The sequence below is a fragment of the Streptomyces sp. f51 genome (genome assembly GCF_037940415.1).
Taxonomy (GTDB): Bacteria; Actinomycetota; Actinomycetes; order Streptomycetales; family Streptomycetaceae; genus Streptomyces.
The window spans coordinates 3749712-3863809 of record NZ_CP149798.1 but is presented as its reverse complement, the minus strand read 5'-3'; the positions used below and the strand labels follow the sequence as shown (position 1 = coordinate 3863809).

The window sequence follows — 114098 nt, the reverse complement described above, 5'->3', positions numbered from 1 at the left end:
GCTGGTGAACGCCGTCCACGACGATGTCGCCGCTGGACCTGATGGGCAGCGCGGCGCTGCTGTCGGCGACGGCGACGCCCGCGGCCGACCCCATCAGGACGACGGAACCGAGGGCGACCGCGAGCGCCGTCCCGGCCGAAATGCTGCGCACACGCACAGTGATGCAACCCCCACTAGGAAGAAAAGACTGCCCACAAGACCACTGGAGCCCCTCCAGGGTTGTACGGCACCACCGCGCTGATCAGCGGACGTCGACGAAGTCGCCGCCGGACGTGGCGGCCGCGGTGGTGGACGTGGCGGTGAAGGCGTACCGCCAGTAGCCGTCCGTCGCCGCCTTCACCGTGGTCTTCAGACCTCCCGTGCTGCTGGTGGAGATCGTCTTCACCGTCGTGTACGTGGACGCCCCCTTCTTGCGGAACTGGAGCATCACCTTCTGTCCGGCGTATCCGTGGTATCCGCCGAGCGTCTCCCAGTCGGCGCGCGCGAGCTTGCCCGTGATGGTGAGCGTCTTGCCCTTGGTCACCGGCTCGGGAGACGCGTTGGCCGTCACCGTCGCGTCGCGCAGCACGGACGGAGACGTGGCGGCGTGCAGATCCACGTGCCCCGTGCCGTCCGCGGACTCGGCCCAGACGGCCAGCTTCCAGGGACCGGCGAGGGAGTTGCGGCCGAGGGTCCAGCGCGGCTGGATGTAGGCGAACTGCGTCTCGCAGGTGGACGTGGTCGCGTTCGTCCTGGTGCAGGTCGCCGTCCAGGTGCCGTAGACGACGGCGTCGGGGCTGGTGTACGAACCCCGGTAGAGGTACATGTCGCCGTTCGCGATGCCCGACGGGTCGGTCGCGGTGAACCTCGCCTTGAAGTCCTGGAGCGGCTGGTCGGTCAGCTCCACCGGCTTTCCGCCGTTCACCACGACGTTCGAGATGCGGGTCGCGCCCACCGTCTCGTCGCGCGGCGCGGCCGGGCCCCCGAACGCCCGCACGATGGTGCGGCGGAGGCTGCCGCCCCGGTCGTCGTCGGCGGTGACGCGCAGGGTGACGAAGGAGGCGGTGGCGGGTACGTCCAGGGTGGCGGAGCCGTCGGCCGCGACGGGCAGGTCGGTCCAGCCGGTGCCGTCGTCCGTGGAGTACGCGAGACCCGTGACCTTGGTGTTCGCCTCGGCCGCGGCCGTGTTGCGGGTGCTCGCGCTCGCGTCGATCCGGACCGTCCCGGCGGCCGCACGGCCCAGGCCGTCGAGCCCCGAGACCTTCAGCCGGGCATCGATCAGCGGGAGTTCCCTGCCCTCCGCGTAGCCCGAGCGGAACGTCCACTCGTTGTGCACGTCCGTGGACAGGGCGGAGTACGGGACGTGGCGGTGCACGGTCTGGTCGAGGGCGTACGTCTTCTCGAACGACGGCAGGCTCGACGACATCAGGCCGTGGGAGCTGTCGAGTCCCGAGGCCTGGGCGTAGGTGACGCCGTCCGACGTCAGCTTGTAGGCATAGGTCGCACGGAAGTCGGAGCCCGTGTCGCCCGCCGCGTCGCCGAAGGTGTTTCCCTCGTACAGCGAGATCTTCCCGTAGTACCGCTGCGAGCCGATCCACGGGCCGCGCACCGGCTGGAGCGGGGCCGCGCCCAGGACTTCGCCCGCGCTGGTCCCGGCGGGCAGGGTGCGATCCGGAAGGTTCAGGTGCAGCTCGCCGGTGCCGTAGTCCAGAAGACGGCCGTAGGTGACACCGGGGGTGGCGTACTCGGTGAGCGAACCGGCGGCCGGCACCGAGCCGCCGATGAACACGCCCGTCCACTCACCGAAGGCGGGGGTGCTCTGGAGGTACGCGGTGGTGCGGGTACCCGGAGCGCTGATCTTCGTGACGGTCTTCGCCAGGGTGGAGGTGCGGACCGTGCTGACGGGCGAGGCGGGCACGGTGGTGGTGTAGCTGTGCGTGAGGTCGTAGCGGTAGGGACTCGGGACGCTCGCGGAGGAGCCCTTCTTGGCGAGCACCTCGTGCAGGCGCAGCGAGACACCGGGCATCGAGAACGGGGTGACGTACACCTTGTCGGGCCCGCCGCCGGCGAAGCCCGCCAGGTCGCCGCCCGGGACGCTGATCCACACGGCCGAGGAGTCCCGCGTGGCGGTGGTGTCGTCGGCGCGGATCGCGGTCTCCTTCGCCGCGCTCTGGTCGAAGGAGACGGTGGTGGCGGCCGAACCGACGGTGAAGGCGCGGGTGAGCAGGTAGCTCGGCTCCATCCAGTCGTTGTGCAGCGCCACCGAGAAGTAGTCGCCCGGCGGCAGCTTCACGCTCGCCGTGCCGCCCGCGCTGTTGCTGTCCACCGCGTACGACGCCCAGGTCCTGCGGTCCCAGACGTAGAAGAGCTTGGACCTGACGTCGGCGTGCGTGATGCTCAGTTTCACCGTGTACGTCGAGTCGGCGGCGCTCGCCGTCATGAGACCGCTGCGTACGGTGCCCGTCGCCGCCAGCGGCAGCTTCGCGGCCGTACGGTCCGTCCCGGACTTCCCCGCCGGCTGCACGGACAGCGTGCCGTTCGTCGCGGCGACCGCGTAACGGGCCGGGTGGCCTCCGGAGCCCCGCGGTTCCGCCGTGACCCGGACGTCCCGTCCGCCGACGAGTTCGACGCGGCCGCCGTTCCCCAGCGCGGCACTCGGCGCCCGGTGGTGTGCCGAGTCCGGCGCCGCGGAGACCAGGCCCACCGTGGCGGGGCCGCCGTCCGTGGCACTCGCCATGGGTGCGAGCAGCACCGAGGCCGTCACCAGCGCCCCGCTCACTCCCGCCGCGGCGGGTCTTCGGAACCGCCCACCCCAGAATCCGGACATCGAGCCGCCTCCTGTTCCCTCCCCTGGAGAACCACCTCGCGGCGCGGTTTTCCAGGGCTGTTTCGATCTCTGTAGTCCCGCCCTGACCGGGCGAGGCCGCCGGACGGTGAAGGTCTCGGAGCCGGGACGTGTGTGTGACAACGAAGTGGCCCAAAGGGTTGTGCGGGGCAGGGGGGATTTCGGGGCGTCCGTGGTCCGTCCGAGGCGTCGCCCGCGGGACGGCCGGTGCCGTGGTGGGCCGCGGACGGCAGCGGGGACAGCCGGCGAGAGGGCGGCTCGGCCCCCGGTCCGGCGGAGGGCCGGGCCGGGGGTTCACAGGTCGGCGGGTGCCTCGGATCGGTACAGCGGTCCCCTGGCGCCCAGGACGCCCGGGACGCGCTGCCAGACGGCCGTGCCGTTCTCCCGCTCCCACCGCGCCGTCGCCCGGGACCGCGCCCATTGCGTCACGGCGACGGGAATCAGCATGAAGGGCGGCATCAACTGGTGGGACGCGAGACCGATGAGCACCATCCAGCAGACCACCACCGCGACGAATCCGGCCGTGCGCCGGAGCGAGAGCCGTCCCGCCTCGTCCCGGCCCGCGCCCGGTTCGCCCACGGTGTCGATCCACACGGCCTGTTCGTACCTGCGGCGGAACCCGGCCGGCAGGAGGAAGGCGAAGGGCAGCCACACCACCGACATCACGGTGACCACGACCGCGCCCACCAGCAGGGACTCCAGCCGGCGGGGCGTCGCGATCAAAGCCAGCAACAGCCCCTCGGACACCACCGCGCCCGCGGCCGTCGTCAGCGCGACCGTCCGCCCGAAGCGCGCCACCCGTATCAGCCCGGCCCCGGCGTCCGCAGTCATCGTCCCAGCTCTCTGCCCGAACACCCGCCCGGGCAGGGAAGATCCTGCGCCGTGCGGTACCCGGGGTCAATCGGCGGAGCGTCAGAACATCATCAAGATCGACCGGCCCGGCACCGCCGGCTCCGTGACCCGTCTGAGCGAGCGTGCGGGCACCCTACGAAGGGTTCCCGGGACGCACGATCAGATAGGTCCAGCCGGTCCAGGCGCTGGTGGTCCGGGCATGGGTGGCCGGGGGCGTGTAGTGGCCCCGGATGCGGTAGCGGTCGTTGCCGGTGAAGAGCTTCAGGGCTCGCACATAGTCGTACCAGTCGTCCTCGTACCAGGGCACGCAGCTCTGTGAGGTCGTCGGATGCCAGGCTCCCGAGTAGTAGTGCTCCACGTACACCGTCAGGCAGCCGCCGGGCTGGCGGGGCGTGACCCGGACGTCGTAGCCCAGGTTGATCTCGGACTTGTAGAAGACCTGGTAGGTGGTGGATCCGACGCGGGTGGTCGTGAGCGGGTACTGCGTCCGCGTGCGGGTCGTCGGGGCGACGGTCACCCCGGTCGTGACCGTGCGCGGCGCGTACCGGCCGTCGCCCGTGAAGGCCGCGCTGAAGACGGTGTTGCCGGAGATCTTGAAGGACGCGACGAGGTTCCCGTGCGCGTCGACCCTGCCGGTCTTCAGCTGTGTCCTGCTCCCGCCCGCGAGCTGGTCGTACAGCGTCACGGAACGGGAGGTGTAGGTGGTCCCCAGATGCGCGGTGACCTTGACGGTCGCGCCGGAGTGGTACGACTTCGCGTCGGTGGCGACGGTGAGGGCCGGCGTGGCCCTCGACACCTGGACCGTCGCCGACGCCTTCGCCGGCAGGTAGGAGGTGCCGCCGTCGTAGGTGAAGGCGTAGGTGTTGGCGGCGCCGGTCGCCGGGGTGTCGTGGAAGGTGAACCCTCCGTCGGCGGCGACCTGCACGGTGCCCGCCGAGGAGCCGGACGGGTGCGCCAGATCGGTCTTGACGACGTGGACGGCGCCCGTCGTCACATGGTCGTGCGGCCAGGTGAGCTTCCCCGAGATGGTCATGGGCGCGGCCCGGCCGGCGGTGGAGGGCGCGGTCACCTCCATGGTGGGCGCGTACTTCGCGACGGGGATGTCGAAGGTCCGGCTCACCGGGCGGTAGCGGCCGCTTCCGGAGTAGTCGACGCGGAAGCTCAGCGGGCCGCTGAGGGGCGCGGTTCCGGTGACGTGGTAGGCACCGAAGAAGTCGGCCACGGAGGCACGGGTGGTCGTCCAGTCCGTGATGGGCACGCCGTCCGGATCGGCGTCGTCGTAGCGGGTGATCCGTACGGTGCCCGGCATCATCGTCTGCCCGGCGTCGAGGGACAGCGGCGAGTCGAAGCCCGCCCGGAACGCGTAGGCCTCGCCGGGGGCGAGCGGGGTGGCGGTGACGCCGTAGAGGTGGACCCAGGCAGTCTCCGGGTCGCGGCCGATGTGCAGTGTGGGCGTTCCCCCCGAGGCGTCCACACCCACGGAGTAGAGCCGGCTCCCGTCCGGTGCCCAGGCGAGCCCGTGGGCGGCCATCCTCACCGGAGAGTCGTACGCGTACTCCTCGTAGAAGCCCTCGCCCGTTTCCGGGAACGCCTCGAACGCGTCGCCGCCACAGCCGCAGCCGGCCAGGGTGCCGTCCGGGGCCACGGCGACGGCCTTGGCGGCGACCGGCATGGCGAACCGGCCGTCCGCGGTCAGGTCCGAGGTGCGGTACCGGTCGCCGGTCGGGTGGGCCCAGGACGAGACCGCCAGGTGCTGTCCGTCCGCCGTGAGCGCGAAGTCGCTCAGGTCGGGGACGGGCAGGGCCTTCTCGGCCTGGCGGGTCAGGGTGCCGTCCCCGGCCCGGTAGGTGACGAAGGCGGAGGTGGTTCCCGTCTGCGCGGCGGCGGCCAGCGCGCCGGAGGGCGTGGGCGTGGTCGCCAGCATCGGCGGAGCGGGCCAACTGCCCGGATCCTGGCGCAGGGTGACCGTGCCGTCGGCGGACAGGGATCCGATGCCGCCGGCGCCCGCCGAGCCGTAACCGAACCAGAGGGTGCCCCCGGCGACGGCCAGCGAGTCCGGGTGGGTGTCGGCGCCGGTGCCGTAGCGGGCCGACTCGGTCAGGCTCTCCGTGCTGATCGCCGCGATCGCGTCCTGGCCCGGGAGAGCCGCGTACAGCGCGGATCCGTCGCCGGAGAGGGCGAGGCCGGTGGCGCCGGGCTCGCCGCCGATCGTCGTCGGGTTCGCGCCGTCGAGGTCGGTGACGACGATGCCGTCGGTGCCCGCCCCGCCGCTGATGAACAGGTGCCCGTGCCGGGCGTCGACCACCAGGTGAGAGAAGTGCGCGATCGGCAGCGGTGTGCCGGACCCCGCGTGCGCGTCCACCGCGCCGGGACCGACCACGGCCGTCAGTCCCACCAGGACCGCCGCGGCCGGAGAAGAGAGTCGTGCGCGTTTCATGAAAGCCCCCACCTTCACGATCAAGGAGCGCAACCTAGCACGAGACTGACAGGTCCCTTACAAGGGAGGCACGGTCACCGCCCTCCGCCGGTCGCGATCAGCAGGAACAGTCCGGTCGGGGCGGTGGGGACGACGGCTGTCAGCCCGTACGGGGCGTCCTCGGGGCCGATGGCCGGGAGGAGGGCCGCCGTGACCGCGGCGGTGAGCAGTCCGGCGCCGACCTGGGCGGCGAAGGCCGCGCGGCCCCCGTGACGGCCCTGCCCGCAGGGCCCAACAGCCCCTCCGGGCGCGGTGGTCGACGGTCGACGCGCTTCGGTCCGGGCCCGCGCCGACCGCTCGCCGCCGGGCGCCGAGCCCGCCCGCTCTGCCGACGGGACGGACAACTGCCCAGCTCCCCACCGAAGATGGGGCGCACGGGTACGAAGGGGGCGCGTGCCAGGACTCGCGCCTCTCCCCGGTTCCGTCCGGACCGAACCTGGGGCCGTTCGGCCCTATCGGCCGCGGGCGGCGAACTGATCTTCTGGCTCGGCGGCCGGGTGCCCGCCCTCACAACTCCCGTTCCCCCCGTACGGGATGGGGCCGGAGCACTCGGTACGCGCCAAGAACGGCTCCGGCCGGTACGGACCGCACCGGCCCGGTGAAGGCTGCCGAAGACCAGCCGGTCCGCAGGGAGGCCCAGTTGCGGCGCAGCTTCATCACGATCCTCATGGCGCTGGCGATCGGCGCCACGATCGCTTCACTCGCGTACCCGGTTTTCTACTCCTACCCCCACCGCTTCGACGCGGTGAAGGCCGCCATCGCCGACCCCGGCCCCGTGGTGAACACGCCCTGGGGACCGCTGAGCACGGCCGACCGCGACCTCGTGGCGCAGGTGGAGGTCGACGGGCTGTGGGAGATCTCCGCGGGCCGGCAGGCGGTCGACCGGGCTCCCACACCGGCCGTCAAGGAGGCGGGCGCCGAGCTGGTGGCCGGCCACACCGATCTCGACAAGCGCGTACGCGCCGTGGCGGCCAAGCTCGCCATCACGCTGCCGACCCGGCCGACGGTGGAGCAGCAGGGCTGGCTCGCCCAGCTGACGGCGGCCCAAGGAGACGCCTACCGCCGGGAGTTCGCGAATCTGCTGCGCGAGGAGCACGGCAGGATCTTCCAGCAGCTCGCGCAGGTGCGCAGCAGCACCCGCAACACGCTGGTACGCGACCTGGCCACGGTCACCAACCGGACCGAGCTCGAACACCTCTCGGCGCTGGAGAAGACCGGATACGTCGACTTCGACGGCGTCGCCGAGGACACGACGGCCTCTCCGGCCGCGGTCCCTGCACCGTCGGCGTCCTGAGCGCCGGCCGGTCACCCGTGGACCCCGGGAGGGTCGGTCGCCGGCGGCCCCGCCGCGCCCCACCGTCGGGGCGGCGCGGCGCGGCGGGCGAGCGGGTCCGCGGACCGAGCCGAGCCGGGCCGGGCTGAGCCGAACTGAGCCGAGCCGGGCCGAGCCGGGCCGAACTGAGCTGAGCCCAGCCGAGCCAGGCCGGGCCGAACTGAGCTGAGCCCAGCCGAGCCAGGCCGAGCCGAACTGAGCTGAGCCCAGCCGAGCCAGGCCCGGTCGAGCCGAGCCCGGCCGAGCTGAGCCGGGCCGGGCCGGGCCGTTTCAGTGGGCGATCGAGCAGTTCCCCCAGGCGGTGGCCAGGGCGTGGGGTATCGCCGGGATGTCACCGCAGCCGTGCGGACCCGCGGGGAAGCCGTCGCTCGCGACGTAGACCCAGCCACCGCCCGAGTCGCGGAAGTACTTGGTGGCGCCGCCCTCGTCCTGGAGGCCCACGAGTTCCGCCTGGGTGGCGCCCGCGGAGGGCTGGAACGGGGCGGCGGCGTAGCGGACGGTGCCGCACCGGCCGTAGAAGAACCGGTGCGGCACCGGTTCCATGTGGACGAAGTGGGTGACGTCCTGCCGGTATTCCCGGGTCACCTCGGCCTTGACCCGGGCGCCCGCGACCAGGCCCCGGCAGCCCGCGACGGGCGTGGCCGAGCGGCCGGCCGGGGCGGAGGCCCGGCCGGATGAGCCGGTCGCCGGGGCGCGCGAGGGTGTGGACGTGCCGGCGGGGCTCGCGGCCGGTGACGCGGCCGGGGCGGGAGTCCGCTCGGCCGCCCGGGCCGGGGAACTCACCGAGGACGGGCCGGTGTCCGCGGCGGAACCCGCGCCCGCCGCGTCCTGACATCCCGTCAGCACCATGATTCCGCCCACCAGCGCCAGCACCGACGTACGTCCGGGACCGGACATGACCCCTCCTCGTTCTCGACGACTTTGCCGGACAGGACAGCCCGGGACCGCGCGGTAGTTGCAGGTTGAAGGACGCGGGACGGTCTCGATTCCGCATACGGGACCACCGTCGCGGCGATCGCTGCGCGACGCAGAAAATCTGATTCCCGGGCATCGCGAAATCTGTGTTTGTCACGGTAGACATCGGGCGTCGCCGTGATTAGGGTTTCCTGTACAGACCTTGCCGGTCCGGTGGAGTTCGCTCCCGGTCCGGCGAGAGATCGGCTCCGAGGCAAGGACGGAGGAAGCAGACGCCATCAGGATCGCCCGGCCCCGGAGCAGCACGGCCGGGTACGCACGAACCCGGATGGGACGGTGGTTCCCGGTCACGGCATTCACGATCCCCGCTCACCCGCCCGCAGTCGGGCCCGGTAGCGGAAACAGACGGTCGGCTCCGCAGTAGAGCCGGCAGATGGTGTTCAATTTCCTTCGGGGCCCTGGTGCCGTACGGCAGCGGGGCCCCTCGACGCGTGCCACGACGAGGTGAAATGACAGCGGACACTCCACTCAGTGGTCGTCTCGACGACGACGACTATCCCGCGTACACGATGGGCAGGGCCGCCGAGATGCTCGGCACCACACCCGGCTTCCTCCGGGCCATCGGGGAAGCCCGCCTGATCACTCCGCTCCGGTCGGAGGGCGGCCACCGCCGTTACTCCCGCTACCAGCTGAGGATCGCCGCCCGGGCGCGGGAGCTCGTCGACAGGGGGACCCCGATCGAGGCCGCTTGCCGCATCGTCATCCTGGAGGACCAGCTCGAGGAAGCTCAGCGCATCAACGCGGAGTACCGGCGCGCCGCGCAGGGTACGCCCGAGGCATCCAACGCCGGCTGAACGCTCCACCCCCGCGGACCGCTTCCGGAAGGTCCGCCCCCGAACCCGCCGCCATCCCATCGCCCCAACGCGCCCCGCCGGTACGACGTACAGGAAAGTGGCCAACGATGATGTACGACCAGACACGCGCCCAACAGCCTCCGGACGGGCGGCCCGGCTCCGCCGGACGTCGTACGCCGGGCCCGGAGCCACTGCTCGGGGCGGACGAACGGGCCGATGTCACCCAGCGGCTCCTCCACGCGCTCAACACGTTCTCGACCAGCCCGCTGGAGGCCCTGGAGGAGGCCGAGACCGCGTTCGACGAGGCCGCGGCCCAGCTCATGAGCGCCCTCACGGAACGCCGGCGCGCCCTCCACGAGGGCTGGCACGGCCAGGACCCCGAGACCCAGGGCGAGGAACTGCGCCACGCGCTGCGGCAGTACCGCGAGATGACCCAGCGGCTGCTGCGTATGTAGCCCCCGGCCGCCCCGGCCCGGACCGTGTCCTCGGGCCGGGTCTTACGGTGCGGTGACGTGGAGGGCGTGGTGACGCCGCCGGACGGGGCGGCGGTCCTACCGTGCGTCTCATGCGTGTACTGGTCACCGGCGGAGCCGGGTTCATCGGAAGTCGGGTCGTCGCGGCGCTGCGCGCGCGGGGGCACGAGGCGGTCGTGTTCGACCTGCGGCACGGAGACGACGTGCGGGACGCACGGGCCGTCGCGGCCGCGCTGGACGGCGTGGACGCCGTGTGCCATCAGGCCGCGATGGTGGGCCTCGGCACGGGGTTCGGCGACGCGGTGGAATACGTGTCGCGCAACGACCTCGGTACGGCCGTGCTGCTCGCCGGAATGGCGGACGCGGACGTGGGGCGGCTCGTGCTCGCCGGGTCGATGGTCGTGTACGGGGAGGGGCGGTACGCGTGCGAGCGGCACGGGGTCGTGCGACCCGGTCCGCGCGCCGTCGCCGATCTGGAGGCCGGGCGCTTCGAACCGCGGTGCCCGAGCTGCGGTGAGGAGCTGACGCCCGGCGTGGTGGGCGAGGACGCGCCCGTCGACCCGCGCAATGTGTACGCGACGACCAAGCTGGCCCAGGAACACCTCGCGTCGGCGTGGGCCCGTTCGACCGGCTTCACCGCCGTGTCGCTGCGCTATCACAACGTCTACGGCCCCGGGATGCCCCGCGACACCCCGTACGCCGGCGTCGCCTCCTTCTTCCGGTCCGCGCTCGCCCGCGGCGAGGCCCCGCGCGTCTTCGAGGACGGCGGACAACGGCGGGACTTCATCCATGTGTCGGACGTGGCGGCCGCCAACGTGGCCGCGCTGGAGGCGAGTTCGCCGGACGGATCGCTCACGGTCTACAACACCGGCAGCGGCGAGGTCCGTACGGTCGGAGAGATGGCGTGGGCGCTGTCGCGGGCGTACGGCGGGCCCGATCCGGTCGTGACCGGGGAGTACCGGCTGGGCGACGTACGGCACATCACCGCCGACTCGGCCCGGCTGCGGGCCGGGCTCGGATGGCGGGCGGAGACCGGATTCGCCGAGGGGATGCGGGAGTTCGCGGCGGCGGCACTGGACGGGGAGCGGAGCGTCCGGCGGCCCGCCGCGCCACCGGCCACGTCCTCCGCCGACGAACCCACCCCGGACGAGGCGCTTCCGGCCGTCCCGGCCCAGGAGACGGTGACACCCCCGGCCCGGGAAACCCCGGCCGTCCCGGCCCAGGAGCCGGTGTCCCCAGCCCCGGAGACCTCGGCCTCCCCGACCCGGTAAGCCTCGGCCGTCCCGACCCAGGAGACGGTGGCCTCCCCGACCCGGTAAGCCTCGGCCGTCCCGGCCCAGGAAACTCCAGCGGCCCCGGTCCGGGTGACCCGGGCTGCCCTCGCGGTCCCGGCGGTGCCGGACCCGGAGAGGTCAAGCCCGGAGGCGTCGGCCCCGGAGGCGTCAGGACCGGAGAGGTCGGGCCCGGAGAGGCCGGATCCGGAGGGCTCGGGACCGGAGGGCTCGGGACCGGAGGCGTCAGGACCGGAGGGGTCGCGCTCGGTCTCCCGGCCCAGGAGACTCCGCGGCCCCGGTGCAGGCTCCCCGGACCGCCCTCGCGGTCCCGGCCGTCCCGGATCCGGAGGGGTCGGACCCGGCGGTCCCAGACCCGGACGAGTGAGGCCCGGAAAGGGTCAGACCTGGAGGGCGGAGGGATCGGGGCCCGTCACGCGCTTGCTGTCGGGAGGGTGACCTCGAAGCGGCAGCCGCCGGGGACGTTGTGGACGGCAGCGACGCCCCGGTGGGCCTCCACGATGCCGCGGACGATGGCGAGGCCGAGGCCCGCACCGGCGGGTGGCGTACGGGCGTGGGTGCCGCGCCAGCCGGTGTCGAAGACCCTCGGCAGGTCCTCCTCGGGGATGCCCCCGCAGCCGTCGGTGACGGACAGGACCACCCCGGCGGCGGAGCGTTCGGCGGCGACCGCGACCGTGCCGTCGGCGGGCGTACGGCGGATCGCGTTGACCAGGAGGTTGCCGAGCACCCTGCTCATCTCCTTGCCGTCCACCTCGACCGGCACCTGCTCGATACGGCTCCCGACCAGCCGCACCCCGTGCTCGCGGGCCAGCGGGTCCGCGCCCGCGAGGGCGTCACCGACGAGGTCGTACACGGAGACGCGGGAGGGGGAGAGGGCAAGGGCGCCCGCGTGGATCCTGGAGAGTTCGAAGAGGTCGCCGACCATGCCGTTGAGGCGTTCGACCTCCGTGCGCATCTGGCGCAGATAGCGGGGCGGATCCGCCGCCACCCCGTCCTCCAGCGCCTCGGACATCGCGCGCAGCCCGGCCAGCGGGGTCCGCAGGTCGTGCGAGATCCAGGCGACGAGTTCACGGCGCGAGGCCTCCAGGGCCCGTTCGCGTTCGCGCGACTCGGCCAGCCTGCGGCTGGTGGCCGCCAGCTCCCGGCTGAGCGCGGACAGTTCGGCGGTCGCCGGTCCGTCGGGGGCGGCGAAGTCACCGCCGTCGCCGAAGGAACGGGCGGCCAGGGTCAGCGCCCTGCTGCCGGCGACGACCCAGCGCCCCAGGAGCACCGCCGTGGCCAGGGAGACGACGGCCGCCATGGCGACCACCGTCGTGACCACGCTCAGGTCGTGCGGGGACAGGAACATCGCCCACGCCACCGCCAGCGTTCCCGCGAGCATCGCGCCCACGGCCACGGCCGCGACGACGGCGACGGACGCGGTGAGCGAGCGGCTGCGCAGGAACCGGAGCGCGGCCGCCCCGAGCAGGCCGGCCGCGGCGGCGCCCAGGAAGGCGAACAGGGCCATGACGAGTATGTCGTTCACGATCGGGCCTCTCCCTCGGGCGCGGGACGGTTCTCTCCGGCGGCGGACGGGCCCGCGGCCCCGGTGCCGTCGAAGCGGTAGCCCACGCCCCACACCGTCTGGATCAGCCGGGGCCGTGCGGGGTCGTCCTCCACCTTGCCGCGCAGCCGGCGCACGTGGACGGTGACCGTCGAGAGGTCGCCGAAGTCCCAGCCCCACACCTCGCGCATCAGGTCCTCGCGGGCGAACGCCCGCCCGGGGTGGCGGAGGAAGAAGGCGAGGAGGTCGAACTCGCGCAGGGTGAGGGCGAGTTCGGTGCCGTCCTTGGTGGCGCGACGGGCCGAGGGGTCGACCGCGAGACCCGCGGCGCGCAGCGGGCGGGCGGCGGGCGCCGGCCGGGTCCTGCGCAGCACGGACTCGACCCGCAGGACCAGTTCCCTCGGGCTGAACGGCTTGGTGACGTAGTCGTCGGCCCCGACCTCCAGGCCGAGGATCCGGTCGTCCTCGTCGCCGCGCGCGGTGAGCATGATGACCGGGACGGGGCCCTGGGCGCGGAGCCGGCGGCACACCTCGAGGCCGTCCATGCCCGGCAGCATCAGATCAAGGACCACCAGGTCGGGCCGGTGCGCGGCGGCGCGCGCGAGTGCGGCGGGGCCGTCCGCGGCCCGGTCCACGAGGTATCCGGCGCGGTGGAGGTAGCCGGAGACGACCTCGGCCACGGTCGGGTCGTCGTCCACGACGAGCACACGGGTGGCAGCGTCGCCGGGGAGCCCGGCCGCCTCTCCGAGAGGGCCTGGCACGGGCCCGGGACTCCCGTCCACCCCCGGCCCGGACCCCCGGCCCCCGTCGGCGCTCGGGACAGACCTCCGGCCCCCGTCCGCGCTCGGGGCTGACCTCCGGCTCCCGTCCGCCCCCGGCGCGGGACCCCAGCCCCCGGCCACACCCGGCCCGGACCCCCGGCCCCCGTCCGTGCTCGGGGCCGGTCCGACACCTGGGGATTCGTGCGCTCGCTGCATGCCTCCAGCGTCCCACCCGGCCGGGTCCGGCTCGGCTCCCCCGAGGGGACGTCCGAGTTTCGTAAGGACACGAAGTCCGTTATTTCCCTTTCGCGTTCGTAAGGTGAAGCCCGTGACGACCTTTCCCGTACCGGACCCGGACGTCGACCTGGTCCTTCCCTGTCTGAACGAGGCCGGCGCCCTGCCCTGGGTGCTCTCCCGGATCCCGTCCGGCTGGCGTGCCCTGGTGGTGGACAACGGTTCCACGGACGGTTCCGCGGAACTCGCCCGCGCGCTCGGTGCCACCGTCGTCCGCGAGGAGCGCCGCGGGTTCGGCGCGGCCTGCCACGCCGGACTGACCGCCGCCACCGCGGACATCGTCTGCTTCTGCGACTGCGACGGTTCCCTGGACCCGGCCCTGCTCGTGCCGTTCGTCGCCGAGGTCCGGGCCGGCGAGGCCGACCTCGTCCTCGGGCGGCGCCGGCCGACCGAACGTGGTGCCTGGCCCCCGCACGCCCGTGCGGGCAACATCGCGCTGGCCCGGATGCTGCGGCGCCGCACCGGCCTGCGCCTGCACGACCTCGGTCCGCTGCGCGCGGCCCGCCGGGAGGCGCTGCTCGGCCTCGGGCTCACCGACCGGCGCAGCGGCTACCCGCTCCAGATGGTCGTCCGTGCCGCCGACGCCGGCTGGCGCGTCACCGAGCACGACGTGCCGTATCTGGCCCGTACCGGCGTCTCCAAGGTCACCGGCACCTGGCGCGGCACCTGGCAGGCGGTCCGGGACATGCGCCGCGTGCTGGCCGAACCGCCCGTGTCCGACCGGGCGTCGGCGTCGACCGGCGTCCAGGTGCCGTCCCCGGCCGCTGCCGGGGATCCGGCCCTCGCACCGTCCCGAGGAGGAACCGCCCGGTGAGCGTGACTCTGCTCGTCATCGCCAAGGAACCACGCCCCGGACGGGTGAAGACCCGGCTCACACCGCCGTTCACTCCCCAGGAGGCGGCGACGCTCGCGGAGGCCGCCCTCGTGGACACCCTGCGCGCGGTGGCAGCCGCGCCCGCGCGGCGCCGGGTCCTCGTGCTCGACGGGGCGCCCGGCCCCTGGCTTCCGGAGGGCTTCGACGTCGTACGGCAGTGCGCGGGCGGCCTGGACGAGCGGCTGGCCGCGGCGTTCGCGGGCTGCGACGGGCCCGCGCTGCTCATCGGCATGGACACCCCCCAGGTGACGCCGGCCCTGCTCACCGTGGACTTCGCGGACTGCGACGCGTACTTCGGGCCCGCCGAGGACGGCGGCTTCTGGGCGCTGGGGCTCGCCGCCCCCGACCCGGAACTGCTGCGCGGGGTGCCGATGTCGACGCACACGACGGGTGCGGCGCAACGGGCCCGGCTCGTCGACGCCGGCCTGCGGGTACGGGATCTGCCCCGGCTGCGGGACGTGGACACCGCCGCGGACGCGGGAGCGGTCGCGGCGGAGGCGCCCGGGAGCGTCTTCGCGGCGGAACTGGGCCGGCTCGCGCAGGCCGCAGCCGCGAGCCTCGTCCGGGCCCACGGGCGTACGGAGGACCGGGAGCCCGCTCCGGCCGCGGACCGGGTGTCCCCTGCTGTCCCCGGCCAGGACTCCGGTCCCGTCCGGGAGCCGGCTTCGGCCCTGAGCGCCGGGAAGGTACCGGGCCAGGACGCGGAACGTACGGCCGGGCGGGACTCGGGGTTCGTCGCCGGTCTCCATGCCGTCCGGGCCTCGCGGACCGGCACCGGTCCTGATCCCGGCGCGGACGCCGGGCGGCAGGGCGGGCAGCGATGAGCGGCGCTCGGGGGACGGCCTCGCGGGACACGGCCGCGCACGAAACGACCGCACACGAGACGGCCGCGCGGGATACGGCCAGATCCGGCGGCGGCACCCGTACGGAGACCCCGCCCGGGCGGGCCGCCTGGGCCGCCGACCCCTACGCCGACGCGCTGGGCGCCGGCCGGGGGCCGCTGTTCCTGCGGCGGACGGACGGCTGGCTGCTCCCTCTGGAGGTGGAGCGCTGGTGCGCCCGCGCCGACGCCGTCGACCTGGAGGTGCTCGCCTGCTGCGAGGGCGCGGTGCTCGACGTGGGATGCGGGCCGGGACGGCTGGTCGCGGAACTCGCCGCACGGGGAAGGCCCGCCCTCGGCATCGACGTCAGCGAGGCCGCCGTGGCCCGCACGGTACGGCTCGGCGGCCAGGCGCTGCGCCGGTCGGTCTTCGAGTCCCTGCCGGGCGAGGGCCGCTGGGGCACGGCCCTCCTCGTCGACGGCAACATCGGCATCGGCGGTGACCCGGCGGCACTTCTGCGCCGTACGGCGGAACTGCTCGCCCCCGGGGGCCTGTTGATCGCGGAGACGGTGGCGGGCGCGGACGTCGACGAACGCGTGGACGTCCGTATCGTCAGCGCCGCCCACGGCGACGGGACCGACGACATCGTCCTGGCCGGTGCGGCCGGGCACCCGACCGGCGGCGAGGGCGGGAGTCAGGGCACCGCCGGTGCCCTGGCCGCCTTTCCGTGGGCCCGCGTCGGCACCCCGGCCCTGCTCCGGCACGCGGCACGCGCCGGATGGCGCACCGACGCTCAGTGGTCGGCGGGCGGACGTTCCTTCGTGGCCCTGCGCAACGGGCCGCGACGGGAGGCCCGGCGGGACCGCAGGACGAGCAGCAGCGCGGACCCGGCGAACAGCGCCGCCGTGATCAGCAGCCAGCGGGCCAGGAAGCCGTCGGCCGGCAGAGCGGTCGCCGACCGGTAGTGGTCGGCGACCTTCCCGCTGATCAGCGGGAACCACACCAGCAGCAGCAGACCGGAGAAGGCCGCCGGGACCCGGACGTACATCGTCAGGTCCCGGCGGCCTCCCGCGTCCAGGGCCTCCGAGACGGCGCGGTCGGCACCGGCGTACAACGGCACCAGCACCAGGTCGTGCAGCACCGCCGCGCCCACGAACCAGAGGGCCACCCGGGACCACTCCGCCGTGAGCAGCCGCACCCCCGCGTAGGCGGCCAGCGCGAACGAGCAGGCCAGCAGCAGGAGCTGGAAAGGGCTGCCGATCAGATTCCGCCGGCTCGCCGGTGCTCCGGCTCCCCTCGGACCAAGGCGTCGCATCACAGGTCTCCGAACGTCATCTTGGCCACCCATTTGGTGTTGAGCACGCCGGGCGCGGCCGGGACGATGATCCGCGCCGGGTAGCCGTGATCGGGCGAGAGGTCCTCGCCGTTGACGGACAGCGCCAGCAGCGAACGGGCGTCGCGCACCTGGTTGTCGCGCAGGGCGGCCACCCGGAACGCCCCGTGCCGCTGCAACGACTCCACGAGGACGTCGGGGGCCGCGTCCGCCTCGTAGCCGACGAGCCGCGCCAGGTCCCGCAGCCGTACGCCTCTCCACCACTGGTCGGACGTCGACCAGCCCTCCACGCAGGCGATGGGCAACGCGGAGCTGTGCAGGGGGAGCCGGCCGAGGTCGGCGCGGCTCAGCCGGACCGTCCGGCCCTTCCCCGTGACGGTCAGGCGCCAGACCTCGTCGCTGGTCTCCACGGCGGTGATCCTGCGTGCCGCGGCCGTCTTGTTGATCTGGAATCCGTTGGGTCCCGAGCCGGGTTCGGCGCCGTGCGGCGCCAGCAGCGCCGTTTCGCGCAGCGGCCCGTCGAAGCCGTGGCCCGCCGTGGTGGCGGCGAGCAGCAGGGAACCGCCTCCGACGAAGCCGAGGGCCCCGCGCCGCGAGACGGTGGGCGGCAGCGGGTCCGGGGACACCAACTCGTCCTCGGGCCGCGCCGGTTCGCCCGCTCCGGGCGCCGAGCCCGGAGACTCGGGCGAAGGTCCTCCCGGCTCGGGCCGCGCGCCGGGGGCGCGGAGGCCGCGCAGGTTGCGCAGGGCCGTCGGCGTCCGCAGCACCGCGTGCGTCACGAACGCGGCGATGAACACCCAGGCTCCGTAGAAGTGCAGGGTGTAGAAGGAGCCGGGGAAGACGTAGTCGAGCTGGATGTTCAGCACGCCGGTGGTGAACTCGAAGAGCGCGCCCCCGACCAGAAGCAGCAGCGAGAGCCGTTCCAGGGCGTGCGCGAGGGAGCGGGCCGGCGGCAGGGTGAACAGCTTGGGCACGACCGACCAGAGCTTCGCCAGCAGGACGGGGATCAGCGCGATGCCGAGCGTGACGTGGACGCCCTGGGTGAGGCGGTACAGCCAGACGGGACCGGTCGGCCAGGCGAAGAGGTAGAACCCGAGGATCCCCTTGTCGGGCGTCTTGTCGTTCACCGGGGAGAGGTCCGGGTTGTAGGCCGCGTACGACAGGAGCCCCGTCACGAACAGCACCGTGATGCCGCCGAGCAGCACCACGCCCAGCACGGAGGTGAACCAGGGGCCGCGCAGGGGGCTGCGCCAGAACGCGGGGGACGAGGGAGACCGTGACATGGTCCCGACCGTAGGCCCGCGGCACCCCCCGAACGGGTTCTCAAACCATGACGAAACTCTGACGTCCACCTCGGTGGCCCCCTTGAGGGGAACCGCCCGGCCTAGCGTGCGAGGGTGAACCGCGAACTCCCCCGTGAGCTGGTCCCCGACCGCCCCGAAGCCCCCTCGGATCCCCCGCCGGATCCCCCCGCGTCCTCGCGCCCGGCTCCCCCACGCGCACGTCGCCGGAGCCTGGCACCGGCGCTGTCCCGGGCCCGTTCCGAGGCCCGCTCCCCGGGCCTGACGCGCTCGTTGCTGGGCGAGAGCCCGCGGGCCGTCCGGCTGGATCTGGCCGCCGTGCTGGCCGGCGCGCTGCTCGTGCTGACGGCGGCGGTCGTCGGCTACGTCATCGAGCACCGCGACGGCACGCTGTTCGTCAGCGCCGCTCCGCTGTACGGGCACTGGGGGCCCCACACGGGACCCGGCACCCCGGCCGCGATCGCCGTCGCGGTCGCGGTGGTGGCGTACGGGCCCCGCCTCGCCGCCCGCCTGCCCTGGCGCGGGCTGCTGTCCGCGGTGTGGGGCACGACGACGGTGTGGACGTTCTCGCTCGCGCTGATCGACGGCTGGGAGCGGGGTGTGGCCCGGCGTCTCACCACGCGGTACGAGTATCTCCAGGTCATCACGCCGGTCAACCGCTTCCACGACATCCCGGCCGCCCTGCGGGACTTCACCCACCACATCCTGCTGCACTCCCCCGGCCACTGGCCCGCGCACATCGCCGGGCATCCGCCGGGCGCCACCCTCACCTTCGTCCTCCTCGACCGGATCGGCCTGGGCGGCGGGGCCTGGGCGGGCGTCTGGTGCGTCACCGTCGGCGCGACGGCCGGGGTGGCGGTGCTCGTCGCCGTGCGCGCCCTGGCCGGGGAGGTGCTCGCGCGGCGCGCCGCGCCCTTCCTCTCCCTCGCCCCGGCGGCCGTGTGGATGGGCACCTCGGCGGACGGCTACTTCGCGGCCGTCGCGGCCTGGGCCCTGGCCCTGCTCGCCCTCGCGGTGACGGGCCCAAGGCCGCGGACGGCCGGCCTCGCCTCCGGGCTCCTCCTCGGCCTCACCGCGTATCTCTCCTACGGTCTGACGCTCGTCTGCGTGATCGCCTGCGCCGTCCTGCTGCTGGGCCGCCGCTCCAGGACCCGTCCGCTTCCGTACGCCCTGGCCGGACTCGCCGTCGTACCCACGGTGTTCACCCTGCTCGGCTTCGACTGGTTCGAGGCGTACCGCCTGTTGGTCGTCCGCTACTACCAAGGGGCGGGCGGCGTGAGGCCGTACGGCTACTGGGTCTGGGCGAATCTCGCCTGCACGGTACTGATCACGGGACCGGCCACCGTGGCGGGACTGCGCAGGGCGGGGCCCGCGGTCGTCCGGACCACTGCGGCGGCGATCACGGCGCTCCCTCCGAAGCTGCCGGTCCCCTCCCGCGAGGAATCCGCGGCGGGCGCCCCCGAGGACTCCACCGGCCCGCGGCTCGCCGTTCTCGTCGGCGCGGCGCTGCTGGCCCTGCTCGTCGCCGATCTCTCCGGCATGAGCAAGGCGGAGACCGAACGCATCTGGCTGCCGTTCGCGATGTGGCTGCTCCCGGCCGGGGCGTTCCTCCCCCGCCCCCGGACCTGGCTCGTCGCCCAGGCGGCCACGGCCCTCCTCCTCAACCATCTGCTGCTGACCGGCTGGTGACCCCGGGCCCGGAACGCCGCGACTTCGTCCGTGGCGGCGCCCGTGTCCGCTGTCATCGGCCACCTCCCCTCGGCACCCGACCGCCCGCCCGCCGGATGAGCGGCCCGTCCCCAGCCTGTGGAACCACCGCCCGACAGGGCCTGCGAGGCGGTCCGAACGAGTGAGGGACCCGTGGCCGTTGGGCGCTGGAACCCGCGGGGGTGCCGGTCACTCGGACGGGTCACCCCGCGCGCGGTGGCCCCGGTCCCCGCCGAGGCTGGGGCCCATCGCTGTCGACACGGAGACTGGGAGGCGTCCGATGAGCTCCATGGACATGCCCGCGGACGCGCCACGGCAGAAGGCGCAGGCAGCGAGGGCCACGATCCCGGCGGCGCCACGGCTCACCTGGCTGACGCTGGCCCTCATGACGACCGCCTCGGTCGCGAGTCTGCGGGCCGCCCCCACCATGGCGGTGTACGGGCTCGCCTGTGTGTTCCTCTACCTCGTCCCGGCGATCGTGTTCCTGCTGCCGACCGCCCTGGTCTCGGCGGAACTGGCCTCGGGCTGGAACGGCGGTGTCTACCGCTGGGTGAGCGAGGGACTGTCCAAGCCGCTCGGATTCCTCGCCGTGTGGTGCCAGTTCGCGATGACGATCTTCTACTACCCGAGCCTGCTGGCCTTCGTGGCGAGCACCATCGCGTACATCATCGACCCGGCCCTTGCCTCCAGCGGTCTCTACACCGCCATCGTCATCGTGGTCCTGTACTGGACCGGCGTCTGGGTCTCCTCGCGCGGCACCAAGGCCCTGGCCGGGCTGTCCAGTTGGGGCCTGGTCATCGGCACCCTGGTGCCCGGCACGATCCTCGTCGTGCTCGGCATGGTCTTCCTGGCCCAGGGCAACCCGTCGGCCGCGCCCATGACGGCGAGCCATCTGCTGCCGGAGTGGACGGGCCTGGCCAGCCTCGTCCTGATCGTCAACAACTTCCTCTCGTACTCCGGCATGGAGATGAACGCCGTCCATGTGTCCTCGCTGAAGGACCCGGCGAAGGAATACCCGAAGTCGATGTTCCTGGCGATGGGCCTGGTGCTGCTGATCTTCATCCTGCCCGCGCTGGCCATCAGCTGGGTGGTGCCCGCCGACCAGACCAGCCTCACCGCCGGTGTCATGCAGGCGTTCGACGCGTTCTTCTCGTACTTCGACATCGGCTGGATGACACCGATCGCGGCGGTGATGCTGATCTCGGCGTCGCTGGCCGGCATGCTGACCTGGCTCGCCGGGCCCTCCAAGGGCCTGCTGGAGATCTCCCGCAGCGAGGGCTATCTGCCGCCGTACCTCCAGCAGCTGAACCGCTTCGGCATCCAGCAGAACATCCTGGTGACCCAGGGCGTCGTGACCACGGTGATCGCGCTGGGCTACGCCTTCATCCCGAACGTCTCCAACGTGTACTGGATCTTCTCGACGATCACCACGCAGGTGTACCTCATCGTCTATCTGCTGATGTTCGTCGCGGCGATCCGGCTGCGGAAGAACCAGCCCGACCACCCGCGCGGCTACCGCGTCCCGGCGCTGACCCTGGTGTGCGTCGTCGGGTTCCTGGCCTCGGCCGCCGCCATGGCCATCGGTTTCGTGCCGCCCTCCCAGTTCGGCAGCAACAGCGTGGTGGTGTACGTCGTCATCATCGGCTGCGGACTCGGCGTCCTCGGTCTGCTGATCCCCTGGGCGTTCCTCAAGTTCCGCAAGCCGAGCTGGCAGTCGGAGGCGGCTCGCGAGGAGGAGGCGGGGGCATGAGTCCCACCCGGTTCGCATCCGAGCACAAGTGGATCTACTACGGCGCGATCGTCATCCTGCTCGGCCTCGTCGTGGCCGGACTCGTGCGCTACAAGGCCATCACGACGAACAACAAGGCCACGAGCAAGGCCAACGAGCTCGCCGACGCCGCGGTCAAGGCCGGACTCCCGCGCCCCGACACCGAGTTGATCGCCAGCGTGCTGGGTACCGACGGCGGCCTGGTCTGCGACGATCCCGCCAGTGCCCTCAAGTCGGCGCTGTGGAAGATCAACGTGTCCAACGGCGCCGCGTTCGTCGGCCAGCGGCCCGTCATCGGCGACGGCAGGGCGCTCCGCGCGGAGGCCACGATCATCGAGATCTACTGCCCGGAGAAGCTGGACAAGATCAACGACAAGCTCGACGACCTGAAGACCGACGACACGGTGAGGCGGTGACCATGTCCGAACTCGCCGGGAGGATCGCCGGCTTGATGGGCCGGGCCAGGACGGACCTGGCCGAACTGGTCGCCATCCCCTCCGTCGCCGACCCGCGCCAGTACCCGCCCGAGGAGTGCAGGCGGGCCGCGCAGTGGGTGGCGGACGCCTTCACCGAGGCGGGACTCCACGACGTCCATCTCGCCGAGACACCCGACGGGAGCCACGCGGTCATCGGCCACCGCCCGCCGCCGCCCGGCGCCCCCACCGTGCTGCTGTACTGCCACTACGACGTCCAGCCACCGCTCGACGACGACGCCTGGACCACACCGCCCTTCGCCCTCACCGAACGCGACGGCCGCTGGTACGGGCGCGGCACCGCGGACTGCAAGGGCAACATCGTGATGCACCTGACCGCCCTGCGCGCGCTCGGCGACGACCTCCCGGTCGGCCTGAAGTTCGTCGCCGAGGGCTCGGAGGAACAGGGCACGGGCGGCCTGGAGAGCTACGTCGCCCAGCACCCGGAGCAGTTCCTCGCGGACGCCCTGCTGGTGTGCGACACCGGCAACGCCGAGGTCGGCACCGGCACCGCCACCGTCACCCTGCGCGGCCTCGTCAACGTCGTCGTCACCGTCGACACCCTGGCCGGAGAGATCCACTCGGGCATGTTCGGCGGCCCGGCCCCGGACGCGCTCGCCGCGCTGATCCAGCTGCTCTCCACCCTGCGCGACCCGGCCACGGGCGCCACCCGCGTCGAGGGGCTCGACTGCGAGGGCACCTGGGAGGGCGTCGGCTACGACGAGGAGCAGTTCCGCGCCGACGCCGGAGTCCTGGACGGCGTCCGGCTCACCGGAACCGGCACGGTCGCCGACCGGCTGTGGGCCCGCCCCGCCGTCACGATCCTCGGCGTCGACTGCCCCCCGGTGGTCGGCTCCGCCGCCGCGGTGCCGCCCACCGCGCGGGCCCGGGTGAGCCTGCGGATCCCGCCCGGCACGGCCCCGGCCACCGCCCGCGCTGCCCTCACCCGGCATCTCACCGGGGCCGCGCCCTGGGGAGTGCGGGTGCGCGTCGAGGACGAGAGCGCCGGCGCCCCGTTCAAGGCGGCCACCGACGGCCCCGCCTACGCGGCGCTCGGCCGCGCCATGAACGAGGTCTACGGCAGACCCATGGCGTTCCTCGGTCAGGGGGGCTCCATCCCGCTGTGCAACGTCCTCGCCGAGACCTACCCCCGCGCCGAGATCGTCCTCATGGGCGTGGAGGAGCCCAAGTGCCTCATCCACGCGCCCAACGAGAGCGTCGACCCGACCGAGATCGAGCACATGGCCCATGTCGAGGCCCTGTTCCTCCGCTCCTACGCGGACGCCAGGGAACGCGGCCGCTGAACGACCGGCCTGCTCACCACCGCTCGCGCCGCGCCCGGGGTCCGGCTTGCAGGGGTGTGAAGCACCTGCCTATCGTCGCGCCCATGCAGTCCTACACCATCGGCCAGGCCGCCCGGCTCCTCGGCGTGAGCCCCGACACCGCCCGTCGCTGGGCGGACGCCGGACGGGTGGCCACGCACCGGGACGACAGCGGCCGGCGCCTCATCGAGGGCCGCGACCTCGCCGCGTTCTCGGTCGAACTGGCCGGAGCCGGGGGCGAGGAGGGCGTCAGCCCGTACACCTCCGTCCGCAACTCCTTCCCCGGCATCGTCACCGCCGTCAAGCTCGGTGACGTCGCGGCCCAGGTGGAGATCCAGGCCGGCCCCCACCGGCTGGTCTCGCTGCTGACCCGGGAGGCCGTCGAGGAACTGGGCCTGGAGGTCGGCGTGGAGGCCACCGCCAAGGTGAAGTCGACCAACGTGCACATCGACCGCGCCTGACCTGCCGCCGGGCGCGGGCGCGCTGAGGGAGCGCCGACGCTCAGCCGGTGGGCCCGCCCGGCCAGGACGGGTAACAGCCGTCCACCCTGATGGTGTCGATCCCGCTGATATGCCGGGCTCCGCACCGGTCCTGCGGCAGAACCAGCTGCGGTCCCGCCCGGTCCAGCGGGGTGCCGTCGATGCCGACCGCCAGCAGCACCGGTGCGTCCGCGAAGTCGGGGTCGATCTCGGCCCACGTGAGCAGCGCGTGATGGCCGTCCGCGCCGGCCACCGCGATGAGGAAGCGCAGCCGGTCCTTGCGCCGGGACGGGTCGAAGCGGGGGCCCGCGTCCCGCAGGACGTCGTGCAGCAGAGGGCCCTCGAATCCGTGGTGCCGCACCCCGCTGGTGGCGCACTCGAAGGCGACCCGCACCCGGTGCTGGGGCCAGGCGAGCAGATCGGGCACGGTCAGCAGGGCGGGCCGGGCGAGGTCACCGGTCAGCGCGAGTTCCGCGAGCGGGGGAGCCGGTGGTGTCGGCTCCGTCAGGGACTGGCTCACTGGACAGCACCTCCCGGTGGACCGTACCCCGCGGGCGGTCCCGGGCAAACGCACATGCGTACATCCGAAGCCACTGGGCACAGCTCATGCGATACGACAGGAGACTTCCAGCTCGCATATGCGGAAGTATGATCAGGCCATTGCAGAACGTGAGCTTCAGGACTGAGGATCACGACGGAGGCTCCAGCGAGCCTCAGAGTCTTCGAGGGAGTAGATCCGTGACGACCCGATCCGCGCGCCGGACCCGCCGTACCACCCGGACCCTTCAGGCGGCCGGCGTCGGTGCCGCCGCGCTGCTGGCGCTGAGCGCCTGCTCCTCCTCGGACGGCTCGTCCGGCTCCTCGGACGCGAAGAAGTCGTCCGCGTCCTCGTCCTCGAAGCTGTCGGGCACGGTGACCGTGTTCGCGGCCGCCTCACTGAAGGAGAGCTTCACGGCCCTTGGCCAGCAGTTCGAGAAGGCCCACCCGGGCACCAAGGTCACCTTCAGCTTCGGCGGCAGCGACAGCCTCGCCGCGAGCATCACGGGCGGCGCCCCGGCGGACGTCTTCGCCGCGGCCAGCCCCAAGACGATGGCCATCGTGACCGACAAGGGCGACGCGGCGACCACTCCCGCCACCTTCGTGCGCAACCAGCTGGAGATCGCCACCCTGCCCGGCAACCCGCACAAGGTCGCCTCCCTGAAGGACCTCACCAAGTCCGGGCTCAAGGTCGTCCTGTGCGACAAGACCGTGCCGTGCGGCGCCGCCGCGCAGAAGGCGCTGGACGCGAGCAAGCTGAAGCTCACCCCCGTCTCCTACGAGCAGGACGTCAAGAGCGCCCTGACCAAGGTGGAGCTGAAGGAGGCCGACGCGGCGGTCGTGTACAAGACCGATGTGAAGGCCGGGGGTGACAAGGTGGAGGGCGTGGAGTTCCCCGAGTCCGCCGACGCCATCAACGACTACCCGATCGCCCTGCTCAAGGACGCGCCCAACACGGCCGCGGCCAAGGCGTTCATCGCGCTGGTGCAGTCCCCTGAGGGCCAGAAGGTGCTGACGGAGGCCGGCTTCCTGAAGCCCACCTCCTGACCCTCGCCGTACGGGACCCGACCGCGCCCCGGCCCTCGCGGCATCCGGTCGGCCCGCACCCCGACCCCCGCGGTCCGGGTCCGTCCGCGTCCCGGCCGCCCCGAACCCGTCTCCCGAAGCCGTGAGTGATCCCGTGACCTCGCTCGACAAGTCCGGTGCCCCGGCCGACACCCTCGTGGGTGGGCCGCGGCCCGGGCGCGGCCGGACGCGGGCAGGGGGCCGGGTGCGGGGCCGCACACCCCTTCCCCTGCTGCTCCCGGCCCTCGTCGGGCTCGCGTTCCTGCTGCTCCCGCTGGTCGCGCTGCTCGTACGGGCGCCCTGGCACAGCCTGCCGGAACAGCTGGCCAAGCCCGAGGTCTGGCAGGCGCTCCAGCTGTCCCTGCTCTCGGCGACCTCGGCCACCGCCGTGAGCCTGGTGCTCGGGGTGCCGCTCGCCTGGCTGCTGGCGCGTACGGAGTTCCCGGGGCGCGGACTCGTACGGGCCCTGGTCACCCTGCCCCTCGTCCTGCCCCCGGTGGTCGGCGGTGTCGCGCTGCTGCTGGCCCTCGGCCGCAACGGTGTCGTGGGCAGGCTGCTCGACGCGTGGTTCGGGATCACGCTTCCCTTCACCACGGCCGGAGTGGTCGTGGCCGAGGCCTTCGTCGCGATGCCCTTCCTGGTGATCAGCGTGGAAGGCACCCTGCGGGCGGCCGACCCGCGCTACGAGGAGGCCGCCATGACCCTCGGCGCCTCCCGTTTCACCGCGTTCCGCCGGGTCACCCTGCCGCTCATCGCCCCCGGCATCGCCGCCGGTTCCGTGCTGGCCTGGGCCCGCGCCCTCGGCGAGTTCGGCGCGACGATCACCTTCGCGGGCAACTTCCCCGGCCGCACCCAGACCATGCCGCTGGCCGTCTACCTGGCCCTCCAGAGCGACCCCGACGCCGCGATCGCCCTGAGTCTCGTCCTGCTGCTGGTCTCGGTCGCGGTCCTCGCCGGACTGCGGGACCGCTGGATGACGGCGGCCTCATGACCGCGACGAACCCGCCGGAGAGCGCCGAGCCGGGCGGCACGGGCCTCGACGCCCGGCTCGTCGTCCGGCGCGGCTCGTTCCTGCTCGACATCGAACTGAGCGCCGCCCCCGGCGAGGTCGTGGCCCTGCTCGGCCCGAACGGCGCTGGCAAGACGACGGCGCTGCGCGCGCTGGCCGGGCTCACCCCGCTGTCCGAGGGCGGCCGACTGCGGCTGGACGGCGCCCCGTTGGACCGCACGCCGCCCGAGTCCCGGCCCGTCGGCGTCGTCTTCCAGGACTATCTGCTCTTCCCGCATCTGTCCGCGCTCGACAACGTGGCCTTCGGGCCGCGCTGTCAGGGTGCGTCCAAGGCGGAGGCCCGGGCGCAGGCGGCCGCGTGGCTGGAGCGCATGGGCCTCGCCGAGTTCGCCGGGACCAGGCCGCGCCGGCTCTCCGGCGGGCAGGCGCAGCGGGTCGCCGTCGCCCGCGCCCTCGCCACCCGTCCCCGGCTGCTGCTGCTGGACGAACCGCTCGCCGCGCTCGACGCCCGTACCCGCCTGGACGTGCGGGCCCAACTGCGGCATCATCTGGCCGACTTCGAGGCCGTCGCGGTCCTCGTGACGCACGATCCGCTGGACGCGATGGTGCTCGCCGACCGGCTCGTGGTGGTCGAGGACGGCCGGGTCGTCCAGGAGGGCGGCCCCTCGGACATCGCCCGCAGGCCGCGCACCGACTACATCGCCCAGCTCGTCGGGCTCAACCTCTACCGCGGCGAGGCCGGGGGACACACCGTACGGCTGGAGGCGGGTCCGGGGATCACCACGACCGAGCGGCTCGACGGGCCCGTGTTCGTGGCGTTCCCGCCGAGCGCCGTGACGCTGCACCGCGACCGGCCCACCGGCTCCAGCGCCCGCAACCTGTGGCAGTGCCGCGTCGCGGGTCTGGAGACGCACGGCGACCAGATCCGCGTGGACCTCACCGGCGAACTCCCGCTCGCGGCCGACCTGACGACGGTCGCGGCGGCGGAACTCGGCCTGCATCCGGGGTCCCCGGTCTGGGCCACCGTCAAGGCGGCCCAGACCCACGCCTATCCCGCGTAGGCCCTCGCCTACGTCCTCGCCGGGACCGCCGTCGCGCGGACCATCACGCAGTCGAACTCCACCACACGGCCGGTGGCCTCCTCCCGCGACACCGGGTACATGCCGGTGATCTCGAAGCCGCGCTCCTCGTACACGGCGATGGCCTCGCCCATCCGGGGACTGCCCTCGTACAGCCGCAGCGTCGCGACCTCCGACTGCATGCCGACGAACTCCGCGGCGCGCTCCCCCGCACCCGCGAACACCTCCAGGTCGTAGCCCTGGGTGTCCATCTTCAGATAGGGGCGGGGGTCGTCGAGCCCGGCGAGGACCGTGTCCAGCATCCCGTCGAGACGGCGGACCTCGATCTCCTCCGTACGGGTCTTGGCGAAGCGTTTGTAGCGGCCCTTGCCGTAATCGCTGGGCGGCAGAAGGGAGTTCATGGTGTTCCAGCCCACATGGATGGACTGGGTGGTGTCCTCCCGCCCGAGACCGATCTGATGCACCTGCCAGTCGGGGTCCCCCTCCGCCGCCTGCCGTAGCTTCGCGAAGGCCTCGGCGGTCGGCTCGAACGAGACGATCCGGCCGGTGTAGCCGAGGCGGCGCAACTGGCGTCCGTACTGGCCGGAGTTGGCGCCCACGTCGAGGACGCAGTTCACCTCGTACCGGTCGAGCAGGGCGGTGACGTGCTGCCCGCAGAGGTAGGACGCGGCCGACAGCTGGAACGAGCGCTCGTCGGCCGCCGTCTCCTTCTCGTCGAGCAGGAGGCGGGCGCCGGTGCCGCCGAGCGGCACCTGCTTCCAGGCGGCCGTCCGTCCGCGCAGCACCAGGTCGGCGCCCTTGCCGAGGGCGACCCGTCTGCGCACACCGCGCCGGTAGACCACCGCGGCTCCCGATCCGAGGTCCAGCACCTGCACGCCCACGCGGGGCAGCAGACCTAGCAGCTTTCTGTGAAGGGTCGCCATGGACCCCACCCTGTCAGAGACGCGGGCGTGTCCACCGGGAGTTGGTTGAACCTCCTTCCGGCCGCGTGATAGAGGCAAGGGATGACCTCTCCTGAGACCGGGATCCCCGCGCTGGCCGCCGCCCTGGACATGCGTCCCCACCCGGAGGGCGGCTGGTTCACCGAGACCTGGACGGCGCCGCAGGCGTTCCTGCCCGACGGCTACCCGGGACCCCGCGCCGCCGCCTCGGCGATCTACTTCCTGCTCACGCCCGGCGACACCTCCGCCTGGCACACCGTCCGCTCGGACGAACTCTGGCTGTGGCACCGCGGTGGGCCCCTCGACGTCCTGCTCGGCGGCGACGGGTCCACTCCCCAGTCCACCCCGCAGGTGATCCGCCTCGGCCCCCGGATCGAGGCCGGGGAGCGCCCCCAGGTCCTCGTCCCCGGCGGGGTCTGGCAGTCCGCGCGTCCGGCCGGCGACGAGGAGGTTCTGGTCAGCTGTGTGGTGGCGCCCGGGTTCGACTACGCCGACTTCCGCCTGCTGGACTCGGGGCGCTGAACGGGCCGCCGGGCCGCCCTGACGTGTCCGTGGCAGCTTTGTGACGCGCGTCCCTGGTTGCGGATCGCCCGGGTGGGGCATCACCCGAGGGCAGGACCGGCCGCGCACCGTTTCGCGCGGGGTCCCGGCCGACGGGGACGGAGCCGTCGGCGGGGATCCGTCGTCCTGGGAGGGGGAAGAGAGGTGTCAGTCATGCGTGCGCACCGGCGCACCGTCAGGCCGACCGCCCGCGTGGAGTACACACTGCCGCGTACGGCCGTCTCGGCGGGCAGGGCCCGCAAACTGACCACGGCGTTCCTGACCCGGCCGCGACCACGGCTCGCGTCACCGACCGCGGACCAGGTGGACGACGCCACACTGATCGCCTCCGAGCTCGTCGCCAACGCCGTGCGGTACGGCCGCAGCGGTTGCCGGCTGCGGCTTCAGCTGGGGCACGGACGCGTGACCGTCGAGGTCCACGACGACAGTCCCGGAAGGCCGCGGATCGGCGTGCTGGACGCGGAATCGGAAAGCGGCCGGGGCCTGGCCATGGTCCAGCAGCTGGCCCACAGTCTGGAGATCGTCAGTACGGGCTTCGGCGGCAAGACCGTGCGCGCGGTCCTGGCGGTGCGGTGACCGGGCGGTGCGGGCGTGCGGTAACCGGGCGGTCCATGCGGTGCGGTAACACGGCCCGCGTGGCCCGGGTTTAGCGTCGCCGAAAAAGGGAACAGGCACCGAAAATTCATCGCAATTTCAATGACCGTAAATACAGATGGCCGGCGCTCGCACCGCGAGGTGCGAACGCCGGCCATCCGGTGTCCCGGACTAGGCGGGGACGATGTTCTCCGCCTGCGGGCCCTTCTGGCCCTGCGTGACGTCGAAGGTCACCTTCTGGCCTTCCTGAAGCTCACGGAAGCCAGAGGTGGCGATGTTCGAGTAGTGGGCGAAGACGTCGGCGCCGCCGCCGTCCTGCTCGATGAAGCCGAAGCCCTTTTCCGCGTTGAACCACTTCACGGTGCCAGTAGCCATGTCAAATCTCCTTCGGGGCTAAGCTCGCAGATCCACACCTCGTGAACCCGCGCTGCCGCAATGAAGCCCCAACCGGAATGCACCGGAAAATCTTTGGGAACCACAACTGCAACTGAAATCGACAGTAGCACGCCAGGCGTCCCGAAGCGGGCGCACTATCTCACCCCGCCACGGGGAATATCAAAACCTCGCGGGCCCGTGCAGCAAATTCTGTATCGGCCGGTGCAGATATCCGCGGGGCGCCGGGAAGCCGCCCCCACCGGGGTCCTGCGGCCGGTTCAGGCGTCCTGCGGTGTCGAACCGCGCAGCTCCGCGTTGATCCGCAGGGCCTCGTCGAGGGAGTCCTCCAGCGTGACGATTCTGCAAGCGGCCTCGACGGGCGTGCCCTGGTCGACGAGGTCCCGGGCGCGGGCCGCGAGCCTGAGCTGGTTGCGCGAGTAGCGGCGGTGGCCGCCGTCGGAGCGCAGCGGCGTGATCAGCGCGGCCTCCCCGACGGCCCGCAGAAACGCGGGGGTGGCGCCGATCAGCTCGGCCGCACGACCCATCGTGTAGGCGGGGTAGTCGTCGTCCTCGAACCGGTCGGTGGGGCTCATGGTGCTTCCCTGGAGCGCATGCATCACCTTCCACTCTGGCAGATCCCGGCCGGTGCCGGACGGGATCACCCGGCGGACGACCGGTGGCGTCCGCGCGCCGCACTCACCCGGACGGACCGGTGCGCTGGTGGGGGGCCGTGGCCGGTGGTGGCGTGGAGGGACACAGCCCGACCTCGGGACCGTCCTCGGGAGGCCCTCGCATGATCCGTCCGTCCTGTCTCCTCGCATCCGCCCTGACCGCGGGGATGCTGCTGTCGACGGCCGCCTGCTCGAACGGCGGAGGCGACAGCGGCTCCGGCCGTACGGACTCCTCCGCGTCCCCCGCCTCCACGGTCCCGGCCTCGCCCGTGGCCGAGGAACCCGGCGCCGCCTCGCCCTCCCCCTCCTCTTCCCCCCGCGTGCTCACCAAGGCCGAGGCGCAGACCGCGCTGATCACCAACTCCGACCTGGGGTCGCAGTGGGCCGAGTCGAAGGGTGTGGCGGCGTGGCACGACACGCTGCTCAAGAGCAAGGTCGACGCGTCGGCCTTCATCACCGACAAGGGGAACGCCCAGCAGTGCCAGAAGCTGCTGGACGGCCTGTACGCGGAGAACCTGCTGGGCAAACCGCTGGGCGCCAGTGCCGTCACCGGCTTCGACAACAGCGCCGACAACGCCCAGATGCGCTACGAGGTCGCCTCGTACGGGAAGAGCTCCCTCGACACCCAGATGAAGTGGCTGGCGACGCTGCCGGACATCTGCGACCAGTTCACCGCCGTCGACAACAAGGGTGACCGGCAGACGGTCCAGGTCGTCTCGACGCACCTGCCCGATGTGGGGGACGCCCGCCAGGGCCTCCAGGTGACGATGAGCGGCAAGCTGGAGGGCGACCCGGACACGCTGACGCTCGACTTCGCGGCGGTGCAGGTCGGCGACAGCGCCCTGTCCCTCACCAACGGCGGGCTCTCCGGCACCGAGCACCAGTCGACCGAGCAGGCGGTCCAGGCGGGCGCCAACCGGCTCAAGGACGTCCTGGCGGGGAAGTCGCCGGCCCCGACACAGGGCTGAGGAGCGGCGCGCCCGGCCCGGGCGTCGCACCCCCGGACACACCACGGCCCGGACAGCCGGTGGGCGGCTGCCTCGGGCCGGAGGTGTCAGTGGGTGCGGGTCAGAGCCGGTCCATTCGGGAGTAGGGGCTCAGCACGCGGACCTGGCGGGCGCCGAAGTCGACGAGCATCGCGATGCCCTCTTCGACGCCGACGATCGTGCCCAGGCCGTACTGGTCGTGGGAGACGCGGTCTCCGAGGCTGAACTCCTTGGCCACGGGGACTACGGGTGCAGCGAAGGGGCTGGTGGGCAGGTGGCGCCGGGGCGCGGAGGATTTACTCATCGTGATTCCAGTATGGGCCCTATTCCGGCGGGCGGTAGGGCTTGATGGTCTCGATCCCGCTCCGACTCGGCCACCCTGAGGACTACGGATCACGGCGGCCGCGCACCCTCTCGTCCGGTCCCCGCCCGCCCGGCCGCGCGTTCCCCGAGGTCAGCAGTCGGGGTGTCGGTTCCGCGATCTTTCCGGTGCGCGGGGGCGTCCGCCGGGCGAGCCTGTCGGGGACCGGACAAGCCTCCCCGACGCGTCCCGCGGGCCCGGCCGGGGCCGCCGGCCCGCCGGGACAGGGGCGCCACAAGGGGGCGTACGCCCGCGCGCCCCCCTGTCGCGCCCCGCGCTCAGCCCAGGTGGAGCCGGGAATGGACCCGGCCGCCGGTGCTCCGGAACCGCGGCTCGGGGCCGCCGGGCGGGGACGTCCGTCAGTGGAGGGCGCTCGTGGCCCGCCACTGGTCCCAGTCGAGGTTCCAGTCGCCGTAGCCGTTGCCGACGGCGACCGTGTCCCGGGAGCCGACGACCTTGACGACGTCGCCGGGGATCACCTCGTCGAAGAACCGCTTCGCGGGACCGCCGGTGGCGAGTCCGACACAGCCGTGCGTGACGTTCTGCCGGCCGCCGTAGATGTTCGCCTTCGGGTTCTGGTGGAGATAGGTGCCCGAGGCGGTGAGGTGGACGGCGTAGTAGTAGTAATCCGCGTACGCGTCACCGAAGCCGACCGAGCGGGAGTCCATGAACACCTTGGACGCCTTGTCGGAGACGACCATCGTGCCGTTCCAGGTGTCCATCCCCGGCGCGCCGGCGGTGATCGGGACGCGGCGAGACGATCCGGCCGTTTCGAGCGTCATGAAGTGTGTACGGACATCCACTGTGGCGACGAGGGAGCGGCCCACCGTGAAATGCCTAGTGATTCCGGCTCCGGCCCGGACGGTTACCGCCGTTCCGGGCTTCCAGTACGTACGGGGCCGGAAGTCGACGCGCTGCCCGTCGGCGAGGTTACGGTCCTTGACCCACCCCCAGGAGCCCTCGACCTTCGCGGACACCTTCAACTGCCTTTCCACGTGCGCCCGTTCGGCCACGGGCACCGGCCGGTCGAAAGTCACCGAGACCGGCATGCCGACGCCCACGGTCTGCCCGTCGGCGATGTTGACGTGCGCGCCCGGCAGCGGCTCCGGCGGTGTGGTGGAGGGCTTCGGCCGCGCCGCGGCGGTGCCGGTCGCGGCCGTCCCGCCCCCCGGTCCCCTTCCGCCGCCCCCGCCGTCGGCCACCGCCTGCGCCGAGCACCCGGCGAGCAGCGCGCACAAGGCCGCCGCGCTCCAGGCGCGGACCGCCCGGCCCCGGCCGCCTCTCCGTCCCATGGTCATCCTGATCCCCCTGTGGTGTGTCCCGATGTGCGACGTACGGGGCCTGTACGCGCGGCGGGGGCCGTCCGGTTGCACCCGCCCGGGGAATCCGCGGAGAGTCGGGCGGAGGGCATGACCGAGGAGGAGTTCGACGCGTTCTACGCGAGCGCGTTCCCCCGTCTGACCGGCCAGCTCTACGCGTTCACGGGGGATCACGGCGAGGCGCAGGACGTCGTGCAGGAGGCGTTCGTCCGCGCCTGGGACCGGCGCCGGGAGTTCCTCGCCGACGGTGCTCCCGAGGCGTGGATACGGACCGTGGCGACCCGGCTCGCGGTGAGCCGCTGGCGCCGGGCCCGCCGCTGGCTGGAGTTGGTGCGGCGCACCGCGCCGGCCGACCACGCCCCGGGCCCGGGGCCCGAGCGCACCGCGCTCGTGGCCGCGCTGCGCACCTTGCCCGAGGCGCAGCGGATGGCGATCGTTCTGCACCATCTGTGCGACTTGAGTGTCGAGCAGGTAGCCTCCGAAACCGGTGCCCCCGTCGGCACGGTCAAGGCCCGGCTCTCACGGGGCCGGGCGGCGCTGGCGCTGGTGCTCTCGGAGGATCCGGTGGACCTGACCGGCCCCGCGCGCGCCGCGGGCCCCGTGCCCACCGCGGACTCCGTGGGCGCACCGGGCTCCGTGCGCACGCCGGGCAAGGGGGAGTGGGAGGACAACCGTGTCCGATGAACTCACCTCCGCGCTGCGCGAGTTGGCGGACGAGGCGGAGCGGCCTCCGGCGCTGACCGGTGCGGAGATCCGCGGCCGGGCGACGGGCCGCCGGCGGCGCCGCCGTACGGCGTGGACCGCGGCCGGCGCCTGCGTCGCGGGGGCGCTGGCCCTCGCCGCCCTGACGAGCCCGGGCGGCACCGCACGGCACCAGTCTCCGCCGGCCGCGAGCCCCACCGTCAGTGCCAGCCCGCCGGTGGCACCGCCGGACGCCACGATCGATCTGGGCAAGCGGGTGATCTCCGTGGCCGGACACCGCCTGACGCTCCACTCCGACAGCCTGCCCGGATCCATGCCGACGGTCCGGACGACGGTCAGCGCGAAGGAGACGGTCAGGAAGATCTCCTCCAGGACGGTCGGCTTCGGCGGCGGCTACACCTTCAAGGCGTCCTGGGTGGTCGAACTGACCGCGCCCGACGGCACGACGGACTACGTCGGATCCCTGAGCTCCGGCGGCCAGAGCTTCTCCAACCCGGCCGACGGCTGGATCGGCCTGGACCTGGCCGACGCCAAGCAGCTGTACGAGCGGCTCGCCCTGGGCTCGACGGTGGAGATCAGGCCCTCGGTCAACGCCTCGCCCCCCGCCGCCCCTCCCGCGTCGTCGAACGGCGGCACGGCGAGGGCGGGCTCGGGAACGTCCGGCTCGCCCTAGGGCCTGGCGCCTCAGAGGGGCGGCTGGGCCGGGGCCGGGCCGAGGGTCGTCGTGCCGGGGGCGGTGCGGTGGCCGAGGCCCGTGCGGTAGGCGTCCAGGGCCGCTTCCACCCGGCCGGTGCGCCGCAGCAGGTCGCCCAGCAGCCGGCACAGGTCCGCCAGGTCGCCCGCCGCGCCCGCCCGCTCCAGCAGGCTCATCGCCCGGACGTAGTGCTCCTCGGCCGCCTCGGTGTCCCGGGTGTCCTCCGCGATGATCCCGAGCAGCCGGTGCGCGGCGGCCGCGTGGATGGCGCCCCGCTCGGAGTTCAGGTCCCCGAGCACCTGCCGCAGCAGTCCGTCCGCCTCCTCGGACTTGCCCCGGCGGTGCAGCACATCGGCCAGTTCCACCGCGACCTGGCTGGTGTACAGCGCGGCCCGCTTCGCGGAGAGCATGGCCTGCGCCTCGCGCAACTCGTCCTCCGCACGCTCCAGTTCGCCGTTCTGGGCGTACAGATACCCGCGCATCCAGTGGCAGTTGGCGAGCTCGGTGCGGATCTGGAGCTGGCGGTAGAGCTCGGCGGCCTTGGCGAGGGAGACGTCGGCCTCGGCGATGCGGCCCTCGGCGATCATCGTCCGGGCCACCGACCGGTGCATCCGCGCCACCAGGGCCGGATCCTGGACCTGCGGGGCGAGCGCGAGCGCGAACTCGGCCGCCTGGGCGGCCCGTGCGTGCGCGCCCATGTCCATGTAGGGCGCTATGACACCCGTGTAGAGCAGGAGCAGCGCCTCCGGATCGTGCAGCCCCGTCCGGTTGAGCTCGTCGATGGTGGACTCGAACAGGTAGCAGGAGTAACGGAGTTCACCGGCGAGATAGTGGGAGACCGCCCGGCCGCGCACGGCGGGCACCCGCTGCGGCAGCGGCGCGTCCCCGAGCCGCTGCTCCGACTCCTCGAAGCGCCGCTGCGCCGTCTCCAGGTCCCCGGTGTCCAGGGCGCACTCGCCGAGCCCGAGCAGCGCCGCCGCCTGCTCGGCGACCAGCCCGTGGGCCTCCGCCTCCGCGAGCAGCGCGGCGTAGGTCCCCGCGGCCACCTCGGCCTCTCCGGTGGAGAGCGTGCGCTGCGCGTCCGTCAGCCGCAGCCGCAGGTCGACGGCGAGATGGGCGGGCCGTCCCGTCGCCAACTCCTCGTACGCGACTCCGAGACGGCCGGCGATGTGCCGCAGCGCGGACTCGGAGGCCCTCACGCGGCCCGCCTCCAGGGTGGAGATGTACGCGGGTGTGTACACCGGTTCCGCGAGCTGTCGCTGCGTCAGGCCTCGTTCTGTGCGCAGCTGTTGCACCCTGCGCCCGATGATCTCAGGGTCGTCCCGCTCCGCCATGGGTCAAGCATGCCATCAAGCCGAGTTGGGCCGGTCCGGCTTCCGGTGACAGTCCGGCCTCGGGCCCTCTTGCGATGTGAGCCCGGGAGCCTCTACGTTAAGCGCCGGATTAAGCCTGCTTAATACGCCGCTGTTGTTGCGAGGTCACCGTGCTCCGACGTATTTCCGCGCGCTACTCCAGGGGGTTGCTCGCCGCCCTCGTCGCGGTCGCCGCCCTGGTCACCGCGGCGAACATCGGCCCGGCCAGAGCCGCCGATCGGGCCCCCGCCTCCCCGCCCTCCGCGTACACGACCGCACCCTAGGGACACCGGGGACCTCCGCGGGCAGGTGACGGGCTCCTCCGCCGCCGTACGGCCACGGCGAACCCCTCGTCCGCGGGAATCACGGCGCCTACAGTGAACCCGTGACCTCTGCCGCCGCACGCACCGCGCTGGACCTCACCGCCGACCTCCCGGTCCCCGCCCTGGAGGACCTCTACCGGGACCTGCACCGGCACCCCGAACTGTCGCTGCGCGAACACCGTACGGCCGCGGCCCTCGCGGAGCGGCTGCGCAAGGCCGGGTACGACACGACCGAGGGCGTGGGCGGCACGGGCGTCGTCGGCGTCCTGCGCAACGGGGACGGGCCCACCGTCCTGCTGCGCGCCGACATGGACGCGCTGCCCGTCACCGAGGAGACCGGACTGCCGTACGCCTCGGCGACCGAGGGGGTCATGCACGCCTGCGGCCACGATCTGCACGTCACCTGGCTCACCGGCGCCGCGGAGGCGCTCGCCGCCGGACGGGACACCTGGTCCGGCACGCTGGTGCTGGTCGGGCAGCCCGCCGAGGAGACCGGCGAGGGCGCGGCCCGCATGGTCGCCGACGGCCTGCACGAACGCTTCCCGCGGGCCGACGTCCTGCTCGCCCAGCACGTGGCGCCGGGCCCCGCCGGGCTGTACGCGCACTCCCCCGGCCTGATCATGTCCGCCTCGACCGACATCGACATCGTCGTGCACGGCCGGGGCGGGCACGGTTCGCGGCCCGAGGCGACCGTCGACCCGGTGGTGACCGCCGCGTACATCGTCACGCGGCTCCAGACGGTCGTCAGCCGGGAGGTCGCAGCGCGTGAGTCCGCCGTGCTGACCGTGGGGCGGATCGAGGCCGGCACCCGGCACAACATCATCCCGTCCGAGGCCCGGATCGCCCTGAACCTGCGGACGCAGTCGCCTGACGTACGGGAGCGGATGATCGCCGCCGTGCGGCGCGTCGCGGCCGGTGAGTGCGCGGCTGCCGGGTGCCAGGCCGAACCCACGGTCACCGTCGGCAACGACTTCCCCGTGACCGTCAACGACGCCGAGACCGACCGCCGGATCGCCGCCGTGCACGGCGAGGTCTTCGGCGCCGGGACGGTCCTGGACCCCGGCCCGGCCATGGGCAGCGAGGACTTCCCCCGGCTCGCGGCCGGGCGGATCCCCTACTCCTACTGGTTCGTGACCAGCACCCCGGCCGACGTCTGGAACGCGGCCCCGGGCGGCGACGACCTCATGACCAGGCTCGCCGCCGTCCCCAGCAACCACAGCCCGCACTTCGCCCCGGACCTGTCCACGGTCGCGCCGGGCGTACGGACCCTGGTGTCGGGCGCCCTGGCATCACTGGCGGCCGGGGGCTGACCCTCCCCCGGATCAGGGCTGGGTCTGCAACTGCCGCAGCTGGCGCCGGACATGGTCCAGCGCGCCCTCCCGGCTGCCGGGCACGCGCTGTCTCAACCGGGCCAGTTCCGCGCCGAGTTCACGGGCCCGCGCCGGGTCCCCGACCCGGCCCCACTGGTGGTGCGCCCGGTCCACGGCCGACTCCACCGCGGGCGCGCCCGGCGCCTGGCCCGCGTCGAGCCGGGTCGCCGCGAGCGCCAGCCAGCCCCGGCAGCTGCGCTCGGCGTCCCCGGCCATCATCGCCAGGTCGGCCCGTACCTCCATCCAGTGCAGCACCGGCTCGGACCCGTGCCCGTACGTCCGCAGCGCCTCCCGCTCCCACCGCGCCGCCAGCGCGAGGGCGTCCTCGTGCCGTCCGTCGCGGACGGCCGCGGTGATCTCCTCGTGCGGATCGGCGGCCGGTGGACCGGCGGGCCGGTCCGTCCCGCCGGGGACCGTCACCGACGGCACGGGCGGCACGGCGGGCGGGGCCGGCGGACGCGGCGGGGGCACCGGCGTGTGCGGCGGAGCCGTGACGGTCGTGAACTCCGGTGCCGGGGGCCAGGGTTGCCCGGCCCACGACCGCCCGGGCGCGAGCACGAGATCCGCCGCTCCCGGCCTGCCGCCCTCCTCCCCCGCCACCCTCGCCAGGGCCTGCTGGTGCAGCTGGTCGAGGGGAGGCCGGTGACCGCTGCGGAGCAGGGTGGCGACCGCCCGCATGTACGTCGGCCGCCCCGTCGCACGGCGGGACTGCGGCGGGGCGACCCGGCCGTACAGCTCCGTCGAGGGGCCCGCCGCCAACGGGCGCCCGGCGAGGAACTCCCAGGTGTCCGCGTCCGCGTGCAGGTCGAGGAACATCGTCGTCGAACCCGGTGGCCGCAGCCGGAGTTCGTCGGCGAACCAGCGCCAGGGGAAGGCGGTGTAACGGACCGTCGCCGGGGTGGTGCGGGCCAGCGCGAGGTGCGGAAGCCGCTGGCGGCGGTCGAGTTGGAGCTGTCCCGTGACGAACACGGTGAGTGGTCCGGGGGCCGCCGCCGCCGCGCGCAGCCGGGTCAGAACGGCCTGCGGTTCCAGCGGGTCGGCCAGTTCGACGACGTTCGCCGTGCCGGTGCCCGACAGCACCGGCGGGGCGACGGCCGCGAGCACGGGGAGCACGGAGGCCGCGTCCACCAGACACCCCCTGCCCACCGGTGAGGCCGCGAGGAGCAGCACGGTTCCGGGCACAGGTTGCCTCCCCCATCGATCGGACACCTCAGCACCGTAACGGCTGCGCATGCAAAGAGGGGACGCGAAGAGGTGAACGCCCGTCCGGGCCCCGGAGCTCGGGGTCCGCGTCCGGCGCCCCCGGCTACGTCCGCCGCGGGCCGCGCGCCCGGCGCCGTACGGCGAAGATCGTGGTGTCGTCGGCGAGTTTGCCGCCGCAGTGCTCCAGTGTGCCGTCGCGCACGAAGCGCACGAGCCGGTACGGGTCGGCGGTGCGCGGGTCCCGCGCCAGCGCCCTCGTGACCGCGTCGCGGAGCGGGAAGAACTCGCCGGCCGCGTCACGGGCCTCGGTCACCCCGTCCGTGACCAGGAGCAGCGTCTCGCCGGGAGCCAGCGCGACCCGGAGGACGAGTGGCGGGGCGGACACCAACTCGTTCATGCCGAGCGGGAGTCCGTGTCCCGGGTCCAGGCTCCGCACACCGCCGGAGGCGACGACGAGCGGAGGTTCGTGGCCGAAGTTGACTACCTCGACCGTCGTCGGCGTGTCCTCGGGGAACGCGACCAGGACGCCGGTCGCGAACCGGTCGACGTCGTCGCGGCCGAGCGTTCCCCGGTAGCGGTTGTGCCGCAGCATCCTGACCTCCAGCCGGGCGGCGACCGTGGCGAGCGCCGGCTCGTGGTACCCCGCCTCACGGAAGGTGCCGAGCAGCGCGGCCGCCGCCTCCACCGCCGCGAGCCCCTTGCCCTGGACGTCACCGAGCAGCAGCCGGGAGCCGTGCAGGCCGGGCTGGATGTCGTAGAAGTCGCCGCCGACGCGGGCCTCGCTGTCGGCGGCGAGATAGACGGCCGCGTGGTCGAGACCGCCCCAGCCCGGTGGCATCGGGCGCAGCACGGTCCGCCGGGTCGTCTCGGCGATGTCCCGCATGTGCAGCATGCGCCGCTCGGCGCGCAGCCGGACGGAACAGGCGAGGGCGGCGAGGGCGCTGCCGACGATGACGAGGACGAAGTCGGGCAGGCCGTTCTGGTACTGGTGCGGCCACTTCGTGTCCACGGAGCCGTAGGTGATCAGCGCGAGCGCGGCGAAGGCCACCGTGCCCAGCACTCCGCAGATCGCCGCGGCGATGACCGGGACGAGCACGAGCCAGGAGATGATCCGGAACCGGCCGGAGGTGTTGACGTCGAGCAGCACGATGCCGACGAGCAGCAGCAGCGGGGGCAGCCAGGCGACGCTGTGGCCGCGCACCTTCAGCGGCTTCGACCGCTGGAAGGCCTCCGGCAGCCCGGCGCGCGGCCGAAGGGCCCGCTGAAGCCGCTCGCGCATGGACCTCAGGTCGGCCACCTCGCCGTACCGCCCTCCGTTTCCCGCTCTCAGTAGGCGACGGACATCCGGCCGTGCGGGTGGACGGGCATCTCCAGCTGGTCGACGAAGGCCATCGCGTAGTCCTCGGCGCTGATCCGGCTCTGGCCGCCCGCGTCGGTGAGCATGCGGTCGCCGCCGATCCGGAACTCGCCGGTGCGTTCGCCCGGGCCGATCTCGGCCGCGGGGGAGATGTAGGTCCAGTCGAGGTCGTCGACGTCGCTGCGCAGATAGGCCAGGGCGTCACGATGGGCGAGCGCCTCGGGCAGATAGGCCGCCGGGAAGTCCGGCTGGTCGCACGCGGCCTCGCCGGGCGCGACCTCCAGGGTGCCCGCGCCGCCGACGATCACGAGCCGGTTCACCCCGGCCTGGCGCACGCCCTCCACCAGGGCGTGGTTGATGGCGAGGAAGGGTTCGCTGGGGTCCGAGCCGTCGCGGGGCGGGACGCAGGCCGACCCCACCGCGTCCGCGCCGGCCACCAGCTCGGCGACCTTCGCCGGGTCGGAGGCGTCCGCCGCCGTCGCGGCGACCCCGGGGACCGGGGACTGCCCCGAGCGGCTGACCGCGACGACCTGGTGTCCGCGCGCCGACGCCTCCGTGGCGATACGGCTGCCGACCATGCCGGTGGCACCGAAGAGTACGAGCTTCATGCACCTCAGCGAAGCACGCGACCATGATCACCGCATCCCGGCGGACCGGGGGGAGGCACGTCGTGAGGAGTCGCACGGCGGGTGCTCCACGGGTGCTCCGCGGGGGCTCCGTCCCGACTTGCCAGGGGCTGCGGCGAGGTGTGACCTGGAAGGCGGGGGCGAGCAGAAAGGAGTCCTTCCATGGCTCAAGCCGCACCCGTGTCAGGGACACCACGAACATCAGGATCGACCGACGTCTTCGGGGAACAGACCCACACGCTCGCGAAGTGGGGCGTCCCCGTCGCCGGCGGACTCGTCTACGGCTACTGGGCAGCCGCCATCAACCGGGACGCGGGCGCCATCACGGGCTGGAACGTGCTGTTCGGCTTCGTGTGCGCCATCGCCTTCGCCGGGGCCTACATGGCCGCCCGGACGATCGCCCCGCTGATGCGGCGCGAGATGCACGCGCTGGTCTGGGCCGTGTTCGCGGGCTGCGCGTTCGGTTTCCTGTACAGCCAGACCGACGCGACCATTCTGCGGTCCGTGTTCATGTCGCTGCCGGTGGCGGTCGGCGTGTACGCGGTGGCCTTCTACCGCTACTACACGCACGAGGACGGGGCGGGAAAGGCGAGCTGAATCCGTACCGCGCCGTTCCGCCGCGACCGGCGGAACGGCGCACACCGCATGAGGCCCCGGCGGACTGCCGGGGCCTCATGCGTTCCCTCATTCACCCACTCACCTGCCACCTGGGACCCAGTCCCAGGAGTTCGAGGAGGAGCCGGACACGGTCCAGCTCCACGCGCTGGTGACGGTGAAGGTCCAGGAACCGGAGGCCGTCATGCTCCAGCCGGGGTCGTTGCGCGGGCTGCGCCCGTTGTCCCAGTGCGCGTTGTGCCAGGTCCCGTCCTTCTGGTCGGGACACGGGTCCGAGCAACTCGGCACCGAGCGGCCGCCGGTGTCGACGAAGGCGGAACTGGCCCAGGCGTGGGCGCCGACGAGCCAGTACCAGACGGTGGTGCCGAGCACGCTCTGCCCGTTCACCGCGCACTGGACGCGGTCCTGGCTGCCCGGTGAGAGCGCGCCGACGACGGGCGAGTCCGTGCTGGGCTGGAGCCGCAGGTTCATCTCCCCGCGGGAGATGACGGTGCCCCAGACGGGGCTGCCGGAGCCGTCGCCGGTGGGCGCCGACCCGGTCGCGGCCAGGGCGGGTCCGGCGGCCAGGGCGGTCAGTACACCGCCACTGAGCAGGGCCCCGGCGAACGTCCGCAGGGCTGGGGTGGTGCGCATATCGGCCTCCTTCTCCCCAGATCAAGGAAACACCCGAACGAGTGAGGCCTCCACCCGAACGGCCAGAACCCTTGGGGCCGCTGGGATGCGCGGGGCAACCGCGGCGGCTTCCCCGTACGGCTTGTCCTGTGCGCCCATTTGCAGTCGGCCGGGTCGCGCACGGGGCCGGGGAGCCCTTGCCTGAAGACGTGTCCCCTCGTGTCCGGAGCCCCCTGTCGGCCGTGCTGATCGCGCTGGCCTGCCTCCTCGCGCCGCTCGGCGCGCTGTCGGCGTGGGCGACGTACGGCCTCGGCGACTCCGAACGGTACGAGGCCACGATGGCGCCGCTCGCCGCCGACGACGACGTCCGCGACGCCATCGCGGCCGGTGTCACCGACGACATCCTGCGCGAGGTCCACGTCCGGCCCCGGCTCCAGGGGCCCGTGAACCACTTCGTGCGGGACGCCGTGCGCTCGTTCACCGAGACCGAGGCGTACCGCACGGCGTGGGAGGCCGCCAATCTGGCCGCGCACGACGCCGTGATGCGGGCACTGCGCGAGGACCGCGAGGGCGCGGTGACCGTCGACCTCGCGCCCCTCACCGAGCGGGTCAAACGCCGGCTCGCCGACGACCACATGCCGCTGGCCGACCGGATCCCGGTCGAGCACGCCGAGATCACCGTGCTCGAGGCGGAGGACCTGGCCCGGCTCCGGAAGGGGTTCCACGTGCTCGAAGTCGCCGGATTCTGGCTCCCGTCGGCGTCGGTCGTCTTCGCGGCGACCGGCATCGTCATCGCCGTACGCCGCCGCCGGGCGGTCCTCGCGACCGGCCTCGGCACCGCTCTGGGCGCCGCGCTGCTCGGTGTCGCGATCACCGTCGGCCGCAGGCTCACCCTCGCCGATCTGCCGCCCGACGTGTCCCGCACGGCCGCGGGCGCGGTGTACGACGCCCTCACCGAGACCCTGCGGTTCGTCAGCTGGCTGCTGCTGGCACTGGGTCTGACGGTGGCTCTGACCTCGGTGCTCGCCGGCGCGTACGCCCGCAGGCGACGACCGGCCGAGACCCCCCGCCCGGCCGCCGCGGAACCGTCGACCCGCGTGGGCGCCTGACGCCGCACCGGGTACGGGGACCCGACCGGGGCGGGGGGACCGAGGCGGGAGCGGCCTTCGGTGGTTGGGCCGGGGCGGAGGGCGTTCGCGGGAAAACGCCATACTTGGGGCATGTCCCGCGAGTTCCCCATCGGCCTCACCCCTCCCGACTGGCTGGTCAGGAACCTCCGACCGGAGCGGGTCCCCGTCAACCGGGCCGCCGCCGCCCGCGCCGCCGTGGCCCTGGCGCTCCCCCTCGCCGTCGGACTCGCCTGCGGACAGCCCGCGTACGGCGCCCTCGCCTCCATGGGCGCGCTGTCCGGGGTCATCGGCGACACCGCGGACGCGTACCGCATGCGGATCTTCAACATCGCCGTCCCGCAGCTCTTCGGCGCGATCGGCGTCACGATCGGCGCCGCGGTCCACGGACACGGCTGGACCGCCGTCGCGACGGTGACCCTGGTCGCCCTGGTGTCCGGGATGATCTCGTCGATCGGCGCCGTCGCCTCCGTCACCGGACTGCTGCTGCTCCTCAACTGCGTGATCGGCGCCGGACTTCCGCTCCCCGGCGCCTGGTGGCTGGCCCCGCTGCTGATGTCCGGCGGCGGACTCCTCGTCCTCGCGCTGACCCTGCTCGCCTGGCCGCTGCGCTCGGGGGTTCCGGAGCGCTCCGCCGTCGCGGGCACCTACCGCACGGTCGCGGACCTCCTCGCCGCCGGCGGCACCGACGCGTACGAACGTCTCCGCCTCGCCGTCACCCGGTCCCTCAACGAGTCGTACGACCTCGTCCTCGCCCGGCGCGCCTTCCACCACGGCCGCAGCCCCGACCTCGTCCGGCTGCTCGCCCAGCTGAACGCCCTCACCCCCGTCGTCGAGGCCGCGCCCGCCGCCCACCAGCGGGGCGCGCCCCTGCCCGCCGCGATCCCCGCCGCCGTGCACCTGCTCGCCGACACCGTCGAGACCGGCGGCACGGACCCCCTCGAACTGCGGCTGCCCGTACCGGCCGACGAGACCGCGCGCGCCGTCGACCACGCCCTGCGGCACGCCGCCCGTGTCGTGGCCGACCGGTCCCCCGACCCGCGCGCCCTCGACGACCGGCTCGGCCGGCCCGCCGCGCTGCGCGTCCGCGCAGCCCGCGCCACCCGCAACGTCCTGCTGTCGGGTGCCTCCTGGCGCTACGGCACCCGGCTCGCCCTGTGCATCGGCCTCGGCCAGGTGCTCGTCTCGACCGTCGAAGTGCCGCGCTCGTACTGGGTCGCCCTCACCATCACCTTCGTCATGAAGCCCGACTACGGTTCCGTCTTCTCCCGGGCCCTGCTGCGCGCGCTCGGCACGGTCGCGGGTCTCGTGATCGCGGCGGCCGTGTTCACGGTGGTGCCGCGCGGCTGGTGGGACGTGCCCGCGCTGATGGTGCTCGGCGCGCTCATCCCGGCCCTGACCCCGCGCGGCTACGGCTACCAGACCGCCGCCATCACCCCGGTGATCCTGCTGCTGTCCGACAACCTCAACCACCAGGGGACCGGGCTCATCGTCCCCCGGCTCGTCGACTCCCTGATCGGCTGCGCCATCGCCCTGGTGGCCGGATACCTGCTGTGGCCGGAGAGCTGGCACGCCCGGGTCGGCGACCGGCTGGCCCAGGCGGTCGCCGACACCGCCGGCTATGTCGAGCTGGCCTTCGGGGACGCCGCCGATCCCGCGGCCCGCGCCCGCAGCAGACGCCGGCTGTACCGCGACCTCTCCTCCATCCGTACGGAGTTCCAGCGCGCGCTGACCGAGCCGCCGCCGAACGGGCGCCGCGCCGCGGCCTGGATGCCGCTCGTCGTCGCCGTCGAACGGATCGTGGACGCGACGACCGCCGCCCGGGTCAGGGTCAGGCAGGGCGCGCACGAACCGTCCGCGGCCGAGATCTCCACCATCGCGCGCCAGTTGCGGGAGCTGTCCGAGGGGCTGCGCGGGACGGATGTGCTGATCGCCGTCCGCACGGAGCTCACCGGGCCCGAGGACAGCGTGCTCGAACCGGTGCGGCAGGAGGTCGCCGCGGCGAGGGCGATCGCGTCACCGCATTGACAGGGAGGGTTTCGCCACCGACTATTCGGCCATCGTCCCGACTCCACGCGCGGAACGGACGGAACTCGGAATTCCGACAAATCACCATGGTAGGAAAGTGAACCCGTGGGCGCTGTAGGGGGGTTGACGCGACGGTTGTCCGGAGCGCCGCCCCTGCCGAAGATCACCATCTGTGGCCGCTAACCTTACGTGTCCGTCCTGGCCAGGGATTGACGGGATCAACTCACGCGAAGGGTTGCGCACATGGGCATTCTCACTCTCCTGCGGAATGCGTTCGGCCGCTCACGCAAGGGTCGTGACGCTGACGCGGAGACCTCGCGAGAGGCCACGTCGACCGCGACGGTCCCGGCTCCCGCCGAGGAGCCGACGCTTTCCCCCGAGGCCGGGCCGGCCTCCGACGCCGAGCCGAGGATTCCGGCTCCCGCGTCCGAACCCTCCGTGGTCGACGAACTGGTGTCGGCGGCCTTCGACAACGTGACGGTCCCCAAGCAGACGCCTCCGGCGGACCCCACCAGCGAAACCCCGGCCCCGTCCCCCGAGCCCGAGCCCGCCACGGCGGAGCCGGTCGCCGAGCCCGCCACGGAGACCGAAGCCGAGCCCGAGCCCGCCGCCGAGGCCGCGCCCGCCGCCGAGGCGGAACCGGAGCCGACCGCTGAGGCCGAGCCCGAGCCGGCCGCGGAGCCCGTCACCGAGGCCGAGCCGGTTGCCGAGGTCGAGGCTGAGCCCGTCGCCGAGCCCGAGGCCGTCACCGAAGCCGAGGCCGAGCCGGTTGCCGAAGTCGAGGCCGAGCCCGTAGCCGAGCCCGAGGCCGTCACCGAGGCCGAGCCGGTTGCCGAAGTCGAGGCTGAACCCGTAGCCGAGCCGGAGTCCGTCGCCGAGGCGGAAACCGAGCCCGACCCCGTCGCCGAGCCGCAGGCTGCCGCCGACATCGAGGCAGAGGCCGCCCCGGTCGCCGAGGCCGAGCCCGTCGCTGAGGCCGAGCCGGTCGCCGAGGCCGATGTGGTGACCGTGGTGGCGGCCGAGGCCGCTCCGGTGGACGTACCCGCTGTCGCCGACGGTGGCGAGGCCCCACTGGCGACCCCCGCCTCCGACGGCGAAAGCAGCACGGGTGGTGCGGGTGGGAACGACCCCGCCGAAGGCGAAGCCGAGGCGGAGCCGGTCGCCGAGGCCGAGCCCGTAGTCGAGCCCGAGCCGGAGGCCGTCACCGAGCCCGAGGCGGAGGCCGTCACCGAGCCCGAGCCGGAGGCCGTCACCGAGCCCGAGCCGGAGGCCGTCACCGAGCCCGAGGCGGCAGCCGGCAGCACGGGTGAGGCGGCGGGCGACCCCGCCGTCGCGGTGGCCCGGGTCAAGTCCGAGGCCCCGGCCCTGGTGACGGCGTACCAGGAAGCGGGTTCCGCGCTGGAGAAGCGGAACCTCACCGGCACCCGCGCCCAGGTCTACCTGGTCCTCGACCGCTCGTCCTCCATGCGCGCCTACTACAAGGACGGCTCCGCCCAGGCCCTGGGCGAGCAGGCCCTCGCCCTCGCCGCCCACCTGGACCCGGAGGCGACCGTCCACGTCGTCTTCTTCTCCACCGAGCTGGACGGCACCGGCGCCCTCACCCTCCCCGAGCACGAGAACAAGATCGACGACCTGCACGCCGGCCTCGGCCGCATGGGCCGTACGAGCTACCACGTGGCCGTCGAGGAAGTCGTCACCCACCACCAGAACTCGGGCGCGACCGGCCCCGCCCTGGTCATCTTCCAGACGGACGGCGCCCCGGACGCCAAGACCCCGGCCACCCAGTCCCTCACGGACGCGGCGAAGAACCACCCGGGCGTCTTCTTCTCCTTCGTCGCCTTCGGCGAGCACGACAACAAGGCCTTCGACTACCTGCGCAGGCTGAAGACCGGGAACACGGCCTTCTTCCACGCGGGCCCGGCCCCGCGCGAACTGACGGACGTCGAGGTCTACGACGGCGTGCTGGAGAACTGGCGCCCGTAACCCCCCGTAGGCAGCACCCGGGCCGCCCCCTTCCCACGCCTTAAAACGGGAAGCGGGCGGCCCACCCATGTCGGCTACGATTTCAAGGTTCACCGGCGACGAGCCGCCCACCGGAAACCGGACGCGATCGTCGCCCCACGCAGCGACCTGGGAGCAGCCCGCGATGGCTCGACACCTCATCACCAGCGCCCTTCCGTACATCAACGGGATCAAGCACCTGGGCAACATGGTGGGGTCCATGCTCCCGGCGGACGTGTACTCCCGGTACCTCCGCCAGCGCGGTCACGACGTCCTGTACATCTGCGCGACGGACGAGCACGGCACCCCCGCCGAGCTGGCCGCCAAGGAGCGCGGTCTGCCGGTCGACGAGTTCTGCGCGCAGGCGCACGACGCGCAGAAGGCCGTGTACGACGGCTTCGAGCTGGCCTTCGACTACTTCGGCCGCAGCTCCAGCCCGGAGAACCGCGACATCACCCAGCACTTCGCGCGCCGCCTGAACGAGAACGGCTTCATCGAGGAGCGCGCGATCCGTCAGGTGTACTCGCCGGCCGACGGCCGCTTCCTCCCGGACCGCTATGTCGAGGGCACCTGCCCGCACTGCGGATACGACAAGGCCCGCGGCGACCAGTGCGAGAACTGCACGCGCGTCCTCGACCCCACGGACCTGATCGACCCGCGTTCGGCGATCTCCGGCTCGACGGACCTGGAGGTCCGCGAGACGAAGCACCTGTTCCTGCTCCAGTCCAAGCTCCAGCACGAGGTCGAGGAGTGGGTGGCCCGGCACGAGTCCGAGTGGCCGCAGCTCGCCTCCTCCATCGCCCGCAAGTGGCTGACCGAGGGCCTGCACGACCGCGCGATCACCCGTGACCTGGACTGGGGCGTCCCGGTCCCGGCCGACACCTGGCCGGAGCTGGCGGCCGAGGGCAAGGTCTTCTACGTCTGGTTCGACGCCCCGATCGAGTACATCGGCGCGACGAAGGAGTGGGCCGACCAGTCCGGCCAGGACGCCGAGAACCGCGACTGGAAGTCCTGGTGGTACGACGCGGACTCCGGTGAGAACCCCGTCCGCTACACGCAGTTCATGGCCAAGGACAACGTCCCCTTCCACACCGTGATGTTCCCGGCCACCGAGCTGGGCGTGCGCGAGCCGTGGAAGAAGGTCGACTACGTCAAGGCCTTCAACTGGCTGACGTACTACGGCGGGAAGTTCTCCACGTCGCAGAAGCGCGGTGTCTTCACCGACCAGGCGCTGGCCATCCTGCCCGCCGACTACTGGCGCTACTTCCTCATCGCCAACGCTCCCGAGTCGGACGACTCCTCGTTCACCTGGGAGCACTTCACCACCACGGTGAACAAGGACCTGGCCGACACCCTCGGCAACTTCGTCAACCGCGTCCTGTCCTTCTCCAAGAAGCGCTTCGGCGAGGAGGTCCCGGCGGGTGCGGAGGCCGGCGAGGCCGAGGCGAAGCTGGGCGTCGAGATCGCGGGCCTGCTCGCGGAGTACGAGTCCCAGATGGAGGCCCTCCAGTTCCGCAAGGCCGCGGCCGCGCTGCGCGCCCTGTGGTCCGCGGGCAACTCCTACCTGGAGGAGAAGGCCCCCTGGCTGGAGATCAAGACCAGCCCGGAGGGCGCCGCGCTGACGCTCCGCACGGCGATGAACCTGATCCACCTCTACTCGGTGGTGTCGGAGCCCTTCATCCCGGCGTCCGCCCGCGCGATGCGCTCGGCCTTCGCCCTCGCGGACGACACGGCGGCCTGGGTGACCGCGGACGAGGCCCGCGCCCTGGCCTTCCTCCCCGCCGGAACCCCCTTCACGGTTCCCCCGGTCCTCTTCGCCAAGATCACGGACGAGGACCTGGAGTCGTACAAGGAGCGCTTCGGCGGCGAGCAGGGCTGACCCGACCCCCGTGCGTACCGGCCCACCCACCCGTCAAGGGAAGGAAAAGGGCTGGTAAAGTCCGCTCACTTGGCGGGGGCGAGCGCCCTCGTGGGGAGGGACAACGCACGTGGGCAGACACGCCCCGAGACGGCGCGGCCTTGCCGCGGCCGTCTCCTCCGTCGCGGTCGCCTTGGCGGCCGCCACCCTTGCCGTTCTGCCGCAGAACGGCGCCTCGGCGGACCCGGCCGCACCGGCCGGGTCCACCTCCGGGATCACCCTGACCGACCCCGTCGGCACGCAGCCTCGCGCCGACCGCCCGCTGGTGGCCGGCGCGAGCGGCTTCCTGCACCGGCAGAGCGGGATCACCGGACTGCTGTGGACGGACTACGCCGACGGCACCAGCACGGTCCTCAGGACCGCCGACGGCGTGTACGCGCCCACGGGTGTCTGCGCGAGCCTCGGCTCGTCGACCTGCCCGACCGCCTGGTACGGCAGCGACGGCGACCTGGTCGCGCTGCCGTCGGCCGGCTCCGTCGCCCTGTGGGACCCGGCGACCCGGACGTCCTCGTCGTTCACCTCCACGGAGGCGTACCGGGGGCTCGCCGGACGGACGGTCCTCACCGAGTACTCGGTGCACGACCGCGTCGACGGCGCCTGGCGCTCCCGCGCCATCACGCCCGACTGGATGCGAATCACCTCGGGTGCCGTCACGGCCGCCGACGCGCACGGCGTGCTGTTCAAGGTCGACAGCGACCTGTACTACCTCGACCTGGCGACGGCCACCGCCACCGAGGTCTTCTCCGGCATGAGCGCCCGGCCGTACACCGTCCTCGGTGACGACCGGATCGGCTGGTACGACCCGGCGAGCGGCGACCTGCACGTCAAGCCCCGCACCGACCCCGGCGCCGACGAGCAGGTGATCGACCTGCCCGCGCCCGGTGCCCAGCTCGACGGCGCCCCCGTGCTCTCCGGCGACCGGCTGCTGCTCCCGCTGCACACCGGCACCGGCACCAGCGCGCTGCGGGCGGACTCCCTCCTGGACGGCTCCTCGCGCACCCTGGCGGCCAAGGCGGGGGCGTACGCCGTCCGCGCGTCCGGCGGCACGGCCCTCGTCACCGGCGGCACCGACGCGAGCGACTGGTGGGTACGGCGGTTCGCCGTGGCCGCGGACGGCACGCCCGGCCTGGAGCAGCTGGCCCAGATCCCGGCGACGGAGAACGCCAAGACCGGTCTCGCGCTCAGCCGGGGCGCCCTGCGCGTGGCCGAGGACGACCCGAGCAGCACCATGGACACCACCTCGCGGCGCACACTCGCCGTGGTCGGCGGGCAGCTCACCGCCTCCGCGCCGGAGGCCGGGGACAGGGTGCTCACCCGCTGCCCGTACCCGGGCACGGCCTGCTCGATGCTCTGGGGCAACCTCGGCGACGACGCGCGGGACGCCTTCCTCGGCACCACCGGCACCGGCCTGAGCGGCAAGGACCGGCTGACCGCCATCAAGGACGGCTGGTCGGACTGGACCCTGGAGTTCGGCACCACGGGCGGCCACATCGTCGACGTCTCGGACAACTACGCGGTCTACGACTCCGGGGGCACCTCCCCGGAGCAGTACATCGGCGAGTTCGGCCAGGGCCAGATGCTGAAGCGGTCCGTGCGCGCGGCCGCCCTCAACGGCCCCACCCTGTGGAGCGCCTCCACCACGGGCAAGCTCACCTCGTACAGCCTGACCGAGAACAAGACCCTCGCGACGGTGACGGTCCCGGGCATGTCCTGCGTGCCGGACGAGCTCCAGGCGGCGGGCCGCTGGGTGTACTGGACGTGCGGCGACGGCTCGGCCGGCGTGTACGACACCAAGGCGGCCACCTCGCGTGCGGTGAGCGGCGGCGACGTGCTGCTCGGCGACGGCTTCACCGTCCGCCACGACCGCGCCGCCGGCACCCTGGTGCTGACCGACGCGGCGACCGGCACCGGCCGCGTGCTCGCCACCGACGTCGCCGACACCGGCCTCGCCATGGACCGCCGCTTCAAGTGGACCGTGGACGAGTACACGGGCCTGGTGGCCTGGACCGACCTGTACGAACGGACGCACATCGCCAGGACCGGTGTCACGCCGTCGGCCGTGACGGTCTTCGGGAGCGAGACTCCGTCCTACGTCGACGGGGGCATGCCCTTCCAGGGTCTCTGGCTGCTCTCCCGCCCCGTCAGCTCCTGGTCGGTGACCTTCACTTCCGTCCAGAGCGGCCCGCGGGGCAAGGCGACCCGCACGGTCACCGGGGGTGCTTCCACCGTCTCGGTGGCGACGGACTGGTACGGCACGACGGCCGACAACGCCCGCTTCCCCAACGGGTTGTTCACCTGGGTTCTCAAGGCCACCGGCACCGGCACCTCCGCGGCGGTCACCGTGGCCACCGGCGACGGCTTCCTTTCCGGCGGCGCGCCCGTACGGCACGACTTCTCCAGCCCGGACGGACCCGACGGCCGCGGCGACCTCCTCACCCTGAACTCGTCCGGCGCCCTGACCTTCCAGTCGGGCACCGGCACCGGGAAGTTCGGCGAGAAGGTCAGCGGCTCCGGCTGGGCCACCAGCGTCAAGGCCGTGCCGTTCGGCGACCTGAGCGGCGACCGCTGCAACGACGTCCTCGTCCGGCTGAGCAGCGGGGCCCTGCGCCTCTACAAGCCGCGCTGCGGCGCCGCGGTGACCCCGAAGACGTCGTACACCACGCTCGCGAGCAGCGGCTGGACGCAGTACGACGTCCTGACCTCGCCCGGCGACGTGAGCGGCGACGGCCGGCCCGACCTGATCGCGCGCGTCGCGTCCACCGGGACCGTCTACCTCTTCAAGGGGACGAGCACGGGCACGCTGTCGGCCCGCGTGAAGCTCTACGACGCCTGGAAGGGCTACAAGAAGATCGTCGGGGCCGGTGACCTCGACGGCGACGGCATCGGCGACCTGCTCGCCCAGGACACGTCCAACACCCTCTACCGCTACCACGGCAAGGGCGACGGAACCTTCGCCGCCCGGGTGAAGGTGTTCGGCGACTGGGGCGGCTCCTACAACGCCGTCGTCGGCGTCGGTGACATCACCGACGACGGCCGGGCCGACCTGGTGTCCCGGGACACGAGCGGCAACCTGTACCGCAACAACGGGGACGGCCGCGGTTCGTTCGGTTCCCGCACGAAAATCGCCACCGGCTGGAGCGGATACCGGTCGCTCTCCTGAGGCTTCCGGCCGGGAAAGGGGGCACTGGACGGACCCGTCCGGTGCCCCCTTCCCGTCGCCGGGAACCAGGTGAGAGGGCGGTTAAGACCCGGCAAAGAGCCGGGAAAGCGACTCTCTGTCCGATGCCGCCGATCCGTAATGGACCCCGGCTCCACTAAACCCCCGGTCACCCGTATGGTTTCCGCCATGGTGGCAGTCCCCGAGGTCATTCCGATCGCCTACGAACCGAAGCACCGCACCGAGACCATCGGCCGGTACGCGGACGGTCAGTTCCTGGCGTCGATCACGTACGCCTTCCCCGAAGGGTTCCGTCCCGACGACGGCTGGGAAGAGCACAAACGTCTGTACACGGTTCTTCACACCTTCGACTCCGAGGGCCGCTACCGCGACTCGGAGGTCTGGTGCGCCGGTACCTGGGCCGACCAGCAGCGGACCCCGGCAGGCGAGTTCTCGGTGCTCTCCCGCGCCCGCGTCCACCTGGCGAAGCTGCTCCGCAGCCTGCCCCGCCGCTCGTACACGGACATAGCGATCCGGCCGTTCCGGATCACCGTCGACGGTGTGCTGTTCGGCCTGCTGACCGGCGTGGACGAGGGCGAGGCCTGGGCCGAGCTGTACCCCGACCGCCTCGGTTTCTCCGAGCCGTGGGACGGCACGTACGACACCTGACCGTTGCCGGGCCGCGCGGTCAGGACGACGTGGCCGACGGGCTCGGACCGGTGTCGGTGCTGTCGTGGGTCTCGTCCGGGGCGACGCCCATCGTCAGCCGAGCGTGGACACCCCGCGCGATGTGCCTCCTGTCGTACGCGAGGTACAGAAGGCCGCCCTCGTGCCCGTTGCCCGGGTAGATCGTGTCCTCGTCCAGCGTCGTGCGGGGGGTCGTGCTCGTGGAGTACGGGGCGACCTCCGCCGAGGCCAGGACGGACTCCTCCGAGAAGAAGAGCTGGCCCGTGTGACAGGCGTGGCCGCCCTCGTAGCCGGCGTCGGTCCAGGTGCCGTCCACATGGACCTTCACATGGATGTGGACGCAACGGCCCCGGTACCAGCCGGGGAAGCGCGTCCTGAAGGTGACCCGGCCGTGCCGGTCGGTCCTCCAGGTGCCGCGCAGATACCGCTTGTCGTCGGTGGGCTCGGCGTGCCCGCCACCGCCTCCCGGGGGCGGACCGGAGGGGGGCTCACCCGTCGGGGTGCCGGACGGGACGTCCGTGGGTCCGCCCGAAGGACCGCCGCCGCCACCGCCGTTGCTCATCGCCTCGTAGCCGGAGTACACGCCCAGCGCCGAGCAGTGCCAGATGTCCACCGCCGCGTCCCTGACCGGTCTGCACGTCTCGGCGTCGATCACCTTGAGCGCGAGGGTCAGCGGGATGCCCGGCCGGTCCTCGGTGATGTCCTGGCGGATCTTGTCCGCGTCGATGTAGTAGGGGCCCTCGGTGGTCTCGGAGGTCAGCGTGTAACAGCTCTCCGCCCCGGACGCGGCCGTCGTGGTCCCGGTCGTGGCCTCGTCCGCGAACGCGTTCACGGCGGCCGCGCCGCCCACGCCGACGGCCGCCACGGCCACGCCGCCCGCGACGACGACCTTGCGCCTGGTCATGTTCCCCTGGTGCACGGGGTGTTGGGTCTCAGTCATGCGCGGGACGGTAGGGAGCCCGCCTGTCAGCAGCATGGGTGCGGGCTGTGGTTTCGCACGCCGCACGAGAATGGCCCGGAACCATCGCTGGTTCCGGGCCACTTCCGTCCGCGTCACCCGTCGGTGCCGCGGGTCCTGCCTACTTCGGCTGCGGCTTGCGGACCGAGAGGTGCAGCTCGCGCAGCCGGGTCTCGTCCAGCTCGGTGGGCGCGCCCATCATCAGGTCCTGCGCGTTGCCGTTGAGCGGGAACGCGATCGTCTCGCGGATGTTCGGCTCGTCCGCGAGCAGCATGACGATGCGGTCGACACCCGGGGCGATCCCGCCGTGCGGCGGGGCGCCGAAGCGGAAGGCGCGCAGCATGCCGGCGAACTGCTCCTCGACCGTCTCGCGGTCGTAGCCCGCGATCTCGAAGGCCTTCAGCATGATCTCGGGCTCGTGGTTGCGGATCGCGCCGGAGGACAGCTCGACGCCGTTGCAGACGATGTCGTACTGCCAGCCGAGGATGTCCAGCGGGTCCTGGGTCTCCAGGGCCTCAAGACCGCCCTGCGGCATCGAGAACGGGTTGTGCGAGAAGTCGATCTTCCCGGTGTCCTCGTCCTTCTCGTACATCGGGAAGTCGACGATCCAGCAGAAGCGGAAGACGTTCTCCTCGAAGTTGCCCGAGCGCTTCGCGGCCTCGACCCGCACCGCGCCCATGATCTTCGAGACCTCGTCGAACTCGCCCGCGCCGAAGAACACCGCGTGGCCGGCGGCCAGGGAGAGGCGCTTGGTCAGCTCGGCGACGTTGTCCTCGGTGAGGAACTTGGCGATCGGGCCGGTCAGCGAACCGTCCTCGCCCACACGCACCCAGGCCAGGCCCTTCGCGCCGTGCTCGACCGCGTAGTCGCCGAGGCCGTCGAAGAACTTGCGCGTCTGGCCGGACACGTCCGGCACCGGCAGCGCGCGCACGTGCTTGCCGGCGAAGGCCTTGAACTCGGAGCCCTCGAAGATGTCGGTGATGTCGACGAGCTCCAGCTGGGCCCGCAGGTCCGGCTTGTCGGAGCCGTACTTCAGCATCGACTCGCGGAACGGGATGCGCGGGAAGGGGGAGGTGACGTGACGGTCACCGCCGAACTCCTCGAACAGCTCCGTCATGAGCTTCTCGATCGGCTGGAACACGTCCTCCTGCTCGACGAAGGACATCTCCACGTCGAGCTGGTAGAACTCGCCCGGCGAACGGTCCGCGCGGGCGTCCTCGTCGCGGAAGCAGGGCGCGATCTGGAAGTAGCGGTCGAAGCCGGAGATCATCAGCAGCTGCTTGAACTGCTGCGGAGCCTGCGGCAGCGCGTAGAACTTGCCGGGGTTCAGCCGGGAGGGGACCACGAAGTCGCGCGCGCCCTCGGGGGAGGTGGCGCTGAGGATCGGGGTGGCCATCTCGTTGAAGCCCAGCGCCGTCATCTTGTGGCGGATCGCGGAGATCACGGCCGTACGCAGCAGGATGTTGCGGTGCATGCGCTCGCGGCGCAGGTCGAGGAAGCGGTACTCCAGACGGCGCTCCTCGTTCACACCGTCCTCGGCGTTGATCGTGAAGGGCAGCGGCTGAGCGGCGCCGAGCAGCTCGACCTCGCTCACCTCGACCTCGACCTCACCGGTGGGCAGGTCCGGGTTCACGTTCTCCGTGCCACGCGAGACGACCTTGCCGTCGACGCGGACGGTCGACTCCTTCGTGACCTTGTCCAGGGTCTCGTAGGCGGGGGTGCCGGGGCGGGCGACGAGCTGCGTGATGCCGTAGTGGTCGCGCAGATCGATGAAGAGGATGCCGCCCAGGTCTCGGCGATTGTGCAGCCAGCCGCTCAGCCGGACGTCGCTGCCGACGTCAGAGGCGCGGAGCTCGCCGCAGGTGTGGGACCTGTACCGATGCATCGAGGTTCATCCAGTCTTCGCGGATTGGGGGCCTGTTTCACGTGAAACACCCCCAGGGTACCGGGCAGCCCAGGTCACCTCCCCCTCATTGTGCGCTCCGCGCGGTGACGGGCATCGGTGGCAGCCACCGATCACCTGTTCCTAGAGTGGGCGCATGCGCACTGGTGAGCCCCTGCCCGCCGTGGGGGACGTCCTGTCCACTCTCGCCACCGGCGTGTGGCACTGGGACAACGCCTCGGGAGAGGTCACCTTCGACGCGGAGGCCGCCCGCCTGATCGGTATGCCCGCGGAGCTGACGACCCTCACCGAGGCGGGCGCGCGCTCCCGCGTCCACCCCGTCGACTGGAACGAGATGGACGGGGTGGTGCACCTCGCGGTCGCCGAGGGGACGCTCGCCGAGGCCCGTATGCGGATCATGGACGAGCACGGCCGGGTGCTGCGCACGGTCCGCAGCCGCTCCAAGCCGCTCGTCGACCCCGAGACCGGGGAGTACGAGCTGATCGGCACCCTTCAGGAGGTCAGCGAGCAGCCGCCGGACGCAGCGGCACGCACCCCCGTCACCGGGGACTGGCGCCGCTCGCGGGAGGCGTTCCTGCTGGACGCGGGACGGGCGCTGGCCGAGGCGCGGTCCACGGCGGAGGTGCTGCGGGTGGCGGCGGGACTGTCGATGCCCGGCTTCTCGCCGGACGGGCTGGCCGTCTTCGGCGCGGAGGGCGACCGGCTGACGATCATCGGCCACCACGGGCACCAGCCGGGCGACGAGGACCCCTTCTCCCAGATGTCGCTGGCCACGGACTATCCGGCCGCGGAGGTCGTCCGCACGGGCCGGGCGGTCTATCTCTCCTCCCCCGACGACTACAAGGACCGCTATCCGGCGTCCTGGCCGCTCGCCCGGCACTTCGGACGGCAGTCGTGGGCCTTCCTGCCGCTCACGGTCGCGGGAAGCACCATGGGCACCTGGATGGCGGCGTTCACCTATCCGGTCAGCTTCACGCCCGACGAGCGCTCGGTCCTCACGACCGTGGCCCGCATGCTCGCCCAGGCCCTCTCCCGCGCCGGGGCCGCCGAGACCGCCCGGGAGCTGACCGACGGCCTCCAGCGCTCGATGATGCCGACGCTCGGCCCCCGGATGCCGGGCATGAGCGTCGCCGCGCGCTATGTCCCGACCGGCGGCGGACTCCAGGTCGGCGGCGACTGGTACGACGTGATCCCGCTGCCGGCCGGCCGCTACGCCCTGGTCATCGGCGATGTGCAGGGCCACGACGTCCGCGCGGCGGGTCTGATGGGCCAGCTCCGGATAGCCCTGCGCGCCTACGCCGCCGAGGGCCACCGCCCCGACGCGGTGCTGTCACGGGCGGCGCGTTTCCTCTACGGCGTCACCGACTCGGTGACGTACGGGTCAAGCGGCGGCGCGGACGCGGGCGAGGAGCCTGCGGACCCGGCCGACGTGCGCTTCGCGACCTGTCTGTACGTCGAGGTCGAACCGGCGACCGGAACACTGGACATCGCCCGCGCGGGGCATCCCGACCCCGCGATACGGATGATGGACGGGACGGTGCTGATGCGGCCCACGGCGGGCGGACTGCCGCTCGGCATCGACCCGGACGCCGACTACCCCACGACCCGGCTCGTCCTGGAGCCGGGCGAGACCATGCTGATCTGCACCGACGGGCTCATCGAGACCGGCGGGCACGACCTCGACACCGGCTGGCGCCGTATCCGCCGGATCCTCGAAGCCCACGAAGGCGACATGGAGACGCTCGCCGACGCCCTCGTCCAGGCCGTGCACGGGCCCTCCTCGCATCACACCACCGGTCCGCTGGCCGACCGGCGCGAGGACGACATCGCCGTGCTGCTGCTGTCCCGGCTGCCCCTGGAGGACGCCGGGGACGACACGGCCCCTCTCGTACGGCCCCCGGTCCGCCGCACGATGCTGACCGTGGCACAGGCCGAGCCCGAGCGGATCGCGGACGCCCGTCAGCAGCTGCGGGAGCTCCTGCACGACTGGGCCTCGGCCGACCAGCTCGACTCGGCGGTCCTGCTCGTCTCCGAGATGGTCACCAACGTCCTCGTGCACACCGACGCGAACGCGCTGCTCGTCGCCGAGGTGGCGGGCGATCCCGGCAAGCGGCGGATGAGGGTCGAGGTGACCGACGCCAGCGACGACCTGCCGCACCGGCGCCACCCGGGGGAGCTGGCGTCGTCCGGACGCGGGCTCCTGCTCGTCGAGATGCTCGCGGACGCCTGGGGGGTCGATCCGCGCGGCCAGGGCAAGAGCATCTGGTTCGAGTTCTCCGAGGCACCCGGGACCGGTCACGGCGAGGCCGGTGACGACTCCGCGCTGCTCGACGCGTGGGAGGAGTACACCGGGGCGACGGACCCGGACTTCGGCGGACCGGGGGACACGGGCGCCACCGGGGGTCCGGGGATCCGCTGACGGCTACGAGTCGGCGGACGGACCGGGTGCCCCCGGCACCCCGGGGAATCCCGGCGTACCGGGGCCTTCCGTGCCCGGCCCCTCGGGTCCCTCGGGGGCGTAGCGCACCCGCAGTTCGTGCACCACGCCGAACGCCGCCGCCGTCAGGGGGACGGCGAGCAGCATGCCGAGGACGCCCGCCACGGACGCGCCCGCCGTGATCGCGAGCAGCACCACCGCCGGGTGCATCTGCACCTGCCGGCTCTGGATCATCGGCTGGAGGCCGTATCCCTCCAGCATCTGGATGGCGAGCACGACCCCGAGCGTCCACAGGGCGATGACGAAACCCCGGTCCGCGAGGGCGACCAGGACGGCCACCGTGCCGGAGATGAACGCTCCGAGATACGGGATGTACGCGCCCACGAAGACCAGCGCGCCGAGCCCGACCGCGCCCGGGACACGCAGGACCAGGAGCCCGACGGTGATGCAGAGGGCGTCGATGAGCGCGATGATCGTCGTCCCGCGCATGAAGCCCTCGACGGCTCCGTAGGCACGCCTGGCCATGGCCTCGACGACGTCGGCGGTCCCCCGGGGCGCGAGCGAGCGCAGTGATCCGGCCACCCGGTGGGAGTCGCGCAGGAAGAAGAACACGAGCAGCAGGGCCAGGAAGCCCATGGCGAGGGTCTCGGCCACGACACTGACGCCGCTGACGACGTTGGACGCGGCCGTGCCGCCGAACTTGGCCAGCAGGTCCTTGGAGTTGGCGGCGATGTCGTCGAGGGAGGTGCCCGCCGCGCCGAAGTGCTCGGCGACGGACCGGGCGGCCTGTCGCAGCGAGGACACGATCTGGGCGCCGGTGTGGATGAGCGCGGCGACGACGACGTAGACCGCACCGCCGACCACGACGGCCACCGCGACGCAGGTCAGGGCGGCGGCCAGCGAGCGGTTGAGCCGCGCCCTGACCATCCGGCGGTACAGCGGTCCGAGCAGGGCGGTGCCGAGCAGGGCGAGCAGCACCGGCACCACCGCCGTGCGGAACTCCGCGCACAGTTGGATCCCCACCCATCCCACCCCGGCGGCCAGGAGGATCACGACGCACCAGGCCGCCAGCCGCCGGGCACCCTCGGGGAGTAGCTGCACCCCGCAAGCTGACCATGCGTCAGCCGGACCGGCGCCCGGGGAAGCCCGAACGGGGGAAGCCCCGTCCGCTCGGCGGACGGGGCTTCCCTTCGGCGCGACGGCTGGACCGCCCGGGGCACGACGGCGGGCTCGCCTCCGGAGCGCGGCCGCGGGGCCTAGGAACGCGGCCCGCCCTCCGACATCCCGTGCACCGCCGGGATCGTCCCCAGGCGGCCCTTCTGGAAGTCCTCGAAGGCCTGCTGGAGCTCGTCGCGGGTGTTCATCACGAACGGGCCGTAGTGGGCCATGGGCTCGCGGATCGGCTGTCCACCGAGCAGCACGACCTCCAGGTCGGGCGTGTTGGAGTCCTGCTGCTCGTCCGCCCGGACGGTCAGCGAGGAACCGGTGCCGAAGACGGCGGTCTGGCCGGTGTGGACCGGCCGGCGGTCCGCGCCCACGCTGCCGCGTCCGGCGAGCACGTAGGCCAGGCCGTTGAAGTCCTCGCGCCACGGCAGGGTGATCTCGGCGCCCGGCCGGATCGTCGCGTGGACCATGGTGATCGGGGTGTGCGTGATGCCCGGGCCCTGGTGGCCGTCGAGCTCACCGGCGATGACGCGCAGGAGCGCGCCGCCGTCCGGGGTGCTGAGCAGCTGCACGGTGCCGCCCCGGATGTCCTGGTACCTGGGGGCCATCATCTTGTCCTTGGCCGGCAGGTTCACCCACAGCTGGAGCCCGTGGAAGAGGCCGCCCGACACCACCAGGTGCTCCGGCGGCGCCTCGATGTGGAGCAGGCCGGAGCCGGCCGTCATCCACTGGGTGTCGCCGTCGGTGATCGTGCCGCCGCCACCGTTGGAGTCCTGGTGGTCGAAGATGCCGTCGATGATGTAGGTCACGGTCTCGAAGCCGCGGTGCGGGTGCCAGGGGGTGCCCTTGGGCTCGCCCGGCGCGTACTCCACCTCACCCATCTGGTCCATCATGATGAACGGGTCGAGATGCCGGTAGTTGATCCCGGCGAACGCGCGGCGGACCGGGAAACCCTCGCCCTCGAAGCCGCTGGGCGCGGTCGTCACGGTCAGCACGGGACGCTCCACCGCGTCTGCGGGCGCGGCCACACGGGGCAGGGCCAGCGGGTTCTCGACAGTCACTGCGGGCATGTCGGTACCTCCTTGTGCTTCGAGTTTAGTTGAGAGTTGAACTTTCTGCCACTCGTAACGACGGACGCCCGGAGGGCATTCCCTCCGGGCGTCACGGGTTCGAGAGGCATCCGGCCGGGCGGACACCGGGGCGCCGGCGGCGCCCATGGCGGACCACCGGCCGCTCACGCACGGTCAGCCGTACATCCGGCGCATGGCGAAGTCGACCATCTGCTCCACGGCCTTCGCGTCGAAGACCATCCGGTGCTTGCCCTCCATGTCGATGACGAAGCCGTAGCCCGTGGGCAGCAGGTCGATCACCTCGGCCCCGGTGATCACGAAGTACTTGGACTCCTTGCCCGCGTACCGGCGCAGTTCCTTGAGCGAGGTGAACATGGGGATGACGGGCTGCTGGGTGTTGTGCAGCGCCAGGAACCCGGGGTTGTCACCGCGCGGACAGTAGACCTTGGAGGTGGCGAAGACCTGCTGGAAGTCCTCGGCCGCCATGGCACCCGTGGTGAAGGCGCGGACCGCGTCCGGCAGGGACGGCGGCGACGGCTCGGGATACAGGGGCTGCTGCTGGCCGTACCCGCCGGGCATCTGCCCGTCCGGCATCTGGCCGGGCATCTGCTGCTGCGGCGGGACGTACCCCTGCTGGGCGCCTGCGTTCTGCTCGTAGCCGTACATGCGTCAAAGAGTAGTGGGCCACATATGGCCGACTCGGGGTTGCTTCTTATTACTGGCGGGTAGCATTATCGAAGCTACTTGTTGGTACGTGAACCAGATGCGAGGAGTCAGTGCCTCGCCGATCCCTTACGGAGCCGTCGCCATGGGGCACTACAAGTCGAATCTCCGCGACATCGAGTTCAACCTCTTCGAGGTGCTCGGACGCGACAAGCTGTACGGCACCGGCCCGTTCGCGGAAATGGACACGGACACCGCCAAGAGCATCCTCGAGGAGCTGACCCGCCTCTCGGAGAACGAGCTGGCCGAGTCCTTCGCGGACGCCGACCGCAACCCCCCGGTCTTCGACCCGGAGACCAACACCGCGCCGGTCCCGGCTTCCTTCAAGAAGTCGTACAAGGCGTTCATGGACTCCGAGTACTGGCGTCTCGGCGTGCCCGAGGAGATCGGCGGCTCCACCGCGCCCCGCTCCCTGATCTGGGCGTACGCGGAGCTGATCCTCGGCGCGAACCCGGCCGTGTGGATGTACTCCTCGGGCCCCGCGTTCGCGGGCATCCTCTTCGAGGAGGGCAACGACGTCCAGAAGCACATCGCCACGATGGCCGTCGAGAAGCGCTGGGGCTCCACCATGGTCCTCACCGAGCCGGACGCCGGCTCGGACGTGGGCGCCGGCCGCACCAAGGCCGTCCAGCAGGACGACGGCTCCTGGCACATCGAGGGCGTGAAGCGCTTCATCACCTCCGGTGAGCACGACATGGAGGAGAACATCCTCCACTACGTCCTCGCCCGCCCCGAGGGCCACGGCCCCGGCACCAAGGGCCTGTCCCTCTTCCTCGTCCCGAAGTACGAGTTCGACTTCGAGACCGGCGAGCTGGGCGAGCGCAACGGCGTCTACGCGACGAACGTCGAGCACAAGATGGGCCTGAAGGCCTCCAACACCTGCGAGATGACCTTCGGCGACCGCCACCCCGCCAAGGGCTGGCTGATCGGCGACAAGCACGACGGCATCCGCCAGATGTTCCGCATCATCGAGTTCGCCCGCATGATGGTCGGCACGAAGGCCATCTCCACGCTGTCGACCGGCTACCTGAACGCGCTGGAGTACGCCAAGGAGCGCGTCCAGGGCACGGACCTGGCCGACTTCATGGACAAGGCCGCGCCCAAGGTCACCATCACGCACCACCCGGACGTGCGCCGCTCGCTCATGACGCAGAAGGCGTACGCCGAGGGCATGCGCGCCCTGGTCCTGCACACCGCCGCGATCCAGGACGAGATCCAGGTCCTGGAGGCCGCGGGCGAGGACACCGCCGCCGCCGAGGCCCTGAACGACCTCCTCCTGCCGATCGTGAAGGGCTACGGCTCCGAGAAGGGCTACGAGCTGCTCGCGCAGTCGCTCCAGATCTTCGGCGGTTCGGGCTTCCTCCAGGAGTACCCGATCGAGCAGTACATCCGCGACGCCAAGATCGACACGCTGTACGAGGGCACCACCGCGATCCAGGGCCAGGACTTCTTCTTCCGGAAGATCGTCCGCAACCAGGGCGCCGCGCTGAACTCCCTCGCCGAGGACATCAAGAAGTTCCTGGCGCTCGGCACCGGCGGCGAGGAGCTGTCCGCCGCCCGCGAGCAGCTCGCCAAGGCCGCCGTCGAGCTGGAGGCCATCGTCGGCCTGATGCTGACCGACCTCGCCGCCACCGAGCAGGACGTCAAGAACATCTACAAGGTGGGCCTCAACACCACCCGCCTGCTGATGGCCTCCGGTGACGTGGTCGTCGGCTACCTGTTGCTGCGCGGTGCCGCCGTCGCCGCGGAGAAGCTGGAGACCGCCTCCTCCCGGGACAAGGCGTTCTACACCGGCAAGATCGCGGCCGCGAGGTTCTTCGCCGCCAACGTGCTCCCCGGCGTCACCGGTGCCCGCAAGCTCGCCGAGGGCGTCGACCTGGACCTGATGGAGCTGGACGAGGCCGCCTTCTAAGGCCCCGTCCCGGTCCGCCGGTCCCCGTCCGGGCCCGGCGGACACCGGTCCGGCACCTGTTCGTCCGCTCAGGTGTCCCAAGGTGTCCACCCTTCACATCCCCCTTACGAGGGCCCGTTCCCAACCCCGGGAGCGGGCCCTCGTGCGTCGTTAAGGTGAACCCATGAGTGCACCCACCCGCTTCGACCGCGGCCACACCGACGACCTCATGTCCTTCCTCGCGGCGAGCCCGACGCCGTACCACGCCGTGGCGACCGCCGCCGAGCGGCTGGAGAAGGCCGGATTCCGTCAGGTCGCCGAGACCGACGCGTGGGAAGGGACCAGCGGCGGGAAGTACGTGCTGCGCGGAGGGGCGATCATCGCCTGGTACGTGCCGAAGGGCGCCGAGGCCCACACACCGTTCCGGATCATCGGCGCGCACACCGACTCCCCGAACCTGCGGGTCAAGCCGCTCCCCGACACCGGGGCGCACGGCTGGCGGCAGGTCGCCGTGGAGATCTACGGCGGACCGCTGCTGAACTCCTGGCTCGACCGGGACCTGGGCCTGGCCGGACGTCTGTCGCTGCGGGACGGCTCGACCCGGCTGGTCAACGTCGACCGCCCCCTGCTGCGCGTGCCGCAGCTGGCCATCCACCTGGACCGGTCCGTCACCAGCGACGGCCTCAAGCTGGACAAGCAGCGCCACCTCCAGCCCGTCTGGGGACTCGGCGACACCCGCGAGGGCGATCTGATCTCCTTCCTGGAGGAGGAGTCGGGACTGCCCGCGGGCGAGGTCACCGGCTGGGACCTGATGACCCACTCCGTCGAGCGGCCCGCCTACCTCGGCCGCGACAACGAACTGCTCGCCGGGCCGCGCATGGACAACCTGCTGTCCGTGCACGCGGCCACGGCAGCGCTGGCGGCGGTCGCCGCCGCCGACTCCGGGCTGTCGTACATCCCCGTCCTCGCCGCCTTCGACCACGAGGAGAACGGCTCCCAGAGCGACACCGGCGCCGACGGACCGCTGCTCGGCAGTGTGCTGGAACGTTCTGTCTTCGCCCGCGGCGGCTCCTACGAGGACCGGGCCCGCGCCTTCGCCGGCACCGTCTGTCTCTCCTGCGACACCGGCCACGCCGTGCACCCCAACTACGCCGAGCGGCACGACCCGACGCACCACCCGCGCGCCAACGGCGGCCCCATCCTCAAGGTGAACGTCAACAACCGCTACGCCACCGACGGTTCGGGCCGGTCCGTGTTCGCCGCCGCCTGCGAGAAGGCCGGCGTGCCCTTCCAGTCCTTCGTCTCCAACAACGCCATGCCCTGCGGCACCACCATCGGCCCCATCACCGCGGCACGGCACGGCATCAGAACGGTCGACATCGGCGTGGCCATCCTGTCCATGCACAGCGCCCGCGAACTCTGCGGCGCCGACGACCCGCACCTCCTGACGAACGCTCTGGTGGCATTTTTGGAGGGATAGCCTCCCGAACCCTCCTGTCACCGCCCCTCCATCTCCCCACGGGACGAGAACGGCTGTCGTCCGGCCCCTTCACAGGTGGTCCGACCGTCGTACGATGCGAGCCGATCTTGAGTCTCGTGGGGGGACCACACATGAACAAGCACGTCAAAAGACAGTCTCTGGTGCTCGGCTGCGCGTCGGTCGCAGCGGGGCTCGTCCTCGGGCCCGTCCCGGCGGCGCACGCCGCGGTGGCGCCCGTGCTCACCTACGCGACGGACGACGGCCTCCCCTCGGACAAAATCGTCACGGTGTACGCGCAGTCCGACAGCGCCATCACCTCGATCACGGCGCACCTGTACGCGGAGAACGCCGCGCCCGGGGCCGCAGAGGTCACACGTGTCACCGACTTCACCCGGACTTCGGGCAGCGACCAGCAGGGCGTCTGGAAGTCCGGCACGCCTCTGCGCCTCGCGGACCTGGGCACGTACCGCCTCGTGGTCGACCTCACGGACGCGGACGGGGACATGTCGACGACGCAGAGCCGCTACGGCTTCGCCTACAGCCTCACCGCGAATCTGACCGACTTCGAGGTCACGCCCGACCGCCCCGAGTACGCCCACCGGCAGGTGTCCGTCTCCGGCACGTACACCCTCTCCGACCCTCGTACAGGTGAGACGACACCCGCCGACGGGCAGGTCGACGTGCACACCGGCAACTGGGACGAGACCAAGACCGTTCCCACGGACGCCGAGGGACGCTTCGCCACGACGTACACGCACACGGACGGCTTCGGCAGCGTCAGCAGCTGGTTGCGGCTGTCGTCTCCGGAACCGATGTACCAGAACGGGCGGAACGTCTCGGTCTCGCCGGTTCGGTCAGACACCCGCGTCACCCTCGACCGCACCGACCTGAGCATCAAGGAGGGTGAGCCGGTGAAGATCTCCGGCCTCGCCGAGGTGTTCGTCGACGGGGCCTGGCGGCCGCTCGCCGGTACGACGATGAGCGAGGAGTGGGCGAGCGACATGGGCGGGGCCACGAGCCGGCCGGTCACCGGTGCCGACGGCCGCTTCACCGGCGAGCTGAAGATGTCCCGGTCGGGGACGGTGAACGTCTCGGTCCCCGACGGCACGTACCTCAACAGGAGTCCGGAACGGCCGGTCAAGGTCGCCGTCGCCAACAAGACGTCGATCAGCGGCTTCACCGTCAGCCTGAACAAGTACGCCGAACTCACCGCCGCCGGCTACCTGCACACCGGAAAGAGCATCCCCGCCGACGAGTACAACCACGTGCGGTTGCAGTACTCGGCCGATGGAAAGACCGGCTGGAAGACGATGAAGACGGTCACTCCCGGCCACGGCGATCCGGAGACCGGCAGCCACTTCAAGGGCACGTTCGACGCACCGGCCAGGGGCTACTACCGCGCCTACTTCGCCGGAAGCTCCAGTTTGCAGCCCGCGTACGGCAAGGTGCTCCACGCCGAACGCACGCAGACCCGCATCACCGGGGGGAACGCGTCGCCCGAGCCCGTCGCCAAGGGCCGGACCCTCACGGTCTCCGGCACGTTGCAGCAGTACACCTCAGCGGCGTGGCGGGCGTACTCCGGCCAGAAGGTGAAAATCCTCTTCCGTCCCAAGGGCTCCGGCACCTGGTACGACGAGGGCGACACGACGACCCGCTCCAACGGCTCCTTCGGCAAGGCGTTCACGGCCCGTCAGGACGGCACCTGGGTCGCCGTGCTGCTCTACCCGAACAGCACGCACCTGGTGAGCTCCGGACGCGAGGACTACGTCGACGTGAAGTGACGCGCGCCGTCGTCGGGAACGGCGGCGCACGCGACGCGAGGAACCGCCTCCGCATGGCTCGCGAGGTCCCGGGTACCCGGAACGGGTCCGGAACGACTCGGAGTTGCCATCACAAGGAGACGACACCCATGGGCCTGGGCGGATGCATCATTCTCATCGCCGCGGGGGCGATCCTCACGTTCGCGACCGACTGGCACATGCAGGGAGTCGACCTCCACCTGGTCGGCGTGATCCTCATGATCGTCGGACTGATCGGCGTCACCACGTTCAGCAGCATCGCCAGGCGCCGTCGCGTGGTCGTACCGCCCGCGGCGACGGTCGTCGAGGACGACCGGCACCGCCGCGACGGCTACTCCGACGGCTACGGCGTCTGAGCCCGCTCAGCCGTCCATGCCCGCGAGGACCAGGGGCAGCCGGTCCGCACCGCTCTCGGTGAGGCGGACCGGCACCCCCCAGTCCTGCTGGTGCACATGACAGGCCGGGTAAGCGTTGTCGGGGTCGTCGTCGCAGGACGCCGCCATCGCCGACACGTGCAGCACGCCTTCCGGGACCGCCGGGTTCAGCTCGACGGCCCGTGAGAGATCCGTGCCGGCGCCCTCGCCCGCGAGCAGCAGCTCGGGCGGTGTGGCGGAGACGAGGAGCCGGGTGGACGGGCCGTAGCGGGTGTCCAGCTTCTGCCCGGCCGGCGCCTGGAAGATCACGTCCAGCCGGACGGCTCCCGGGGTGACGTCGGTGGCGGCGCGCTGCGTGCGGTGGGCGACCGACTCGACCCGTACGGCCTCCTCGGGCAGACGCAGCCGGGTCAGCCGGTGCCGGGCCGACTCCACCACCACGATGTCGTCCCCCACCAGCACGGCGTCGCTCGGCTCGCGCAGATCCGTGGCCAGCGTGGTCACCTCACCCGTCGCGGGGTCGTAGCGGCGCAGCGCGTGGTTGTACGTGTCGCAGACCGCGACCGAACCGTCGGGCAGCGCGGTGACTCCCAACGGGTGCTGGAGCAGGGCCTGTCCGGCGGCCCCGTCGCGGTGCCCGAAGTCGAAGAGACCGGTGCCGACCGCCGTGCGCACCGTCCCGTCCGGGTCGACCCAGCGCAGTGCCGAGGTCTCGGAGTCCGCCAGCCACAGCCGGTCCGCGGTCGCGGCGAGTCCCGACGGCTGCGCGAACCAGGCCTCGGGTCCCGGTCCGTCGACCAGCCCCTCGTTCGTGGTGCCCGCGGTGACCGCGACGGTCTCCGTCACCGGGTCGTACGCCCACAGCTGGTGCACCCCCGCCATGGCGATCCAGATCCTTCCGCCGAACAGGGCCACGTCCCACGGCGAGGACAGATCGATCTCCCGCGCCGGACCCGACGTCGGTGAACCCTGCCACCACTGGCGGCCGGTGCCGGCGAGGGTGGAGACCGCGCCGGTCGCGAGATCGATCCGGCGCAGCGCGTGGTTCACGGTGTCCGCGACGACGACCGTGCCCTCGTCCAGCAGGGCGAGGCCCTGCGGCTCGCTGAACCCGGCCTTCTCGGCGGCGCCGTCCACGAAGCCCCTGACACCTGATCCCAGGCGCCGGACGACCGTCTCGCCGTCCTCCTCCAGCTCCACGAGCTGATGCCGGGTCGTGTCGCTGACCAGCAGATTTCCGTTCGGCAGGGCGAGCGCCTTGCCCGGGAAGCGGAGCACGGTCGGCTCGGGTTCGGGCGCCACGTACGGCCCGTCGCCGCGGCGCAGGGTGCCCTTCGCCGTGTGCTCGGCCTCCAGCTCCTCCACCAGTCGCTCGATGGCGTGGGCGTGCCCCTCGCCGGCGTGCTGGGCGACGACGTACCCCTCGGGGTCGATCACCACGAGCGTCGGCCAGGCCCGTACGGCGTACTGCTTCCAGGTCGTGAGCTCCGGGTCGTCGAGGACCGGGTGCTCGACCCCATAGCGCTCCACGGCGTCGACGACCGCCTGGTGCTCCGCCTCGTGCACGAACTTCGGCGAGTGCACCCCGACGATGACGACGGTGTCCCGGTGCTTCTCCTCCAGCTCCCGCAACTCGTCCAGGACGTGCAGGCAGTTGATGCAGCAGAAGGTCCAGAAGTCCAGGATCAGGACGCGGCCCCGGAAGTCGGCGAGCTTCAGGTCCTTGCCTCCCGTGTTGAGCCAGCCGCCCTTTCCGACGAGCTCGGGAGCACGGACACGGGCACGGCGCGGGGCGGGGGAGGCAGCGTTCATACGATCAAGGGTGCCACCACGCGGGGACGCACACCCCTCCTGGATCACTCCCCGGCCGGCGGCCGGTCCAGGGCGTGGCCCGTGGTCGCGTCCACGTGGGCGGGGATCTCGTCGTGGCGGTCGCCGACGGTGAGGGTGCCGGTGGGTTCGAGGAGGAGGATCGCCGCGCCGGTGGGGGCGGACGGCCTGTGCTCGGTTCCGCGCGGGACGGTGAAGACGGAACCCCTCGGCAGGACGACGCTCCGCTCGCCGGCCGGTTCGCGGAGGGCGATGGTCAACTCGCCCTCCAGGACCAGGAAGAACTCGTCCGTGTGGTCGTGCGCGTGCCAGACGTGCTCGCCCTCGACCTTCGCGACGCGCACGTCGTAGTCGTTCACGGCGGTCACGATGCGGGGGCTCCACAACTCGTCGAAGGAGGCGAGGGCGGCGGAGAGGGAGACGGGTTCGCCGCGGTGGGCGGATGCGCTGGTCATGCGTTCATCGTCCGCGTCTGTCCGCATCCCCGCGAGTGCTAGAAATCGCGTATGCCGCAAGGATCCTCGCAGCGTCCCGTGTCCCCCGAGCCTTTCGGCGTGCGCCCGCAGGCACCGCCTCCGCCGCACCGGCCGCACCGCGTCGCCGTCATCGTCGACGAGGGGACGAACCCGTTCGAAGTCGGCGTCGCCACCGAGCTGTTCGGGCTTCCCCGGCCCGAACTGGGGCTCGCGGAGCCCCTGTACGAGCTGACCCTGTGCACACCCACGCCCGGTGTTCGGATGAACCACGGCTTCTTCACGCTCGGCGGAGTGCCCGGTCTCGACGCGGTGGACGACGTCGACACGCTCGTCGTCCCCGGGCGCCCCGACAACGTCGTACCGCGCCGGCCGGCCGTTCTGGACGCCGTCCGGCGCGCCCACGCGCGCGGGTCACGGGTGGTGAGCTTCTGCACGGGGTCGTTCGCGCTCGCCGAGGCGGGGCTGCTCGACGGGCGGCGGGCCACCACCCACTGGCGCTGGACGAACGCCTTCCGGGAGCTGCACCCGAAGGTGCTGCTGGATCCCGACGTGCTCTTCGTGGACGAGGGGGACGTGCTGACGGCGGCGGGCAGCGCGGCGGCGCTCGATCTCGGGCTGTATCTCGTACGGCGCGACCACGGCGCGGAGATCGCCGACGCGGTGTCGCGGCGACTGGTGTTCGCGGCGCACCGCGACGGAGGCCAGCGCCAGTTCGTACGGCAGCCGCTCCCCGACGTGCCCGATGTTTCGCTGGCACCCCTGCTGGCCTGGGCGCAGGAGCGGCTCGGCGGGCCGCTGACGGTCGGGGACCTCGCCGCGTACGCCGCCGTCAGCCCGGCGACCCTGCACCGCCGCTTCCGCGCCCAGCTCGGCACGACGCCCCTGGCGTGGCTGACCGCGCGGCGCGTCGCCCTCGCCTGCCGGCTCATCGAGCGCGGCGAGGTCCGGCTCGACGTGGTGGCCGAGCGCAGCGGACTGGGGACCGCCGCGAACCTGCGCGTACGGGTGCGCCGGGCGACCGGACTCAGCCCGTCGGCCTACCGGCGGCGTTTCGGACCGCCCGCCGGGGAACCGGTGACGGCATGAGATACCTCGTGCGCGACCGGCTGCTCGGTTTCGGTGACGACTACTGGATCGAGGACGACCACGGCAACAAGGTCTTCCTCGTCGACGGCAAGGCCATGCGGCTGCGGGACACCTTCCAGCTGAAGGACACCCGCGGCCGCGTCCTGATCGACATCCACCAGAAGATGCTCGCGCTGCGCGACACCATGATCATCGAGCGGGACGGCGATCCGCTCGCGACCATCAAGCGCAAGCGGCTGTCCCTGCTCCGCAATCACTATCGCGTGTCGCTGGTCGACGGCACCGAACTCGACGTCAGCGGCAAGATCCTCGACCGCGAGTTCGCCGTCGACTACGACAACGAACTCCTGGCCCAGATCTCCCGGCGCTGGCTCCACCTGCGCGACACCTACGGCGTCGACGTCGTACGGGAGGACGCCGATCCGGCGCTGCTGATCGCGGTCGCGGTGTGCGTGATCCACCTCGCGGAGAAGGAACGGGGGGACGACTGAACGCGCGGGGTCAGCGGGGCGGGATCGCCAGGCCGAGGAGGCGGTCCTTCAGGGCCGGGAACTGTTCCCGGGTCTCCGCGACCTTCGCCGGGTCGAAGTCCACGGTCAGGATCTCCTCGCCGGGACCCGCCTCGGCGAGGACCTCGCCCCACGGGTCGACCACGATCGAGTGACCGGCCTGGGGAACTCCCGCGTGCGTACCAGCCGTTCCGCAGGCGAGGACGTACGCCTGGTTCTCGACGGCGCGCGCCCGCGCGAGCAGGGTCCAGTGGGCGCGGCGCCGTTCGGGCCAGCCGGCGGAGAGGACGAGGGTCTGCGCCCCCGCGTCGATCAGTCCGCGGAAGAGCTCGGGGAACCGGAGGTCGTAGCAGGTGGCCAGGCCGAGGACGGTCTCCGGCAGCGGCACCGTCACCAGGTCCGCGCCCGCGCTCATCAGCACGGCCTCGCCCTGGTCGAAGCCGAAGCGGTGGATCTTGCGGTAGGCGGCGACGCGTTCGCCCGCGGGGGAGTAGATCAGGGAGGTGTTGTAGAGGGGTGCCTCGGCCGCGGAGCCGGTCCCGGCGGCGAGTTCGGGGATCGAGCCGGCGTGCAGCCACACGCCCGCGTCGCTCGCCGCCTTGCTCATCGCCTCGTGGGTCGGTCCGTCCAGCGGTTCGGCCTGCTCACGGAACTCCTCGTAGGCGAAGGCGCCGGTGGTCCACAGCTCGGGGAGCACGACGAGATCGGTTCCGGCTTGATCGCGTACCAGGTCCGCGACCCGGAGCCGGCGGGAAGCGACCGATTCGTCTTCGTTTACGTCGATCTGGAGGAGCGAGGCGCGCACACTACCACCGTCCTGGCATTCGAGCCGTCGATACGGGCCTACGATCGTCACACGAAAGCACTGCCGGGGTGCCTCACAGCAGCGTAACTTAGCGTCCCAAGACACCCGCTGCCTGTGCACTGCCCGCTCCCACCGCCCGAGGGGTCCCGTTCCGTGAGTCTGCATCCGAGTCTTCAGTCCTACGCCGACGCCTGGGCCCACTCGATCGAAGCGATATCCGAGCTGGTGCAGCCGCTTGTGGAGGGCGAGTGGAACCGGCGGACTCCGTGCCCCGGCTGGTCGGTCCGTGACATCGTCTCGCATGTCATCGGGATGGACTGCGAGATGCTCGGCGACCCGCGGCCGATCCACACCCTGCCCCGCGACCTCTACCACGTGACGAACGAACACCAGCGGTACATGGAGATGCAGGTCGACGTGCGCCGCCACCACACGGCGCCGGAGATGACCTCCGAGCTGGAGTACACGGTCATCCGCCGCAACCGGCAGCTGCGGAACGAGTCGCGGCAGCCCGACGCCAAGGTGCGGGGCCCGCTCGGCACCGAGATCACCCTCGAACAGGCGATGCTCAAGCGCGCCTTCGACGTGTGGGTGCACGAGCAGGACCTGCGGTACACGCTGGGCCGGCCCGGGAACCTGGACTCCCCCGGTTCGGCGGTCGTGCGGGACCAGTTGCTGGCCGCGCTGCCGAAGGTCGTCGCCAAGGGCGCGGGGGCGCCGGCGAACTCCGCGGTCGTCTTCGACGTGCACGGTCCGGTCGAGTTCCTGCGCACCGTCCGTGTCGACGCCGACGGACGCGGGACGATAGACGGTGCGCCCTCCCTCGGTCCCGCGGTGAGCCTCGGCCTCGACTGGGAGACCTTCGTCCGGCTGGCCTGCGGCCGCGTCCACCCCGACACCGTGTCCGACCGCATCAAGGTCGAGGGCGACCCCGACCTGGCCGCGGCGATCCTGCGCAACTTCGCCGTCACGCCGTAGCGGACGGGCGGACGGGGCGTTCCGCACCCGGCGACGGGACGTTCCGCAGGCGGCGACGGGGCGGGGTGTCCCCCCGCCCCCTTCGGCCGTTCCCCCTGTCCGGCCCCGGTCGGCGACAGGCACGCGAACCGGAGCCGGGGAAGGGACGCGCGCGGTACGGGCTTCGGGCGGTCACGCCGGTACGTGCACCGTCTCCACCCGGCTGGCCACGAGCCGCTCCCGCTCCCGGCGGGCCGCCTGCTTCCGCAGCCGGAAGATCTGGCTCAGCCCCGCCGCCTGGAGCACGAACACGGAGGCGAAGGCGATCCGGTAGTTGTCGCCGGTGGCGTCGAGCAGGACACCGATGGCCAGCAGCGTCGTCATCGAGGCGACGAAACCACCCATGTTGGTGATCCCGGACGCCGTTCCCTGACGCTCCGGCGGATTCGCCGGACGCGCGAAGTCGAAGCCGAGCATCGAGGCCGGACCGCAGAACCCGAGCACCGTGCACAGCACGACCAGCAGCCACATCGGCGCGTGCTCGCCCGGGTACACCAGCACCCCCGCCCACACGACCGCCGTCGCCGCGACCGTGCCCAGCGCGAGCGGCAGCCGGGCGGTGTGATGCCGGGCGACGATCTGTCCGTAGACCAGCCCGGCGCCCATGTTGGCCAGGACGACGAGCGTCAGCAGCTCACCGGCCGTGGCCCGGGTCAGGCCCTGCGCCTGGACGAGGAACGGCATCCCCCACAGCAGCAGGAACACCATCGCCGGGAACTGCGTGGTGAAGTGCACCCACAGGCCGAGCCGGGTGCCGGGCTCCCGCCAGGCCGCGGCGATCTGCCGGCGGACGTAGGCGGAGCCCCGGTGGGGGAACGGCTCCGGGAGATGGCCCTCGGGGTGGTCCTCCAGGAACAGCAGCAGCAGGACGAGGACGAGCACACCGGCGGCGGCGCTGCCGGCGAACGCGGCCGTCCAGCCCACGCCGTGCAGCAGCCGGGCGATCACGAGCGTCGAGACGAGGTTGCCGGCCATGCCGGCCAGACCCGCGAGCTGGGCGACGAGCGGTCCGCGCCGGGCGGGGAACCACCGGGTGCCGAGGCGCAGCACGCTGATGAAGGTCATCGCGTCACCGCAGCCGAGCAGTGCGCGCGAGGCGAGCGCCATGCCGTACGACGAGGAGAACGCGAAGCCCAGTTGCCCCGCCGTGAACAGCAGGACGCCGATGGTCAGCACCTTCTTGGTGCCGAGCCGGTCGACCAGCAGCCCGACGGGTATCTGCATGCCCGCGTACACGAGGAGCTGGAGGATGGAGAAGGTGGACAGGGCGGAGGCGCCCACGTGGAAGCGCTCCGCGGCGTCGAGCCCGGCCACCCCCAGGGACGTACGGAAGATGACCGCGACGAAGTAGACCGAGACGCCGATGCCCCAGACGGCCATCGCGCGCCGGCCGCCGGGCGGGTCGCCCGGCAGGGTGGCCGGGGAGCTCATCGGACCTCGCCCCGGGCCAGGTTGGAGAACCAGCTGACGTGTCCGTGGATGAGGCCGACGACCGCGTCGGCGTCCCCCGAGCGCAGCGCCCGCAGGATCTGCTCGTGCTCGACGAGCGTCTTGGTGATCCGGTCGGGGTGGGCGTGCATCACGGCGACCCCCATCCTCAGCTGCCGGTCGCGGAGCTGGTCGTAGAGCCGGGAGAGGATCTCGTTGCCGCCGCTGCGGACGATCTCGGCGTGGAAGCAGCGGTCGGTGACGGCGGCGGCGGCCAGATCCCCGGCGGCTGCCTGCTCCTTCTGCCGTTCGAGCAGTTCCTCCAGCCGGGCCAGGAGCCGCGGCGACGCCGGTACGGCCTTGCGGGCCGCGTGCTCCTCCACGAGCTGGCGGGTCTCGACCACGTCCGCGATCTCTTGCGCGGAGACGGGCAGGACGAGCGCGCCCTTCTTCGGGTAGAGCTTGATCAGGCCCTCCGCCTCCAGGCGGAGCAGCGCCTCGCGGACCGGGGTGCGGGACACGCCCACGGCGTCGGCGAGTTCGCCCTCGGTGAGCAGGGACCCGCCCTCGTAACGGCGCTCCAGGACCCCGTCCTTGACGTGGGCGTAGACGCGGTCGGCGGCCGGCGGCTGTTTGACGGGGGTCTGCACGGGCGCGGGTGGGGCTGAAGGCATGCGCACATCATAGATACAACACGTACGCATGCCGTGGGGCATTTCAGCATGCGGACCCCAACAGGCCCCGCCTGTAACCCAGGTCACATGAATTTCATCCGTTTGCCGCACATCCCTTGATGCGTTCCATGAGTCTGAACGTGGGACGGCACTGCCATGTGCCGTTCTCCCAGGGGCATTTCGCGCATACGGAGCGTTCATTTTGATTACCGGCATTAAGGGCACGCGTTTCCGCAGGGCCGCCGCTGTGACCCTCACGACCGGCGCCGTGCTGGCAGCCGGAGCCTTCGGCGCCGCACCCGCGGGCGCCGTCGCCACGCCCACCATCGTCGCCAAGGGCGGCTACGTGATGAACAACGGGACGGCCGCGTCCCTGTACGGCAAGGCGGCGGACACCCGTCGTTCCACCGGTTCCACCACGAAGATCATGACGGCCAAGGTGGTTCTGGCCCAGCCGAACCTGAACCTGGACGCCAAGGTCACGATCCAGAAGGCCTACAGCGACTACATCGTCGCCAACACCGCCTCCTCGGCCCACCTGATCGTCGGCGACAAGGTCACCGTCCGTCAGCTGCTCTACGGTCTGATGCTGCCGTCCGGCTGCGACGCGGCCTACGCGCTCGCCGACAAGTTCGGCTCGGGCACCACGCGCGCCGCCCGTGTGAAGTCGTTCATCGGCAAGATGAACGCGGCCGCGACCAGCCTCCACCTGACGAACACGCACTTCGACTCGTTCGACGGCATTGGCAACGGTGCGAACTATTCGACACCGCGTGACCTGACGAAGATCGCCAGCAGCGCCATGAAGAACTCCATGTTCCGCACGATCGTCAAGACGAAGTCGTACACGGCGAAGACCGTGACGGCGAGTAACACGCCGCGGACCATGGCGGCGTGGCTCAACACAAACGGTCTGCTCAGCAGCTACAGCGGCACCATCGGCGTGAAGACCGGGTCCGGTCCCGAAGCCGGGAAGTGCCTCGTCTTCGCCGCCACCCGCAACGGCAAGACGGTCATCGGGACGGTGCTTGCCTCGACATCCATCGCGTCCCGTGAGGCGGACGCCAAGGCGCTCATGAACTACGCCTTCGGCAGGTAGTCACGCCGAACGGAAGGGGCCTGCCGCGCGGTACGCGGCAGGCCCCTTCCGTTTGGATGCCGGACGGCTTACGCCCAGGTGATCAGCCGCTTGGGCTGCTCCAGGACGGCCGCGGTGTCGGCGAGGACCTGCGATCCGAGCGCGCCGTCGACCAGGCGGTGGTCGAAGGAGAGCGCCAGGGTGGTGACCTGACGGGGCTTGACCTTGCCCTTGTGGACCCACGGCTGGAGCTTGATCGCGCCCACCGCGAGGATCGCGGACTCGCCGGGGTTCAGGATCGGCGTGCCCGTGTCGACGCCGAAGACGCCGACGTTGGTGATCGTCACCGTGCCGCCCTGCATCGCGGCCGGCGAGGTCTTGCCCTCACGGGCCGTGGCCACCAGCTCGCCCAGCGACTCGGCCAGCTGCGGCAGGGTCTTGGTGTGGGCGTCCTTGATGTTCGGCACGATCAGCCCGCGGGGCGTGGCGGCGGCGATGCCCAGGTTCACGTAGTGCTTCTGGACGATCTCCTGGTTGGCCTCGTCCCAGGACGCGTTGACGTCCGGGTTGCGCTTGATCGCGACCAGCAGGGCCTTGGCGATGAGCAGCAGCGGGTTGACCCGCAGCCCCTGCATGTCCTTGTCCTGCTTGAGCTCCTCGACCAGACGCATCGTGCGCGTCACGTCGACCGTCACGAACTCGGTGACGTGCGGCGCGGTGAACGCCGACCCCACCATCGCGGTCGCCGTGGCCTTGCGGACACCCTTGACCGGGATCCGGGTCTCGCGCGCGCCGTCGAACGAGGCGGCCGGGGCCGGAGCCTGCGGCTGGACGCGGGCCGGGGCCTGCGCCGCGGGAGCCGGGGCCGCGACCGGAGCGGGCGCCGGTGCCGGGGCGGCCGCCGCGTGCACGTCCTCCCGCGTGATGATGCCGTCCGGGCCCGACGGGGTGACCGTCGCCAGGTCCACCCCGAGGTCCTTGGCCAGCTTGCGGACCGGGGGCTTGGCCAGGGGCCGCCCCCGGACGGCGGAGCCGTGGCCGTTGAGCTCGCCCTGGATCGCGGTGGCCGCGTACAGCGTCTCGCTCTGCTGGGCCGGGACCTCCGCGCCCTTGCGGGGGCGGCGCTTGGTGGAGGACTCCGCCACGCCGTACCCGACGAGGACCGGCTTGCGGCCCTCGGACTTGGCCTCCTCCTCCGGGGCCGCCACCGGGGCGGCGGCGACGGGAGCCGGCGGAGCCGCGGGGGCCTGTGCGGCGGCCGGTGCGGCCGGCGCGGACGCCGTCCCGCCGGACACGTCCACCGCGATGATCACCTGGCCGACGTCTACTGTCGTGCCCTCGGGGAAGCGGAGTTCGCTCACCACACCGTCGTACGGGATCGGCAGCTCGACCGCGGCCTTGGCGGTCTCGACCTCGCAGACCACCTGCCCGTCGGTGACCGTGTCACCGACCTGGACGTACCACTTGAGGATCTCCGCCTCGGTGAGCCCCTCGCCCACGTCGGGCATCTTGAACTCGCGGAGTCCCGACGCGTTCTCAGTCATCGTCGTCACGACTCTCTCCTAGTACGCAAGCGAGCGGTCGACGGCGTCGAGCACCCGGTCGAGGCCCGGGAGGTACTCCTCCTCGAGGCGGGCCGGCGGGTACGGGGCGTGATAGCCGCCGACGCGCAGGACGGGCGCCTCCAGGTGGTAGAAGCACCGCTCGGTGATACGGGCCGCGATCTCCGCGCCCGTGCCGAGGAACACCGGTGCCTCGTGCACCACGACCAGGCGGCGGGTCTTCTCGACCGAGGCCTGGATGGAGTCGAAGTCGATCGGGGACATCGAGCGCAGGTCCAGGACCTCGATCGACTTGCCCTCCTCCTGGGCGGCCGCGGCGGCCTCCAGGCAGACCTTCACCATCGGACCGTACGCGACCAGGGTGAGGTCACTGCCCTCGCGAGCCACGCGCGCCTTGTGCAGCGTTCCGGGGATGGCGTCCTTGTCGACCTCGGCCTTGTCCCAGTAGCGCCGCTTGGGCTCGAAGAAGATCACCGGGTCGTCGCTCTGGATGGCCTGCTGCATCATCCAGTAGGCGTCGCCCGCGTTCGAGGGGGAGACCACCTTCAGGCCCGCCACGTGCGCGAAGAGCGCCTCGGGGGACTCCGAGTGGTGCTCGACCGCGCCGATGCCGCCGCCGTACGGGATACGGATGACGACGGGGAGCTTGATCTTGCCCAGCGCCCGCGCGTGCATCTTCGCGAGCTGGGTGACGATCTGGTCGTACGCCGGGAAGACGAATCCGTCGAACTGGATCTCCACGACCGGGCGGTAGCCGCGCAGGGCCAGGCCGATCGCGGTGCCGACGATGCCCGACTCGGCGAGCGGGGTGTCGATGACCCGGTCCTCGCCGAAGTCCTTCTGGAGTCCGTCGGTGACCCGGAAGACACCGCCGAGCTTGCCGACGTCCTCGCCCATGATGAGGACCTTGGGGTCGGCCTCCAGGGCCGTGCGCAGCGATTCGTTGATCGCCTTGGCCAGCGCCATCTTTTCCGTGGTCATGGCTACTTGCCCTCCCCAGCGTCCGCGAACGACGCCTGGTAGGCGGCGAACTGGGCGCGCTCCTCGTCGACGAGCGCGTGCCCGTCCGCGTACACGTTCTCGAAGATGGCGAAGTGATCCGGGTCAGGCATGGCCCGCACCACATCGCGCACTCGCTTGCCCAACGCCTCGCTCTCGGCCTCGAGTTCCGCGAAGAATCCCTCGTCCGCGTGGTTTGCGGACTCCAGGTAGGCGCGCAGGCGCAGGATCGGGTCCTTCGCCTCCCACGCCTCGCGCTCCTCGTCGGCCCGGTACTTGGTCGGGTCGTCGGAGGTGGTGTGCGCGCCCATGCGGTAGGTGTAGGCCTCGACCAGCGTGGGGCCCTCGCCGTTGCGGGCGCGCTCCAGGGCCCAGCGGGTCACCGCGAGGCTGGCGAGCACGTCGTTGCCGTCGACACGGACGCCCGGGAAGCCGAAGCCCTGCGCGCGCTGGTACAGCGGCACGCGCATCTGGCGCTCGGTCGGCTCGGAGATCGCCCACTGGTTGTTCTGGCAGAAGAACACCACCGGAGCGTTGTAGACCGCTCCGAAGTTGAAGGCCTCCAGGACGTCGCCCTGGCTGGAGGCGCCGTCACCGAAGTACGCGATCACGGCCGAGTCGGCACCGTCCTTGGCGACGCCCATGGCGTAGCCGGTGGCGTGCAGCGTCTGCGAGCCGATGACGATCGTGTACAGGTGGAAGTTGTTGCTGTTCGGGTCCCAGCCGCCGTTGTTCACACCCCGGAACATGCCGAGCAGGTTGGTCGGGTCGACTCCGCGGCACCAGGCGACGCCGTGCTCCCGGTAGGTCGGGAAGACGTAGTCGTCGTCGCGGGTGGCCCGGCCCGAACCGATCTGGGCGGCCTCCTGGCCGAGCATCGAGGCCCACAGGCCCAGCTCGCCCTGGCGCTGGAGGGAGGTGGCCTCCGCGTCGAAGCGGCGGCTCAGGACCATGTCCCGGTACAGACCGCGCAGCTCCTCGGGGGTGATGTCGGCGACGTACGGGTCGTACGTGGCGTCCTTGACCCGCTTGCCTTCCGGGGTCAGCAGCTGAACGAGCTCCGGCTCGCCGCCGGTCGCCCCGGGCGACTTCTTGGCGGCCGCGCCGGCGCTCCTGCTCGCGGCGCTCTTGGTACCGGTCGTACTGGCGCTCGCGGCGCTCTTCGTACCGGCGCTGCGTCGCGGCTTGCGCGCGGCAGTGCTCTCCACGGTCACGTGTGCTCCTCCGTCGGTCCGGCCCCCGGGGTTGCCGGAAGGCTGGGGTCCCCCTCGCTCGCGGTTCGAGCTCGGGAGAGCGGCTCGCCTGTTCCGGCACCCGTGCACGGGGTGGGTGCCACTCGGCCGGGAACAGGCGTGACAGGTGCCCCGGCGAGCGCCCTGCAACTGCCACGTTACCCAGTGCTTCACATTTCTGTGAAACCCCTCCTGACCTGCGATTTTGATAGGAAATCCAAGTACTTGGAAACGTGGATTTCCTACTAGACCGAGCAGATCGGAACAGTCGCTGGTCACAGCACTGGTCACAGCCTTGCAGGGGGCCGGAACACCGGCACGTTATCCCGGCCACCCCGGCCTCGGGAAGAGTTCACCTGGGGCAGTGCCCATGATCGTGTGTGAGACTGACAGTGTGCGTGAAATCGGGAAAATCACTGTATTCCTCCTCGATGACCACGAAGTCGTCCGGCGCGGCGTCCACGAACTGCTCTCGACGGAGGACGACATCGAGGTGGTCGGAGAGGCGGGTACGGCGGCCGACGCACTGGTACGGATCCCGGCCACCCGCCCGGACGTGGCCGTCCTGGACGTGCGCCTCCCGGACGGCAGCGGGGTGGAGGTCTGCCGCGAGATCCGCTCCGCGGACGAGGACGTCAAATGCCTGATGCTGACCTCGTACGCCGACGACGAGGCACTGTTCGACGCGATCATGGCGGGAGCCTCGGGCTATGTCCTCAAGGCCATTCGCGGCCAGGAGCTGCTCGCTGCCGTACGGGATGTCGCGGCCGGGAAATCCCTGCTCGATCCGGCGGCCACCGCGCGTGTCCTGGAACGCCTCAGGGACGGCGGCACCAAGGAGGACGACCGGCTCGCGCGTCTCACCGACCAGGAACGCAGGATTCTCGATCTGATCGGCGAGGGGCTCACCAATCGCCAGATCGGCGAACGACTGCACCTCGCCGAGAAAACGATCAAGAATTACGTGTCGAGCCTGCTGTCCAAACTGGGAATGCAGCGCCGGTCCCAGGCGGCCGCCTATGTGGCCCGCAAACAGGCGGAACAGCAGCATCATTGAAAGGAAATCGGGCCGGTGCGGAATGCAGCGGTCCGGCACCCGGAAAATGCCCGGGCCGATGCGGACACGCCGGACACACCACGCGCGCGGATGCCCGTCGTGGGCTCCCGCGCGCGGAAGGCGTGTTCCCCGGATCCGTCCGAGGCGGTCCGGTCAGGTCAGCCCAGGTCCCCCGCGGCGGGGGACTCTGTGCCGCCGCCGGCCGGGTCGCCGGTCGTCGGCTCCGACGTCGGCGTGGCCGGTGCGGTGGTCGGAGGCGCCGTGGTCGGCGTGGTCTGGGTCGGCTGATCGGTCGGCTGGTCCGTCGGCGCCTGGGTGGTGGTGTTCCGGGTCGGGTGGTACGAGGGGGTGTAGTCCTGGTTCCCGCCGGTGTCGGTCGAGCCGTCCGAGGTGCTGTCGCCCGTGGACTGGTCCGTGGAGTCGTCGGTGGGCTGGTCGGTCGAGTCGTTGCTCTTGCTGGAGTGCGAGACGGTCGGTGACGGCGTGGTGCCGTTCCCCGAGTGCGTGCCGTTGCCCATGTTGTGGAACGCGAGCGCGACACCGCCGGCGATGGCGATCACCGCGAAGAGCGCGAGGAGCCACAGCTTGCCCCGGCCGCTGCCCCGGTTGCCGTGGCCCTCGAAGCCGCCGTCGTCACCGTTCCCGTAGGACGGGATGAGCGGCGCCGGGATCTGCGTGGTGCCGTAGTCGCCGGGGTGCGGCAGCGCGGCCGTGCCGGCGAAACCGCCTCCCTGGCCGCGCGGCCCCTCGTGCAGCGTGACCGGTCCCGTGTTCCAGGTGCCGGTGTGGCTGCCCTGGTCGTACAGCATCTGGAGCGCGTACTGGACCAGGCCGCGCATCTCCTCGGCGGTCTGGAACCGGTCGTCCGGATCCTTCGCGAGGGCGCGCATGACGAGCCCGTCGAGCTCCGGCGGCACCTCGCGGTCGACCTCCGAGGGAGGCAGCGGGATGTCCTGGACGTGCTGGTAGACCACCGACAGCGGCGTCTCCCCGGTGAACGGGGGCCGCAGCGCGAGAAGCTCGTAGAGGAGGCAACCGGTCGCGTACAGGTCGGAGCGGTGATCGACGGCCTTGCCGAGCGCCTGCTCGGGGGAGAGGTACTGCGGGGTGCCCATGACCATGCCGGTCTGGGTCATCGTCGACTGCGCTCCGTGCAGGGCGCGCGCGATGCCGAAGTCCATCACCTTGACCGCGCCGGTCTCCGTGATGATCACGTTCGCCGGCTTGATGTCCCGGTGCACGATCCCGTGCTGGTGCGAGTAGGCCAGCGCCTCCAGGACACCCGAGACGATGATCAGAGCCTGCTCGGGCCCGGGGGCCTCGGCGTTGATCAGCAGATCGCGGATCGTGTGACCCTCGACGATCTCCATGACGATGTACGGGACGACGCCGTGGCCGACCACGTCCTCGCCGGAGTCGTACACGGCCACGACCGCGTGGTGGTTGAGCCCCGCCACGGACTGTGCCTCGCGGGTGAAACGCGCCTTGGACACGGGGTCCTCGGCCAGGTCGGCACGGAGCAGCTTGACCGCCACCGTCCGTCCCAGGCGCACGTCCTCGGCGGCGAACACCTCGGCCATGCCACCCCGGCCGAGCCTGTGTGTCAGCCGATACCGGCCGTCGCCGACCAGCCCGCCGTTACCCCACATCTCCGGCGCATCTGACATACCGCCGCCAGTCGCCTCGGGGTCGGACGGGCCCTGAGCGCGCTGCTGCTGTGCCATCAGTCCTCGCCGTCGTTTCTGCCCGCGGTCTGCGCGGTGGTTGTTACGGTCTCCGTCGGGCCACGCTACAGGCTCCACGCCTGGCGCCGGTCCGAGATGAGCGTGAGATGGACCGGCCATCCAACCCGCCGGAGGTCCGTCGGTGCAAATTCCGTGTACCGCCCGTACGACACCTGTAACGCTTCCGCGACGCTTCTTTCTCAGACGGTCACGGAACGGGCACCGAGCTTGACGTGTCCGTGCCCTCGGGCAGACTTGGCCCGGAATAAGCCAATCGATCACGGCCGCGGGGGACGCAGAAGATGAGCCAGGACGGCGCACAGGGCCGGTACGCGGGGCGCGCGGTCGCCGGCGGCCGCTACCAGTTGCGCGATCTGCTCGGCGAGGGCGGCATGGCCTCGGTGCACCTCGCCTACGACTCGGTGCTCGACCGGCAGGTCGCGATCAAGACGCTGCACACCGAACTCGGCCGGGAGCAGGCCTTCCGCGAGCGGTTCCGCCGCGAGGCCCAGTCGGTGGCCAAGCTCACCCACACGAACATCGTCTCGGTCTTCGACACCGGCGAGGACGATCTCGACGGCATGACGACGCCGTACATCGTCATGGAGTACATCGAGGGCAAGCCGCTCGGCTCGGTCCTCGACGCGGACATCCGGCAGTACGGCGCGATGCCCGCCGACAAGGCCCTGAAGATCACCGCGGACGTGCTGGCGGCCCTGGAGATCAGCCACGAGATGGGCCTGGTCCACCGGGACATCAAGCCGGGCAACGTGATGATGACCAAGCGCAACGTCGTCAAGGTCATGGACTTCGGCATCGCCCGCGCGATGCAGTCCGGCGTCACCTCGATGACGCAGACCGGCATGGTCGTCGGCACCCCGCAGTACCTCTCCCCCGAGCAGGCGCTCGGCCGGGGCGTCGACGCCCGGTCCGACCTGTACTCGGTCGGCATCATGCTGTTCCAGCTGGTCACCGGGCGGCTGCCGTTCGAGGCGGACTCCCCGCTGGCCATCGCCTACGCGCACGTCCAGGAAGAGCCGGTCGCGGCCTCCTCGGTCAACCGCTCGCTGCCCCCGGCCGTGGACGCGCTGATCGCCCGCGCGCTGAAGAAGAACCCGAACGAGCGCTTCCCGAGCGCCGAGACCATGCGCGACGAGTGCCTCAGGGTCGCCCAGTCGTTCCAGGCCATCGCGCCGAACATCGTGCCGGGCGCCCAGACGCCGAGCGGCTCGGGTGTCGGCTCGGCCGTGTTCCCGCCGGTCGAGCAGGGCACCCCGGCCCCCGGCCCCGTGCAGACGCCGTACCAGCCCGGCCCGTACGGCACGCCGACGCCCGCCCCGGCGTACGGCTACCCGCAGCAGGGCGGCTACCAGGGCCCGCCGCAGACCTCCGCGTACGCCGGGCAGCAGCACGGACCCTCCACGCCTCCCCCGTACAACCTCTCGCCCCAGCCCGCCACCGGTGGCCCGGGCGGCGGCAGGAGCAACAAGGCGGTCGTGATCGGGTCGGTCGTCGTCGCGCTCGTCGCCGTCGGCGGTCTGATCACCGCGCTCGTCATGAACGGCGGGTCGGGCGACGACAACAAGGGCGGCGGACAGAGCACCGCCAGCACGTCGTCCACCCCGGCCGCCGGGCACAAGGGTCCCGACACGTCGAAGACGATCGACACCGAGAAGTGCACGGACCCGACGGAGTCGTACGACGACCCGAAGAAGATCCAGCTCCCGGACTTCCACTACAAGAACCTCGGCTCGGTGAAGTCCTGCTTCCAGGCCGCCGGTTGGCAGATGAAGATCACGCGCGTCGACGAGAACACCTACGGCGAGGACACGGTCATGGACCAGTTCCCGTCCGCCGGTGAGGACCTCGACCCCAAGCACATGCCCAAGATCGAACTCAAGGTGTCCTCGGGCGACCCGTCCTAGGTCGCTACGCGCACCTCGGGTGCCGGTCGGCAGACACGGGAGCGGGCGCTCCGGCCGGCGCACACGGAAGCGGGCCCGGCACGTGAGTGCCGGGCCCGTCGTCGTGTCGGGGTGACCCGGAGTCGCCGGGACGAGGGCGGTGGTGACTCCACCGCCCGCGTGGTCAACAGGTGGGTTGCGCCGCGTGGTTACAGGTACGGTCCGCCCGCGCGGCCCCCCGTGCGGGGGTCCTCGTCGCCCTCGAGGCCGCCGACACCCGGGGGAAGGGCACGGCGCATCTGCTCCAACTGCGCCCTGGCCGCCATCTGCTGGGCGAACAGGGTCGTCTGGATCCCGTGGAAGAGTCCTTCCAGCCAGCCCACCAACTGAGCCTGCGCGATCCGCAGTTCGGCGTCGCTGGGAGTCCCCTCGTCCGTGAACGGCAGGGAGAGACGCTCCAGTTCCTCCACGAGCTCCGGGGCGAGACCGTCCTCCAGCTCCTTGACGGAGCTCGCGTGGATCTCCTTGAGGCGGACCCGGCTGGCCTCGTCCAGAGGCGCGGCGCGCACTTCCTCCAGCAGCTGCTTGATCATGCTGCCGATGCGCATCACCTTGGCCGGCTGCTCCACCATCTCCGTCACCGGGATCTCGCGGGCGTCCTCGCCCCCGGTGCCGCCGAGCGCCATTCCGTCCTGGCCGACAACCAGGACCTGAGGGTTCTCCGGCGACCGTTCGTTCCTCGGCATCTCCATGCCGCCATTCTCTCGCACCCACGTACTCCATCACGGTGGTGCCCCCCGTACACGGTGATCCACCATCCAGGTCGCCCCAGTTCTCGCATTCCGTGCGGTTCAACGGCCCCTGAAGTGCGCGAATGGCCTCACTTTCGGTCGAGATGCCGGGATCACGGCGTCATGTGAGGCTGGTTCCGTCGATCACGGCACCCGTCTTGGCGAACCCTTCCGGGAGGGGGTCACCGACGTGACTCCATGGCTGCGCACCCTGCCCATGGCCGGACTCCTCGCGGCCGCCCTGCTGAACGGCGCCGGCCCCTTCGCGAACAGCGCCCCGACGAGCTCACCGCTCCTGTCCTCCACGGTCCTGCGGGGCTCGGGAGGCTTCCCGTTCACGGTCCTGGGGGTCTCGGGGTTCCTGTCGTCCGCGGTGGCGACCGGCTCGGGGTTCCTGCCGTCCGCGGTGGCGACCGGCTCGGACGTCGCTTCGTCCGCGATCCTGGCCGACTCGGAGATCCCCGCGTCCGCGGTCCTGGCCGGCCCAGGGATCGCCACGTCTGCCGTCCTGGCCGGTTCGGAGCTCCCCGCGTCCGGCGTTCCGGACCGTTCCGGGAGGTTCTCCCGCGCCGCCACCGCCGGCTCAGGCGCCCGCTCGGACACGGCCCCCGCCGGCTCCGCGAGTCCCTCGAACGGCGGTACGCCGGTTCCCTCGGCCGATGAGAGCCCTTCGGCCTCACCTTCCGGCCACGGAACCACCTCACCGGCCCCCTCCGCCGGGGGCACCGCCTCGCCGACGCCGTCCGCCCGGGGCACCGGCTCACCCGGTCCCTCCGCCCACACGTCCTCCGCCCCGGGCGTGCCAGGACCCGCCGCCCCCGATCCCGCACGGCCCACCGCCACGGCGGACCCGTCCCGTGCGGGCAGCTACGCGGGCGAGGGGCGCGAGCGGCCCGGCCGGACGGCGGCCCCGGACGGCCAGGACAACCCCGACGACACCGCCGCCCCCGACCCGGACAGCACCGCCGCCCCGGATCTCCAGGACACCGCCCCCGCCGCCGACACGGGGCTCACGGAACCGAGCACCGCCCCCGATCCCTCGGGCGACAACGCGGTCCCCGTCCAGCAGAGCGTGGTCGGCCCCGGCTCCACACCCGACACGGAGCTGGCGATCCTGCCGCTGGGCAGCGGTCTGATCCTCATCGGCCTGGGCCTGGCGCTGGCCTTCCTTGGTCTGCGCGTACGCCGCGCATGAGAAGGCCCCGGGACGGAAGGCCCCGGGGCAAATGCGAAGGGCCGAACGGGCAGGGCCGGACGCGCAGGGCCGAACGCGCAAGGCCGGACGGGCCCTAGGGAGCGACGAGGAGCACCTTTCCGATGTGGCTGCTAGCCTCCAGCACCCGGTGCGCCTCGGCCGCGTCACTCATCGGCAGCTCGCGGTCGACGACCGGACGGACCTGGCCGGAGTCGATCAGCGGCCACACGTGCTCCCGTACGGCCGCCACGATCGCCGCCTTCTCGCCGAGCGGCCGCGCGCGCAACGAGGTGGCGGTGACGGCTGCACGCTTGTTCAGGAGAACGGCGATGTTCAGCTCCGCCTTGATACCGCCCTGCATGCCGATGATGGCGAGCCGTCCGTTGACTGCGAGCGCGCTCAGGTTGCGGTCGAGGTACTTGGCCCCCATGTTGTCGAGGATGACGTCGGCGCCCGCCCCGCCGGTGGCCCGCTCGATCTCCTCGACGAAGTCCTGCTCGCGGTAGTTGATCAGGATGTCCGCGCCCAGCTCGGCGCAGAAGTCGAGCTTCTCCTTCGTACCCGCCGTGACCGCGACCCTCGCTCCGACGGCCTTCGCCAGCTGGATCGCCATGGTGCCGATGCCGCTGGAGCCGCCGTGGACGAGCAGGGTCTCGGCGGGACGCAGATGGGCGACCATGAAGACGTTCGACCAGACGGTGCACGCCACTTCGGGCAGCGCCGCCGCCTGCCGCAGCTCCAGGCCCGCGGGCACGGGCAGCAGCTGGCCCGCGGGGACGGCGACCTTCTGGGCGTAGCCACCGCCGGACAGGAGCGCGCACACCTCGTCACCGACCGACCAGCCCAGGACGCCGGGACCGACCGCGGCGACGCGCCCGGAGCATTCGAGTCCGGGGTAGGGGGAGGCTCCGGGCGGCGGGTTGTAGAAGCCCTGTCGCTGGAGCAGATCGGCTCGGTTGACGGCGCCGGCCACCACCTCGACCAGCACTTCGCCCTCGGCGGGCACCGGATCGGGAACCTCGTCCCACACCAGCGCCTCGGGTCCACCAGGTTCGGGAATCGTGATCGCGTACATGAGAGGGACGCTACTCCTGGACGGTGGCGGCTAGTCCTGCGGCAGGGGCCGGTTGCCCGGCATCATCCGGGTGCTGCGCGTGACCCGGGCAATCGTGATCAGCCGGTCCATCGGCTCCAGCGCGCCGACCTCCGGATCGTCGTATCCGAGCACGCGGTGCCCTCGTACGACGCTGACCACCAGGTCGGTCGTCTCGCGGGCGCCGAGGCCCACCTCTGCCTTGGTGACGGGCCGCTCCACGATGTCGAGCCCGCTGCCCTGATGGATCAGGTCCTCCATCACCATGCCCGCGGCGGGGCTGAGCACGGAGAGCCCGAGCAGCCGCCCGGCCGCGCTGGCGCTGGTGATGACCGAGTCGGCGCCGGACTGCCGGAGCAACGGCGCGTTCTCCTCCTCGCGGACGGCGGCGACGATCTTCGCCCCGCGATTGAGCTGCCGCGCCGTCAGGGTGACCAGGACCGCGGTGTCGTCGCGCTGGGTGGCGATGATGATCTGCCGCGCCTTGTGGACCTCGGCCCGCATCAGCACATCGCTGCGCGTGGCGTCCCCGATCACTCCGGCGTACCCCTCGGCCGTCGCCGCGTCGACCACCCGGGAACTCGGGTCGACGACCACGACCTGCTCCTTCTTGAGCCCGGTCGCGCAGACGGTCTCGATGGCCGACCGCCCCTTGGTCCCGAACCCGACAACAACGGTGTGCTCCCGCAAGGTCGCCCTCCAGCGGTTCAATCGCCACTCCTCCCGGGTGCGTTCCGTGAGGACCTCCAGCGTGGTGCCGACCAGGATGATCAGGAACAGCACCCGCAAGGGAGTGATGACGAGGATGTTGATGAGCCGGGCGACGTCACTGGTCGGGGTGATGTCGCCGTATCCGGTGGTGGAGAGGGTGACCGTCGCGTAGTAGAAGGAATCGAGCAGGTCGACGGTGCCGTCGGAGTTGTCGGTGTAGCCGCCGCGGTCGACCCAGACGATGAGCGCCGTGAGCACGAGCAGCAGCAGTGCCACCGCCAGTCGCTTCGCCACCTGCCGGATCGGGCGCTGCACCACCTTCTGCGGCAGCTTCACCTGATAGGTCACGAGATGTTCGTCCGCCTGGCGGGCGATCGTGTCATCGCCCGGAAGTTTCACGTGAAACACTCCCCGCTCGGATTCGTGCCGCTCATGCCCTGGACCGGTTCGGATTCAGACGAAGCAGGCGTCGATCCCTGTGGCGGCCCACGGCAGGTCGATCAGGTCCAGCTCCTGCCCGGCCCGTGCCCCTCCCGGCGGTACGACCGCGAGCGCGTCGGCGGCGGCGATGCCCCGCAGCATCGCCGGGCCGTTGTAGTGCAACGGAGCGGCCCGTTCGCCGCGCAGTGAGACGGGGATGAGCCGGGTGTCGTACGGGTGCCCCTGGACAGCTTCCCCGAGAGGCAACGTGTAGGGCTCCGGGGCCGTACGTCCGGCCAGTGTGCGCAGCATCGGCTCGGCGAGCGTGAGCAGTCCGGAGACGGCGGCGAGGGGATTGCCGGGCAGGCCGACGAGGTGCTGGTTCTCCTGGGTACGGGCCAGCAGCATCGGGTGACCCGGCCGCACCTTGACGCCGTCCACCAGCAGTTCCGCGCCGATCCGGCGCAGCGTGGGGTGGACGTGGTCGACGGGACCGCCCGCCGTACCGCCGGTGGTGACGATCAGATCGGCCCGCGAGCCGGTGATCGCCTTGTGCAGCGCCTTGGCGTCGTCCCCCAGCCTGCGGACCGCGACGACCTCGGCGCCCAGCGCCCGCAGCCACGGCGGCAGCATGGGGCCGAGCGCGTCCCGGATGAGCCCGTCGCGGGGAAGCCCCCCGGCGAGCAGTTCGTCGCCGAGGACGAACACCTCGGCGCGCGGGCGCGGGACGACGGCGAGCGAGTCGTAGCCGGCGGCCGCCGCGAGGCCCAGCACGGCCGGGGTGACCAGGGCTCCGAGGGGCAACAGCTGGTCGCCGCTGCGGCACTCCTGGCCGCGCGGGCGGATGTCCTGACCGTGCGCGAGCGCCAGGACCCCCCGGGAGCGGGCGGAGCCCTGCTCCTGCGCGCCTCCCGCGTGCAGCCGTCCCTTGGCGTCGAGGTGGCCGTGCTCGCTGCGCAGAACGGCGGTGGCGTCCCGGGGGACCCGCGCGCCGGTGGCGATCCTGACCGCCTCGCCGTCGCCGAGCCGTTCCGGTTCCGCGTGCCCGGCGAGCACGCCGTCCTCCCGCACCTCCCAGGGGCCGGGTCCGGCGACGGCCCAGCCGTCCATCGCCGAGGTGTCGAAGGAGGGAAGGTCGGTGAGCGCCGTCAGGGGAGCGGCGATGACGAGGCCGAGCGAGGCGTCGAGGGAGACCGGGACCGGGGTACGCCGGGGCAGGGAGCGGGCGGCCCGCTCCGCGATGGCCCGGGCCTCCGGCCAGGGAGTGGCCCGGTGCCGGGCGTGCTTGCCCTCGCCGCCGTCCTGGGCACCGGGTGCCGGGACCGCGGGGTCGGTCCCCTGCGGTCCGGGGACCGCGCGCTCGGCCCGGCCCGGCTCGCCGGACGCGTGGGCGCTCACGCCCTTGACCAGGGCGAGCGCCTCCTCGACGTCGAAGTCGTCGGCGTCCTGGCTGTCCTGGCCGGCCCTGGTGGAGCGGGCGGCGGTCATCCGGCGTCCGGTGCGGTGGAGGGCGGTCCGGCGTCCGGCCCGGTGGCGGGCGGTGCGGTGTCCGCCTTGCCTTCCGGGGTGTCCTCGTCGGCCCAGCGGAGCGCGAGCGCGACGGCCTTGCGGGAGGCCTCGGCGACCGCCTCCGGGCCTCCGCCGGCATACGCGGCCGCGTATCCGACGAGGAACGTGGTCAGCGGAGCGGCGGGCCTGGCGACACCGTGCGCGGCGTCACGGGCCAGGTCGAGCAGTACCCCGGTGTCGACGTCCAGGTCGATGCCCAGTTCGTCCTTGACTGCGGAAATCCATTCATCCAGCACGTGCCCATGCTCCCTGATGCGTGCTCGGGCGGCGGCGATGTCGTCCCAGGTGTCGCAGTCGAAGGACGCGACGGGGTCGGTGACGCGAGTGAGGTCGAGGGCGGCGACGAGCCGACGCAGAGGCAGCCCGGCGAGACTCCCGTGCGTGGCGGCGAGCAGGTCCAGCTCACGTCGCAACGCGTCGGCGCGGTAGACGGCCACGAGCGGCTGATCCCGCCCGCCCGAGTCGGTGAGGAGGACTCCGTCCGGGCGGACCCGGGGGCCTTCGCGGGTGCTGTCCCCGGCGGGCCCCGTGCCCTTGCCGTCTCCTGCGGGAGCGGTGGCCGTGCTGTCCCCGGCTGGAGCGGTGCGGGCATCGGAGCCAGCGTTGCCGGTGTCGGTGGGAGCGGTGTCGGTGTCTGCCGGGTGCGGGGTCTCGGGGGCGGCGTGGGTCTCCTGTGGGGCGGCGCCCGTGCGCAGGGTGTCCAGCAGGCGCCGGACCGTCTTCTCCTCCAGAAACGGCAGGTCGGCCGAGAGCACGAGGACGTGCGGCGCCTCGGTCAGCCTCAGCCCGGCGTCCAGCGCGGCGAGCGGTCCCCCGCCCGGCGGATCCTCGCGAGCCCACTCCACGGGGCGCGCCGTGGGCCTGGGTCCGGCCACGACCACCGTGCGGGTGGCATCGGCACAGGCGGCCAGCACCCGGTCGAGCAGCGTTCGTCCGCCCACGCGCACGCCGGGCTTGTCCTCGCCGCCGAGCCGCCGGGCTGCACCGCCCGCGAGCACGACGGCGTCGTACCCGACGTCGGCGCCCGGGCTGCCCCAGGGGCCACGGTTCGCGGGGCACCCGGTCGCGCCCTCGGGCTCGTACGCGGTCATGCCCCGAGTATGGGCGTCCGGGGAATCGGCGCCACCCTCGGGGCACGGCACGGGTGCCGGTGCGACCGGACCCCACGTCCTACAGCGTGCGCAGCAGCACCGCCGGCTGTTCCACGCAGTCCGCCACGTACCTCAGGAAACCGCCCGCCGTACCGCCGTCGCAGACCCGGTGGTCGAAGGAGAGCGAGAGCTGGACGATCTGACGCACCGCCAACTCGCCCTCGTGGACCCAGGGCTTGGGGATGATGCGGCCGACGCCCAGCATGGCCGCCTCGGGGTGGTTGATGATCGGCGTGGAGCCGTCGACACCGAACACGCCGTAGTTGTTCAGCGTGAAGGTGCCGCCCGTGAGGTCCGCGGGCGTCAGGGTCCCGGTCCGGGCCGCCTCGGTCAGCTGGCCGAACTCCGCGCTCAGCGCTTCTGCATCCCGTGTGTGCGCGTCCCGCACGACGGGGACCACGAGCCCCCGCTCGGTCTGGGCCGCGAAGCCCAGATGCACCTGGTCGAGCCTGACGATCTCGCGGGCTTCCAGGTCGACCGTCGAGTTGAGCTCGGGGAAGCGGGCCAGGGCCGCGGTGCAGATCCGGGCCAGCAGCGCCAGCAGCGAGATCTTCGGGCCGCCGGCCGCGTTCATCGCCCCGCGTGCCCGCATGAGCTCCGTGGCGTCGGCGTCCACCCAGCAGGTCGCGTCGGGGATCTCGCGGCGGCTGCGGGAGAGCTTGTCGGCGACGGCGCCGCGGACCCCCTTGAGGGGAACACGGACGCCCTGCGGGGTCGCGCCCCGGGAGACACCCGACGCTCCGGGCACCACCGACGCGATGTCCGTGTACGAGGTCATCCGATCGGACACGGCGTCGTACGAGGGCTCCGCGACGGGCGCGCCGGATCCGGCCGCCGTGGCGTGGTGCGGCTCGGCGGTGGCCGACGACCGCAGCCGGCCGGTCGCCGCCGCGCGCAGCGCGTACTCCACGTCGGCCCGCAGGATGAGTCCTTCGGGGCCTGAGCCCTTCAGTTCGCGGAGGTCGACGCCGTTCTCCCGGGCGAGCCGTCGCACGAGGGGCGAGATGACCGGAACGGGACCATCGCCGCGCGACGGCGCGAAGCCGTGGTGGGCGGTCCTCGGCGCACCCGCGGCGGCCGACGGTACGGCGGCGACGGGTTCGGGGCGGGCCGGCTCGCGGCGGGCCGGTTCGGGCCTGGTGGGCGAGGTGCTCGTGCCGGCACGGGCCGGCGCACCGGCCGGTCCTCCGGCGACGGCCCCGCCCGCGGGGCGAACCCTGCGGCGACGCGCCGGGGGCGCGCCCGTGCCGTAGCCCACCAGCACGTTCCCGGAGCCCTCGCCGCTCCGCTCGTCCTCGCCGGGACCGGTCCCGCTCCCGGCGTCCTCGGCCGGGCTGCCCACGGCGACGGTCAGCAGCGGTGCCCCGACGGGCATCTCCGTGCCCTCCTCGCCGAAGCGCGCGGTGACCACACCGCCGTACGGGCAGGGGACCTCGACCATCGCCTTGGCCGTCTCGACCTCGACGACGAGCTGGTCGACGGCGACGACGTCACCGACCTCCACCAGCCAGCGGACGATCTCCGCCTCGGTGAGCCCCTCCCCGAGGTCGGGGAGCTTGAACTCCAGCACCTGTGCCATCAGCTCTGCGCCTCCCATTGCAGACGCCCCACGGCGTCCAGGATCCGGTCGACGCCGGGCAGGTGGTGCCGCTCCAGCATCGGGGGCGGATACGGGATGTCGAACCCGGCGACGCGCAGCACCGGCGCCTCCAGGTGGTGGAAGCAGCGCTCCGTGACGCGGGCCGCGATCTCCCCGCCCGGTCCTCCGAACCCGCCCGACTCGTGCACGACGACCGCTCGTCCGGTCCGCCGCACGGAGGCCGCGACCGTCTCGTCGTCGAACGGCACCAGGGAGCGCAGGTCGACGACTTCGAGGTCCCAGCCCTCGGCCCGCGCCGCCTCGGCGGCTTCGAGGCAGACGGGCACGGACGGCCCGTACGTGATCAGGGTGGCGCTCCGGCCGGGGCGCCGCACCACGGCGCGGCCTATCGGCTCAACGGCCGGCGGCTCGTCCGGGTTCCAGGAATCCTTCGACCAGTACAGCCTCTTGGGCTCCAGGAAGACCACCGGGTCGTCCGAGGCGATGGCCTCGCGCAGCAGTCCGTACGCGTCGGAGACGGTCGCGGGCATGACGACATGCAGGCCCGGGGTCGCCATGTAGTACGCCTCGGAGGAGTCGCTGTGGTGCTCGACGCCCCCGATGCCGCCGCCGTACGGGACGCGGATCGTGATGGGCAGGGGCATGGCACCCCGCGTGCGGTTGCGCATCTTCGCCACGTGCGAGATGAGCTGTTCGAACGCCGGGTAGGCGAACGCGTCGAACTGCATCTCGACGACCGGCCGCAGGCCGTACATGGCCATGCCGACCGCCGCGCCGAGAATGCCCGCCTCGGCGAGGGGGGTGTCCGTGCAGCGGTCGTCGCCGAACTCCTTGGCGAGCCCGTCGGTGACCCGGAAGACACCGCCGAGCGTGCCGACGTCCTCGCCCATGACATGGACGGACGGGTCGGCGGCCATGGCGTCGCGCAGGGCGCGCCCGAGCGCCTGCGCCATGGTGGCCGGTTTGAGGGCAACCGTGGTCATCGCCCGGCTCCTTCCGGGCCGTGCGGGCCCGCTCCGAGCGTGCCGTCCGCCTCGGCGTCCAGCTCCGCTCTCAACAGGCTCTCCTGCTCAAGCAGCTGAGGAGTGGGGTGGGCATACACATGGGCGAACAGGTCCATGGGGTCGAGCACCGGGTCCTGGTTCATGCGCTCCCGCAGGTCCGCGGCCATCGCCTCGGCGTCGTCACGCACCGCCTGGAGAGCCGCCTCGTCGAGGAGTCCGCGCTCGGTCAGCTCGCGCTCCACCAGGGCGACGGGGTCGTGCGCGCGCCAGGCCTCGACCTCGGCGTCGACGCGGTAGCGGGTGGCGTCGTCGGCGTTGGTGTGGGCGTCGATGCGGTACGTCACGGCCTCGACGAGGGTGGGACCGCCGCCCGCGCGCGCGTGGGCGATGGCCTCGCTCAGGACCTGGTGCACGGCCACCGCGTCGTTGCCGTCGACCAGGCGGCCCGGCATCCCGTAGCCGACGGCCTTGTGGGCCAGCGACGGGGCGGCGGTCTGCTTGGCGAGCGGCACGGAGATGGCGAAGCCGTTGTTCTGCACGAGGAAGACGACGGGGGCCTGCCACACGGCGGCGAAGTTCAGCGCCTCGTGGAAGTCGCCCTCGCTGGTGCCGCCGTCGCCGACCAGGGCGAGCGCGACCACGTCGTCGCCCTTGAGGCGGGCGGCGTGCGCGAGGCCCACGGCGTGCGGGAGCTGGGTCGCGAGCGGGGTGCTCAGCGGCGCGACGCGGTGCTCGCGCGGGTCGTAGCCGGTGTGCCAGTCGCCGCGCAGGAGCGTGAGGGCCTGGACGGGGTCGAGGCCGCGGGCCACGGCGGCGAGGGTGTCGCGGTAGCTCGGGAAGAGCCAGTCGCGCTCCTCCAGCACGAGCGCGGCGGCGACCTCGCAGGCCTCCTGCCCGGTGCTGGACGGGTACACCGCGAGACGGCCCTGCTTGGTGAGAGCGGTGGCCTGGACGTTGTACCTGCGGCCGCGCACCAGCTCCTTGTGCAGCCGGCGCAGCAGGTCCGGGTCGGCCTCGGCGGCCGCGTCGGTGCCGAGGACGCGGTGGGGCAGCGCGTCGGGCAGCAGCGGCGCGGGGTCGGTGCGGGGCTGCCAGGCGGGCGGCGGCGTGGGCCGGTAGGCCCCTCGCTGCTCCATGACCGTCATGACGGCACCTCCTCGTGGGAGCGGCTTCGGACGCGTCACGGGTGTGACGCGCCTCACCTACCGATTGTTCGGTCGTCGGCACATTTTGGCTACAGGCGCCGCCAGGCTGTGGACAAACGGTTCCGCACAGCCTGAGATGGACGCAGTACGTCCATGGTAGGGAGGCGGGGGGACATGGCACCTGAACAAATGGCCGAGCCGCCGGAGGCCGGACCCTCCGTGCCGCCCGCCCGTCCGCTCGACGCGATCGACCAGGACATCCTGCACATGCTCCAGGCGGACGGCCGTGCCTCCATACGTTCCGTGGCCGAGCGGGTCCATGTCTCGCGGGCCAACGCGTACGCGCGGATCAACCGCCTCATCGACGACGGGGTGATCCGCGGCTTCGGGGCGCGCGTCGACCACGAACGCGCGGGGCAGGGCACCTCGGCCTACATCACCCTCAAGATCGTGCAGAACTCCTGGCGCACGGTGCGGGAGCGGCTGAGAGTCCTTCCAGGGGCCTCGCACATCGCCCTGGTGGGCGGCGACTTCGACGTCCTTCTCCTGGTGCACACGCCGGACAACCGGGCCCTGCGCGAACTGGTGCTCACCCGGCTCCAGGCCATCCCCGAGGTACTCAGCAGCAGGACGCTGCTGGTCTTCGAGGAGGAGGACCTGGAACCGGAGGGCTGACACGACCGCTCCCACCCGGCCCGCCGTGCGACGGCCGGCCTCACGCCTCCCGGCGGAGCCCCCCGAAGACCAGCACCACCACGGCGTCGGCCACCTCACGCGCGCCCATGCCCCGCGCGTCGGGGCGGTACCACTCCACGAGCGAGTTGATCATTCCGAAGACCAGCCGGGTCGCGAGCCTGACCTCCACGTCACCGCGTACGTCCCCGTCGGCGGCCGCGGCCTTGAGCAGCTCGGCGACCCTGTGGTCGAAGTCCCGGCGCCGCTCCAGGGCCCACCGCTCGGTGTCCGTGTTGCCGCGCACCCGCAGGAGCAGCGTCACGTAGGGCAGCTCGGACGTGAGCACCTCCACCATGCGCCGCACCACGTACTCCAGGCGCTCCACGGCACGTCCCACGCGCGCGTGCTCCTCGTCGAGGATCTCGAAGAGCCCGTCCAGCGCCCGGCTCACCGCGCGCCGCAGCAACTCCTCCTTGCCCGCGACATGGTGGTAGATCGACGACTTGGAGATGCCGGCCGCCTTGGAGAGGTGCTCCATGGAAGTGCCGTCGTAGCCGCGTTCGTTGAAGACCTGGACGGCGACGGAGAGCAGCGTCTCGGGGGTGTACGTGTCCCGCTTGGCGGTGGTCACTGGGCACCCTCACGCTTCTCGGTGGCGTACGCGTCGCGGTAGAGGGCCAGCGAGGGTGCGTAGCGACCGGAGGGGTCGCGCACGTGCAGTTCGTCCAGGACGTCGTACGACCAGCTCGCGCCGAGCCTGCGGCTCCACTCGAAGGGGCCGAGCGGGTAGTTGACGCCGAGGCGCATCGCGGTGTCGATGTCCTCCTCGGTGGCCACGCCCTTGGCGACCGCGTCGTACGCGAGGTCGACGATCCGGGCCACCGTGCGGGCGACGATCATGCCGGGGCAGTCCCCGATCACGCTGACGTCCTTGCCCAGCGCCTGGAAGAGGCCGATGGCCTCGGAGAGGGTCTGCGGAGCGGTGTCCTGGGACGCCGACAGGGCGATCCGGGTGGCCTTCCTGTAGTCGAGCGCGAGGTCGAAGTAGACGACGTCACGGAACTCGACCGAGGTCTGGCCGTCGGCGAGGACCAGCTGGCCGCCGCTCGGCAGCACCAGACGCGTGCCGTGGTCCTCCTCGTCCTCACGGACCTGGATTCCGGCCTCGCGGATCAGGGCGAGGACATCGGCGGCGGGGCCCAGGTCGCCTTCCGCGACGACGTAGGCGGGCGGCTGGGCCTTCTCCGCGGTGTGCGGCTCGGAGACCTCGGCACCGTCCCCGTAGTCGTACCAGCCGTGTCCCGTCTTGCGGCCGAGCCGGCCCGACTCGACGAGCCGCCGCTGGGCGAGCGAGGGGACGAAGCGCACGTCCTGGAAGAAGGACCGCCACACGGAGTGCGTGACGGACTCGTTGACGTCCTGGCCGATCAGGTCGGTGAGTTCGAAGGCGCCCATCCGGAAACCGCCGGACTCGCGCAGGACCGCGTCGATGGTGGCGGGGTCGGCGGCCTGGGACTCGTGGACCGCGAACGCCTCGGCGTAGAAGGGCCGGGCGATGCGGTTGACGATGAACCCCGGGGTGTCCGCGCAGGCGACGGGTGTCTTGCCCCAGGCGCGGGCCGTCTCGTACGCGCGCGTGGCCGAGGTGACGTCGGTCGCGAACCCGGAGACGACCTCCACCAGGGGCAGCAGCGGGGCCGGGTTGAAGAAGTGCAGTCCGACGAGCCGGCCCGGGTTGCGCAGCGCGCCGCCGATGGCCGTGACGGACAGCGAGGAGGTGTTGGTGGCCAGCAGGCAGTCGTCCCCGACGATGTCCTCGAGGTCGCCGAACAGCTTTTGCTTGACGTCGAGTTCTTCGAGCACCGCCTCGACGACGAGCGCGCAGTCCGCGAGGTCGGTGAGACGCTCGGCGGGCTGGAGCCGGGCCCGCGCGGCATCCCGTTCGGCGCCGGTGAGCCGGTCCTTCGCGACGAGCCGGTCGAGCCGGGCGCCGATCGCTTCGGCCGCCGCCGCGGCACGCCCGGGAGCGGCGTCGTGGAGCCGCACGGGGTGGCCCGCCACCAGCGCGACCTGGGCTATGCCCTGGCCCATGGTGCCGGTGCCGACGACTGCCACGGGGCTACTGAGGTCGAGTGCTGTCATGTGCGCGATCCTCCCGCACGCCGTTTTCCACAGATGCGGCGGACCCCCTTGTCCCGACCGATCGTTCGGTTACTCTAACTCTGACTGTCCATTCCTGCCCAGCTCGCGAGCTCGACGAGGAGCTCTTGAGACGAGGAGTTGGTCCTTGATGGCCGCCGAATCCACCGCGCACCAGTTGATCGCCCAGCACCGGCCCACCCTCGATCAGGCGCTGGAAGCGATCCGCACGCGCGCGTACTGGTCCCCGCATCCCGAGCACCCCAAGGCGTACGGCGAGCACGGCAGCCTGGGCATGGCCGAGGGCAAGGCCGCCTTCGACGCCCTCCTGGGCACCCGCCTCGACCTGGGCCAGCCCGGCACGGACGACTGGGTCGGCGGCGAGGTGTCGCCGTACGGCATCGAGCTGGGCGTCACGTACCCGCACGCGGACATCGACACCCTCCTGCCCGCCATGCGCGCGGGGCAGCGCGCCTGGCGCGACGCGGGCGCCGAGGTCCGGGCCGTGGTCTGTCTGGAGATCCTCAAGCGGATCAGCGACCGCACCCACGAGTTCGCGCACGCGGTCATGCACACCAGCGGCCAGGCCTTCATGATGGCGTTCCAGGCGGGCGGCCCGCACGCGCAGGACCGCGGCCTGGAGGCGGTGGCCTACGCGTACGCGGAGCAGGTCCGCACCCCCGGCACCGCGGAGTGGAGCAAGCCCCAGGGCAAGCGGGACCCGCTCGCGCTCACCAAGCAGTTCACGCCCGTCCCGCGCGGCATCGCGCTGATGATCGGCTGCAACACCTTCCCGACGTGGAACGGCTATCCGGGCCTGTTCGCCTCCCTGGCCACGGGCAACGCGGTCCTGGTGAAGCCCCACCCGCGCGCGGTGCTCCCGCTCGCGCTCACGGTGCAGGTCGCGCGCGATGTGCTCGCCGAGGCGGGCTTCGACCCCAACCTGGTGGCACTCGCCGCCGAGCGTCCCGGCGAGGGGATCGCGAAGACGCTGGCCACCCACCCCGAGATCCGCATCATCGACTACACCGGCTCCACCGCCTTCGGCGACTGGCTGGAGGCCAACGCCCGCCAGGCGCAGGTCTACACGGAGAAGGCCGGCGTCAACACGGTGATCGTCGAGTCGACCGGTGACTACAAGGGGATGCTGTCCAACCTGGCGTTCTCCCTCTCGCTCTACAGCGGCCAGATGTGCACCACCCCGCAGAACCTGCTCATCCCGCGCGACGGCGTCTCCACGGACGAGGGCCACAAGTCCTACGACGAGGTCGTCGCCGATCTCGCCAAGTCGGTCGGCGGACTCCTCGGCGACGACGCCCGCGCGAACGCGCTGCTCGGCGCCATCGTGAACCCGGACGTGAAGGCCCGCCTGGAGGCCGCCGCCGGACTCGGCGAAGTGGCCCTGCCCTCACGGCAGATCGACAACCCGGAGTTCCCGGGCGCCGTCGTGCGCTCACCGCTGATCGTGAAGCTCGACGGAGCCCGCAAGTACTGGGAGAACGCCGGGGGCGCGGACGACGAGGCCGCCTACATGAGCGAGTGCTTCGGTCCGGTCTCCTTCGCCGTGGCCGTCGACTCGGCCGCGGACGCCGTCGAGCTCCTGCGCCGCACGACGCGGGACAAGGGTGCGATGACCGTCGGCGCGTACACCACCGACGAGGCGTTCGAGCGCGAGGTGCGGGAGGCCTGCCTGGAGGAGTGCGCCCAGCTCTCCCTGAACCTCACGGGCGGCGTGTACGTCAACCAGACGGCCGCGTTCTCGGACTTCCACGGCTCCGGCGGCAACGCCGCGGCCAACGCGGCCCTGTGCGACGGGGCGTTCGTGGCGAACCGCTTCCGGGTGATCGAGGTACGCCGGGAGGCGTGAGCCCCTGGGGTGCCGTTCACTCCGGACGGCACCCCCTAAGTCCGGACGGCACCCCTATGCCGGTGCGCCGCCCGTGGCGCTCCAGTGGAACAGCGTCATGCCGACACTGGTCGCGAGGTTGTAGCTGGAGACCTGCGGGCGCATCGGCAGGGACACCAAGTGGTCGGCCCGGGAGCGCAGTTCGGCGGACAGCCCGCTGCGCTCCGAGCCGAAGGCGAGCAGGGCGTCGTCGGGAATCTTCGTCCCCCGGATGTCCTCTCCCTCGGGGTCGAGCGCGAACACCGGGCCCCCCGGCAGTTCGTCCACCGCCAGACGCTCCACCGCGGTCGCGAAGTGCAGCCCCGCCCCGCCCCGTACGACCGTGGGGTGCCAGGGATCGAGCGTGCCCGTCGTGACCACCCCGGTCGCGCCGAAGCCGGCCGCGAGCCGGATCACCGCACCGGCGTTGCCGAGGTTGCGCGGATCGTCGAGGACGACCACGGGCGCCGTTCGGGGGGTGCGGGCCAGCGTCTCCAGGTTGGCGGCCCGTGAAGGGCGTACGGCCAGAGCCGCCACCGAGGTGGGGTGCGGACGCGGCACGAGGGTGGTGAACACCGTCTCCGGGACCTCGGTCAGCAGCGCGTCGAGGGCGGCGCGTACGTCCGGCGCGAGTTCGTCGGCCAGCCCGAGAACCGCCTCCCGGTCGATCGCGACGGCGACCGGGACGCGCGCCCCGAAGCGCACCGCGTGCTTGAGGGCGTGGAAGCCGTCGAGCAGGACGGAGTCGTCGGAGAGCTGGCGCCAGACACGTACCGGGTCGTTCATGCCGTGAAGCCTACGTGCGGGTGCTCGGGCTCCTCCGGAACGCCCGCGGCGGGCTCCCTGGGCCCCGGCACCGCGGGGCCGCGGCCGGGGAGGAGCCGGTCACGCACGCGTGCCGCCCCTGAGCCCAGGCGCAGGAGGAAGGACGTCGGCAGGAACACGGAGTCGGCGGCGATCATCGCGAGCGAGAAGAACGGCAGCCCGAGCACCACGGCGATCACCGCGTGCTCGGTCATCATGACCGCCAGCAGGACGTTCTTCACCCGCCGGTTGAACAGGGTGAAGGGGAAGGCGACCTGGACGAGGACCGTCCCGTAGGTCACCAGCATCACGATCGTGCCGTGCGCGGACATCAGTTCGGACAGCGCGGGCCACGGGGAGAAGGACTCCAGGTGGAGCGGGTAGTAGACAGCGGTGCCGTCCTGCCAGCGCGAACCCTCGATCTTGTACCAGCCGGCGGTCGCGTAGATCAGGCACGCCTCGGCCATGACGACCATCAGAGCGGCGTTGTGCACGATGTTGGCGACGACGTCCAGCAGGACGCGCGGCTCCGCGGTGCGGGCGAGACGGCCGACGGCCCACCACAGGGCCTGCACCGCCCACAGTCCCCAGAGGACCGTGAGCCAGCCGCCCAGGAAACCGGCGTCGACGTGTCCCGCTCCCGTCGCCACCGCCAGCACGATCCCGAGCGCCGCCCACAGCACGGCGCCGCCCCGGTCGGGCCGGATCCGCTCGCCACGCGCGCGTGCCGCACGGGCCAGGCGGTCCCGCCGCGCGTCGAGCGACCACACCTGGGCGCAGCGGGTGAATACCAGATAGATCGCCATCAGATGGAGGACGTTGTCCCCGCCGTCCCCGATGAAGACACTGCGGTTCTGGAGGGACAGCACGCCGATCATGAACAGCACCGACACCGCGCGGGTCCGCCATCCCACCAGCAGCAGGACGCCGGAGAGGACCGCGAGGGCGTAGACGGTCTCGAACCACACCTGGCTGTCGGACCACATCAGGACCGTGAAGGCGTGGTTGCTGTCGACGAGCTGCCGGGCGAGGTCCCAGCTCCAGGGCGCGTCGGGCCCGTACATCTCCTGACGGTTCGGGTATTCGCGCAGCAGGAACAGCAGCCAGGTGGCGGCCAAGCCGATACGGATCACAGCGCTCTGGTACGGGCCGAGAGCGGACTCGGTGACCCGGGCGATACCGCGCGCGATCGTCGGAGCGGATCTGTTCATCGGGCGCTCGCCTCCGTCAGGGCGTCCGCGCGGTCACTCACGGGAACGGCCCACCAGGGCAGCTCACGGACGACGGGCCGGTCGGACACCTTCTCGTCGCTCCAGCGTGGAGGCGGGACGTCCGTGGTGAGGGAGCGGAACTGGACCCGTTCGACGACGGCGCCCTCGCCGCCCGCGTGTTCGCGGTCGAGGCGCAGCACCCCGATACGCCGCAGATAGCGCTCCGAGAGGTCGCCGCGCAGACCCACGGCACGGTTCTGGCCGTCGTGCGTACTCGCGTAGAAGTCCCAGGCGCGGCGCAGCTCGTTCTGCTGGGTGTGGCTCGGCAGCGGATTTCCGTCGATGGCCAGCCCGTCGAGCGCGGACAGGTCGTACCAGCCCGTCTCCCGGCTGGTGCCGTCCGCGGAACGAACCAGGGCACGGACCTCGACCGTGATGTCCTGCTGCAAGGGGTTGGGAGCGAAGAGCTTCCAGTTCTGCTCGAACTCGGGGTAGATCCATTCGTCGATCGCGTGCCCGTGCTGCTTCGTCACCGTGTTCGGGGGCGCGATGTGGAGGAACACCATCCCGAGGTGCGCGCAGGCGACGACGGCGACGGCGGCGAGGGCGAGCGCGGCGACGATCTGATGCCGCAGGGACAGCGCGGCAAGCCCGACGGGACCCCTGTCCCCGAGCGGGTCGGCCTCACCGGGGCACTCGGAGACGACGCCCTCGGCCACGTGTGCTCCGACCCCACCCGCATCTGGCCCGGCCGCCTCGGAACCGCCCGCCTCCGGCCCAGCCACCTCAGGCCCGGCCTCGGCGAGGGCCTCGCCGGAAGACCCGATCGCCGGCACGGCCGCCTCGGAACCGCCCGCCGGGGACCCCGCCTCCTCAGCGCCCGCCGGCCGCGGACCGGGCACCGGGGTGCCGCCGGTGGCGCCGGTGGCGCCGGGCGCGCCCCCCTCGGGCGCGACCGACCCCGGCTCCCGCTTCGAGCCCTCGTCCCTCGCGTCCATCCCGCCCCGATTCAAGATTCCGGATCCGGCTGCCGGCCGCCGGCCGCCGGACTGCGGGCACCGTACCGCCGCGCCGCCTCGCACCACGTCGTTCGCAAGCGAACCGTACTCAGCGCCGACCGTCCGGCACAGCCCCGGGCGTCCCGACGGCCACACCGACGCGCACGAGGTTATCCACAGCGGTTGACACCGTACGGCGCTCGGCCGACCATTGTTGCGAATGGACCGAACGATCGGTCGGTCGGGAGCGAGAGGTCGAGGGGGACCGCATGGCGACAGCATCAGCGCACCAAACGGCCCGCACACAGGCGGACGAAGCCGCCGACGAAGCGGCGCGCACAGCGGCATACGAGGTGGTCTTCGACGCCGCGGTGGCGGCCGACGAACGCATCGAGCCCCGCGACTGGATGCCCGACGCCTACCGCTCCACCCTGGTCCGCCAGATCGCGCAGCACGCCCACTCCGAGATCATCGGCATGCAGCCGGAGGCCAACTGGATCACGCGCGCGCCCTCGCTGCGCCGCAAGGCGATCCTGATGGCGAAGGTCCAGGACGAGGCGGGACACGGGCTGTACCTGTACAGCGCGGCCGAGACACTCGGCGTCAGCCGCGACGACCTGCTCGACAAGCTGCACTCCGGCCGCCAGAAGTACTCGTCGATCTTCAACTACCCGACCCTGACCTGGGCGGACGTCGGCGCCATCGGCTGGCTCGTGGACGGCGCGGCGATCACCAACCAGGTCCCCCTGTGCCGCTGCTCGTACGGCCCGTACGCGCGCGCCATGATCCGCGTGTGCAAGGAGGAGTCCTTCCACCAGCGCCAGGGGTACGAGCTGCTGCTGGCCCTGAGCCAGGGAACCCCCGAGCAGCACGCGATGGCGCAGGACGCGGTCGACCGCTGGTGGTGGCCCTCCCTGATGATGTTCGGCCCGCCGGACGACGAGTCCTCGCACTCCGCCCAGTCGATGGCGTGGAAGATCAAGCGCCACTCGAACGACGAACTGCGCCAGCGTTTCGTCGACATCGCCGTCCCCCAGGCCGAATCGCTCGGCCTGACGCTGCCGGACCCCGACCTGGTGTGGAACGAGGAGCGGGGACACCACGACTTCGGCGCCATCGACTGGACGGAGTTCTGGGAGGTCCTCAAGGGCAACGGCCCGTGCAACGACCAGCGGATCACCCAGCGCCGGCGCGCCCACGAGGAAGGCGCGTGGGTACGGGAGGCGGCCGCGGCCTACGCGGACAAGCACACGAGCCAGGCCGTCGGCTCCACGAGCACGACCGGTGAGACAGGAGCGACCCGAGCATGACGAACACCGAATGGCCGCTGTGGGAGGTCTTCGTGCGCTCGCGCCGCGGACTGTCGCACACCCACGCCGGCAGCCTGCACGCGCCGGACGCCGAGCTGGCCCTGCGCAACGCCCGCGATCTGTACACGCGTCGCGGCGAGGGCGTCTCGATCTGGGTCGTCCCCTCCGCCGCCGTCACGGCCTCCTCGCCCGACGAGAAGGACCCGTTCTTCGAGCCGTCCGCGGACAAGCCCTACCGCCACCCGACGTTCTACGAGATCCCGGAAGGGGTGAAGCACCTGTGACGCTCACCGTGAACACCGCCGCCGCCCTGGCCCTCGGCGACGACGCCCTGGTGCTCTCGCACCGGCTGGGGGAGTGGGCCGGCCACGCGCCGGTCCTCGAAGAGGAAGTCGCCCTGGCCAACATCGCGCTGGACCTGCTCGGCCAGGCCCGCGTCCTGCTGTCCCTGGCCGGTGACGAGGACGAGCTGGCGTATCTCCGCGAGGAGCGCGCCTTCCGCAACCTCCAGCTCGTCGAGCAGCCGAACGGCGACTTCGCGCACACCATCGCCCGGCAGCTCTACTTCTCCACCTACCAACGGCTCCTCTACGCACACCTGGCATCCGGGGACAGCGAGTTCGCCCCGCTCGCCGCCAAGGCCGTCAAAGAGGTCGCCTACCACCAGGACCACGCCGAGCAGTGGACCCTGCGCCTGGGCGACGGCACTGCCGAGAGCCACGAGCGGATGAACCGCGCGTGCCAGGAGCTGTGGCGCTTCACCGGTGAGATGTTCCAGCCGCTGGACGGCGTCGACATCGACTGGGACGCGATCCAGGCCGCCTGGCTGGAGTCCGTGGAGGCGACCCTGCGCCGCGCCACGCTGACGGTCCCCGAAGGTCCCCGGGTCGGGGCCTGGGCGGCCGGCGCCGGACGCCAGGGTCTGCACACCGAGTCCTTCGGGCGGATGCTCGCCGAGATGCAGCATCTGCACCGCAGCCACCCGGGGGCGTCATGGTGACGGCCACCCCCCTGGAAGAGGAGCTGCGCCGCCTGGCCGGCTCCGTCCTCGATCCCGAACTGCCCGTTCTCACCCTGGACGACCTCGGGGTGCTGCGGGCCGTCCACGTCCGCGGCACGGACAGCGTCGAGGTCGAACTGACCCCGACCTACACCGGCTGCCCCGCCGTCGAGGCCATGTCCAGCGACATCGAGCGGGTGCTGCACGAGCACGGCATCCGCGAGGTGTCGGTGCGCACGGTGCTCAGCCCCGCCTGGTCGACCGACGACATCTCGGACGAAGGGCGCCGCAAACTGCGGGAGTTCGGGATAGCACCTCCGCGCGGCAACCGTGCCGCGGGGCCGGTCGCTCTCGGCCTGGGGCCGACCCGGACGCTCACGTCCGAGCCGGAGCCGGATCCCGTCCGCTGTCCGTCCTGCGGATCGGCCGACACCGAACTGCTCAGCCGCTTCTCCTCCACCGCGTGCAAGGCGCTGCGCCGCTGTCTGTCCTGCCGCGAACCGTTCGACCACTTCAAGGAGTTGTGATGGCCCGCTTCCACCCGCTCACGGTGGCCGCGGTCGACCGGATCACCGACGACTCCGTGGCCCTGACCTTCGCGGTGCCCGCGGAACTGCGCGAGGACTACCGTCACGCCGCCGGCCAGCATCTCGCGCTGCGCCGCACGGTCGACGGCGCGGAGATCCGCCGCACGTACTCCATCTGCTCACCGGCACCCGCCCCCGAGGACGAGGCGCCGCGCACCCTGCGGGTCGGAGTGCGTCTGGTCGACGGAGGCGCGTTCTCGACGTACGCGCTCAAGGAGATCACGGTCGGCGACCAGGTGGACGTGATGGTCCCGGCGGGGCGTTTCACGCTGGAGCCCTCGGCCGGCCTGTACGCGGCGGTGGTGGGCGGCAGCGGGATCACCCCGGTGCTGTCGATCGTTTCGACCCTGCTGGCCCGGAAGCCCGACGCGAGCTTCTGCCTGATCCGCAGCGACCGCACGACGGCCTCGACGATGTTCCTGGAGGAGGTCGCCGACCTCAAGGACCGCTATCCGCAGCGGTTCCAGCTGGTGACGGTCCTCTCCCGCGAGGAGCAGCAGGCCGGGCTGCCGTCCGGCAGACTCGACCAGGAGCGACTGGCCGCACTGCTTCCGGCGCTGCTGCCGGTGGACCGGGTGGCCGGATGGTTCCTGTGCGGGCCGTTGGGGCTCGTGGAGGGTGCCGAGCGGGCCCTGCGTGGGCTCGGTGTGTCCAGGACCCGCGTCCACCAGGAGATCTTCCACGTGGACGCCACCACGACGGCTCCCTCCACCGTCCCGGCTCCCGCGCACAGCACCGTGACCGCGCGGCTCGACGGACGCGGCGGCACCTGGCCCGTCCAGGACGGCGAGTCGCTGCTGGACGCGGTCCTGCGCAACCGCCCGGACGCGCCCTACGCCTGCAAGGGCGGTGTGTGCGGCACCTGCCGGGCGTTCCTGGTGTCGGGCGAGGTGCGGATGGACCGCAACTTCGCGCTGGAGCCGGAGGAGACGGACGCCGGGTACGTACTGGCCTGCCAGTCCCATCCCGCCACGGAGAAGGTCGAGTTGGACTTCGACCGCTGAGGACGCGACCACCCGGAATCCACCGCTGAGGAGGAGCGGCCGCTCGTCGGCCGTTCCCTTCTCATAGAACCTGTTCTATCTTGACGCACCGTCAGATCAGGCTTTCTGCTTGGTCGTTGGTCCGACGCGCGTGCGGGAGGACGGGATCGTGGACTTCACCTTCACCGAGGAGCAGCAGGCGGCGGCCGAGGCGGCCCGGGGGGTGTTCGCCGACGTCTCCCCCGACGCGGTGCCCAGCCCCGCGCTCACCCCGGGCGCCGTCGCCGAAGGCTTCGACCGCGCCCTGTGGGCGAGGCTCGCCGACGCGGACCTGCTCAGCCTGCTGCTCGACGAGGAGGCCGGCGGAGCGGGCCTCGACGCGATCGCGCTGTGTCTCGTGCTGCGGGAGTCGGCGAAGGTGCTGGCCCGGGTGCCGCTGCTGGAGAACAGCGCGGCGACAGCCGCCGTCCAACGCCACGGCGGCGAGGAGTTGAGCACGGCCGTGGCCGCGCGGGCCGGCCGGGGAGAACTCGTGCTGACCGTGGCCACCAACGGCAGGACCGGTCACGACCCCGCCGAACTCGCCGTGACCGCGCGGCAGGACGGCACGGGATGGGTGCTGGACGGAGTGCAGACGGCGGTGCCCTGGGTCTTCGACGCCGACCTCGTCGTCGTGCCCGCGCACACGGACGCCGACCGGACCGTCCTCGCCCTGGTGGCTCGCGGCCAGGAAGGGGCCGTGCTCGCCGAGCAGATCTCCACGACCGGTGAGCGGCTGGGCGAACTGCGCCTGGAATCCGCCCGGATCGAAGCCCGGTATGTGATCGACGCGCCGGGGGCGTGGGAGTGGCTGCGCGACCTGCTGGTCACCGGGACCTGCGCCCTGGCGCTCGGGCTCGGCGAGGAGGTGCTCCGGATGACGAGCGCGTACACGAGCAAGCGGGAGCAGTTCGGGTTCCCGGTCGCCACGTTCCAGGCGGTCGCCGTCCAGGCCGCCGACCGCTACATCGACCTGCGCGCCATGGAGGCGACGCTCTGGCAGGCCGCGTGGCGGATCAGCACCGGAGCGGACGGCGCGCTGCCGGCCGGCGGTGATGTGGCGGTGGCCAAGATCTGGGCGTCCGAAGGGGTGCGCCGGGTCGTGCAGACCGCCCAGCATCTGCACGGAGGCTTCGGCGCCGACACCGAGTACGCGCTGCACCGGTACCACGCCTGGGCCAAGCAACTGGAACTGTCGCTCGGCCCGGCGGCAGCACACGAGGAAGCGCTGGGCGACCTGCTGGCGGCCCACCCCCTGGGGTGAGCGCCCGGGCTACAGCACGAAGCCGGGCTCGCCCTTGGCGTTCAGAACCGGGCGGCCCGCGGCCTCCCAGATCTGCATGCCGCCCTCGACGTTCGCGGCGTCGATGCCCTGCTGGACCAGGTACATGGTGACCTGGGCCGAACGGCCTCCGGAGCGGCAGATCACGTTGACCCGGCCGTCCTGCGGGGCGGCCTCGGTCAGCTCACCGAACCGGGCGACGAAGTCGCTCATGGGGATGTGCAGCGCCCCCTGGGCATGACCTGCCTCCCACTCGTCGTCCTCCCGGACGTCCAGCAGGAAGTCGTCGGCCGCGAGATCGCCGACCCCGACCGTGGGCACACCAGCTCCGAAACTCATGCCTCCGACGCTACCCGACCCTGCCTGCGCCAAGCTCAGGGAGCCTCGGAGATCAGTGTCGCCAGTTCGTGCTCGCGCTCACCGACCTGCGTCAGCAGCTGTTCGGCGATCTCCTCCAGGAGACGGTCCGGGTCTTCCGGGGCCAGCTTGAGCATGGCGCCGATGGCGCTCTCCTCCAGCTCGCGGGCGACGAGGGTGAGCAGTTCCTTGCGCTGGGAGAGCCATTCGAGGCGTGCGTAGAGCTCCTCGCTGCGGCTCGGCTTCCACTCCTCGGGAGCGGGACCGGCGGCCCACTCCGCGGCCAGCTCCCGCAGCAGTGTCTCGTCGCCCCGGGCATAGGCGGCGTTCACGCGGGAGATGAACTCGTCGCGCCGCTTGCGCTCGTCGTCGTCCTGAGCCAGGTCCGGGTGGGCCTTGCGGACCAGCTCGCGGAACAGCTTGCGGGCCTCCTCGCTCGGACGCACCCGCTGCGGGGGCCGCACGGGCTGGTCCGTGAGCATGGCCACGGCCTCGGGAAACAGGCCGTCGGAGTCCATCCAGCCGTGGAACAGCTCCTCGACACCGGGCATGGGCATGACCCGCGCCCGTGCCTCGTGCGCCTTGAATATGTCCTCCGGATCGCCCGTGCGCGCGGCACGCGCCTCGGCGATCTGGGCCTCCAGCTCGTCGAGGCGGGAGTACATCGGACCGAGCTTCTGGTGGTGCAGCCGGGAGAAGTTGTCGACCTCGACGCGGAAGGTCTCCACCGCGATCTCGAACTCGATCAGCGCCTGTTCGGCCGCTCGCACGGCCCGCTCCAGGCGTGCCTCGGGCCGGTCGTCCGCGCTCGGAGCCGGGCTCTGACCCGCATCGGCCCGGGCCTCGCCCTGCCCGTCGGACTGTCCCTCACCCTGCCCCGCGGCTCCGGACCCGGTCCGGGCGTCGGAGGAGGCGTCCGCGCCCTCCGCACCCTCCGGGTCGGTGGTGCGGCCGGCGTCGCCGAGGGAGGCATGGGGCGTCTCGCCCTCCGGGGCACCGGAGTGCTCCCGGCCCTCCTCGAAGGCGGGCTCGGACTGGCTCTGATCGGCTTCCGGGGTCGTCACCCGACCAGCGTAGGCCACACTCCCGCGGGGCTCACTGCCTTCCCCGCCCCTACAGCCACCTGACCGGCCACAACGACCCCATTGACCCCAACCACCCCGATCATCCCGACAGCGACTCCGGCAGCGGCATCGGCCACCGTCTCCGGGCCGGTCTCCGGGCCGGTCACACCCCCGGTTCGGAAGCGATCCGTCCGTTGCGGACCGCCGCCGTCAGGGACGCGTGGTCCGCCTCGGTGCGGTCCGCGTAGGCGACGGCGAAGGAGGCGACGGCCTCGTCCAGCTCCTCGTTCTTGCCGCAGTACCCGGCTATCAGGCGCGGGTCCGCGCTGTGGCTGTGGGCACGGGCCAGCAGGGCGCCGGTCATGCGGCCGTAGTCGTCGATGTGGTCGGCGGGCAGGGCGGCCGGGTCGACACTGCCCTTGCGGTTGCGGAACTGGCGCACCTGGTAGGGAAGGCCGTCGACCGAGGTCCAGCCGAGGAGGATGTCGCTGACGACCTGCATGCGCTTCTGGCCGAGCACCACACGGCGGCCCTCGTGGGCCACCTCCGGCATCGGATGGCCGATGGTCGCCAGATGCGGGAGCAGTGCCGAGGCACGTGCCTCCTTGACCTGGAGGACCAGGGGCTCGCCCCGGTGGTCCAGGAGCAGCACCACGTACGAGCGGGTGCCGACGCTGCCGGTGCCGACGACCCGGAAGGCCACGTCGTGCACGGCGTAGCGGGCGAGCAGCGGGAGGCGGTCCTCGGAGAGGGTCGTCAGATAGTGCTCCAGGGACGCGGCCACCGCGGCCGCCTCCCCGTCGGGAACGCGGCGCAGCACGGGTGCCGCGTCGACGAAGCGGCGGCCACCCCCTTCCACGGCCTCGGTCGACTTGGCGGCGAAGCGTCCGCTGGTGTTGGCCCGCGCCTTCTCGGACACCCGCTCCAGCGTGCCGAGCAGGTCATGGGCGTCGGTGTGCGAGACGAGTTCCTCGTCGGCGATGGCGTTCCAGGCGTCCAGGACCGGCAGCTTGGCCAGCAGGCGCATGGTGCGCCGGTAGGCGCCCACGCAGTCGCGCGCGGCCTCACGGCAGGTGTCCTCGTCCGCTCCGGCCTCGCGGCCCGCGAGCACGAGCGAGGTGGCGAGCCGCTTGAGGTCCCACTCCCAGGGGCCGTACACCGTCTCGTCGAAGTCGTTCAGGTCGATGACCAGGCGGCCGCGCGCGTCTCCGTACAGGCCGAAGTTCGCCGCGTGGGCGTCACCGCAGATCTGGGCGCCGACGCCGGTCATCGGCGTGCGGGCGAGGTCGTACGCCATGAGGCCCGCGCTGCCGCGCAGGAACGCGAAGGGGGTGGCCGCCATCCTGCCGACCCGGATCGGGGTGAGCTCGGGGATCCGGCCCCGGTTGGACTCCTCGACCGCGGCCACGGCGTCCGGGCGGTCGGTGTCCATCAGGAGTTCGGCGTGCGCCGCGCGCGGGACCCGCCCGCGCAGGGCCTTCCCCTCCTCCTTGGGCGAACCCTTCACCGGCCAGGCGGCGAATCCCGGGACCGCGAACTCCCGGACCCCGAACGCCTCGGCGTCCGGGCCGTCACCGGGCCTCGCCGCAGCGTGCTCCTGCCGCACCGGACCGGCCTGTCCGACCAGCCCGGCCCGTCCTGTCGGCGCCGTCCGCCGTTCCGCCCCCGCTGTACCGACCTCGGTCATCACGACCGCCTCCCCCGCGCACGAACATCAACTCGTGCTGACCGTACAGCCGGTCGGGAAAACGCGTCAGACCCTGTGGACAACTCCGCCCGCAACCGGGGAGAAGCGCCTGAGAACGCCGACGCAGGACGGTCGGCGGGCAGCGCACGGACCGCCGGAGCCGCCGGACGAGCCGCACCACGTCCCGCCCGCTGTGGCCGCCCGTTACCGCGGCCGCTCGCACTGTGGCCGCCCGTTACCGCGGCCGCTCCCGCTGTCGTCGCCCGCTACCGCAGCCGCTCCGGGCAGGGGCCGCCCTCCGGCAGATACCTCTCCGCCCAGGCCCCGAGCTCCTTGAGGGCGGGTTCGAGCGCCGCGCCCGCCTCGGTCAGGGCGTAGCAAACCCGTAGGGGCGGGCCCTCGTTGACCTTGCGCAGGACCAGACCGGCCGCGCCGAGTTCGGTGAGCCTGTCCGAGAGCATCCGCTCGCTGATGCCGGGGATCGCCCTGCGCAGATCCGCGAAGTGGGCGGGCTGCTGCATCAGGACCGCGACGACCAGACCCGTCCAGCGCTTGCCGAGCAGCGTGAAGACACGGGTCATGCCGTCGTCCACCTTCTGGCACGGCCCCGCGTCGTGGCTTCCCGGTTCTGGCATGAGCCCAGGGTACTGCGTCCACACAAGGGGATGAAAAAAAGTAAGTCCCTGTGCTATCTCTAGTTAGGCACGAAAGAGAAGCTCGTCAGGGCGACCCGGTCCCTGGCGACAGCTCTGCCCTGCCCCGGCGCCGCCCCCGTTCGGAACCCGGGCTCAGCCCCGGTTCCGCAGGCGACCCGATACCCACCCTTTTGTCTGGAGATCACCATGGCCACCCTCCTCCACATCGACTCGTCCGTCTCCCCCGACGGCACCTCCGTCTCGCGCGCCGTGGCGAACGCCTTCCGCGCGGCCTGGGAGGAACAGCACCCCGGCGGCACGGTCGTCCACCGCGACCTCGCCGCCCACCCCGTGCCGCACATCACGGCCGACGCCCACAGCGCCGGCTTCGCCGCCCCGGACACGCACACCCCCGGACAGGCCGAGGCCTTCGCCGCACGCCTGAAGCTGATCGAGGAGCTGGAGAACGCGGACGCGATCCTGATCGGCGCCCCCATGTACAACTTCTCCATCCCCTCGACCCTGAAGGCGTGGCTGGACAACGTCGTGCTGGTGGGACGCACCGCCATGGCCGAGAACCTCAAGGCCAAGGGCACCCCGGTCACCGTCGTCGCCAGCCGCGGCGGCTCGTACGCGCCGGGCACCCCGCGCGCGGGCTTCGAGTACGTGCAGAACTACCTGGGGGCCGTGCTCGGCGACATGCTCGCCCTCGACGTCGAGTTCATCGTCCCGGAGCTCACCATGGCCCCGCACAACCCGGCGATGTCCGACCTGGTCCCGCTCTTCGAGGCGTCCCGGAGCAAGGCCCTCGACGAAGCGGCCGCCCACGCCAAGAAGGTCGCGGCCCGCCTCGCCGCCTGATCGACACCCGCTCCACGCGCGGGCACCCCGCCGACCCCGGGCGCCCGCGTGAGAGCATCGTCACACTTCACAGCGCCCCCTGGCCGTCCGCGCAACCCGCGGCGAACGGTGCTCCCGCTCGCGCGGCAGCACGCGAACGGTGAGAAGACGGGAAGAGCCGCGAGGGCGAGGCATCGGACAGCGCTCGCGGCCCCGGACAACGCGAAAGCCCCTCAGGTCGAGGACCTGAGGGGCTTTCAACTGTGCGCGAGGGGGGAGTTGAACCCCCACGCCCTTTCGGGCACTGGAACCTGAATCCAGCGCGTCTGCCTATTCCGCCACCCGCGCATTGGGTGTGTCTTCCGTCTCCCGCTTTCGCCGCGGGCGCCTTCCGACATGCAGAAGATTAGCACGCTGTCAGGGGTGGAATCACATCCCTTTCCCCTGGCCCTCCCGCCCGCGCACGGCCCGCCCCGCACCCACGGCCCGCCCCGGCATCCGCGGGCCCGGTGCCCTTGCGCCGCCCGGCCTCCCGGCCCGGGCCGCTCCGCGTCGCCCGGCGGCGGCCTCCCCACCAGCGGCCCCTCGTGCGTCACACGTTTCGGACAGAACCGGTTCACGTATCAACCTCGTACCGGTCCTGCGCATCTCCCCAGGAGTCGGACCGACCGCACAGTCAGGTGCGGGACACTGGTCGTGGGGCGCCTCTACGATCCATGGCAGAAGCAGTGCCGGGAAGAGTTCGAAGAGGGGCCTCTCAGGGAACTTCGGGAGGGGACTTCGGAAGGTGTCGACAACCCGTCGACCGTGCCGACAGGGGGAACCAGCCGATTTCCCGACGCGTGGATACGATCAGTAAGCAGTACCAGCAAGGCCGACTAGGCCGGCTGGTCCAGCAGGGCCAGGAAGACGACAGCAAGCTGTACCAGGACGGCAACGACGGAGGAGGTGCCCCATGGGAGTCCTGAAGAAGTTCGAGCAGCGTCTCGAAGGTCTGGTCAACGGCACCTTCGCCAAGGTGTTCAAGTCCGAGGTCCAGCCCGTGGAGATCGCCGGAGCGCTCCAGCGCGAGTGCGACAACAACGCCACGATCTGGAACCGCGACCGGACCGTCGTCCCCAACGACTTCATCGTCGAACTGAGCACGCCCGACTTCGAGCGGCTCAGCCCGTACTCCGGCCAGCTCGGCGACGAGCTCGCCGGGATGGTCCGCGACTACGCCAAGCAGCAGCGCTACACCTTCATGGGCCCCATCAAGGTCCATCTGGAGAAGGCGGACGACCTCGACACCGGCCTGTACCGGGTCCGCAGCCGTACGCTCGCCTCCTCCGCCAATCAGCAGTCTCCCGAGCGTGCCCCCGCGGGCCCCGCCCCGGCGGGCCCCCGCGGAGCCCAGGGTGGCTACGGCTACCCTCCATCGGCCGCTCCCCCCATGCCGTCCGCGCCGCCTCCCGGCGGCCGTCCGGGCATGGCACCCGCGGGTGCCCGGCCCCCGGCCGGTCCCGCGGCGGGCGGCCGTATGCGGCACTGGGTCGAGATCAATGGCTCACGCCATCAGATCTCCCGCCCGACGCTCGTGCTGGGCCGCAGCACCGAAGCCGACGTGCGGATCGACGACCCCGGCGTATCGCGCCGGCACTGTGAGATCCGGACCGGAACGCCCTCGACGATCCAGGATCTCGGGTCCACCAACGGCATCGTGGTGGACGGGCAGCACACAACCCGCGCTACGCTCCGCGACGGCTCGCGGATCGTCGTGGGCAGCACCACCATCATTT

At 72.2% G+C, this 114098-nt stretch carries 101 protein-coding genes, 1 tRNA gene and 2 pseudogenes (2 of these 104 cut by a window edge); 52 read left to right on the top strand and 52 right to left on the bottom strand.

Annotated elements, in window-relative coordinates:
- The 5 genes from WJM95_RS16935 to WJM95_RS16915 form a co-directional block, all read right to left on the bottom strand.
- Positions 1-151, bottom strand: partial view of an Ig-like domain repeat protein gene (locus tag WJM95_RS16935; protein WP_339130562.1) — the 5' portion only. 1853 nt of this gene lie to the left of the window's left edge; 151 of the gene's 2004 nt are visible here — the first part of the coding sequence; it begins with the start codon at positions 149-151; its stop codon lies off the left edge, out of view.
- A gap of 90 nt (positions 152-241) precedes the next feature.
- On the bottom strand, positions 242-2806 hold the full coding sequence (locus tag WJM95_RS16930) for a hypothetical protein (protein WP_339130561.1): 2565 nt from the start codon (positions 2804-2806) through the stop codon (positions 242-244).
- Between the two features lie 312 nt (positions 2807-3118).
- A complete protein-coding gene (locus WJM95_RS16925; protein WP_339130560.1) occupies positions 3119-3655 on the bottom strand; it encodes a hypothetical protein in 537 nt (178 codons plus the stop codon).
- Between the two features lie 154 nt (positions 3656-3809).
- Positions 3810-6113 (bottom strand): hypothetical protein, encoded by a 2304-nt coding sequence (locus tag WJM95_RS16920; protein WP_339130559.1) that lies wholly within the window; start codon positions 6111-6113, stop codon positions 3810-3812.
- Positions 6114-6187: 74 nt separating this feature from the next.
- A complete protein-coding gene (locus WJM95_RS16915; RefSeq protein ID WP_339130558.1) occupies positions 6188-6496 on the bottom strand; it encodes a hypothetical protein in 309 nt (102 codons plus the stop codon).
- A gap of 254 nt (positions 6497-6750) precedes the next feature.
- Here WJM95_RS16915 and WJM95_RS16910 point away from each other — a divergent pair, with 254 nt between their 5' ends.
- Complete coding sequence (locus WJM95_RS16910; RefSeq protein ID WP_339130557.1) at positions 6751-7446, top strand: DUF4142 domain-containing protein; 696 nt, start codon at positions 6751-6753, stop codon at positions 7444-7446.
- 309 nt (positions 7447-7755) lie between these two features.
- Here WJM95_RS16910 and WJM95_RS16905 read toward each other — a convergent pair whose 3' ends face one another.
- On the bottom strand, positions 7756-8382 hold the full coding sequence (locus tag WJM95_RS16905; RefSeq protein WP_339130556.1) for a hypothetical protein: 627 nt from the start codon (positions 8380-8382) through the stop codon (positions 7756-7758).
- A 527-nt stretch (positions 8383-8909) separates the two neighbouring features.
- On the opposite strand from WJM95_RS16905, the gene WJM95_RS16900 reads away from it, so the two are divergent.
- From WJM95_RS16900 to WJM95_RS16890, 3 genes and pseudogenes are all read left to right on the top strand, one after another.
- Positions 8910-9254: a MerR family transcriptional regulator gene (locus tag WJM95_RS16900; RefSeq protein WP_339130555.1), complete on the top strand. Its 345-nt coding sequence runs from the start codon at positions 8910-8912 to the stop codon at positions 9252-9254.
- A 110-nt stretch (positions 9255-9364) separates the two neighbouring features.
- Positions 9365-9709, top strand: coding sequence for a hypothetical protein (locus tag WJM95_RS16895; RefSeq protein ID WP_339135622.1), 345 nt, complete (start codon positions 9365-9367; stop codon positions 9707-9709).
- A 110-nt stretch (positions 9710-9819) separates the two neighbouring features.
- Positions 9820-10809: pseudogene (locus WJM95_RS16890) on the top strand (NAD-dependent epimerase/dehydratase family protein); the annotation flags it as partial.
- A gap of 622 nt (positions 10810-11431) precedes the next feature.
- On the opposite strand, the gene WJM95_RS16885 reads toward WJM95_RS16890, so the two are convergent.
- Positions 11432-12544 (bottom strand): HAMP domain-containing sensor histidine kinase, encoded by a 1113-nt coding sequence (locus tag WJM95_RS16885; RefSeq protein ID WP_339130554.1) that lies wholly within the window; start codon positions 12542-12544, stop codon positions 11432-11434.
- Positions 12541-13323 (bottom strand): response regulator transcription factor, encoded by a 783-nt coding sequence (locus tag WJM95_RS16880; protein ID WP_339130553.1) that lies wholly within the window; start codon positions 13321-13323, stop codon positions 12541-12543. Before WJM95_RS16880 ends, WJM95_RS16885 begins: the two co-directional genes overlap by 4 nt.
- 328 nt (positions 13324-13651) lie before the next feature.
- Here WJM95_RS16880 and WJM95_RS16875 point away from each other — a divergent pair, with 328 nt between their 5' ends.
- The 3 genes and pseudogenes from WJM95_RS16875 to WJM95_RS16865 all read left to right on the top strand — a co-directional run bounded on the left by WJM95_RS16875 (position 13652) and on the right by WJM95_RS16865 (position 16277).
- The gene (locus WJM95_RS16875) at positions 13652-14431 is read left to right on the top strand and encodes a glycosyltransferase family 2 protein (RefSeq protein WP_339130552.1); all 780 of its coding nucleotides are present in this window, start codon (positions 13652-13654) and stop codon (positions 14429-14431) included.
- Positions 14428-15027, top strand: a pseudogene (locus WJM95_RS16870) (DUF2064 domain-containing protein); the annotation flags it as partial. The gene WJM95_RS16875 and the pseudogene WJM95_RS16870, both read left to right, overlap by 4 nt.
- 284 nt (positions 15028-15311) lie before the next feature.
- Entirely contained in the window at positions 15312-16277 is a 966-nt protein-coding gene (locus WJM95_RS16865) for a class I SAM-dependent methyltransferase (protein WP_339130551.1), read from the top strand.
- 349 nt (positions 16278-16626) lie between these two features.
- On the opposite strand, the gene WJM95_RS16860 is transcribed toward WJM95_RS16865, so the two are convergent.
- A complete protein-coding gene (locus WJM95_RS16860; protein ID WP_339130550.1) occupies positions 16627-17928 on the bottom strand; it encodes a molybdopterin-dependent oxidoreductase in 1302 nt (433 codons plus the stop codon).
- A gap of 291 nt (positions 17929-18219) precedes the next feature.
- Between WJM95_RS16860 and WJM95_RS16855 the strand changes: the two genes are divergently transcribed.
- The 5 genes from WJM95_RS16855 to WJM95_RS16835 all read left to right on the top strand — a co-directional run bounded on the left by WJM95_RS16855 (position 18220) and on the right by WJM95_RS16835 (position 23677).
- The gene (locus WJM95_RS16855) at positions 18220-19635 is read left to right on the top strand and encodes a hypothetical protein (RefSeq protein ID WP_339135620.1); all 1416 of its coding nucleotides are present in this window, start codon (positions 18220-18222) and stop codon (positions 19633-19635) included.
- 298 nt (positions 19636-19933) lie between these two features.
- Positions 19934-21403 carry an APC family permease gene (locus tag WJM95_RS16850; protein WP_339130549.1) on the top strand — a complete coding sequence of 490 codons (1470 nt, stop codon included), beginning with the start codon at positions 19934-19936 and terminating at the stop codon, positions 21401-21403.
- Positions 21400-21837: a hypothetical protein gene (locus WJM95_RS16845; protein ID WP_339130548.1), complete on the top strand. Its 438-nt coding sequence runs from the start codon at positions 21400-21402 to the stop codon at positions 21835-21837. The genes WJM95_RS16850 and WJM95_RS16845 overlap by 4 nt, the downstream gene beginning before the upstream one ends.
- Before the next feature lie 2 nt (positions 21838-21839).
- Positions 21840-23198: a dipeptidase gene (locus WJM95_RS16840; protein WP_339135618.1), complete on the top strand. Its 1359-nt coding sequence runs from the start codon at positions 21840-21842 to the stop codon at positions 23196-23198.
- Between the two features lie 83 nt (positions 23199-23281).
- The gene (locus WJM95_RS16835) at positions 23282-23677 is read left to right on the top strand and encodes a helix-turn-helix transcriptional regulator (protein WP_339130547.1); all 396 of its coding nucleotides are present in this window, start codon (positions 23282-23284) and stop codon (positions 23675-23677) included.
- Positions 23678-23717: 40 nt separating this feature from the next.
- Here the strand turns inward: WJM95_RS16835 and WJM95_RS16830 are convergent, their stop codons facing one another.
- Positions 23718-24215, bottom strand: a complete 498-nt coding sequence (locus tag WJM95_RS16830; protein ID WP_339130546.1) for a molybdopterin-dependent oxidoreductase — start codon at positions 24213-24215, stop codon at positions 23718-23720.
- A gap of 218 nt (positions 24216-24433) precedes the next feature.
- On the opposite strand from WJM95_RS16830, the gene modA reads away from it, so the two are divergent.
- The 3 genes from modA to WJM95_RS16815 all read left to right on the top strand — a co-directional run bounded on the left by modA (position 24434) and on the right by WJM95_RS16815 (position 27367).
- Complete coding sequence (gene modA, locus WJM95_RS16825; protein WP_339130545.1) at positions 24434-25279, top strand: molybdate ABC transporter substrate-binding protein; 846 nt, start codon at positions 24434-24436, stop codon at positions 25277-25279.
- Positions 25280-25412: 133 nt separating this feature from the next.
- Positions 25413-26288 carry a molybdate ABC transporter permease subunit gene (gene modB / locus WJM95_RS16820; RefSeq protein ID WP_339135616.1) on the top strand — a complete coding sequence of 292 codons (876 nt, stop codon included), beginning with the start codon at positions 25413-25415 and terminating at the stop codon, positions 26286-26288.
- Positions 26285-27367: an ABC transporter ATP-binding protein gene (locus WJM95_RS16815; protein WP_339130544.1), complete on the top strand. Its 1083-nt coding sequence runs from the start codon at positions 26285-26287 to the stop codon at positions 27365-27367. The genes modB and WJM95_RS16815 overlap by 4 nt, the downstream gene beginning before the upstream one ends.
- 8 nt (positions 27368-27375) lie before the next feature.
- On the opposite strand, the gene WJM95_RS16810 is transcribed toward WJM95_RS16815, so the two are convergent.
- Positions 27376-28308: an FkbM family methyltransferase gene (locus WJM95_RS16810; RefSeq protein WP_339130543.1), complete on the bottom strand. Its 933-nt coding sequence runs from the start codon at positions 28306-28308 to the stop codon at positions 27376-27378.
- Positions 28309-28389: 81 nt separating this feature from the next.
- Between WJM95_RS16810 and WJM95_RS16805 the strand changes: the two genes are divergently transcribed.
- The gene (locus tag WJM95_RS16805; RefSeq protein WP_339130542.1) at positions 28390-28848 is read left to right on the top strand and encodes a cupin domain-containing protein; all 459 of its coding nucleotides are present in this window, start codon (positions 28390-28392) and stop codon (positions 28846-28848) included.
- Positions 28849-29040: 192 nt separating this feature from the next.
- Positions 29041-29463, top strand: coding sequence for an ATP-binding protein (locus WJM95_RS16800; protein ID WP_339130541.1), 423 nt, complete (start codon positions 29041-29043; stop codon positions 29461-29463).
- Between the two features lie 189 nt (positions 29464-29652).
- On the opposite strand, the gene WJM95_RS16795 is transcribed toward WJM95_RS16800, so the two are convergent.
- Together WJM95_RS16795 and WJM95_RS16790 are read right to left on the bottom strand one after the other, a co-directional pair.
- Complete coding sequence (locus WJM95_RS16795; RefSeq protein WP_020871138.1) at positions 29653-29856, bottom strand: cold-shock protein; 204 nt, start codon at positions 29854-29856, stop codon at positions 29653-29655.
- Between the two features lie 278 nt (positions 29857-30134).
- Positions 30135-30449, bottom strand: coding sequence for a MerR family transcriptional regulator (locus WJM95_RS16790; RefSeq protein ID WP_339130540.1), 315 nt, complete (start codon positions 30447-30449; stop codon positions 30135-30137).
- A gap of 200 nt (positions 30450-30649) precedes the next feature.
- On the opposite strand from WJM95_RS16790, the gene WJM95_RS16785 reads away from it, so the two are divergent.
- Complete coding sequence (locus WJM95_RS16785; protein ID WP_339130539.1) at positions 30650-31495, top strand: hypothetical protein; 846 nt, start codon at positions 30650-30652, stop codon at positions 31493-31495.
- Between the two features lie 100 nt (positions 31496-31595).
- On the opposite strand, the gene WJM95_RS16780 is transcribed toward WJM95_RS16785, so the two are convergent.
- Complete coding sequence (locus WJM95_RS16780; protein WP_329300745.1) at positions 31596-31817, bottom strand: hypothetical protein; 222 nt, start codon at positions 31815-31817, stop codon at positions 31596-31598.
- 416 nt (positions 31818-32233) lie between these two features.
- On the bottom strand, positions 32234-33166 hold the full coding sequence (locus WJM95_RS16775) for a L,D-transpeptidase (protein WP_339130538.1): 933 nt from the start codon (positions 33164-33166) through the stop codon (positions 32234-32236).
- 117 nt (positions 33167-33283) lie between these two features.
- Between WJM95_RS16775 and WJM95_RS16770 the strand changes: the two genes are divergently transcribed.
- Positions 33284-33877, top strand: a complete 594-nt coding sequence (locus WJM95_RS16770) for a SigE family RNA polymerase sigma factor (protein ID WP_339130537.1) — start codon at positions 33284-33286, stop codon at positions 33875-33877.
- Positions 33867-34568: a L,D-transpeptidase gene (locus tag WJM95_RS16765; protein ID WP_339130536.1), complete on the top strand. Its 702-nt coding sequence runs from the start codon at positions 33867-33869 to the stop codon at positions 34566-34568. Before WJM95_RS16770 ends, WJM95_RS16765 begins: the two co-directional genes overlap by 11 nt.
- A gap of 11 nt (positions 34569-34579) precedes the next feature.
- On the opposite strand, the gene WJM95_RS16760 is transcribed toward WJM95_RS16765, so the two are convergent.
- Positions 34580-35923 (bottom strand): helix-turn-helix domain-containing protein, encoded by a 1344-nt coding sequence (locus WJM95_RS16760; protein ID WP_339130535.1) that lies wholly within the window; start codon positions 35921-35923, stop codon positions 34580-34582.
- A gap of 149 nt (positions 35924-36072) precedes the next feature.
- Here WJM95_RS16760 and WJM95_RS16755 point away from each other — a divergent pair, with 149 nt between their 5' ends.
- Both WJM95_RS16755 and WJM95_RS16750 read left to right on the top strand, forming a co-directional pair.
- A complete protein-coding gene (locus tag WJM95_RS16755) occupies positions 36073-36225 on the top strand; it encodes a hypothetical protein (protein WP_339130534.1) in 153 nt (50 codons plus the stop codon).
- Between the two features lie 101 nt (positions 36226-36326).
- A complete protein-coding gene (locus tag WJM95_RS16750) occupies positions 36327-37574 on the top strand; it encodes an amidohydrolase (protein ID WP_339130533.1) in 1248 nt (415 codons plus the stop codon).
- A 12-nt stretch (positions 37575-37586) separates the two neighbouring features.
- Here WJM95_RS16750 and WJM95_RS16745 read toward each other — a convergent pair whose 3' ends face one another.
- The 3 genes from WJM95_RS16745 to WJM95_RS16735 form a co-directional block, all read right to left on the bottom strand.
- Entirely contained in the window at positions 37587-38816 is a 1230-nt protein-coding gene (locus WJM95_RS16745) for a hypothetical protein (RefSeq protein ID WP_339130532.1), read from the bottom strand.
- Between the two features lie 124 nt (positions 38817-38940).
- Positions 38941-40116 carry a PP2C family protein-serine/threonine phosphatase gene (locus WJM95_RS16740; protein ID WP_339135614.1) on the bottom strand — a complete coding sequence of 392 codons (1176 nt, stop codon included), beginning with the start codon at positions 40114-40116 and terminating at the stop codon, positions 38941-38943.
- 47 nt (positions 40117-40163) lie between these two features.
- The gene (locus tag WJM95_RS16735) at positions 40164-40802 is read right to left on the bottom strand and encodes an NAD(P)H-binding protein (RefSeq protein WP_339130531.1); all 639 of its coding nucleotides are present in this window, start codon (positions 40800-40802) and stop codon (positions 40164-40166) included.
- A gap of 180 nt (positions 40803-40982) precedes the next feature.
- On the opposite strand from WJM95_RS16735, the gene WJM95_RS16730 reads away from it, so the two are divergent.
- A complete protein-coding gene (locus WJM95_RS16730; RefSeq protein WP_339130530.1) occupies positions 40983-41417 on the top strand; it encodes a hypothetical protein in 435 nt (144 codons plus the stop codon).
- A 99-nt stretch (positions 41418-41516) separates the two neighbouring features.
- Here the strand turns inward: WJM95_RS16730 and WJM95_RS16725 are convergent, their stop codons facing one another.
- Positions 41517-42068: an SH3 domain-containing protein gene (locus WJM95_RS16725; RefSeq protein WP_339130529.1), complete on the bottom strand. Its 552-nt coding sequence runs from the start codon at positions 42066-42068 to the stop codon at positions 41517-41519.
- A 188-nt stretch (positions 42069-42256) separates the two neighbouring features.
- Between WJM95_RS16725 and WJM95_RS16720 the strand changes: the two genes are divergently transcribed.
- The 6 genes from WJM95_RS16720 (at position 42257) to WJM95_RS16695 (ending at position 52947) form a co-directional block, all read left to right on the top strand.
- A complete protein-coding gene (locus WJM95_RS16720; protein WP_339130528.1) occupies positions 42257-43156 on the top strand; it encodes a hypothetical protein in 900 nt (299 codons plus the stop codon).
- 111 nt (positions 43157-43267) lie between these two features.
- Positions 43268-45202 (top strand): FUSC family protein, encoded by a 1935-nt coding sequence (locus tag WJM95_RS16715; RefSeq protein WP_339130527.1) that lies wholly within the window; start codon positions 43268-43270, stop codon positions 45200-45202.
- A 243-nt stretch (positions 45203-45445) separates the two neighbouring features.
- Complete coding sequence (locus tag WJM95_RS16710; RefSeq protein ID WP_339130526.1) at positions 45446-47185, top strand: VWA domain-containing protein; 1740 nt, start codon at positions 45446-45448, stop codon at positions 47183-47185.
- 163 nt (positions 47186-47348) lie between these two features.
- Positions 47349-49082, top strand: a complete 1734-nt coding sequence (metG, locus tag WJM95_RS16705) for a methionine--tRNA ligase (protein WP_339130525.1) — start codon at positions 47349-47351, stop codon at positions 49080-49082.
- A gap of 109 nt (positions 49083-49191) precedes the next feature.
- Positions 49192-52281 (top strand): VCBS repeat-containing protein, encoded by a 3090-nt coding sequence (locus WJM95_RS16700; RefSeq protein ID WP_339130524.1) that lies wholly within the window; start codon positions 49192-49194, stop codon positions 52279-52281.
- Positions 52282-52470: 189 nt separating this feature from the next.
- Positions 52471-52947: a hypothetical protein gene (locus WJM95_RS16695; protein ID WP_339135612.1), complete on the top strand. Its 477-nt coding sequence runs from the start codon at positions 52471-52473 to the stop codon at positions 52945-52947.
- A gap of 19 nt (positions 52948-52966) precedes the next feature.
- Here the strand turns inward: WJM95_RS16695 and WJM95_RS16690 are convergent, their stop codons facing one another.
- Together WJM95_RS16690 and aspS are read right to left on the bottom strand one after the other, a co-directional pair.
- Positions 52967-53905 (bottom strand): intradiol ring-cleavage dioxygenase, encoded by a 939-nt coding sequence (locus WJM95_RS16690; protein ID WP_339130523.1) that lies wholly within the window; start codon positions 53903-53905, stop codon positions 52967-52969.
- Positions 53906-54044: 139 nt separating this feature from the next.
- Positions 54045-55808 (bottom strand): aspartate--tRNA ligase, encoded by a 1764-nt coding sequence (gene aspS, locus WJM95_RS16685; RefSeq protein ID WP_339130522.1) that lies wholly within the window; start codon positions 55806-55808, stop codon positions 54045-54047.
- A gap of 154 nt (positions 55809-55962) precedes the next feature.
- Between aspS and WJM95_RS16680 the strand changes: the two genes are divergently transcribed.
- Entirely contained in the window at positions 55963-58245 is a 2283-nt protein-coding gene (locus WJM95_RS16680; protein WP_339130521.1) for a SpoIIE family protein phosphatase, read from the top strand.
- A gap of 3 nt (positions 58246-58248) precedes the next feature.
- On the opposite strand, the gene WJM95_RS16675 is transcribed toward WJM95_RS16680, so the two are convergent.
- From WJM95_RS16675 to WJM95_RS16665, 3 genes are all read right to left on the bottom strand, one after another.
- The gene (locus WJM95_RS16675; protein WP_339130520.1) at positions 58249-59364 is read right to left on the bottom strand and encodes an AI-2E family transporter; all 1116 of its coding nucleotides are present in this window, start codon (positions 59362-59364) and stop codon (positions 58249-58251) included.
- Between the two features lie 155 nt (positions 59365-59519).
- Positions 59520-60497 (bottom strand): pirin family protein, encoded by a 978-nt coding sequence (locus WJM95_RS16670; protein WP_339130519.1) that lies wholly within the window; start codon positions 60495-60497, stop codon positions 59520-59522.
- A gap of 174 nt (positions 60498-60671) precedes the next feature.
- A complete protein-coding gene (locus tag WJM95_RS16665; protein ID WP_339130518.1) occupies positions 60672-61163 on the bottom strand; it encodes an SseB family protein in 492 nt (163 codons plus the stop codon).
- Between the two features lie 142 nt (positions 61164-61305).
- On the opposite strand from WJM95_RS16665, the gene WJM95_RS16660 reads away from it, so the two are divergent.
- The 4 genes from WJM95_RS16660 to WJM95_RS16645 all read left to right on the top strand — a co-directional run bounded on the left by WJM95_RS16660 (position 61306) and on the right by WJM95_RS16645 (position 66746).
- Positions 61306-63132 (top strand): acyl-CoA dehydrogenase, encoded by a 1827-nt coding sequence (locus WJM95_RS16660; RefSeq protein ID WP_339135610.1) that lies wholly within the window; start codon positions 61306-61308, stop codon positions 63130-63132.
- A gap of 163 nt (positions 63133-63295) precedes the next feature.
- The gene (locus tag WJM95_RS16655; protein ID WP_339130517.1) at positions 63296-64591 is read left to right on the top strand and encodes a M18 family aminopeptidase; all 1296 of its coding nucleotides are present in this window, start codon (positions 63296-63298) and stop codon (positions 64589-64591) included.
- 131 nt (positions 64592-64722) lie between these two features.
- Positions 64723-66372: a hypothetical protein gene (locus WJM95_RS16650; RefSeq protein ID WP_339130516.1), complete on the top strand. Its 1650-nt coding sequence runs from the start codon at positions 64723-64725 to the stop codon at positions 66370-66372.
- Between the two features lie 128 nt (positions 66373-66500).
- Positions 66501-66746, top strand: a complete 246-nt coding sequence (locus tag WJM95_RS16645; protein ID WP_339130515.1) for a DUF6458 family protein — start codon at positions 66501-66503, stop codon at positions 66744-66746.
- 6 nt (positions 66747-66752) lie between these two features.
- Here the strand turns inward: WJM95_RS16645 and WJM95_RS16640 are convergent, their stop codons facing one another.
- Together WJM95_RS16640 and WJM95_RS16635 are read right to left on the bottom strand one after the other, a co-directional pair.
- Positions 66753-68576 carry an NHL domain-containing thioredoxin family protein gene (locus WJM95_RS16640; RefSeq protein ID WP_339130514.1) on the bottom strand — a complete coding sequence of 608 codons (1824 nt, stop codon included), beginning with the start codon at positions 68574-68576 and terminating at the stop codon, positions 66753-66755.
- Positions 68577-68620: 44 nt separating this feature from the next.
- Entirely contained in the window at positions 68621-69049 is a 429-nt protein-coding gene (locus WJM95_RS16635) for a cupin domain-containing protein (protein ID WP_339130513.1), read from the bottom strand.
- 51 nt (positions 69050-69100) lie between these two features.
- Here WJM95_RS16635 and WJM95_RS16630 point away from each other — a divergent pair, with 51 nt between their 5' ends.
- Together WJM95_RS16630 and WJM95_RS16625 are read left to right on the top strand one after the other, a co-directional pair.
- Positions 69101-70156 (top strand): helix-turn-helix domain-containing protein, encoded by a 1056-nt coding sequence (locus WJM95_RS16630; protein ID WP_339130512.1) that lies wholly within the window; start codon positions 69101-69103, stop codon positions 70154-70156.
- Positions 70153-70647 (top strand): LURP-one-related family protein, encoded by a 495-nt coding sequence (locus WJM95_RS16625; protein WP_261706493.1) that lies wholly within the window; start codon positions 70153-70155, stop codon positions 70645-70647. The genes WJM95_RS16630 and WJM95_RS16625 overlap by 4 nt, the downstream gene beginning before the upstream one ends.
- A gap of 10 nt (positions 70648-70657) precedes the next feature.
- On the opposite strand, the gene WJM95_RS16620 is transcribed toward WJM95_RS16625, so the two are convergent.
- Complete coding sequence (locus tag WJM95_RS16620) at positions 70658-71470, bottom strand: carbon-nitrogen family hydrolase (protein ID WP_339130511.1); 813 nt, start codon at positions 71468-71470, stop codon at positions 70658-70660.
- A 153-nt stretch (positions 71471-71623) separates the two neighbouring features.
- On the opposite strand from WJM95_RS16620, the gene WJM95_RS16615 reads away from it, so the two are divergent.
- Positions 71624-72448, top strand: coding sequence for a maleylpyruvate isomerase family mycothiol-dependent enzyme (locus tag WJM95_RS16615; RefSeq protein ID WP_339130510.1), 825 nt, complete (start codon positions 71624-71626; stop codon positions 72446-72448).
- A gap of 171 nt (positions 72449-72619) precedes the next feature.
- Here WJM95_RS16615 and WJM95_RS16610 read toward each other — a convergent pair whose 3' ends face one another.
- Entirely contained in the window at positions 72620-73918 is a 1299-nt protein-coding gene (locus WJM95_RS16610; RefSeq protein WP_339130509.1) for an MFS transporter, read from the bottom strand.
- Positions 73915-74589, bottom strand: coding sequence for a GntR family transcriptional regulator (locus WJM95_RS16605; protein ID WP_339130508.1), 675 nt, complete (start codon positions 74587-74589; stop codon positions 73915-73917). Before WJM95_RS16605 ends, WJM95_RS16610 begins: the two co-directional genes overlap by 4 nt.
- A 202-nt stretch (positions 74590-74791) precedes the next feature.
- On the opposite strand from WJM95_RS16605, the gene WJM95_RS16600 reads away from it, so the two are divergent.
- On the top strand, positions 74792-75688 hold the full coding sequence (locus tag WJM95_RS16600; RefSeq protein ID WP_339130507.1) for a D-alanyl-D-alanine carboxypeptidase: 897 nt from the start codon (positions 74792-74794) through the stop codon (positions 75686-75688).
- A 68-nt stretch (positions 75689-75756) separates the two neighbouring features.
- On the opposite strand, the gene WJM95_RS16595 is transcribed toward WJM95_RS16600, so the two are convergent.
- Genes WJM95_RS16595 through pdhA (WJM95_RS16585) form a run of 3 tightly spaced genes read right to left on the bottom strand, consistent with a single transcriptional unit; the run spans position 75757 to position 79442 of the window.
- Positions 75757-77220 carry a dihydrolipoamide acetyltransferase family protein gene (locus WJM95_RS16595; RefSeq protein WP_339130506.1) on the bottom strand — a complete coding sequence of 488 codons (1464 nt, stop codon included), beginning with the start codon at positions 77218-77220 and terminating at the stop codon, positions 75757-75759.
- A gap of 9 nt (positions 77221-77229) precedes the next feature.
- On the bottom strand, positions 77230-78210 hold the full coding sequence (locus WJM95_RS16590; protein WP_339130505.1) for an alpha-ketoacid dehydrogenase subunit beta: 981 nt from the start codon (positions 78208-78210) through the stop codon (positions 77230-77232).
- 2 nt (positions 78211-78212) lie between these two features.
- A complete protein-coding gene (pdhA, locus tag WJM95_RS16585; RefSeq protein WP_339130504.1) occupies positions 78213-79442 on the bottom strand; it encodes a pyruvate dehydrogenase (acetyl-transferring) E1 component subunit alpha in 1230 nt (409 codons plus the stop codon).
- Positions 79443-79854: 412 nt separating this feature from the next.
- On the opposite strand from pdhA (WJM95_RS16585), the gene WJM95_RS16580 reads away from it, so the two are divergent.
- Positions 79855-80517: a response regulator transcription factor gene (locus tag WJM95_RS16580; protein ID WP_339135608.1), complete on the top strand. Its 663-nt coding sequence runs from the start codon at positions 79855-79857 to the stop codon at positions 80515-80517.
- A 158-nt stretch (positions 80518-80675) separates the two neighbouring features.
- Here WJM95_RS16580 and WJM95_RS16575 read toward each other — a convergent pair whose 3' ends face one another.
- Positions 80676-82241: a protein kinase gene (locus WJM95_RS16575; protein ID WP_339130503.1), complete on the bottom strand. Its 1566-nt coding sequence runs from the start codon at positions 82239-82241 to the stop codon at positions 80676-80678.
- 302 nt (positions 82242-82543) lie between these two features.
- On the opposite strand from WJM95_RS16575, the gene WJM95_RS16570 reads away from it, so the two are divergent.
- Positions 82544-84166 carry a protein kinase gene (locus tag WJM95_RS16570; protein WP_339130502.1) on the top strand — a complete coding sequence of 541 codons (1623 nt, stop codon included), beginning with the start codon at positions 82544-82546 and terminating at the stop codon, positions 84164-84166.
- A 188-nt stretch (positions 84167-84354) separates the two neighbouring features.
- Here WJM95_RS16570 and WJM95_RS16565 read toward each other — a convergent pair whose 3' ends face one another.
- On the bottom strand, positions 84355-84897 hold the full coding sequence (locus tag WJM95_RS16565) for a bacterial proteasome activator family protein (protein WP_339130501.1): 543 nt from the start codon (positions 84895-84897) through the stop codon (positions 84355-84357).
- A gap of 229 nt (positions 84898-85126) precedes the next feature.
- Here WJM95_RS16565 and WJM95_RS16560 point away from each other — a divergent pair, with 229 nt between their 5' ends.
- Positions 85127-86131, top strand: coding sequence for a hypothetical protein (locus tag WJM95_RS16560; RefSeq protein ID WP_339130500.1), 1005 nt, complete (start codon positions 85127-85129; stop codon positions 86129-86131).
- 94 nt (positions 86132-86225) lie between these two features.
- On the opposite strand, the gene WJM95_RS16555 is transcribed toward WJM95_RS16560, so the two are convergent.
- The 7 genes from WJM95_RS16555 to pdhA (WJM95_RS16525) all read right to left on the bottom strand — a co-directional run bounded on the left by WJM95_RS16555 (position 86226) and on the right by pdhA (WJM95_RS16525) (position 94824).
- Positions 86226-87206, bottom strand: a complete 981-nt coding sequence (locus WJM95_RS16555) for an NAD(P)H-quinone oxidoreductase (RefSeq protein ID WP_339130499.1) — start codon at positions 87204-87206, stop codon at positions 86226-86228.
- 30 nt (positions 87207-87236) lie between these two features.
- On the bottom strand, positions 87237-88343 hold the full coding sequence (locus WJM95_RS16550; RefSeq protein ID WP_339130498.1) for a potassium channel family protein: 1107 nt from the start codon (positions 88341-88343) through the stop codon (positions 87237-87239).
- A gap of 45 nt (positions 88344-88388) precedes the next feature.
- On the bottom strand, positions 88389-89843 hold the full coding sequence (locus WJM95_RS16545; protein WP_339130497.1) for a molybdopterin molybdotransferase MoeA: 1455 nt from the start codon (positions 89841-89843) through the stop codon (positions 88389-88391).
- Positions 89840-91015: an NTP transferase domain-containing protein gene (locus WJM95_RS16540; protein WP_339130496.1), complete on the bottom strand. Its 1176-nt coding sequence runs from the start codon at positions 91013-91015 to the stop codon at positions 89840-89842. Before WJM95_RS16540 ends, WJM95_RS16545 begins: the two co-directional genes overlap by 4 nt.
- A 79-nt stretch (positions 91016-91094) precedes the next feature.
- Positions 91095-92654 carry a dihydrolipoamide acetyltransferase family protein gene (locus tag WJM95_RS16535; protein ID WP_339135606.1) on the bottom strand — a complete coding sequence of 520 codons (1560 nt, stop codon included), beginning with the start codon at positions 92652-92654 and terminating at the stop codon, positions 91095-91097.
- Positions 92654-93658, bottom strand: a complete 1005-nt coding sequence (locus WJM95_RS16530) for an alpha-ketoacid dehydrogenase subunit beta (protein WP_339130495.1) — start codon at positions 93656-93658, stop codon at positions 92654-92656. Before WJM95_RS16530 ends, WJM95_RS16535 begins: the two co-directional genes overlap by 1 nt.
- Positions 93655-94824 carry a pyruvate dehydrogenase (acetyl-transferring) E1 component subunit alpha gene (gene pdhA, locus WJM95_RS16525; RefSeq protein ID WP_339130494.1) on the bottom strand — a complete coding sequence of 390 codons (1170 nt, stop codon included), beginning with the start codon at positions 94822-94824 and terminating at the stop codon, positions 93655-93657. The genes WJM95_RS16530 and pdhA (WJM95_RS16525) overlap by 4 nt, the downstream gene beginning before the upstream one ends.
- Before the next feature lie 189 nt (positions 94825-95013).
- Here pdhA (WJM95_RS16525) and WJM95_RS16520 point away from each other — a divergent pair, with 189 nt between their 5' ends.
- Positions 95014-95499, top strand: coding sequence for an Lrp/AsnC family transcriptional regulator (locus tag WJM95_RS16520; RefSeq protein ID WP_339135604.1), 486 nt, complete (start codon positions 95014-95016; stop codon positions 95497-95499).
- A gap of 40 nt (positions 95500-95539) precedes the next feature.
- Here WJM95_RS16520 and WJM95_RS16515 read toward each other — a convergent pair whose 3' ends face one another.
- Together WJM95_RS16515 and WJM95_RS16510 are read right to left on the bottom strand one after the other, a co-directional pair.
- Positions 95540-96130 carry a TetR/AcrR family transcriptional regulator gene (locus tag WJM95_RS16515; RefSeq protein WP_339130493.1) on the bottom strand — a complete coding sequence of 197 codons (591 nt, stop codon included), beginning with the start codon at positions 96128-96130 and terminating at the stop codon, positions 95540-95542.
- The gene (locus tag WJM95_RS16510) at positions 96127-97641 is read right to left on the bottom strand and encodes a 3-hydroxyacyl-CoA dehydrogenase (RefSeq protein WP_339130492.1); all 1515 of its coding nucleotides are present in this window, start codon (positions 97639-97641) and stop codon (positions 96127-96129) included. Before WJM95_RS16510 ends, WJM95_RS16515 begins: the two co-directional genes overlap by 4 nt.
- Before the next feature lie 148 nt (positions 97642-97789).
- Here WJM95_RS16510 and paaN point away from each other — a divergent pair, with 148 nt between their 5' ends.
- Positions 97790-99505, top strand: coding sequence for a phenylacetic acid degradation protein PaaN (gene paaN, locus WJM95_RS16505; RefSeq protein ID WP_339130491.1), 1716 nt, complete (start codon positions 97790-97792; stop codon positions 99503-99505).
- A 54-nt stretch (positions 99506-99559) separates the two neighbouring features.
- Here the strand turns inward: paaN and WJM95_RS16500 are convergent, their stop codons facing one another.
- Genes WJM95_RS16500 through WJM95_RS16490 form a run of 3 tightly spaced genes read right to left on the bottom strand, consistent with a single transcriptional unit; the run spans position 99560 to position 102536 of the window.
- The gene (locus WJM95_RS16500; RefSeq protein ID WP_339130490.1) at positions 99560-100309 is read right to left on the bottom strand and encodes a TrmH family RNA methyltransferase; all 750 of its coding nucleotides are present in this window, start codon (positions 100307-100309) and stop codon (positions 99560-99562) included.
- On the bottom strand, positions 100306-101538 hold the full coding sequence (locus WJM95_RS16495) for an HTTM domain-containing protein (RefSeq protein ID WP_339130489.1): 1233 nt from the start codon (positions 101536-101538) through the stop codon (positions 100306-100308). Before WJM95_RS16495 ends, WJM95_RS16500 begins: the two co-directional genes overlap by 4 nt.
- On the bottom strand, positions 101535-102536 hold the full coding sequence (locus WJM95_RS16490) for a DUF5819 family protein (RefSeq protein WP_339130488.1): 1002 nt from the start codon (positions 102534-102536) through the stop codon (positions 101535-101537). The genes WJM95_RS16495 and WJM95_RS16490 overlap by 4 nt, the downstream gene beginning before the upstream one ends.
- Positions 102537-102805: 269 nt before the next feature.
- Between WJM95_RS16490 and paaA the strand changes: the two genes are divergently transcribed.
- The 6 genes from paaA to WJM95_RS16460 all read left to right on the top strand — a co-directional run bounded on the left by paaA (position 102806) and on the right by WJM95_RS16460 (position 107719).
- Positions 102806-103846, top strand: a complete 1041-nt coding sequence (gene paaA / locus WJM95_RS16485) for a 1,2-phenylacetyl-CoA epoxidase subunit PaaA (RefSeq protein WP_339130487.1) — start codon at positions 102806-102808, stop codon at positions 103844-103846.
- Positions 103843-104130, top strand: coding sequence for a 1,2-phenylacetyl-CoA epoxidase subunit PaaB (gene paaB, locus WJM95_RS16480; RefSeq protein ID WP_339130486.1), 288 nt, complete (start codon positions 103843-103845; stop codon positions 104128-104130). Before paaA ends, paaB begins: the two co-directional genes overlap by 4 nt.
- Positions 104127-104846, top strand: coding sequence for a 1,2-phenylacetyl-CoA epoxidase subunit PaaC (gene paaC / locus WJM95_RS16475; RefSeq protein WP_339130485.1), 720 nt, complete (start codon positions 104127-104129; stop codon positions 104844-104846). The genes paaB and paaC overlap by 4 nt, the downstream gene beginning before the upstream one ends.
- Entirely contained in the window at positions 104840-105373 is a 534-nt protein-coding gene (gene paaD / locus WJM95_RS16470) for a 1,2-phenylacetyl-CoA epoxidase subunit PaaD (RefSeq protein WP_339130484.1), read from the top strand. Before paaC ends, paaD begins: the two co-directional genes overlap by 7 nt.
- Positions 105373-106437, top strand: coding sequence for a 1,2-phenylacetyl-CoA epoxidase subunit PaaE (gene paaE, locus WJM95_RS16465; protein WP_339130483.1), 1065 nt, complete (start codon positions 105373-105375; stop codon positions 106435-106437). Before paaD ends, paaE begins: the two co-directional genes overlap by 1 nt.
- 148 nt (positions 106438-106585) lie before the next feature.
- On the top strand, positions 106586-107719 hold the full coding sequence (locus WJM95_RS16460) for an acyl-CoA dehydrogenase family protein (RefSeq protein WP_339130482.1): 1134 nt from the start codon (positions 106586-106588) through the stop codon (positions 107717-107719).
- Between the two features lie 9 nt (positions 107720-107728).
- Here the strand turns inward: WJM95_RS16460 and WJM95_RS16455 are convergent, their stop codons facing one another.
- From WJM95_RS16455 to WJM95_RS16440, 4 genes are all read right to left on the bottom strand, one after another.
- Entirely contained in the window at positions 107729-108076 is a 348-nt protein-coding gene (locus WJM95_RS16455) for a rhodanese-like domain-containing protein (RefSeq protein ID WP_339130481.1), read from the bottom strand.
- 35 nt (positions 108077-108111) lie between these two features.
- Positions 108112-109158 carry a hypothetical protein gene (locus WJM95_RS16450; protein ID WP_339130480.1) on the bottom strand — a complete coding sequence of 349 codons (1047 nt, stop codon included), beginning with the start codon at positions 109156-109158 and terminating at the stop codon, positions 108112-108114.
- 163 nt (positions 109159-109321) lie between these two features.
- Positions 109322-110845, bottom strand: coding sequence for a DUF2252 domain-containing protein (locus tag WJM95_RS16445; RefSeq protein ID WP_339130479.1), 1524 nt, complete (start codon positions 110843-110845; stop codon positions 109322-109324).
- Between the two features lie 266 nt (positions 110846-111111).
- The gene (locus WJM95_RS16440; protein WP_339130478.1) at positions 111112-111480 is read right to left on the bottom strand and encodes a helix-turn-helix domain-containing protein; all 369 of its coding nucleotides are present in this window, start codon (positions 111478-111480) and stop codon (positions 111112-111114) included.
- 207 nt (positions 111481-111687) lie between these two features.
- On the opposite strand from WJM95_RS16440, the gene WJM95_RS16435 reads away from it, so the two are divergent.
- A complete protein-coding gene (locus WJM95_RS16435; protein WP_339130477.1) occupies positions 111688-112341 on the top strand; it encodes an NAD(P)H-dependent oxidoreductase in 654 nt (217 codons plus the stop codon).
- A 243-nt stretch (positions 112342-112584) separates the two neighbouring features.
- On the opposite strand, the gene WJM95_RS16430 is transcribed toward WJM95_RS16435, so the two are convergent.
- Positions 112585-112668: transfer RNA gene (locus tag WJM95_RS16430), tRNA-Leu, on the bottom strand.
- Between the two features lie 494 nt (positions 112669-113162).
- Here WJM95_RS16430 and WJM95_RS16425 point away from each other — a divergent pair.
- Both WJM95_RS16425 and WJM95_RS16420 read left to right on the top strand, forming a co-directional pair.
- Positions 113163-113288: a hypothetical protein gene (locus tag WJM95_RS16425; RefSeq protein WP_339130476.1), complete on the top strand. Its 126-nt coding sequence runs from the start codon at positions 113163-113165 to the stop codon at positions 113286-113288.
- A protein-coding gene (locus WJM95_RS16420; RefSeq protein WP_339130475.1) for a DUF3662 and FHA domain-containing protein crosses the window boundary here: on the top strand, positions 113276-114098 show its 5' portion. It continues 20 nt past the right edge of the window; only the first 823 of its 843 coding nucleotides appear in the window; the start codon lies at positions 113276-113278; its stop codon lies off the right edge, out of view. Before WJM95_RS16425 ends, WJM95_RS16420 begins: the two co-directional genes overlap by 13 nt.

Coding starts and splice junctions, on each gene's coding strand:
- WJM95_RS16530 (WP_339130495.1), bottom strand. CDS start 93,658: ATGACCACGGTTGCCCTCAAACCGGCCACCATGGCGCAGGCGCTCGGG.
- WJM95_RS16645 (WP_339130515.1), top strand. CDS start 66,501: ATGGGCCTGGGCGGATGCATCATTCTCATCGCCGCGGGGGCGATCCTC.
- WJM95_RS16795 (WP_020871138.1), bottom strand. CDS start 29,856: ATGGCTACTGGCACCGTGAAGTGGTTCAACGCGGAAAAGGGCTTCGGC.
- WJM95_RS16850 (WP_339130549.1), top strand. CDS start 19,934: ATGAGCTCCATGGACATGCCCGCGGACGCGCCACGGCAGAAGGCGCAG.
- WJM95_RS16780 (WP_329300745.1), bottom strand. CDS start 31,817: ATGAGTAAATCCTCCGCGCCCCGGCGCCACCTGCCCACCAGCCCCTTC.
- WJM95_RS16800 (WP_339130541.1), top strand. CDS start 29,041: ATGCGTGCGCACCGGCGCACCGTCAGGCCGACCGCCCGCGTGGAGTAC.
- WJM95_RS16680 (WP_339130521.1), top strand. CDS start 55,963: ATGCGCACTGGTGAGCCCCTGCCCGCCGTGGGGGACGTCCTGTCCACT.
- WJM95_RS16455 (WP_339130481.1), bottom strand. CDS start 108,076: ATGAGTTTCGGAGCTGGTGTGCCCACGGTCGGGGTCGGCGATCTCGCG.
- metG (WP_339130525.1), top strand. CDS start 47,349: ATGGCTCGACACCTCATCACCAGCGCCCTTCCGTACATCAACGGGATC.
- WJM95_RS16905 (WP_339130556.1), bottom strand. CDS start 8,382: ATGTCCGGTCCCGGACGTACGTCGGTGCTGGCGCTGGTGGGCGGAATC.
- WJM95_RS16665 (WP_339130518.1), bottom strand. CDS start 61,163: ATGTACGGCTACGAGCAGAACGCAGGCGCCCAGCAGGGGTACGTCCCG.
- WJM95_RS16735 (WP_339130531.1), bottom strand. CDS start 40,802: ATGAAGCTCGTACTCTTCGGTGCCACCGGCATGGTCGGCAGCCGTATC.
- WJM95_RS16540 (WP_339130496.1), bottom strand. CDS start 91,015: ATGACCGCGTACGAGCCCGAGGGCGCGACCGGGTGCCCCGCGAACCGT.
- WJM95_RS16815 (WP_339130544.1), top strand. CDS start 26,285: ATGACCGCGACGAACCCGCCGGAGAGCGCCGAGCCGGGCGGCACGGGC.
- WJM95_RS16690 (WP_339130523.1), bottom strand. CDS start 53,905: ATGACTGAGACCCAACACCCCGTGCACCAGGGGAACATGACCAGGCGC.
- WJM95_RS16500 (WP_339130490.1), bottom strand. CDS start 100,309: ATGAACGACCCGGTACGTGTCTGGCGCCAGCTCTCCGACGACTCCGTC.
- WJM95_RS16445 (WP_339130479.1), bottom strand. CDS start 110,845: ATGACCGAGGTCGGTACAGCGGGGGCGGAACGGCGGACGGCGCCGACA.
- WJM95_RS16895 (WP_339135622.1), top strand. CDS start 9,365: ATGTACGACCAGACACGCGCCCAACAGCCTCCGGACGGGCGGCCCGGC.
- WJM95_RS16835 (WP_339130547.1), top strand. CDS start 23,282: ATGCAGTCCTACACCATCGGCCAGGCCGCCCGGCTCCTCGGCGTGAGC.
- WJM95_RS16810 (WP_339130543.1), bottom strand. CDS start 28,308: ATGGCGACCCTTCACAGAAAGCTGCTAGGTCTGCTGCCCCGCGTGGGC.
- pdhA (WP_339130494.1), bottom strand. CDS start 94,824: ATGACGGTCATGGAGCAGCGAGGGGCCTACCGGCCCACGCCGCCGCCC.
- paaE (WP_339130483.1), top strand. CDS start 105,373: ATGGCCCGCTTCCACCCGCTCACGGTGGCCGCGGTCGACCGGATCACC.
- WJM95_RS16760 (WP_339130535.1), bottom strand. CDS start 35,923: ATGGCGGAGCGGGACGACCCTGAGATCATCGGGCGCAGGGTGCAACAG.
- WJM95_RS16785 (WP_339130539.1), top strand. CDS start 30,650: ATGATCCGTCCGTCCTGTCTCCTCGCATCCGCCCTGACCGCGGGGATG.
- WJM95_RS16710 (WP_339130526.1), top strand. CDS start 45,446: ATGGGCATTCTCACTCTCCTGCGGAATGCGTTCGGCCGCTCACGCAAG.
- WJM95_RS16635 (WP_339130513.1), bottom strand. CDS start 69,049: ATGACCAGCGCATCCGCCCACCGCGGCGAACCCGTCTCCCTCTCCGCC.
- WJM95_RS16435 (WP_339130477.1), top strand. CDS start 111,688: ATGGCCACCCTCCTCCACATCGACTCGTCCGTCTCCCCCGACGGCACC.
- WJM95_RS16655 (WP_339130517.1), top strand. CDS start 63,296: ATGAGTGCACCCACCCGCTTCGACCGCGGCCACACCGACGACCTCATG.
- paaD (WP_339130484.1), top strand. CDS start 104,840: ATGGTGACGGCCACCCCCCTGGAAGAGGAGCTGCGCCGCCTGGCCGGC.
- paaN (WP_339130491.1), top strand. CDS start 97,790: ATGGCCGCCGAATCCACCGCGCACCAGTTGATCGCCCAGCACCGGCCC.
- WJM95_RS16605 (WP_339130508.1), bottom strand. CDS start 74,589: ATGCCTTCAGCCCCACCCGCGCCCGTGCAGACCCCCGTCAAACAGCCG.
- WJM95_RS16575 (WP_339130503.1), bottom strand. CDS start 82,241: ATGGCACAGCAGCAGCGCGCTCAGGGCCCGTCCGACCCCGAGGCGACT.
- WJM95_RS16930 (WP_339130561.1), bottom strand. CDS start 2,806: ATGTCCGGATTCTGGGGTGGGCGGTTCCGAAGACCCGCCGCGGCGGGA.
- WJM95_RS16865 (WP_339130551.1), top strand. CDS start 15,312: ATGAGCGGCGCTCGGGGGACGGCCTCGCGGGACACGGCCGCGCACGAA.
- WJM95_RS16670 (WP_339130519.1), bottom strand. CDS start 60,497: ATGCCCGCAGTGACTGTCGAGAACCCGCTGGCCCTGCCCCGTGTGGCC.
- WJM95_RS16610 (WP_339130509.1), bottom strand. CDS start 73,918: ATGAGCTCCCCGGCCACCCTGCCGGGCGACCCGCCCGGCGGCCGGCGC.
- WJM95_RS16715 (WP_339130527.1), top strand. CDS start 43,268: ATGTCCCGCGAGTTCCCCATCGGCCTCACCCCTCCCGACTGGCTGGTC.
- WJM95_RS16805 (WP_339130542.1), top strand. CDS start 28,390: ATGACCTCTCCTGAGACCGGGATCCCCGCGCTGGCCGCCGCCCTGGAC.
- WJM95_RS16860 (WP_339130550.1), bottom strand. CDS start 17,928: ATGTCACGGTCTCCCTCGTCCCCCGCGTTCTGGCGCAGCCCCCTGCGC.
- WJM95_RS16520 (WP_339135604.1), top strand. CDS start 95,014: ATGGCCGAGCCGCCGGAGGCCGGACCCTCCGTGCCGCCCGCCCGTCCG.
- WJM95_RS16590 (WP_339130505.1), bottom strand. CDS start 78,210: ATGACCACGGAAAAGATGGCGCTGGCCAAGGCGATCAACGAATCGCTG.
- WJM95_RS16725 (WP_339130529.1), bottom strand. CDS start 42,068: ATGCGCACCACCCCAGCCCTGCGGACGTTCGCCGGGGCCCTGCTCAGT.
- paaA (WP_339130487.1), top strand. CDS start 102,806: ATGGCGACAGCATCAGCGCACCAAACGGCCCGCACACAGGCGGACGAA.
- WJM95_RS16440 (WP_339130478.1), bottom strand. CDS start 111,480: ATGCCAGAACCGGGAAGCCACGACGCGGGGCCGTGCCAGAAGGTGGAC.
- WJM95_RS16535 (WP_339135606.1), bottom strand. CDS start 92,654: ATGGCACAGGTGCTGGAGTTCAAGCTCCCCGACCTCGGGGAGGGGCTC.
- WJM95_RS16790 (WP_339130540.1), bottom strand. CDS start 30,449: ATGAGCCCCACCGACCGGTTCGAGGACGACGACTACCCCGCCTACACG.
- paaB (WP_339130486.1), top strand. CDS start 103,843: ATGACGAACACCGAATGGCCGCTGTGGGAGGTCTTCGTGCGCTCGCGC.
- WJM95_RS16545 (WP_339130497.1), bottom strand. CDS start 89,843: ATGACCGCCGCCCGCTCCACCAGGGCCGGCCAGGACAGCCAGGACGCC.
- WJM95_RS16640 (WP_339130514.1), bottom strand. CDS start 68,576: ATGAACGCTGCCTCCCCCGCCCCGCGCCGTGCCCGTGTCCGTGCTCCC.
- WJM95_RS16740 (WP_339135614.1), bottom strand. CDS start 40,116: ATGCGCGAGCGGCTTCAGCGGGCCCTTCGGCCGCGCGCCGGGCTGCCG.
- WJM95_RS16630 (WP_339130512.1), top strand. CDS start 69,101: ATGCCGCAAGGATCCTCGCAGCGTCCCGTGTCCCCCGAGCCTTTCGGC.
- WJM95_RS16660 (WP_339135610.1), top strand. CDS start 61,306: ATGGGGCACTACAAGTCGAATCTCCGCGACATCGAGTTCAACCTCTTC.
- WJM95_RS16650 (WP_339130516.1), top strand. CDS start 64,723: ATGAACAAGCACGTCAAAAGACAGTCTCTGGTGCTCGGCTGCGCGTCG.
- WJM95_RS16565 (WP_339130501.1), bottom strand. CDS start 84,897: ATGGAGATGCCGAGGAACGAACGGTCGCCGGAGAACCCTCAGGTCCTG.
- WJM95_RS16730 (WP_339130530.1), top strand. CDS start 40,983: ATGGCTCAAGCCGCACCCGTGTCAGGGACACCACGAACATCAGGATCG.
- WJM95_RS16775 (WP_339130538.1), bottom strand. CDS start 33,166: ATGGGACGGAGAGGCGGCCGGGGCCGGGCGGTCCGCGCCTGGAGCGCG.
- WJM95_RS16510 (WP_339130492.1), bottom strand. CDS start 97,641: ATGACAGCACTCGACCTCAGTAGCCCCGTGGCAGTCGTCGGCACCGGC.
- aspS (WP_339130522.1), bottom strand. CDS start 55,808: ATGCATCGGTACAGGTCCCACACCTGCGGCGAGCTCCGCGCCTCTGAC.
- WJM95_RS16625 (WP_261706493.1), top strand. CDS start 70,153: ATGAGATACCTCGTGCGCGACCGGCTGCTCGGTTTCGGTGACGACTAC.
- WJM95_RS16570 (WP_339130502.1), top strand. CDS start 82,544: ATGAGCCAGGACGGCGCACAGGGCCGGTACGCGGGGCGCGCGGTCGCC.
- WJM95_RS16490 (WP_339130488.1), bottom strand. CDS start 102,536: ATGGACGCGAGGGACGAGGGCTCGAAGCGGGAGCCGGGGTCGGTCGCG.
- WJM95_RS16900 (WP_339130555.1), top strand. CDS start 8,910: ATGACAGCGGACACTCCACTCAGTGGTCGTCTCGACGACGACGACTAT.
- WJM95_RS16845 (WP_339130548.1), top strand. CDS start 21,400: ATGAGTCCCACCCGGTTCGCATCCGAGCACAAGTGGATCTACTACGGC.
- WJM95_RS16920 (WP_339130559.1), bottom strand. CDS start 6,113: ATGAAACGCGCACGACTCTCTTCTCCGGCCGCGGCGGTCCTGGTGGGA.
- WJM95_RS16840 (WP_339135618.1), top strand. CDS start 21,840: ATGTCCGAACTCGCCGGGAGGATCGCCGGCTTGATGGGCCGGGCCAGG.
- WJM95_RS16770 (WP_339130537.1), top strand. CDS start 33,284: ATGACCGAGGAGGAGTTCGACGCGTTCTACGCGAGCGCGTTCCCCCGT.
- WJM95_RS16925 (WP_339130560.1), bottom strand. CDS start 3,655: ATGACTGCGGACGCCGGGGCCGGGCTGATACGGGTGGCGCGCTTCGGG.
- WJM95_RS16555 (WP_339130499.1), bottom strand. CDS start 87,206: ATGTACGCGATCACGATTCCCGAACCTGGTGGACCCGAGGCGCTGGTG.
- WJM95_RS16495 (WP_339130489.1), bottom strand. CDS start 101,538: ATGAACAGATCCGCTCCGACGATCGCGCGCGGTATCGCCCGGGTCACC.